This is a genomic window from Corynebacterium sp. p3-SID1761 (assembly GCF_055862885.1).
Map to the genome: position 1 here is coordinate 56,223 of NZ_JBSQBJ010000002.1, position 115,343 is coordinate 171,565.

Below are 115,343 nucleotides of genomic sequence, written 5' to 3' on the forward strand. Positions count from 1 at the left end.
CCGGGCGTTACCCGCCTGTCCCTGCTGGAGCTGGCACGCGACCTGGGATACAACGTCGAGGAACGTCGTATCTCCACCGACGAGTGGAAGGAAGCTGCCAAGTCCGGAGCCATGACCGAAGCATTTGCATGCGGCACCGCTGCGGTTGTCACGCCGGTCGGCACCGTCAAGGATGAGTCCGGCGAGTTCCAGGTGAATGGTGGCCAGACCGGCCCTGTGACTATGCGCCTGCGCGAGCAGCTGACGGGCATCCAAAACGGCCGCGTCGCCGATAAGCACGGCTGGCTTTACACGTTGGTAGAGCAGGCAGCCACCGCGTAGCGCACCATAGGGAGCGCCAATACGGCGCCGAGTCCCTGGCCAGCGCCGATCTTCAAGTCCAGTAGCGGTTCCAGCCCCAGCGCATTCAGCGCGGAAAGAGTAGCGGGCTCCGTTCCCGGTGAGGCTGCCATCCACCACGCAGCCGCACCCGGCGCCAACATCTGCGCGCACAAAGCGGCAGCAGTCGCGCCCACGCCGTCGAAAATCACCGGCGTGCGGCGGACCGCGGATTGCGCCAAAATGCCCGCCATCACTACCAGATCCGCCGAACCGATTCGCTGCAAAACTCGTGCAGCTACAGCCTTGTCATCGCGCACGCGGAACATTGCGTCGCGGATAGCCGCGACCTTCGTCTTCCACGCTTCATCACTGATACCGGAACCGCGGCCGATGATCTTCACCGGCTCCACGCTGCACACGCTGCCGATCACGGCGGCGGCGACGGTGGTGAGCCCGCGCCCAAAATCGCCCAACAAAAGGATCGATGTGCCCTGGTCAGCCTCCTCGTCAGCGATCCGCACGCCACGCGCCAGATGAACGTCATACTCTTCTGGGCTCAAAGCGTCCACGGTATCGATGGAACCGGAGGGCTTATCCGGTGCGGCGTCGATAAGAGAAAGAGCGACCTGCGCCGACCTGCAGGCATCCACGAGTGGAACTTGCCCGTCGAGAATGCCGTCGCGCACCTGGGAGTTGAAATCAGCGGGCAGAGTTGAGATCTCCGGGTGTGCTTCGGCCACCCCGTGATCGCCCGTGACCAGCACCATCCGCGCAGCATCCAGCGCGGCGGCGGGAGCGGTGTTTTGGCACGCCGCCACCCAAGCCGCAATATCTTCGAGCTTCCCTAGCGACCCAGCCGGAATTCCTGCGCCAGTCGGCGCTGTGGTGCGGAGCTGCGCAGCACGACTACGAGCTGCCTCGTCCGGAGGGACGATCGGTGGGAAAGTCGGAGCGGAGGTCGAAGGTGCCATGGGGACAAGTGTAGATGCTGACTAGACGCTGTCGCCGACCTGCTTCTGCGGGGTGGGGGTGCGCAGGCGGCGGATCATAGCAGCGCGGGTAAAGGCGTACATGCCCAGCGAGAACTTGCCGTGTGGGTTATCCGGGAAGCGCTCGTTGACTTCACGGTTAACGCGGCGACCGAGCCACAACCCTTCGGCGAGCATGATGAGGAACACGACCATCATCACCAGGGAAGCCAAGTTGGCCACGTTCGGGTTGGACATGCCAAAGATCATGATGGCGATAACGAACACAGCCATCGGCAGGAAAAAGTTCATCAAGTAACGGTGGGAATCGACCCAATCGCGGACAAAGCGCTTTTCCGGACCCTTGTCGCGATCCATCATGTAGTCCTCGTCGCCAGCCATCATGCGCTCGTTGGCGCGGCGGCGTTCGCGGTTCGCCTCGTCCCGCTGGCGCTGCTTCATGGCCTTGTACTCTTCCTTGGACATGGAGGCCTTGAGCTCTTTGCGCTGCTTACGAGCCTCGCCCGGCGTTTTGGGGGCGGAGTAGGCACTACGGCGTACGCCGTGCTTGCGCTCCTGGTCGTTGCGCTTCGGGGTCGCTTTGCCCTTCTTCGGCGTATATGCCTTGGAGGTCTTTTCCTGAGACTCTGCCGCGCCCTTTGTCTCTGCTTTTGTCTCTGCGACGCCCTCGTCTGCGTCGCTAACTACGTCAGCCGTTGTGGTGGCCTTTTCCTGCTTTGTCCATGGCATTTTCACATGTAACAGGCTAGATCAGGAGCACAGAGGAACAAAACCCAAAACCCAGTGGCGGAGTTACTGCAATTAAGACTGCAATAAAGAAGGAAACAAACATGGGAATAAAGCGGACGGGCAGTGGCGTTGTGAAACAATGAAGCGTAGCTTGTGAACAAAGGCTTGTGAGTAAAGCCATTTTTGTTGAATGAGGAGGACCAACATGACTGCTCCGGAGAAGGTCACCGGTGTGGAGCTGACCGAGGCCGCTCAGCAGAAGGCCAGCGCACTGCTGGCACAGGAGGGCCGCGACGATCTTTCCCTGCGTATCGCAGTGCAGCCAGGTGGCTGCGCCGGCCTGCGTTACCAGTTGTTTTTCGATGATCGTTCCCTGGATGGCGATCTGGTTGACGAGTACGACGGCGTGAATCTGGTCGTAGACCGCATGTCTTCCCCGTACCTGGTGGGCGCGAAGATCGATTTTGCGGATACCATCGAGTCTCAGGGCTTCACCATCGATAACCCGAATGCCACCGGTTCCTGTGCCTGTGGTGATTCCTTCAGCTAAGCAGCTAGTTAATCAGCTAGCCTAGTTCGCTTAGGCTCTTAAACTATTGACGCCCCCGAGGGATGAACTCCTTCGGGGGCGTTTTGGGGTCTTCTACAGGTCGACCGGGTACTGGCGCTGATCGATCTTCGGGTGGATACGATCCTCGACAAAGATACCGTGCCAGACCATGAACGCGATGACGGTCCACAGGCGACGCGAGTGATCCGGGCCGGAGCCGGTATTCATGGCCACTCGATGCTCGTCCAGCATCTTCAAGACTTCGGCCTTGTTGAAGAGGTGGTCGGTCTGGGAAGCTTCGATGTTCTCCTTGGCCCAGCCATAGAGTTCATCGCCCGCGAGCCAGTGGCGCATAGGCACGGGGAAGCCCAGCTTCTTGCGGTGTAGAACATGCGGGGGAACGATACGTTCCAGAGCCTTACGAAGGGCGTACTTGGTAGTGCCGTGGGAGATCTTCAGTTCGTGGGGGAGAGTCTCTGCCACGTCGAAAACGACCTTGTCCAGGAAAGGCACGCGTAGCTCCAGGGAGTTAGCCATGTTGATCTTGTCGGCCTTAACCAGGATGTCTCCGCGCATCCAGGTAAACAGATCCAGGTGCTGCATGCGGGCAACCGGATCCATGTCCTGCGACTTCGCGTAAATCGGCGCGGTGACCTCGCGGTGATCCCACTCTGGGCGGATCTCGCGGAGCACGCGCTCCAGTTGCTGGTAGTTAAAGGAACGCGCATTGCCGTAGTAACGATCCTCCATCGGCATGGTGCCGCGTTGCAGCAGGGACTTGCCGCGCACGCCCTCGGGGAGCGCGTTACCCACGCTAGCCAGTACTCGCTTCAGCGGGGAGGGGATCTTGTCGAAAGGTGCCAGGCTGAGCGGCTCCTTGTAGATCGTGTAGCCGCCGAAGAGCTCGTCGGCGCCCTCGCCGGAGAGCACGACCTTCACGTGCTTGCGGGCTTCGGCTGCAACGAAGTACAGGGGAACCAGAGAAGGATCGGCCACCGGATCGTCCAGGTACCAGATGATCTTCGGAATAGCCTCGGCATATTCCTCGGGGCTCACGACCTTCACGATGTGCTCGGCTCCGATGGCGGCGGCAGATTCGGCGGCTACATCTACCTCGGAGTACCCCTCACGCTCGAAACCGGTGGTGAAGGTCAGCAGATCCGGGTTGTGACGCTTTGCCAGTGCGGCGATGGCGGTGGAGTCGATGCCTCCCGAAAGGAAGGAGCCGACCGTCACGTCTGCGCGCATGTGCTTGGCCACGGAATCCTCCAAGGCCTCCGCGATACGCTGGAAAACGGCTTCTTCATCGCCTGCTGCAACCTTCTTAACGGGGAAGCGAGGCTCGAACCAACGAGTTTCCTCGATCTGGCCACCGGGTGCCACGAAGCCATAGCTGCCGGATTCCAAACGGCGAATGTGCTTGTGCAGGCTCTCCGGCTCCGGCACGTACTGCAGATCCGTGTAGTGAGCGATTGCGCGGATATCCAGGTCGAGGTTCAACCCCAGCTGCTCGGCCATCGACAGGATGCACTTCTTCTCCGAGGCGAAAACGGTGCCCGCCTCTGTAGTGGCGATGTACATCGGCTTGATGCCGAATTGGTCGCGAGCCAGAAAGAGCTTCTTTTCCTTGGAATCCCACACAGCAAAGCCAAACATGCCGCGGAGATGATTCACCACGTCGGCACCCCAGTGGTGGAAGCCAACAACAATCGGCTCTCCGTCACCCTCAGTATTAAAGGAATAGCCCGCTTGCTCGAGTTCCTCTCGAAGCTCCACATAGTTGTAGATCTCGCCGTTAAACGTCAGTGCATAACGGTTTGGTTCGTCCTCTGGGCCCCACTGGAGTGGCTGGTGAGAGTGCTCCAGATCGATGATGGAGAGCCGGTTAAAGCCGAAGACAACATCTTGGTCGTGCCAGGTGCCACTATCGTCCGGGCCACGGTGGTGCATGCAGGGCAGTGCACCCTCTACTGCATCGACAAAGTTTTCCGCGTCGTTATTCGCCGCAATGATTCCAAGCAATCCACACATGCGTTCAGACTTTACGCGGGCGGGGTAGAGGTGGGCTAGTTGCCACGGCGGGGAAAGCTCGTTTGCTGGGGATCCCTACGTTCAAAAGTGATTTGTATTACAGAATTGGGATTCTGTGAGACTTTACAGCAACCAATGCGCTACCGAATAGCCACGCGTAACCTTGTGGCATGGCAAAAAACTTCGCAGCACAATTAGTAAAGACTCTTGAAAATCAAGGCGTTAAGCGAATCTTCGGATTGGTAGGCGATAGCCTCAACCCCATTGTGGATGAGGTTCGTCAATCCTCTATTGAATGGATCCACGTTCGGAACGAGGAATCTGCGGCCTTCGCCGCTGGTGCTGAATCCCTCGTTACCGGTGAATTGGCAGTATGTGCTGCTTCCTGTGGCCCTGGCAATACTCACCTGATCCAGGGGCTATACGATTCCCATCGAAATGGTGCAAAGGTTCTGGCCATTGCTTCTCACATCCCGAGCGTGCAGATCGGCACCCAGTTCTTCCAGGAGACTCACCCGGAGCAGATTTTCCAGGAGTGCTCTGGATACTGCGAGATGATTAACTCTGCCGCGCAGGGTCCCAAGGTATTGCACAATGCGATCCAGTCCACCCTTGCTGGCAACGGTGTAAGCGTGCTGGTTATCCCCGGCGATGTATCCTCCCAGGCGATCGAGGAAGAAGGCTTTATCGGTTCCGTTTATGCCAAGGGTCGCCCCGTGCTGTACCCGGATGCCGAGGAAGCAGCCCGCCTGGCCAAGGCTATTAACGATGCTAAGACTGTCACCTTGTTCTGCGGTGAGGGCGTCAAGAACTCCCGAGAGCAAGTGCTCAAGCTTGCGGAGAAGATTAAGTCTCCCATTGGCCACGCTTTCGGCGGCAAGATGCACATTCAGTACGACAACCCGTTCGACGTCGGTATGTCCGGTCTGTTGGGCTATGGTGCAGCCCGAGAAGCGATGTACGACGCGGATTTGCTGATCCTGCTGGGCACAGACTTCCCATACAACGACTTCCTGCCAAGCGGAAACGTGGCGCAGGTGGATATCGACGGCTCGCACATTGGCCGCCGCACAACCATTAATTACCCGGTCGTCGGTGACGTTGGAGCTGTGATTGATACGATCCTGCCTCACATCGAGGAAAAGACTGACCGTAGCTTCCTGGATAAGCAGTTGCGTAACCACGCTCGTGCACTGAACCATGTGGTGGATGCCTACACGAAGAAGGCTGGCAAGTCTAAGCCGATCCACCCGGAGTATGTGGCGGATACCATTGACCGTCTTGCAGCTGAAGATGCCATCTTCACTATCGATACCGGTATGTGCAATGTATGGGGTGCTCGCTACATCACGCCGAATGGTAAGCGCACGGAGATCGGCTCCTTCCGCCACGGCACGATGGCCAATGCGCTGCCGCAGGCACTCGGCGCACAGGCTGCGGACCGGAACCGCCAGGTGATTTCCTTCTCCGGCGACGGTGGTTTGGGCATGCTGATGGGTGAACTACTGACCGCAAAGCTCCACGATCTGCCCGTCAACATCGTAGTGTTTAACAACTCCTCGCTGGGTATGGTGAAGCTCGAGATGATGGTTGCTGGTCTGCCGGAGCATGAGACTGACCACGAGCACGTGAACTTCTCCAAGATCGCTGAGGCCATTGGCATTAAGACGATCCGAATCGAGGATCCGCAGGATGTCGAGAAGGGCATCAAGGAAGCCTTGGCTTATGACGGGCCGGTGCTGGTGGATGTCGTTACTGACCCGAACGCTCTGAGCCTGCCGCCGAACATCACCTGGGAAATGATGATGGGCTTCTCGCGCTCCGCTACGCGCACTGTGTTTGACGGTGGCGTGGGACGCATGGTCGACCTGGCGCGCGCCAACCTCCGGAATATCGGAGCGGCGGGCACAATTGAGATCAACAAGCTCTAAGCAAGAAGGGTGAGGCGCTCTGGGGAGTGCCTCTTCAGGCCTACCTATGGCGGGAGTCACACATGTGTGGACTCCCGCCTAACCCGTGTGGGGGCAATGGGAGCGGTAGCCAACCCCGAAAAGGGAATTTCCGCTTCCGTGATGGTGGCAATGTCCTGTCAATGGTCTAAGGTTCTTTAAGTGAAGTTGTTGTAAGACTATCTAACGCGCGCGAACTGCAGGTGTGCGTGAGAGCCCAGTTCTTGCAACGCAAGTGACGTGTGAATGAGGAAGGCAAACTCGCGTGGAACAGCGAAATAAGCACGGTTTGACTCGCCGTATTGGCCTCGCCGGCGTACTGGGTCTTGCTGGCCTAGTGTTGACTGGTTGTACTGTCGCCCCACCGGAAAACAAGTTCTTCGATGCTCTGCGAATGGGCTGGCCGAAGGGTATTACCCCGGAGTCTAAGGAAATGGGCAACATGTGGGTATGGGTCTGGGTTGTCGCCTGGATCATCGGCATCATCATGTGGGTTCTGTTGTTCGTCAACATGGGCCGCTCGAGCGCGAAGAAGGCTGCCAAGCGCGGTGAGGACGAGTTCCCGCGCCAGACTGGCTACAACGTTCCGCTGGAGCTCGTTCTAACCACCCTGCCAGTTCTGATCATCTGTACCCTGTTCTTCTTCAACGTTCAGACTCAGGATCGTGCGACCGCACTGGACAAGGATCCGAAGGTTACCGTCGACGTCACTGGCTACCAGTGGAACTGGAAGTTCGGCTACAGCCACGTTGCTGCAGAGCTGAACGGTGGCCAGGAGTACAAGGGCACCGACAAGGAAGCACAGGCTCGCGCCGAGGATTCCAAGAAGCCCGCTAAGAAGCTGGACAAGCACGGCGAGCAGGTTCCGGGGCCGATCCACGGCCGCGCGAAGGATGAATACAGCTACCTGAACTTCGACAAGATCGAGACCGTGGGCACCACCCAGGAGATTCCGGTTCTGGTCGTTCCTTCCGGCACTCCGATTGAGTTCAACCTGGCTTCCGCGGACGTTGTCCACTCCTTCTGGATCCCGGAGTTCCTGTTCAAGCGAGACGTCTTCCCGCACCCGGAGGCAAACCGCTCTGAGCGTATCTTCCAGGTTGAGTCCATCGATCAGGAAGGCGCGTTCGTCGGACGCTGCGCCGAGATGTGTGGTACTTACCACGCAATGATGAACTTCGAACTCCGCGTCGTTTCCCCGGAGAAGTTCGAGCAGTACATGAAGTTCCGCCAGGACAACCCTGAGGCACCGAACTCGGAGGCTCTGAAGTCCATCGGCGAGCAGCCGTACGCAACCTCCACCCACCCGTTCAATTCCGACCGCACTGGTACCAGGAACCCGGAAGAGAACCACAAGGATCGCAACGCCGCTTAAGTGGCAGCGCAAGGTTAAGAAGAAAGAGAGACAAAGCAAATGACTTCTGGTGCAAAGCTTTTCTACGGCATAGGTACTTTCTTCACCGTGGTCACGGTGTTCTACTTCATCGTTACGCACTCCGTTAGCGATGCAGGCAACGTCATGGGTGTTGAATGGGCCGGTGGCACCGGCCTCGTGATGGCAACCCTGCTGGCTTTCATGCTCGCTGGCTACCTCCACCTGACGTCGTCTAAGACCGACATTGGCCCGGATGATTGGGAAGAGGCAGAGATCGAGGACGGCGCTGGCGTGCTGGGCTTCTTCTCCGCAAGCTCCATCTGGCCGTTCTGGATGACCGTTTCCATCGTCGTGATGGGTGCAGGCCTGGCCTGGTGGCACCTGTGGCTGGTTGTCTTCGGCGCAGCAATGCTGATCTGGGCAACCACGATGCTGAACCTGCAGTATGGCCTGCCGCCGGAGAAGCACTAAACTTCACACTTCACTAGAAACTCCCCCTTTTGCCAACCCAGGAGGTTGCAGCGGAAGGGGGAGTTCTTTTGTGCTAGAACTTCCGTCCCACGATCTTTTCCATCTGCTTCCACGCAGCCCCGGATTCCAGTGCTTCCCGGGCGTGTTCTACTTGCTCAGATAGGGACTCCTGGAATCCCTTCTCCTCCCATCCGCGCACAGCCGTCAAAGCACCAGCGGCGTTAATCAAGACAGCATCCTTGATTGCGCCAGTGATTTCGCCCTTCATCAGACGCACAGCCACATCCGCGTTATAGCTAGCATCGCCACCGGCGAGGCTGCCATCTTCATAGAAGTCGAGTCCGACACTGCGAGGGTTAATGACTTCTTCACCGGTGCGACCTGCGGCGTCAACAATAACGACCTCGGTAGGAGTGCACACTGAGATTTCGTCCATTCCGTCCATGCCGCGAACGACGAGTACGCGGCTGCCCTGACGGGCGAAAGCGCCACCCATAATCGGCATGAACTCCTTGAAAGCGCAGCCAATGAGACCGTACTTGGGGTAGGCGGGGTTGGTCATTGGACCAAGGAGGTTAAAGATGGTTGGCGCGCCCAGCTGGCTGCGTACCGGGGCGGCAAAGCGCATCGCAGGGTGGTAGGTTTTGGCGAACATGAAGGCAAAACCCGTCTGGTGTGCATCGTGGCGAATGTCCTCTGGGGAGCGCTCAATATCGAGTCCCAAGGCCTCCAGCATGTCCGCACCGCCACACTTCGAACTTGCCGCGCGGTTACCGTGCTTCACTACCGGAACGCCCGTGGCGGCAACAACAAAGGAAGCCATTGTGGAAATGTTCACAGTGTGATGACCGTCGCCGCCAGTGCCGACGATATCCACGCAATTCGGCACGTCCGAAAAGTCAACTGGAGTAGCGAAGCTGGTCATTGTCTCGGCAGCGGCGGCAAGCTCGGCAGCGGTAATACCGCGCACTCGAATTCCGAAGGCAAATCCCGAAATCTGTGCGTCGGTCGCGTGCCCCTCCATGATCTGTTGCATTGCCCAGCGCACCTGCGATTCGCTTAGCTCCTGGCCATTGCCCAGTCGCCCCAGTACGCCGGGCCAGGTGAAGTAGCTTGGCGGTAGTTGTTCGGGGGAAAGACCGCTGATGTCTGCGGGACGTGGGGTAGTGGGGGCCATGGTTCTTTCGACGCGCCTTTCTGTCCTAGAAAGAAGTGATAAGCAAAATCGCTCTGTACTAACCAGTCTATTAGTTGGGTAGTAGCACGGGGAGTTTTTGGGTTGACGCCCTTACAGGGGAGATATTCGAAGGTTCCGCTCAGGTGAAAGGGGTAGGAGGGGAGCAGCCCCATCGTGGGGTATGCGGCGTGTCCGCCCTTGACGAAAGTAGGTTTTGACCTGTCGTTATGTAGCTCGTCGGATGGGGGAGGATAAAAGTTCCCGCTAACCCCTAACGGGGTGGGCTTTAAGCGTTATCCAAGGTTTTACCTGCGATTTTACAGATAGCTTCCAGAAAACTGCTGGAGTGAATCGACTATCGGGCTTTAAACGGCCATACTGTTATGCGTGACGAGCGCAGTTGAAAACCCAGGTATGGCAGCACCACATCGTGTTGCGACACTGAACCGACCCAATATGGTCAGTGTCGGCACGATTGTGTTCCTGTCTCAGGAATTGATGTTTTTCGCTGGCCTTTTCGCGATGTACTTCGTGTCCAAGGCCAACTCTGGCGGCAATTGGCCGTCTGAGCCCACTGAGCTGAACGTGCCATTCGCGGCAGCGATCACGATTATTCTGATCAGTTCTTCGTTCACTGCTCAGTGGGGCGTCTTCGCGGCGGAGAGGGGTGACGTCTTCGCGCTTCGCAAGTGGTACGCATTGTCCGCGCTGTTGGGAACTATCTTCCTTATTGGCCAGGGCTACGAGTACGTTCACTTGGTGCAGCATGGAACGACGATCCCGGGCTCCGTCTATGGTTCGGTCTTCTTCATCACGACAGGCTTCCACGGCGCGCACGTGCTTGCCGGTGTGATTGCCTTCATCGTGGTGCTGCTGAGGACCGCCAAGTCGAAGTTCACCCCGGCACAGGCCACCGCCGCCGTCGTTGTGTCCTACTACTGGCACTTCGTCGACGTCGTCTGGATCGGCCTGTGGATCACTATTTACTTCATTCAGTAGGCCGGCCAGGTCGGTGCCTCTTAACACGAAGACATTCGCTTAAGAGGGTCGGCCTACAGCCCATCGTAATTCCATTGACTAACTAATAAGGGAACAAGATGGATATCAACTCCACCAACGCGACCACGGAGCAGAGCTCCGTTGGTTCGAAGGGCAGTGCCGCCAAGGCACGCCGCCGCCGGAAGGTCCGTAAGGCCTTTGCTGGCGCGTTGGCATTGTTGTTCGCGCTGACGGGCGCGGGCTTCCTAGCCAACGCATTGACCCCTGACGCACAGAATGCCGTTGCTGAGCAGAGCTCGGAGGAACTGGCCAAGCAGGGTAAGGAACTCTACGAGGTTGCTTGTATCACCTGTCACGGTGGAAACCTGCAGGGTGTTAAGGACCGTGGTCCTTCTCTGATCGGTGTCGGTGAGGGCGCTGTGTACTTCCAGGTACACTCTGGCCGCATGCCGATGCTGCGTAACGAGGCTCAGGCAAGCCGCAAGAACCCGCGCTACTCCGAGCAGCAGGCTCTGGCGCTGGCCGCATACGTAAATGCAAACGGTGGCGGCCCGGGTATTGTCCGCGACTCTAACGGTGAGATTGCAATGGAGTCCCTGCGTGGCTCCAATAACAAGAACGGCGAGATCGATCCGGCTGATGTTGCCCGTGGTTCTGATCTGTTCCGCCTGAACTGTGCATCTTGCCACAACTTCACCGGTAAGGGCGGCGCACTGTCCAGTGGTAAGTACGCTCCGGCTCTGGCTCCTGCCAACGAGCAGGAGATTTACCAGGCAATGCTGACCGGCCCGCAGAACATGCCGAAGTTCTCTGACCGCCAGCTGACTGCTGACGAGAAGAAGGACATCATTGCCTACCTGAAGTCGGCCAAGGAAACCCCGAACCCGGGTGGTTTTGGTCTGGGCGGTATCGGCCCGGTGACTGAAGGCATGATGATGTGGTTCGTTGGCATCGTGGTTCTCGTTGCCTTCGCTATGTGGATTGGATCGCGGTCATGAGTGAGCACAACAAGAAGTACAGCAACGAAGAGCTGTCGAAGATGAACGATGACGAGCTGGCCCGCCTGGGTACTGAGCTCGACGGTGTAACGGTTGCCTACCGTAAGGAGCGCTTCCCGATCGCCAACGACCCCGCTGAAAAGCGCGCAAGCCGCAAGGTCACCATCATGCTGGCCCTGTCGGTTCTGTTCGGTATCGCTTTCATCGGTGTCTACCTGTTCTGGCCGTGGGAGTACAAGCACCTCGCTGAAGATGGCGTCTGGCTCTACTCGATCTACACCCCGCTACTGGGCCTCACCGCGGGTCTGAGCATCACGCTGCTGGGTGCGGCCATCATTACCTACACCAAGAGCTTCGTTCCGGAAGAGATTTCGGTGCAGACTCGCCACGATGGTCCGTCTGAGGAAGTTGACCGTCGTACTCTGGTCGCTCTGCTGAATGATTCCTGGAAGACCTCCACACTGGGTCGTCGTCCGGTAATCGCTGGCCTGGCCGGTGCTGGTGCAGTGCTGGCTGGCTTGACCATCGCTCTGCCGCTCGGCGGCATCATTAAGAACCCCTGGAAGGCCAAGGCCATGGGTATCCAGGGTGACGGCACCCTGTGGACTACTGGTTGGACGCTGGTGGAGCATGGCGAGAAGGTCTACCTGGGCCGCGATACCGGTGCAATTGCCGAGGAGCACGAGGGGCACTACAGCACTCAGGGTGTTTCCCGCCTGATCCGCATGCGTCCGGAAGATCTGGATCCGGCTTCGATGGAGACCGTGTTCCCGCTGACCGAGGAGATGGTCAACGACGGCGACAAGTTCGACAAGAACCGCGACGTTTACGAGGAGCACATGCACTCCATCCACGGCCCGCGTAACGCCGTGATGTTGATTCGCCTGCGCCAGGCAGACGCCGCAAAGGCGATCTTGCGCGAAGGCCAGGAGGACTTCCACTACGGCGACTACTTCGCCTACTCCAAGATCTGTACTCACATCGGTTGCCCTACGTCCCTGTATGAGCAGCAAACCAACCGCATCCTCTGCCCGTGCCACCAGTCCCAGTTCGATGCACTGCAGCATGGTAAGCCGATCTTCGGACCGGCAGCCCGTGCTCTGCCCGAGCTGTCGATCTCGGTTGACGAAGAGGGATACATGTACGCCGACCGTAACTTCATCGAGCCTGTCGGCCCGGCATTCTGGGAGCGTCGTTCATGACCACTAAACAACAGAGCCGCGCTGCTAAAGCGGCCAACAACATCGACGAGCGGTACACAGCCTCTGGCCTGATCCGCCCGCAAATCAACAAGGTATTCCCGACTCACTGGTCGTTCATGCTCGGTGAGATCGCGCTGTACTCTTTCATCATCCTGATCCTGTCGGGTGTTTACCTGACGCTGTTCTTCGACCCCTCCATGTCGAAGGTGATCTACGACGGCGCTTATGCACCTCTAAATGGTGTGGAGATGTCCGCCGCCTACAAGACCGCTCTGAACCTCTCCTTCGAGGTTCGTGGTGGTTTGTTCATCCGCCAGGTTCACCACTGGGCTGCGTTGCTGTTTGCCGTGTCGATCATGGTTCACATGCTGCGCATCTTCTTCACCGGTGCATTCCGCAAGCCGCGTGAGGCGAACTGGGTTATCGGCTGTGTCCTGCTTCTGCTCTCTGTCGCTGAGGGCTTCATGGGCTACTCCCTGCCGGATGACCTGCTTTCCGGTGTTGGTCTGCGCATTATGTCCGCCATCATGGTTGGCCTGCCGGTTATCGGCACCTGGCTGCACTGGATCATGTTCGCTGGCGACTTCCCGGGTGAGATCATTATTCCTCGCCTGTACATCGCCCACGTTCTTCTGATCCCGGGCATCCTGCTGGCACTGATCGCTGCCCACCTTGCACTCGTGTGGTACCAGAAGCACACCCAGTTCCCTGGACCGGGTCGTACCGAAAACAACGTTGTCGGCGTTCGTATTCTGCCGGTGTTCGGTCTGAAGGCAGCTTCCTTCGGCCTGATCACCTTCGGCGTGGTTGCTCTGATGGCTGGTCTGTTCCAGATCAACGCCATCTGGAACCTCGGCCCGTACAACCCCTCCCAGGTTTCTGCTGGTTCTCAGCCGGATATCTACATGCTGTGGACTGACGGTGCTGCGCGTGTCATGCCGGCATGGGAGCTGTACCTCGGTAACTACACCATTCCGGCTGTGTTCTGGGTAGCTCTGCTGCTGGGCATCCTGGTTGTGCTGCTGTTCACCTACCCGTGGATCGAGCAGAAGTTCACCGGCGATGACGCCCACCACAACCTCTTGCAGCGTCCGCGCGACGTTCCGGTTCGTACCGCCCTGGGCGTCATGGCACTGACCTTCTACGTGCTGCTGACTATCTCCGGTGGTAACGACCTGCTGGCGATGCACTTCACGATCTCGCTGAACCTGATGACGTGGCTGGGTCGTATCGGCCTGGTATTGCTACCTCCGATCGCGTACTTCATCACGTACCGCCTGTGCGTCTCCCTGCAGCGCTCCGACCGCGAGGTTCTGGAGCACGGCATTGAGACCGGTACCATCCGCCAGCTGCCATCCGGTGGCTTCATCGAGGTCCACCAGCCGCTGGGCCCGGTTGACGAGCACGGCCACCCGATTCCGCTGGAGTACCAGGGTGCATACGTCCCGAAGACCATGAACGAGCTCGGCGCTGCCGGTCACCCGGGGCGCGGTGGCTTCTTCTCCCCGGATTCCCCAGAGATCGTGGAGAAGGCGGAGCGCATCGAGCACGACAATCACGCAGAGCAGAAGGAAATGTTCGAGCGTCTCAACGAGGAGAACCGTCGTCGCCACGAGGAGCTCGACAAGTAACCTCGCATCGAGCTGATTCAACTGCTCTCACATAAGGCTCGATAAGATCCCGTCCACCAGGAAGGTGGGCGGGATTTTCTAGTTCCGCTCTTGCGACAGAGCCTTTAGTACGTCATAGGTCGCCAGGGCGTCACTCATCGCTCGATGTAGTGGGCGGTGGGTGACCTTGAGATACGACGCCACGTTCCCCAGGCGGTAGCGTCCAACTGACTCTCGCGGAATTAGTGTGCGGGATGCCTCCGCTGTACACACCAGTCGTGGAGTGTAGGGAGGAGAGACAAGCTCGTTTGAAGCGGTGAGCTGGGTGCGCAGCATTTCGTGCTGCAAGAAGGAGAAGTCGAAGAAGACATTGTGCCCAACAAGACGTGGGACGGTGGAGCCATGTGGGCGGAGGAACCCCAGCAATTCGGGAAGTATGTCCTCAAAGGTGGGCTTGTCAGCCAAGAGCCCATCGGAGATGCCCGTTAAGTCGGTAATCTCCTCAGGAACCTTCTGCAGCGGGTTGAGGAGTGATGTATAGCGTTGCTGGATCTTTCCGTCTGAGACCCGCAGAGCCGCGATTTCAATTATTCGCTCTTGCTGTGGCCGCAACCCGGTTGTTTCCAAGTCGATCACGATGCAGTTGTGAAGAGTGCGCTGTAGATCCGAGCGTGTGTGCGCCAAGGCGTAGGAATCCGGCATCTCATCGGAACGGCGTGGCTGGCGTGGCTTAGCGGGCCGTGAATCCTCTGCGGGGAGAAGAGGCTCATGGTACGGCGGATTCGACACGGTAGGGGGCATGGGGATCAAGTTTAGCTTTTGGGCGGGGGATGTTGGCACGGTTGCACTGAGGCAGGCGGTTTTTGAAGCGTTATGGGCGTAAAAGACACGCCAAAATTACCTAGTGTGACGAGTATCACATCTGTTATTTTCTGAAAATATCATAAGTGTCAGACCCTGGTAGAGGTAGTGAGTGCATTTACTAAAACCGCAGGTCAGCAATTTATAAAGCTTCGATAACTTTCAGGCTGTAGTTAAGGGTTCGAAAAATCTCGGTTTGATAACAACGGCACGTCTAAGGCTCAAAAAGCTCAGATTTGCGGAACGGCTGGACATGGACCGCAATCATTTCGTAATCTTTTCGAGACCTTAGAGGTGAGCGACAAAGAGCTCACCGCACCGCGGTAGCTTCCGAAGGGTTGCCGGGCGAGGGGATATGGAAAAGCTCCACACCCCAAACAACGGATTGAAAGGTAATTGAGGACTTATATGGGCAAGCACAGCCTGAAGAAGAACAACGTATCTCGCAACGCAGCTGTCGTCGCTGCCGTCGGTGTGGGTGCCGCTGTACTGACCCCCGCTGCCGCCCAGGCTGCGCCGGTCACTCACAAGCAGTCCGGCGTAACCGTAGAGGTTCCGGATCACCTGCTGCCGACCATCAAGCCTTACTTCAAGCAGGCTGGCCTGACCACCGATGGTGGCAACAAGAAGGCTGCGACTAAGGCTGTCAAGGCTGCGGCTCCAAAGCTGGCTGCTTCCTCTATCGGACAGCGCATTGCGGACATCGCTAAGTCCAAGGTTGGTGCACCGTACTCTTGGGGCGCTTCTGGCCCGAACGCGTTTGACTGCTCCGGCCTGACCTCTTGGGCTCACCGCCAGGTTGGCAAGTCCATCCCGCGTACCTCCTCTGCTCAGGCTTCCGCTGGCAAGAAGGTGTCCATGAACGCTCTGCAGCCGGGCGATGTTATCTCCTACTACGGTGGCGCATCCCATGTTGCGATCTACATTGGCAATGGCAAGATCGTTCACGCCCTGAACTCTTCCAACCCGGTGCGTATCGACAACCTGCACATGATGCCTGTGTACAACGCGGTTCGCTTCTAATTTTTAGCCAACACCTTCCGGTGTTTCTCTAGCTCAGATGTTGATATCGGGGCTAGTGTTACGGCTGGTGAAGGCGTGAAATGCTGGGGCTGGTGCTATTAGGGCGCCAGTCCCACTTTTGCCCTTTCATGTGGCAGAATATCTATCGGTGAACGGCTCCTTTCGGCGGGCCGAAAATTTTTTGAGAACTAAAGAAAGTCCAGTCGTGAACGTGTCGTTTTCCTCTTCTCGTGATCGCTCCTCGCGCAGCAGTCGCTCCGGTGCTAACGCTATCGCCAAGGCCACATCTGCGGCGTTGTTAGCTCTCGCAATGGGAGCTACTGTCCCGCAGGCCAGTGCGGATCCACAGAACGCTCCGGGGCGAGGTGACCAGGGGCAGGGAAGTGACAAGAAGGATGACCGCAACGCGGATCAAAAGCGTGCGGAAGAAATCCGTCGCCTACTGGACACACCGATCCCAGCGGATGTTGACGGTCTGCTGAACCACGTAGACAAGGTATCCGGCTACGCCTCGGAGACGTCCGACGAGGTTGAGCAGCTGAAGATCGATATCGACCAGGCCAAGGGGAACCTGGCAAAGGCCAACAAGGCTGCCGATGACTCGCGCAAGAAGGCTGAGAAGCTCAACACGGATGTCAAGGCGTCACGTGCAAATGTCACCGGCGTATCTCGCGCGATGTACCGTGGCGCCACGGTGGATCCGGTCTCTGCTTTTGTTGGCTCCCAAGGCCCGCAGGCTGCAGTCGAGCGTTCTTCTTACCTGACGTCGATTGGTGATCAGCGTGCCGATACCGTGAACACGCTGAGCCAGAAGCTGAAGGATGCTGCTAAGGAGAAGAACAAGGCGAGCCGTTCTAAGGCCACCGCAGATTTCCAGCTGCGTACCCTCAACGATCGCAAGAAGGACCTTGACGATCGCAACAAGGAGCTCGGCGAGCTGAAGGACAAAATCATGAAGGCCGTCGACGGGCTTAGCCCGGAGGATCGTCGACGCTGGATTGATCGCAATGGTCCCATCGACATGAATGTCGAGGAGTTCCTCGGCAAGATGAAGAAGGCCGGTGACTCCGGTGCGCCGGTCAACGCAACTGGTGTGGTCGCAGCGGCCTTGTCGAAGTTGGGATCCCCGTACTCCTGGGGTGCCGCCGGCCCGAGCGCTTTCGACTGCTCCGGCCTGATGTTCTGGTCCTACCAGCAGCAGGGTAAGTCCATCCCGCGCACCTCGTCCGCACAGATCGCAGGTGGGCAGCCGGTCTCTATTGACGACCTGCAGCCGGGCGACATCGTTGGTTTTTACCCGGGGGTGACCCACGTGGGTATGTACATCGGTGATGGCAAGATCGTCCACGCCTCCGATTATGGCATCCCCGTACAGGTAGTTCCGCTGAACTCCATGCCGATCTCGGGCGCCGCCCGCTACTAAACATCCCACAGCGTGCGGTAGCATCCGTTCGTATGTCCAGCGCAGATCAGCATAGTCATCCCCGCGTCCTCGTCGTCACCAATGACTTCCCGCCTACATTCGGCGGGATTCAGACGTATGTGCGCGATTACCTGTCCACGCTGGATCCGGCCAAGGTTGTGGTTTTCGCCTCTACCCAGCACCGCGAAGATGCAATGGCCTTCGACGGTGAACAGGACTACCACGTCGTCCGATGGCCTCGCAGCATCATGCTGCCCACCCCAGCCACTGCGCGGAAGATGCAGCAGCTGATCCGTGAACATGACATCCACACCGTCTGGTTCGGGGCGGCCGCACCGCTCGCATTGATGGCGAATAGTGCCCGGGCAGCGGGCGCTCGCCGGATTGTTGCCTCCACCCATGGCCACGAGGTCGGATGGTCCATGTTCCCCGGTTCGCGCCACGTCCTTGCCCGCATCGGCCGTACCGTGGATTGCTTGACATATGTTTCACACTATGCCCGCAATCGAATGGCCGCTGCCTTTGGCCCCTCCGTTGCGTGGGAACCTATGCCAGGTGGCGTCAACACGGATCTCTTCCAACCGAACCCGGCGATGCGAGATGCGCTTCGGGCGCGCTATGGCGTGACGGACAAGAAGGTCATTGTCGCCGTCTCCCGACTGGTTCCACGCAAAGGCCAGGACACTTTGGTAAAGGCCATGCCCGCCATCCTTCGTGAGCACCCGGATGCACATTTGCTTGTCGTCGGACCCGGCGATTACCGCGTGAAGTTGGAGAAACTGGCGCGTCGGCTGGGCGTCACAAAGAACATAACCTTTACCGGTGCGGTCGACGTAGAGGAACTACCAGGCCACTTCGTGGTCGGTGATGTTTTCGCACTCCCGGTGCGAACGCAACTGGGCGGACTGTCCGTAGAAGGGCTCGGGATCGTATTTCTCGAGGCACAAGCCGCGGGAGTCGCTACGGTTTCCGGCAATGGTGGCGGTGCGCCCGAGACAGTGATCGATGGAGAAACAGGGCTGGTCGTGGACTCGCGGGATCTGGACGACGTGGTGGCGCAGATCTCTTCGCTGCTTAGTGACGCCCCCACGCGCCAGCGCCTAGCGACCGCAGCTCGGAAAAACGTGATGGAGAAATGGACGTGGCACGTCCTCGGTTACCAGTGCCGAGCGGTCATGCGAGGCGGAGGAGAGATTCCACCGCGGCATAGTTTCGCCTAGACGTAAAACTTGGGGCGGAACCACAGAGTTTTTATGCAGCCTGCGGCTGGCTAGAATGATGAGGTTACATACGGACTACAGAGGGAAGAGGGATCGCTTCGTGACTGGGAGCCTTACCGTGGGCGTGGACATCGGTGGCACGAACCTACGTGCTGCCGTGGTGGACGCGGACGGCCAGATCCTGGACATTGAAAAGCTTCCGACCCCCTCCAATGTTTATGCCCTGGAAACCGCGCTGGTGCATGCTATCGGCTGCCTGCAGCGCCGCAATGAAGGCATCGCCGCAGTGGGATTGGCCGTGGCTGGGTTTATTAATGCGCAGCGCGACACGGTGCGCTTTGCCCCGCACCTGCCATGGCGGAACGCGCAGGTCACCGACAGGCTCAGCGCCAAGTTAGGGCTTCCGGTGGAATTGGAGCACGACGCTAACTCCGCGGCGCTAGGGGAGTACCGATTGGGAGCTGCCCAAGGAGTCGGCACGTGGGTGCTTTTTGCTTTGGGGACCGGAATCGGTGGTGCCGTCATGGTGGATGGCGAGATCTACCGAGGAGCTTTTGGTACAGCCCCGGAGTTCGGGCATCTGACTGTCATGCCAGGTGGTCGTGCATGCCCCTGCGGTAAACAAGGTTGCCTGGAGCGCTATTGCTCGGGTTCGGCGCTGGCACTGACCGCCCAAGACCTGATTGCTACGGGACGCTACCCGGATTCCGCCATTACACGGGAATTCGCCCAGCACCCAGAAGAAATCTCCGGACGAGCCGTAGTTCGCCTGGCGCGTGAGGGAGATCCGTTGGCACGCGCCGCAGTGGAGGACATGGGACTGTGGCTAGGCCGCGGACTGTCGCTGGTGCAAGATGTGTTGGATCCGGAATTAATCGTGATCGGCGGGGGCGTAAGTGCCGATGCAGATCTGTTTCTGGACCAGGCGGAATCCATGCTGAATTACAGCATCGTCGGAGCCGGTCACCGTCCTGTTGCACGGGTAAAGACCGCGCAACTGGGAGGAGATGCCGGTATGATCGGCGTGGCGTTACTGGCGCGCGATCGCCTTCAGACGGGCGCCTAAAGGCTAGCGTTGTGCACGCCGAATACTGCGCCAATTGCTGCGCTGCTTTTTGTGGCGCTCACGAGGGAAGTACACAAGGGACGGTAGGTTTTTAAATATGCAAAATAAGGCGTATTGGTTTTTCAAATACATCCTCATCGGCCCATGGCTGCGCGTGTACAACCGTCCTTTTACCAAGGGGCTCGAAAAGCTACCTAAGGAGGGCTCGGGAATCCTGGCTTCCAATCACCTTGCAGTGATGGACTCCTTCTACCTTCCGCTGGTATCCAAGCGCCAGCTGACGTTCCTGGCGAAGAAGGAATACTTCACGACGCCCGGCCTGGTTGGTGGCATTCAGAAGTTCTTCTTCACCTCCGTTGGCCAGGTGCCAATCGACCGCCAGGATAAGGAATCCCAGAACGCCGCTTTGGGCACTGCGCTCAAGGTACTTGAGCGTGGGGATCTGCTGGGCATGTACCCGGAGGGCACGCGTTCTCCGGATGGCCGCCTGTACCGAGGCAAAACCGGCCTGGCGCGCATCGCTCTCGAATCTGGGGAGAAGGTCTACCCGGTGGCAATGATCAACACGAACAAGGCCAACCCCATCGGTACGTGGATCCCACGGCCGGCCCGCTGTGGCGTGTACGTCGGAGACCCAATCGACCCGAACGATTTCCGTGATGCCGGCGACGAATACGCCCAGGCTCGGGCGCTGACCGATGCGATCATGGAGGCGCTGCATAAGCTTTCTGGTCAGGAGTATGTCAAGGACTTTTATGCTGCCGATGTGAAGAAGTCCCTGGAGGCAGGTAAGGGCTACCCCGCGGGCTCGGAACCGCGGCAGTAGTGAATGTGCCCCCTCAGCGCTGCTGTGCCAACGACCATACGCACTCCGTTTCCCCGTGATGAACGGGGCTTTTATGCCGTGCGGCCCGTCGTTGACGGTTTGACTTCAGCAGCGCAAACCTGATCTTGTAATAAGAATCATGTCGAAGGTAGATCAGGGTGCGAGTCGGCCTCAGGCGCGGCCGGTGAAGCAGAGAGTCGAGTGGGCGGACGCCGCCAAAGGGTTTTCCATTGTCGGTGTGTGCATTATGCACGTCGTTACCGGGGTTCCCGGTGGAACGGAAACCCCGCTGGGGCATTTCTCCAGCTTCCTCGATCCTCTCCGAATGCCGCTGTTCTTCCTCGTGTCAGGGCTGTTCGCCCATCGTATCCTGGAGCGTTCGTTCGCCGACCTGTGGTATCGACGACTGTGGTTCCTGTTGGTGCCTTACTTGGTCTTTAATCCCTTCCACATTCTGACGCGCATGAGTATCGACGACAACTACTCGCTGATGAACCTGTTTAAGGCGATGCTTCTGGGCAACGTGGGTCTGTGGTTCCTTTATGCGTTGATTCTTTACAACATCTTCGCCTGGGTACTTCGCAAACAGCCGCCGTGGCTGGCCATCTTAACCTCCGCTATCCCGCTGGTCATCGGAGCTTTCCTCGGTGGCGGGGAAAATATCTTCTTCCGGCATGTCCTCACTTTTGCCCCCATGTTCTTCATCGGTCTGCACTGCAGAGGCTTCTTCTTCCGGCTGGCCAAGCGTGCCTTCAACCCCCTTGTGATACTCGGAAGCGCCGTGTTGTTTTTCAGCTCTGAGTATGTGATGCGGACTCTGGCCAAGACGCTCTTTAGCGATTGGACGCCTACGGTTGCGGCTCTGACCTTGGGAACTGACCTATTGCGCTCCGTCCTCGCACTGCCATTTGCCATCGTGGTTGCCGCTTGGCTGTGCGTGATCCCTGTCGTGCGTGAGATCTTCCTTTTCGTAGGCCGGAACACCTTACCGGTCTACGTGTTCCACCCGTTGGGGCTGTACCTGCTCGGCGGATACGCCGTTACGTTGGCCGAAGCGCATCCGGAGTCGCTCGCTTTCCTGGGCACGATGGCAGGCCAATTGTGGTGGGGTATCGGCGCCTGCGTAGTTGCTTCCATTGTGGGCTATGTAGTGGGCAAGACGCCCTATATTGGTTGGACGCTGTTCCCGCCGGCACTGCGGCGTCCTCAAGAAAAACAGCAAAAACCGCGCCAGCAGGTACGGTTCGGCGGTGACCGCCCCCTGTCGGCCTAGCCTCAAGCCCAGGCTCTAGACTGGACAACCGTGCGCTACTTCTACGACACAGAGTTCATTGAGGACGGCTCCACCATTGATCTGATCTCAATCGGTGTGGTGGCCGAAGATGGGCGCGAGTTTTACGCAGTCTCCACCGAATTTAACGAGCATCGGGCGGGGCAATGGGTAAAGAAAAACGTTCTGCCGCAATTGCCACCGCGCTCCGACAAAGCCTGGATGGATCGCGCGACGATGCGTGCCAAGCTGCACGAATTCCTAGTTCCCGAGCGGGCTACGAAGTCCCGGGGACGTCCCAGCGAGCGGCCCGAACTATGGGCCTGGGTGGGGGCTTATGATCACGTGGCGCTGGCTCAGCTATGGGGCGACATGACCGGGCTTCCCGCTGACCTGCCGCGTTTCACCCACGAGCTGAAGCAGCTGTGGGAGATGGCCGGTCGACCACGGTTGCCCGAAAGCCCTAGCAATGCTCACGATGCTCTTGCCGACGCCCGTTTCAATGTCGTGAAATACCGCCTGTCCATGGAAGCATTGAAGGGGTTACCCGGACGTCCATAAAAGCATCTGAAAATAGCCTGATTGCCAAAAGCCGTGGCTAGGTAACGTATGCTCTGTCTATGGCTTGGACTATTGATGCACCGTTAGACGAACTTCCGGATCTGCCGCCGCTGCCAGCGGACATGGCGGAAAAATTAGAAGATGCGCTGTCTCGCGACGCGAAGCAGCAGCCTAGCTGGGATCCAGAGCACGCAGGGCGCGTGCGGAAGATCCTGGAATCCGTGCCACCGATTGTGGTGGCTCCCGAAGTTAAGAAGCTGAAGAAGCAACTGGCTGATGTCGCCCTGGGCAAGGCCTTCCTCCTGCAGGGCGGTGACTGTGCGGAGACCTTTGAAACCAATACGGAGCCGCACCTGCGTGGCAACGTGAAGACCCTGCTGCAGATGGCTGTTGTCTTGACCTACGGTGCTTCCACGCCCGTGGTGAAGATGGGACGTATCGCTGGCCAGTACGCCAAGCCACGCTCTGCGGACCGAGATTCCAATGGTCTGTTGAACTACCGTGGCGACTTGGTAAATGGCGTAGAGGCCACCGAGGAAGCTCGCGCCCACGACCCATCCCGCATGGTGCGCGCTTACGCTAACTCTTCCGCAGCAATGAACCTGGTTCGTGCATTGACGAACTCTGGTACCGCTGACCTGTACAAGCTGCATGAGTGGAACCGCGAGTTCGTGGCAACCTCCCCGGCGGGCGCCCGCTACGAGGCGTTGGCGACAGAGATCGACCGTGGCCTGGAGTTCATGTCCGCTTGTGGCGTGACGTCGGAGACGCTGCGGTCCGCAGACATCTTCGCCTCCCATGAGGCGCTAGTTCTGGACTACGAGCGTGCAATGCTGCGCCTGGCTCACGACGAAGAGGGCAATGACGCCCTGTATAACCTGTCCGCGCACCAGGTGTGGATCGGCGAGCGCACCCGTGGCATTGACGATGCGCACATTCGCTTCGCCTCTTTGATCTCCAACCCCGTGGGCGTGAAGATCGGTCCGACGACCACCCCGGAAGAGGCCGTGGGCTACGTCCGTCAGCTGGATCCGAAGAACACCCCGGGTCGATTGACGCTGATTACCCGCATGGGCTACGACAAGATCCGCACGGCGCTGCCTCCGATTGTCGAGGCCGTGGAGGCCACGGGTCACAAGGTCATTTGGCAATGCGACCCTATGCACGGCAACACCTACACCTCAAACAATGGCTACAAGACGCGCGATTTCGACCGCATCATCGACGAAGTTCAGGGATTCTTCGAGGTGCACCGGAAGCTCGGCTCGCACCCTGGCGGTATCCACGTAGAACTGACGGGCGAGGACGTCACCGAGGTTGTCGGCGGTGGTCAGTCCATCACGGATCTGGATCTGCCGGAGCGTTACGCCACTACCGTGGATCCGCGACTGAACACCCAGCAGTCGCTGGAGCTGGCGTTCCTAGTGGCGGAGATGCTGCGCAACTAGGTGGCCGCGACTAGCTGCCTTCGGGACGGCAGCTACACCGTGGTCAACGTGACCACGGCACCCCGGTGGCTGCGGGAGCCGGGGCCGGGGGATTGGCCCAGAACCAAGCCGTTGAGGTCACCCTTGATCTTCACCTCAAAGCCCGCATCCTCTAGCTTTTGGCGAGCCTTTTCCGCGCTGAGACCGATCGTCCACGGCACGCGCTGGGACGTGGACTCGCGGATTTCCACATCTGTGTTCTTCGCAGGATCTACCAGCTCGCCCGCCTGGGGTGACTGCTGCGCAACGTTGCCGGAATCCTCGGAAGAGTCCTCCACGGGTTTGCCCTCAACCGGATTGAGACCTGCCTCGCGCAAAGCCTTACGGGCGTCATCCATAGATAGCCCCGCTACATCCGGTACTTCGATCGCATTCGACAGCACCAGCGTGACCTCCGAACCGGATTCGACTTCCGATCCCTCCTTTGGATCAGTGCGAATCGCCTGACCTGCGGGTATATCCTTGTCGAACTCTTCGGTCTCTTCGGCAACTGTTAGGCCGGCGGACTCCAAGGTCTGCTTTGCGCGGTCGTGTTCTTGCCCCTTGACACCCGGCACCTTCACTGGGCGCTTGCCCTTGCTCATGTGGACAACGACGGTCGAGCCTGTATTGACTTCGGTTCCCGCTGCAGGCTGGACCTCCGCGACATGCCCTTTTGCTATGTCATCGGAGTAGACTTCCTCGCCCTTCTTCAACTTCAAAGTGCGGTCGGTCAGCTTTTTCTCGTAATACTGCAAGCTGGAGTTCGTTCCGGGATCCGGGATAGTCGGCTTGCCTAGGGAAAGCAGCACGGCGACTTCGGAGCCTCGCAAGGCGCGGTGCCCCTTGGCAGGGTCGGTTCCCATGACCGTGTTCTTCTCCGCCTGGTTGTCGTAGCGCTCGTCTAGTTTGGAGCTGAACCCGGCTTCCTCGACGGTGGCTTGTGCCGTGGCTTTATCCATGCCGACCACAGTGGGGATCTCGCCATAGCGACCCGTGGCGAACCACCATCCGCCAAGCGCCACGCCAATAACCAGCGCCAGGAGTACGAGAACCCACACAATGGTGGCCGCCGGTGACTTGTTGCTGAGTTTGTGCACCGGGCGTGCAGGTGCGGGCCGGTGCTGGGGCGACCGATGAGGGGCCGGTCGGTGTGGCACTGGCTGATGCGATGGCCCCACATTGGTATCGGGAGACGGCGCCAATGAGTCAGGATGCTGCGCATAACCTGGTCGGTTCGCCGGATGGTACTGAGTGACGGCAGTATGGTGCGTCTCCGGGCGGGCACGATCCTCCTGGGGGAGGGTGACAGCGCGGGTAGCCATCGACTCGTCATTCCACGGGGTACGTTCGCCGAAGTCGGTACCGGCCAGAGCAGTGCGTACGGCGGACTCAATAGGGGCAGGGACTTCGAAGTCCGGAATATCTAGCTGCTCCGCAGTGTCCTCCACGGCCTGCAGGAACTCGCTGCCATCCTGGAAACGTTGGGTGGGGTCGCGGTGGCACGCACGCAGAACGAGCTCGTCGATCTCCGGTGGAATGTCGGGCATCAACGTGCTGGGAGCGGGCACCGGACGGTTGATACGCGCCATGGCGGTTTCCAGCGGGGAAGCACCCTTGAAAGGAGTGCGGCCAGTCAGCAGTTCGAACAGCAGGATGCCTGCTGAGTACACGTCACTGGCTTGGGTGAGGTTTTCGCCGCGCACTTGCTCAGGGGAAAGATAACCGACGGTGCCGATGACCTGCCCGTTGACGGAGGTCGTTGCGTTCGTGGCATCACCCATCGCGTTATCGATGGCGCGCACGAGGCCGAAGTCCGCGAGCTTTACCTGGTGCTGATCGCTGATCAGCACATTATCCGGTTTGATGTCGCGGTGAATCATCCCTTTGGCGTGTGCGATGGCTAGGGCGTTGAGCATGGGTTGCATCACGGCGATGGCGGCATGCGGGGGCATAGGGCCGCGTTCCTTCAACAATTCGCGCAGGGAGCCGCCTTCGACCAGCTCCATGACGAGGAAAACATAGTCCTCGTCCACACCTTGGTCGAAGACGTTTACGAGTGTTGGGTGGTTGAGTTTCGCTACTGCGCGAGCCTCACGTTCGAAGCGAGTACGGAAGGCGGGTTCGCGGGCGAGCGCTGGATCCATTACCTTGACCGCGACTTCTCGGTCCAGGCGGGTATCGACCGCCGCATAGACTGTGGACATGCCACCGCGGGCGATCTGGGCGCCGATGCGGTAGCGCCACTCCAGCAGGTCTCCCGGATGTAGCTCGCTCACGTCTAGTTTCAGCCTCGTTTTCTCAGCAGTCGTATCTCTTGAGAAGAGATGATTATGAGGGGTGTTTTTGTTCCCCGTGCGTTCAGAGTTACGCAATGATTCTAGTGGTACTCGTGTCATTATACGTTTAGCCAGGTTCGTGCCCTACTCGTTTCTTTTTGACGCCCACGCGCTACAGTGGCGACCGTGAGTAAACAAAACAAGCACGCAGTAGATCACGGCATTTCCGCACACGTGGAGGGCGAGGCTTCAGGACGCATCCTCGACGAGTCGGTGGGTGGAGTTCCTGCAGGTGAAGAGGTTCTGACTCTTCCCGATGCCGCGGAACGAATGAACTTGGTAATCACCAAGGTCATGGACATGCTGAACAAGAAGCAACTGCTGGCTATTCAGGTTGACGGCATCCGACACATTCCCGCGCGTTTCCTCGGCGAAGGCGGTCAACTCAACCGGTTCGTTCCCGGTGCGATCGCTTTGCTCAGCGATGGTGGCTATTCGGATGTGGAGATCCTGGACTACCTGTTTACTGAGGATGATTCTCTGCCCGGGCGTCCGGTTGATGCCCTGCACGGTCACCTTGCCCGCGAGGTGATGCGCCGCGCTCAGGCGATGGCGATTCTGTAGCATGCTTCTGCGGCCGCTGCTGCCGTGGATCCCATAGGCACGCGGCGACGATCCAGGCGAAAACAACTGCAAAGGCGAGCACCCACCACAGAGCGTAGAGGCGGTTATTTCCTCCGCCGTCGAACATGAAGGTGACCCACATGCAGAACACACTGGTGAGATAGATCGTCATTCGCGATTGGCTAGCCAGGAATATCAGCGACAGGGGAGCTGTGTAGTACCACGGCAGCGTCACCGTGTTGAAAACACAGGTGATGGCGTAGGCCACAGCCATGCCGGTGAACGCAGTATGCTCATCGTGCCGGAATAACCACCACGCAATGACGAGCCCCACGAGCATGAGGGCACTGCTCACCGGGCGGATGGCATCCACCAGAACGTTAAACGTCAGATCGTCGTTGATACGCGAAAGGAAAGGTTCAAGTGTGGAAGCAATAAAGGAAGGCAGCGCCAGGGGGTTGATGACCTTAGAGTTACCCGTGACCTCCGTGACCCAGCCCCATGTCTGCTGAGTTGCGACTGTAATCAGCGCCAACACCCCAATGCATGTGGCTGCGCTGGCCAGACCCGTCCAGATCAGGGTTCCGAAACGCCGCCAAGTGTCTGCTAACCCTAGCCAACGGCGCTTGCCCTCTGTATAGGGGAGCGGACCAGCGATACGGGCGACCATTATCCATACAACGAAAGGCAACGCAATAAACGCCGTTGCCTTCAACGCCGCAGCTACACCGATTAGCGCGGCAGCCGCCAGGCCACCGGGGACGGGATGGAGCCTCATTGCGCAAAGACATCCCACCAAGATCAACGCCATCATGAGGTTTTCCGTATGCATGCCACCGATCAAGTGCAGGACGCTAAGGGGGTTAAAAACCCCCAGCCACATAGCCACGTCGGGACGCACACCAAGGTGGGTAGCCAGCTGCGCCACGGCCCAGGCCATTACTAGCACTGATGCGATGGAAACCAGTTTGAAAGCAAGGATGCCGGCAGTGATGTTATCGCCGGTGATCGATGTGATCGCTCGACCGAGCCCCATATGCAGCGGGCCATAAGGGGTTGTGGTGTTTCGCCAATCGGCGCTGACCTCGAACAACAGTGGGCCTGGGTTGGCGGCAGCACCTACCTCGTACGCATTAAACCCATCGCGGGCCAGGGTGCCCTGCATCAGATAAGAGTAAATGTCGCGAGACATTAACGGCCCTGCTAGCGCTAGGGGGCCGATCCATGCGGCGATAGCTGATCGGCGCAGGGTGGCGCCGTGAATCAGAATATGTCGGCCAATAATGATCCAGCTGAGGACCATTGCCAACAGGGCGAACCACATCACCACCGTCATCATGCCTGCGGCATGGCCGAAAGTGAACGAGCTAAGCCCGATGACCTGCATAATGCCGCCTCGGGCACGCACGGCGCCGACGCTGTGGGAGGTGATCGTCAAGACGATGCTGCCAATGAGTCCCATCCATATCGCGCGACTGTAGCTAGTCGATTGCAGTCGGGTGCGAGCCTTTTTTAGAAACGCCTCACCGGCCGTCACAACACACCACCGCCGGTAATACGACGGGCGGCCAACGCTCCAGAGAGGATTACGGTCGGCACGCCCACCCCCGGGGTAGTAGAGGATCCAGCAAGCACTAGATTGTCCACTCCGAATGCGCGGGCATTACGGGGACGGAAGGGCCCGGTCTGGGTAAAGGAGTGCGCCAATGCGAAGGGGCTGCCAGCGCCGAAGCCGTGATCCGCCTGCCATGTTGCCGGCGTTTCCATCCGTGCGACACTGAAGTTCTCGGTGATGCCGGAGTATCCGCGGGACTCCAAGACCCTTAAGAGCTCCTGGACATAGGGTTCGGTGATGTTGTGCCAGTCGATATCCGCGGAGCGCAGGTTCGGCGCCGGAGCGAGAATGCTCAAGGGTTCGAATGTGTCCGTGCTTGGAGACGTGGCGTCGCCACCAAAGGCGCGTTCGGGCACCGTGCGTGCCGGACGGGTGAGCAGCAGTGAAGGATCGCTCATCAGCGACCCCCGACCGTGAGTGGCCGTAATCTCGCGGAAGGTTTCGTCCCATGCCGCGCCGAAACTAATGGTGTGATGGCTTTGGGAATCCCACGCGCCGGAAACGGCCGTGGGGATGGTTCCGTGGATTACGACGGCCGAAGGGGACCAGCGCAGTGGCGCTGCCTTGCGCCACAACCGGCGGACAAAGGAACGAGACACCAGCCCACTCGTGCGCCCCGACTGTGTCAGCAGATTGCCGATCACCGGAAGGTCGGGGGTTGCCACGACAGCATCGCAGGGGATGTGTTCGCCGGTGCGGGTGCGTACACCGGTAATCAGATCCTCGGAGAAGTCCACGTGCTCGACGGGGTCTGAGGTGATGATTCGGCCACCCGCAGCGCGCACAGCGGCGGCCATGACCTCGGGAACCTCGCTCATGGAGAAGCTGGGGTAGAACACGCCCATGGAGGTATCCATGTGCGAGATCACGGTGTAGACGGCGCGCGCGTTCTTCGGTGCCACACCCGCGTACAGGGCTTGGAAGGTAAAGAGCCGCTGTAGCTCGGTATCGGGGAGGTGCCGTGCCGTGGTCTTGCCGAGGCTGCCGAAGGCGCCGAGGGAGCCCAAGTGGCTGAGGTCCGACGCCGCAGCGGGCGTGGAAAACAAATCCAGCGCACCGTCGAAGTCCGCGGCCAAGAAGTTCTCGAAGCTGGCGCTGAAGACATCCTGGGACCACTGGCGGTGGTGAAGGTAGCCGGCTGCAAGCTTGTCCGCCGCCGCTTTATCCAGACCTTTGGATGCTGCGAAACGGCGTATCTCTGCCACCATCGCGTCGCGTCCAGCGAAAACCTCGGCGTGACGTCCACTGGCGAATTGCGCATGATAGGCCGGTGCGAGTCGCCGTGGCGCCCATGGATGCTCCAAACCCAGCTGCTTGGCAGAAGAATCAGAGCGTAGGTCGATGTCGACGGAAGCTACCGCGGATTCGATCAGGCTGGGCATTGTCAAAACGGTAGCGCCTGTATCGGCGATGTAGTCTCCGTGTGCACTGGTGAGTTGCTCGCTGCGGCAGCGTCCACCGACGGTATTGGAAGCCTCAATGACTGTGACATCCCGTCCTGCGGAGAGCAGGCGCAGTGCGGCGGAGAGTCCCGCTAGACCTGCGCCAATTACAACGACGCGCTCGCCATTGCCTGGCAGTCGTCGGCGCAATGTGGGGCGCGTCATTGGCACCAAAGGGCTCGGTAGGCTCAGGTGTCGCCGCCCATCGGCGGAGCGAGTGGATAGCTTCATTTAAAACCTCCGGTGCGTTAGTTTATCCGCCAAGGCAGTCAGTTCTGTGGTGATGTCTGTACCCAAGCCGCCGGATTTTAGAGATTCGATGGCTCTTTGAGTACGTGCTTCGATGAGAGCCTCTACCTCGGATTGTGCGCCAGTGTCGTGGATGATGTCCCGCAGACGCTCGATGTCGGCCTCCGACGATTCCACGCCTTGTCCCAGCCCCTCTCGAAGGGCAGCGACCTGGGCTGCGCTACCTCGGCGCAACGCCTCGTTGATGAGTGTCGTACGTTTGCCCGTGCGTAGGTCGTCGCCAGATGGTTTGCCTGTGACTTCCGGGTCGCCGAAGACACCCAATTGGTCATCTCGTAATTGGAAGGCCTCGCCGATGTCCTGACCCACCCCGCGGAGCATGGTTTGAGTTTGTTCATTGGCTCCCGCCAGCGCAGCTCCGATGTGTAGCGGTCGGGCCACGGTGTAGGAGGCGGTCTTGTACTTAATGACGGCGAAGGAGTCTGCAACATCCTCGCTACCGTTTGCCTCGACGGCAATGTCCAAAATCTGGCCGGCAATAACTTCAGTGCGCATCGCGCGCCACGCGGGGCGGGCTCGACGCAATGCGGTATCGCTGAGACCCGAATCGTTGTACAGATCGTCTGCCCAGGCAAAAGCGAGATCGCCGAGGAGGATAGCTTGGCTTATCCCATAGTGCTCAGAAGAGCCCAACCAACCGCGTTCGCGGTGCTTGCCCTCGAAGGTGCGATGGGCAGTGGGGAAGCCGCGCCGGGTATCAGAGCGGTCGATAATGTCATCGTGAATCAGCGCACAGGCCTGGATGAATTCGAAAGCGGACAGCGCATTGAGTACGGAGTGGGGGGTGAAGTTGGTGGTGAGGGACGAGGTGGCGTCATTTTCCTTTTCACAAAGAGCCTCCAGCGACCCGCCGCCGCCTTCGAGCGCCGCGCGGATACCTGCCCAGGCGAAAGTCGGACGCACGCGCTTACCACCGTTGACGATAAAGTCCCGAAGTACCGTGATGGCACCGCTGACGAGGGGATTGATATGAGAAAACTCCTCGTGCGAGTGGTTCAAATACTCAACTAGCTGGGCATCGACGGCGGCTTTGACCGCGGACAGTGGGGAATCGAGGCGCCAGGGGTGTGCTGCCTGCTCATCGGTACTCATGGTTTTCCATTCTAAGCGGTTGGGCGTCAAGTGCGAAGAACGCTTGTATGGCGGGGCGTGGGGGTGAGCGAGTATCGAATTTAGGCGAATTATTGCCAATGTCTTGAAATGGACAGCTCTGTCTATATGATCTTTGGGTATGGCTAGTATCCGCAGGCAGGTTGCCGTATCCCAGTCACTTTCCCTCCATACGCCGGGGCGTGTACCGTTCTCTGTCGAGTTCATGCCGCCGCGCGATGACGCTGCCGAGGAGCGGCTCTGGAATGCAGCGGAAGCTTTCCACGATCTGGGTGTGAGCTTCGTATCCGTGACCTATGGCGCCGGCGGAAGCACCCGCGAGCGCACTCTGCGCGTTGCCGAGCGACTGGGCACCAAGCCGCTGACCACTCTGGTGCATATGACGCTGGTGCAGCACACACAGGAAGAGCTGCGGGAGATGCTACGCACCTATGCATCGCTGGGGCTGACCAACCTGCTGGCTCTGCGCGGCGACCCGCCGGGCGACCCTAACGCTGAATGGGTGGCTACACCGGGTGGTTTAAATTACGCCAGCGAGTTGATCGACATGATTCGTGATATGCCCGAATGTGCGGACTTTGACATCGGCATCGCCAGCTTTCCGGAAGGTCACTACCGCACCGGATCGCTAGAGCAAGATACCGAATACACCTTGGCGAAACTTCGCGCCGGGGCACAGTATTCCATTACGCAGATGTTCTTTGATGTGGATCATTACCTGCGTCTGCGTGACCGGTTGGCCAAGGCGGACCCGGAACATGGGCAGAAGCCGATCATCCCGGGGCTTATGCCGATTACGTCGCTACGTAGCGTGCGGCGCCAAATGGAGCTGGCGGGTGCTGCTCTGCCATCGGAATTGGAGAAGCGTCTACTCGATGCGGCTGCAGGGGATGAGGTGGCTAACCGTGATGCCATTCGCGAGGTGGGCATCGAGGTGACCACCGAGATGGCGGAGCGCCTGATTGCCGAAGGCGTGCCAGATCTGCACTTCATGACGATGAATAACGTGCGGGCTACGCAGGAAGTTCTGCACAACTTGGGAATGGCGCCAGCATGGGGGCAGGGGCTCGGGCACGACATGGTTCGCTAGGTACCTCGGTAGTGGAGTCGCGAGGTGCCCAGCAGTGGCTCTGTATTGGTATTGGTGAGCTATTGGTGAGTTAGTTGCGCGTTCGCTGCAGGATGCCGAATGGTCGCGGATCTGCAGGGAACTTGAAGTTTCGTAGCACATCGGTGAACCCGGCTCGGCGATAAAGCTGCCAGGCGGCATTTGCTTCACCTTCTACCTCCGGGGTGGAGAGCATTACTGTACTCTGCGGCGTTCGCTGGAGGAGGTCGTTGAGGATTTTGGTGCCGACGCCCTCACCCTGCGCTGGGGGCAGGACATGTATCTCGGAGAGCTCTGCGTAGGTATGCAGTATGCGGGACACCTCTGTGCGGGAGTATCCGTTAAGAACCAGGCCGCGTGCGACCTGCCGATACCACCATGTGTGCGGGGAGCCGCGAAAGGTGAAGCCGATTCCGACGCAACGCTGGCGTGAATTGTCGGGATCTGGGGCCTCGTCAACGTGGTGTAGGAGCGCCATGGTGCAGGTGAAGTCCGGCTGGGAGGCGTTGTAGAACCACAGGGATTTGCGCTGTGGATGGGTCTCTTTGGGGTAGTTCATTGCGGCGAGGTGAATGTCGATGAGCTCGTCGAGCCGCGCAATGAACTGACGGTTGTTGGCAGGGATGATGGACACGCGCAGGGAGGAATCGTCGGGAGTTGGCTGGGAGTACGTGTCCTGGGGCATGGAAACAATAGTGCCACCTTCTGGCGGAATGAACTCAAAAATAGTTAATAAGACATATGTTCGAATATGGTAGGCTTGGTGCTCAGTGATGTCTCGGGCGCTTTCTAATGTGAGACCCAAACCTTGCATAGAACAGCGACTGAGCAAACTAGGGGATGAGAATGATGGCCGTACAGGAAAAGCAGATAGGAGCCCGGGGTAGGTACAGTCGCTCCCTGGGTGCGAGGGGGTTCCTGGACGAGGCAGAGCGACAGCTGGCACTGTCGCGAGCGGAACTTCGCGAGCCAGAGGCGATCGTATATGCCTACCGCGCCGGGCTGAGGGCGGCAGGGGCGTTGATTGAATGGGAGATGGCCTCGCGGAAGCGTCGCCCTTCCGGGAGTGCGTGGGCAAAGCTGAGGGTGCTTCGCCCGGACCTTGAAGAATGGGCTGAAACCTTTGAAGCGCATGCCCGAGTGGCGAGCCGGGCTGGCTTGGGGCTTAGCCAGGGAATACCTGCGGATTCCCGGGGCGTGATTTACCGCGATGCTTGTGATCTAGTGGACCTAGCACGAGCGGCGGTGGATTACCTGCCAAAGGTGGCTTAGAGCTTCTCAAACAATGCACATCATTGTTTGAAAACCGCAGGTTGATGTAGGGTGGGTGGGGTAAACACGGGTGGAGCGCACCCGGGCTGGAAACTTTTTCTGCGGGTTGTCCGTTGGAAGAAGTAGCCGCAAAGAATTGGGAGGTCGCGATGGCTCTATCAGAGCAAGAGCAGAGGATGCTCGCGGAGATCGAACAGGCGCTGATTGCTGAGGATCCGCGCCTGGCGAAGCAGGCTTCCACCAATGGCGAGCGGACAATGAACTTCAACATCCGTTCTATCGCGCTCATTGTTCTCGGGCTCACGGTGATGGTTGGTGGCATTGCAGCCTCTCAACTGTCGCTGTGGTTCGTGGCTCTAAGTGTCCTCGGATTTTTGATCATGTTCGGTGGTGGCTTGCTGGCTTTCCAGCCGAATGAGGATCCGGAGGCTGCAGCTATCAAGCGTTCCAAGGCGGGAAAGCCCCGCAAGGCACGTGCCCTGAAGGGAACGTCCGGTGGCGGGCTCGGCGATCGGATGGAAGATAGCTTCCGCCGTCGCTTTGAGCGCTAAAACGTTACGGAACAAGAAAACCACCGCCTCCCAGCCGGGAGGACGGTGGTTTTTAGTTTGCGGCTAGGGCTAGTTTCACCCTTGAGTCAGGGGACTTCTACTTCTTCGGGGATTTACCGTGGCGCGATGTGGGAATTATTGGGGTCATCGGGTTTGGGTCAGCAGAACCTCATCCAGCACGCTGGCATTTTCGATCTCTAGGGGTGGGCGAATGCCCCGAAGTTGCCGGTTGTGTAGCGCATGTCGCATCCTCTTGGTCGGTATCGAACTTGCTACATAATTCAGGCTAGACCTCAAAAGGTAAATCTTATTTTTGGTGTGCGAGTTGGGTGTGGTCACCCCACTTTCCCCCACTTTGAATATTCTATGCATAGTCATTCGGGGTGAAGGATGGTCGTGTGTAAGGGGGAAACGCTGTCTACCTGTGCTAAACCGGTGCTTTTAGTGGGGGGCTCGGGGTGGGGGAGAGTGTGGTGTCGTAATAAAGAAGAGGGGGGATGTAAAGATCGTGCGTTGGTTGTGAAGGTGTGCTTTATGGCTAGAGTGCTGGTTGGGGACACTTTGAGAAAGAAGTGGCGAGAAAAAAGGGCACACATAAGCTCGTGTTGTAGAGATTGTGGGGAGGAGTGGGGTAAAGTGGGGATCGTTGGGGCGAAGCTGTGCCAACAAGTCCAAACTTCATAGAGAAACCGATGGTCAGGGTGATTTTTACCCTTGATTCACAACGGACACGGCAAAGCAAGGCGCAAGATCATTCATAGAAAGGGGCCGATGACATGTTTTTCGGCACCTTTACGCCGAAGCTCGACGACAAGGGTCGATTGACCCTGCCGGCGAAGTTTCGCGAAGAACTTGCGGACGGCTTGATGGTTGTGAAAGGGCAGGATCGCAGCCTGGCTGTATATCCCAAGGCTGAATTCCTTGTGCGGGCAAAGAAGGCTGCTGAGGCTTCGCGCACCAACCCGAAGGCTCGCGCATTCGTGCGAAACCTTGCTGCCAGCGCCGATGAGCAGGCGCTGGATTCGCAGGGGAGGATTTCGGTTTCGGCGTTGCACCGTAACTACGCGGGGCTCTCGAAGGAGTGCGTAGTAATCGGCAATGTCGACTTCATTGAGATTTGGGATGCCGCGAGCTGGGAAGAATACAGCGCTGAGCACGAAGAGGATTTCTCGGACGGCGACGACGAAGTGCTGGCTTCCTTCCTCTAGAAGCGCGTGGAACGACAACGCAAGACGACAAATTAATAGTGGACAACAGAGTGTGCGCAGGCCCTTACCTGCGTGGACGACGCGGAACCTTGACGTACTTCCCCGATGTCAAGCCCGCACCCACGCAGGTGAGGCCCTGTTCGCACTCTTTTAACTTTTGAGTCACATAAGTATCTATGTGGCTCATGAAATACAAAGAGCCCCAGTTTGGGGATAGGAATCTAGAGATAACGCAGCTAGGGAAGGAGGGAAAGCTAATGACCGACGGGCAGGCACAGCCGGCCAAGCCGCACAACGAGCACGGCCATATTCCAGTCATGCGCGACCGCATGGTTGAGCTTGTCGGGTTGGGTGTGCACAGTGCCCAGGCGCCGGAACGCCCCCTAATCGTAGACGGCACCCTCGGTGCTGGTGGGCACAGCGAAGCTTTTCTCGACGCCTTTCCGCACGCCATCGTGGTGGGGCTAGACCGTGATCCCAATGCGCTCGCAGAGGCGAATGAACGTCTGGCAGGCTACGGCGATCGCTTCGTTTCCTATCAGACACGCTTTGACGGAGTGACCGACGCGCTTGAAGACCTCATGGATCAAGGGGCAATTCCTTCCAGTGTGCGTGAGAGTGGAATTTCTGGTTTCCTCTTCGACCTGGGCGTCTCCTCCATGCAGCTCGATCAACCGGAGCGCGGATTCGCCTATGCAGTCGATGCGCCGCTGGACATGCGCATGGATCCCAGCAGCCCTCTGACTGCTGCCGACATTCTGAATACCTACAGCCACGGCGAGATTGCTCGCATTCTCAAGACCTATGGCGATGAAAGGTTCGCAGGGAAGATCGCTTCCGCCGTTGTGCGTGAGCGGGAGAAGCAACCTTTCGACAGCTCCGCACGGCTTGTTGAGTTGCTCTATGCCACGATCCCGGCGGCGTCTCGTCGAACGGGTGGACACCCGGCCAAGCGCACATTCCAAGCACTCCGCGTTGAGGTTAACGCAGAACTCGAATCCCTAGAGAAGCTGATTCCCGAGATTTCCCGTTGGCTCCACGTCGGCGGCGTAGGCGTGTTTATGAGCTACCAATCGCTGGAAGACAAGATCGTCAAGAAGGAATTGGTGCAGCTCAGCAGCTCGAAGACGCCCCCTGGGCTGCCTATGGAACTGCCCGGGATGGAAGCCGAATTTGAGTTACGCACGCGGGGAGCCGAGAAAGCAAGCGAAGCAGAAATCGAGCAGAACTCTCGTGCAGCACCTGTGAGGGTAAGAGCCTTCAGCAGGGTCAACGACAGAGGAAAAACCACATTTCCGCTGGACACGCCCAGTTAGCTAAGCAAAACCCCGAAACATCACTGATAGAAACAAATCCGAACCTCCGAACCTTCGGAAGGAAACACATGACCGCACCAGGCACCATCAACACTCGCCGCCAGCGCACTGACCGCGACCACACCACCTCCGCCGGTCGCGTCGTTACCGACCGCTCCTACGCTGGAAACCGTCCAGAGCGCTCCGGCCAACGCGTCGCCGCCCCGGCCCATCGCCGTAGTGATTGGGGCGCTGCCCGCACGGATCGTGCTCAGCGCACGAGCACAGTGGATCGCAGTGCGCGTCGTTTTGGTGGTAGCCGAGTTGGCTCGCGCCAGCAGGTATCCGTTCGTGGCCGCCGCATCATTGCCCTGGAACGCGGCAATCCGCAGCTGACTCGTCGTATCGCCCTAGCGGTCGCTGTGTTCATCATCGGTGTTGTCTCCGTCATGGCGCTGTCCGCTGCAACCACAAAGCAGTCTTTCCAGATCTCCGAGGCGCAAAAGCACAGCACAACTCTGGAAAACGAAATTGAGAGCCTGAACCGCGATGTAAATAACGCAAAATCCTCTGCGAACATCGCTAAGGAGGCCAGCGAACTGGGCATGGTCACCCCGAAGCAGTCCGGCATCCTGGAAGATCGCAACGGCAAGATTAAGGAAACCCGTCCCGCTGATGCAGAGCGTGGCAAGGACGTTGTGGACGTCAACGGCAATGCCAAGCGCCGAGGTGCTACCAGTGACCCAGAGAAGACCAACCGGGTTGAAGGGCTGCACCCGAACAACCCGATTGTGGCAGGCGATCGCGCTCCGGACGTGAATGCCAGTGCGCCGGGGAATGCGCAGGCAAATGGTGGTCTGCCTTATTCCGGTGGCACGGCAGGGCAAACACCAGGGCAAGCAGCTGCTCCTGCTCCGGCGGCTCCAGCTCCAGCTCCGGCCCCTGCCCCTGCCCCTGCCCCTGCGCCTGCCCAGGCGCAGCGATAAGCGTCAGGGGCCAGACCAGCTTTCCCGCGCGGTTCACAAGCGAGAAGGATCGGTGCGAAAACTTCAGACACGCCGGGAGCAACCCCGGCCTGTTTTCGTATTTGTGGGGACAATAGCCAAGAGTGATTAGAAAGGAGGACAACCACGTGTCGAAAAGTAACGACCGCCGCTCCCCGCGGACGGTTGAAGGTAACTCGTGGTTGATCTTGGATACCTCCTTCGGGCGCTTTAACAAACGCGTCCGTCTTGTGTTCCTTGTTATCTTCTTGACGGTTTTCGCACTTATCCTGCGTTTGGTCTGGGTGCAGCTGGTCGCGAGCCCGTCTTTGTCCACACAGGCACAGTTGCAGCGCACCTCAGTCGTCGCCGAGCCGGCCCTGCGCGGCGGGATCACTGACCGCAACGGCCAGATATTGGCTTACACAATGGATGCCCGCAGCTTGTCAGTGCACCCGAAGAAGCTCGAGTCGTTCATGCAGGAGCGTCATGAACTAGACCCCGAGAACGTGCCGGAGCCAAAGAAGCGCATCGAGGATATCGCCAAGCGCCTGCCGGAGATGATCAACAAAGAAGGCGATGACATCGAGGAAGATGACATCCGTGACAAGCTGAAGAGCGATAAGGACTATGAGGTACTGGTTCGAAACGTCGATCCGGATGTCGCCGAGAAGGTCGCTGAGGAATTCCCCGAGATCACTGCCGAGCGTCAAGATCTGCGTCAGTACCCCAACGGTGCGGTCGCACAAAACATGATCGGCAAGATCAGCACTGATAATCAGGGGCAGTTCGGCCTCGAGCTTTCCCAGGACGCTCGATTGCAGGGGATCAACGGCTCCCGCACTGTAGACGTCGCAGGTGACGGCTACCTGATTCCGGGATCCACCCGTGACGTGCATCCCGCTGTCGATGGTGATTCCTACGAGCTGACCATCGACCTTGACGCGCAGACCTATATGCAGCAGGCATTGCAGCAGGCACGGGAGAAGTCCGGAGCCAAGTCTGCCTCCGCCGTCGTATTGGACTCCAAGACCGGCGAGATTGTTGCCATGGGATCCAGCGATTCGATTGATCCCAACGGTGACATCGAAAAGCAACTGAAGCGTAAGAAGGTCTTTGGCGACCGCCCTACGGCAGATTCCTTTGAACCCGGCTCCGTCGCCAAGATCATGACTGCCGCCGCTGCGATCCAAGAGGGCAAAACGACCCCGGACGAGGTACTTAAGATTCCTGGCAGCATCGACATGGCCGGTGTAACGGTGAAGGACGCCTGGGAACACGGAGAGGTTCCGTACACCACCACCGGTGTTTTTGGTAAGTCGTCTAACGTCGGCACCCTCATGCTTGCGCAGCGGGTAGGCGAGGAGAAGATGTACGACTACTTCCGCAAGTTCGGCGTGGGCCAGGCAGCGGGAGTGGGGTTGCCCTATGAGGTGAGCGGCTACATGCCGGAGCTCAACCAGTGGTCTGGCGGCACCTTCGCCAATCTCCCGATCGGCCAGGGTATGTCGATGAACCTGCTGCAAATGACGAGCATCTACCAGGCGCTGGCAAACGACGGCGTGCGCGTGGAGCCACGATTGATCAAGAAGATCACATCCTCCAACGGCGCTGAGCTGCCCACCGACCCGGCTAAGGAAACTCGGGTAGTCTCCCCGGAGACTGCCCGGACGACCGTTGACATGTTCCGCGCAGTAACCCAAAAGGACGAGACGGGAGTCCAGCAGGGTAGCGGTGCTCCGGCAGCTATTGATGGCTACCAGGTTTCCGGCAAGACAGGTACCGCCCAGCAAATCGACCCGGATTCCGGAGCCTATTCAAATTCTTCCTATTGGATTAACTTTGCGGGTATAGCCCCTGCTGATAAACCTCGCTTCGTCGTGGGAATCATGCTGGACAATCCGCAGCGCGGAACCGACGGCGGCGCGGGCGGAACCGCGGCACCGCTGTTCCACGACATCATGGCGTGGATGCTGGATCACTACAACGTTTCCCCATCTGAAAAGCCCGGACCGAAGTTGATGCTGGAGGCAAATCAATGACATCTGTAAAACGTCTCGCCGAAATCTGCGGTGGTACCCTCACAGGACCCTGGCAAGGCGTGGAGGTTACATCGGCAGCAATCGGCTCGCGAGATGTACAACCGGGCGGGCTCTTCTGCGCAGTTCCAGGGCAGAAGGTACATGGAGCGACCTTCGCCGCGGATAGCAATGCCGTAGCCGTGCTTACTGACGCCGCGGGCCAGCGGATTATTGAAGACGCCCCCACTCCACTTCCGTGCATTGTTGTCGATGATGTACGCGAATGGATGGGTCCGGTTTCCGCAGAGATTTATGGCCACCCGGCGCGTCAGCTGAAGACCATTGGCATCACCGGCACTTCCGGCAAGACAACTACCAGCTACCTCGTCGAAAAGGCTTTGCTGGATTCAGGGCTGAAGGTAGGCCTGATTGGCACGACGGGCACCCGCATTAACGGCAAGCCAATTCCAACTTCGCTGACCACCCCGGAGGCGCCGACCCTCCAGGCGCTGCTGGCGCGCATGGTTGCAGAGGGAGCCACGCACCTGGTCATGGAGGTATCCAGCCACGCATTGCAGCTGGGGCGTGTACGTGGCCTGCATTTTGACGTGGCGGCGTTTACAAACCTCAGCCAAGACCACCTGGATTTCCACCCGACGATGGAGGACTACTTCCAAGCCAAGGCATTGCTTTTCGAGCGAGCGGAGGATGGCCAGCAGCCTGGTACCGCAGTGATTTGCTGTGAAGATGAGTGGGGCGAGCGTATGCGCGACATCGCCGCTCAGTTCTCGTCCACAGTGGCGCTATATCCGCAGACGAAGAACGACTCCGCTGAGCGTCCGGAAGCAAACACCAACCCTGCATGGGCCATCACTTCCGCAGAGGTGTCAGCCAGCGGCCGTCAGCACATTGGGGTGGAGATCACCGGGGCCGAAAGCTCCCGCAAACTGAACTACAGCATCGGCATGGCCGGAGCCTTTAACCAAGCCAATAGCTTGGTTGCTTTGGCCTGTATTGAGGCCGTAACCGGGGAGACGCTCACATCTGAAAGCCCTGCAGTGCAGGCGCTGGCGGATGTGCAGGTGCCAGGTCGCATGCAACTTGTTGAAGCCGGCCAAGACTTCCTGGCCATGGTGGATTACGCACACAAGCCGGGGGCTGTACAGGCGGTGCTAAGTAGTCTCCACGACTACCTTCCTGACCCGCAAGCTCGCATCGGGATTGTCCTCGGTGCCGGTGGCAATCGTGACCACGAGAAGCGTCCCATTATGGGACGCATTGCCGCTGAGCTGGCAGACGCGGTGTTCGTGACGGATGATAATCCTCGAGACGAGGAGCCGTCTACGATCCGGGAAGCGATCTATGCAGGGGCGCGTGAGGGCGTCCTCAAAAAGAAAAAGCAGCAAGAAGACAAAGAGACAGTGTGCGAGATCGTGCCCGACCGGGCTGAGGCTATAGCTGCTGCCGTGAGCTGGGCACAGTCGGGCGATGCAGTGGTTATAGCAGGCAAGGGGCATGAGAAGGGCCAGCTCGTCGCGGGAGTTATGCACCCCTTCGACGATGTGGAGGAGTTGGCGAACGCCTTGGCTCAGCGGGCACAGGCACATTCAGAGCGCGAGGGTAGACAGAGCGAAAGTAGTGAGCAGCGATGATTGAACTAACAACACAACAGATCGCCGACGTGACGGGCGGGTCTCTCATCAACGGCGCGGACCCACAGGCCGTGGTAACCGGACCGGTGGAGTTCGACTCACGCAAGATCACCTCCGGGGCGATCTTTATGGCTCTGCCCGGTGCCAAGGCCGACGGCCACGACTTTGTGGACTCTGCGTTACGCAACGGCGCCGCCCTTCTAGTTGTAGGCCGGGGAGTGGAGCAGCCGGCGCTGTTGGCGGAACCTGTGCAGATGAATGAGCAGACCTCCAATGCGACCGCCTTCGAATTCGACGCAGAAGGCCACGGGGCCGCAGTGCTGGCAGCGGTCGACAAGCTGGCTCGATACAACACCGACGTTCTGGCCGCCGAAGAAGGAATGGTCGTTGTGGGAGTGACCGGCTCCGCAGGTAAGACGTCCACGAAGGACCTGATTGGTGCAGTACTACGGGAGGCGGGGGAGACCGTAGCCCCGCCCGGCAGTTTTAACAATGAGATTGGCCTACCGTACACCGCGTTGCGCGCGGAACGCGAGACGCGCTTCCTGGTCAGCGAAATGTCCGCTCGCGGTGTGGGACACATTCAGCATTTGACGACGGTCACGCCGCCGCGCGTGGGCGTGGTGCTGAATGTCGGCAGTGCCCACCTGGGTGAGTTCGGATCCCGCCAGGCTATCGCCCAAGCCAAGGGTGAGCTGGTAGAAGCTCTGCCACAGGCCGCAGACGGTGGCCTGGCCGTGCTGAACGCCGACGACGACAAGGTAGCGGCAATGGACAAGCGCACCGCAGCGCGCGTAGTGCGATTCTCCACCGAAGGAACCACAGGTGCCGCCGGAGTGCCGGCAGACTACTACGCCACCGACATCGAGCTGGATGCGGTAGCTCGGGCCAGCTTCCTTTTGCACCACCCGAAGGGTGAACCGGTGCGTGTGGAGTTGTCTGTTTTTGGCGCTCACCAGGTGTCCAATGCTCTCGCCGCCGCAGCGGTGGGCATCGAAATGGGTATTGACGCCGCACAGGTTGCGACTTCCCTGAGCTCCCATGTCGCTGCCAGCGTGAACCGCATGGACGTGCGCACGCGCACCTCTGACGGGGTGACCATTATCAACGACTCTTATAATGCCAACCCCGAGTCTATGCGCGCCGGCATCGACGCTTTGGCCTTCACAGCCAAGGGCCGCCCCGATGCGGAGAGCTGGGCTGTCTTGGGCCAGATGGGTGAGCTTGGTGATGATGCAAGTGACGAACACGCAGAGCTGGGCCGAGTGCTCGCTCAGCGGCGAATCGACCACGCCGTCATCGTGGGCAATGGTGTAAACCAGCACGCACTGGCCACTGCCGCCCGTGAAAGTGGAGTGGACACGCAGGTTGTCGAGAATATCGACGGCGCGGTGAACTACCTAGATACGAGTTTGAACTCGCAGGATGTGGTGCTGATTAAGGCATCGTATTCGGATGGACTGTGGGCCGTGGCAGAAGGACTGCTCATCGGCGAAGACCAAGGAGCTTAAAAGACCCATGTTGCAAATCTTTATCGCGGGTGCGGTTGCTTTCGTCGTGTCTGTTGCCCTGACACCCCTGTTGATCCGTTGGTTCTCCGCCGAAGGATTAGGCCAGGAGATCCGAGAAGAGGGGCCGAAATCCCACTTCAAGAAGCGCGGCACCCCGACCATGGGCGGAATCGCCGTCCTCGCTGGCATACTGTTCGGCTACTTGGTGGGCGTACTGGTGGGATTGGCTACCACTGGCGCAGGTCCAGGAGTAAGCGGATGGCTCGTGCTTGGGTTGACCCTAGCACTGGGCGGATTGGGCTTCGCCGATGACTACATCAAGCTAGTCAAGGGACGCAATCTGGGACTAAACGCTAAGGCTAAGCTGGTTGGCCAGCTGGCTACCGCAATTATTTTCGGCGTGCTGATTCTGCAGTTCCCGAATTCCCGTGGCCTCACTCCGGGTTCCACCCACCTCTCGGCCATCCGCGACATCGCTACATTCGATATCGCTATTGGTCCGGCCATCGTGGGCACCATCTTGTTCCTGATTTTTATCTACCTGGTCATTTCCGCTTGGTCCAATGCTGTGAACCTGACCGATGGTTTGGACGGCCTCGCCGGTGGCGTGACCGCAATGGTGATGGGAACCTATGTACTGATTACCTTCTGGCAGTTCCGTAATTCTTGTTCTGTGAGCGCGCAGGCGGCCTGCTATGCGGTACGTGATCCGCTGGATCTGTCGATGCTTGCTTCTGCCGGGCTGGGCGCTTGCCTGGGCTTCCTATGGTGGAACGCTGCACCGGCGAAGATTTTCATGGGCGACACTGGTTCTTTGGCACTGGGTGGTCTGGTGGCAGGTCTATCCATCACCACTCAGACGGAGTTGCTGATGATCCTGGTTGGCATCATCTTCGTTATTGAGGCCGCCTCCGTTGTTATTCAGGTGGTTTCCTTTAAGGCCACCGGTAAGCGCGTTTTCCGAATGGCACCGATTCACCACCACTTTGAGAACAAAGGCTGGGCCGAAACCACCGTGGTTATCCGCTTCTGGTTGCTCGCCGGGTTGGCTGCAATGTCCGGCTTCGCATTGTTCTACGCCGAGTGGTTGAACTCCGCCACTTGGTAGGACGCCCATCAATCAGTAGCTCACTATCAACAGCACATATTTAGCAATGTAAGAACCCGAAGGACAGGCAAAGCCGTGGAACCCACACACGCACTTCAACCCGCAGACGCCCTACACACCATGCGCACCGAGACGATCCTGGTCGCGGGGGCTGGCGTGGCCGGACGAGGCGTGATCTCCATGCTCTGTGCTCTCGGAGCCCGCCACGTCGTGGTCGCCGACGATAACGCACAGGTGCTTAGCCACATTGCCGAGGACGGCGATACCGAACTCCGTTTGCTGGGAGTAGCTGAAGCTACCGAATCGCTTGACCAGCTGGCTCCTCGAATGGTTGTGACCTCTCCGGGGTGGAAGCCCGAGTCCCCATTGCTGGTACGCGCCACAGACCTGGGCATTCCCGTGATAGGGGACATCGCCGCCGCTTGGCTGGCCGACCAGGCAGGGGCTTTCGGCGAGCCACGAACGTGGCTAGCCATTACCGGCACCAATGGCAAAACGACAACCACTGCCATGCTGACGTCCATGTTGGTTGCGGATGGGCGCGCAGCCCTTTCGGTCGGCAATATCGGAATCGCACCCGCGGCCGCGTTGGCTGCGCAGCACCGGGGTGCTCCGCGATCGGATGTCTTTGTCGCGGAAGTGTCCAGTTTCCAGCTGCACTGGGCTCCCATGTTTGTGCCCACAGTGGGTTGCATCCTCAACCTTGCCGAGGACCACCTGGATTGGCATGGAAGTTATGAAAACTATTGTGCAGACAAGGCGCAGGTCTTGACTGCAACGGATTCCATCCTGGCATTGGACGACGCCGACGTACTGTCCACTGCACAAGCCCGCCAGGTAGCGGCGTGCGGTGCCTACACGATTCACGATCCGGAACAGGCGGCGTCACCAGTAACGAAGGACATAGAGCGCATCGTCGGCGTGCGCAATGGACGGCTAGTCGAGGCGAACCTCGGCGATCCCAGCCAAATCACTGACCTGGCGCCGGCTCAAGGCATCAGCCCGCCCGGCCCCGCGGGACTGGCCGATGCTGCGGCCAGTGCGGCGATGGCACGTGCTGTAGGCGTGACGCCGGAGGCCATCCAAAACGCACTAGCTGGCTTCCAGGTGCAGGCCCACCGTGGTCAGGTTGTCCTGAAACACCGCGGGGTGACGTGGATCGATAATTCGAAGGCCACGAACCCACACGCCGCCGAAGCAGCCCTCCGCGGTCAGCACAACGTTATTTGGATTGCCGGCGGCCAGTTAAAGGGCGCGGCTGTTGACGGATTAATCCGTGCGATCGGCGGTGCTCTTAAAGCTGTCGTGGCTCTCGGCGTGGACCGGAAGGAACTCGCCGCCGAGGTCTCACGGCAGCTGCCGGAACTGCCGATCACCCTTATTGACGCCACCGATCCAGAGGAAGCAATGCGTGCCGTCGCCCGTGCCGCCCACGAGCTGGCAGAACCGGGGGACAGCGTGGTGCTGGCACCGGCGGCTGCGTCACTGGACATGTTTAGCGGGATGAGCCAGCGTGGCGACCTGTTTGCCCAATATGCCTTGGCTTATGCTGAGGCTGATTCATCCGGTCACACACAGCCTGACGATCCGGCAGCACACACGAAGCAGGAAAAGGGGTAGGTGTTTTTCCATGTCCACTCCGACATCCAATTCCAAGCGACGGCAAATCCCCGGCGCGGGGAAGCCCGCACAACGTAGCGCACAGGATCCACAGGCGCGCGAGAGCGTACAGCAGAAGGATGATCGAGCGAATAGCAATGAGCGTGGCTTCGCGTCTTTGCAGCGCAAAGTCTCCGCACAGCTGGCCACTCCGCAGCTGAATTACAAGGTGCTGATGGTCGTTACCGCCTGTCTGACCGTTTTGGGTCTGATCATGGTGCTGTCGTCCTCGATGGTGACCTCTTATGCAAGCGGCGCGAGTGTGTTCGGCGAGTTCATCAAGCAGGCCATGGTTGTGGTTATCGGCCTGGTGGTGATGTGGTTTGCACTGCGCATGCGCCCGGAGACAGTACGAAAGTACTCGCCGTCGTTGTTGGTGATCGCGATCTTGATGCTGATTGCCGTGCTTATCCCCGGCATCGGTGTTGGTGGTGACGAGGTCGGCTCGAATTCATGGATCCGCATTGGTCCCATCGGTGTGCAGCCCTCCGAGGTGGCCAAGCTGGCTCTAGCAGTGTGGGGAGCGGCGACTGTGAGCTACCGGGCGCGCGCAACGCAGCGCTTGAACACCGGGCTGGGTGCCTTCATTGCTATTAGCGCGGTGATCATGCTGCTGGTGTTGTTCCAAAAGGACCTGGGAATGATGTTCTCCGTTGGCATCGTGGTCGCCGCCTTGATGTTCTTTGCAGGAGTTGATAAACGGGTCTTCTTCACCATGCTGGGTAGCGTTGCATTGCTCGGAGTATTCGCGATTTCCCGCAAGAGCTTCCGTGGTGCACGTATCACGACATGGAAGGATGCTCTGACCCTGAATTTCGGCGACACTACGACACAGGGTGCGGCCTACCAGTCTCACCAGGGAATCCTTTCCCTTTCCGACGGCGGGCTTTTCGGCGCCGGTTTGGGGCAGTCCCGTGCCAAGTGGTTTTATCTGCCTGAGGCGAAGAACGACTTCATTTTCGCCATCGTTGGTGAAGAGCTGGGTCTGTTCGGCACGGTGATTGTAGTCATTCTGTTCGGAATGCTTGCGTTTTTCGGCACTCGTACGGCGTTGGCTCAGGCGGATCCTTTCCTCCGGCTATTGGCGGGCACGCTGACGATTGGTATTGCTGTGCAGGCGTTTTTCAACATGGGGTACGTCGTTGGCCTGCTGCCGGTGACCGGTATTCAATTGCCACTGATCTCCGCAGGTGGTTCCTCCGCGATCATCACTTTGCTTTCCATGGGGTTGCTGTGCAATTGTGCGCGCAATGAGCCGGAGACGATTTCTTCCATGCAGCACGAGGGACGCCCGCTGATCGACCGTATCCTTATGCTCCCGGAGCCCCGGGGGTATAAAGCCGGAGAACAGCGCCGTACAGAGCGTCGTGAGACGGCCTATAGCTATGGGGAACCAGTCACCCGTCAACGGGTTAGTGCAGGCCGCGGCAGCCAAGACGTGCGTCGGGAACGCGACCGGGTGGAGCGATCGATCCGCCGGGTCGGTGGGGAGTCCCGCTTGCGTGGCTACGATGGGGTACGAAGGCAGGATCTTCCCCCAACGGCTACTCCCAAACCAATGCCACGCAGCCGCAATCGGGCTGATAGTTCAGGGCAGGAGAGAGCCCGCAAGACCCGCAGAAATCTAGATAACCGACACAGGAGGCGCTAGCCCAGTGAACCCGAAGCCAGAAGCCGACCGGAAGCTATCAGTCGTCGTTGCCGGCGGCGGAACGGCAGGACACATTGAGCCCGCCATGGCCGTGGCAGAAGCGGTGCGCGCTCAGCGCCCCGATGCACGCATTACGGCGTTGGGAACCAGCCGCGGTTTGGAAACCACGCTGGTGCCCGCTCGCGGCTTTGATTTGAAGCTGATTCCACCAGTGCCGGTGCCCCGCAAACTGAACAAGGATCTAGCCACCCTGCCGCTGCGCCTGCGTAAAGCTCTCAAGGAAACCAAGCAGATCCTGCGGGAAGTGGAAGCTGATGTGGTGATCGGGTTCGGCGGTTATGTGTCCGCACCGGCATATCTGGCTGCACGCGCCCTCAAGATTCCCTTCTTCGTCCACGAGGCGAATGCCCGTGCGGGCGTAGCCAACAAATTGGGAGTAAAGCTGGGCGGTACGGGGCTGGCAGCAGTCGAAGATTCCGGTCTGGAGGCCGAGGTCGTAGGCATCCCGGTGCGTGACGCAGTTCTGAAAATGGATCGCAAGGCTTTACGGGCAGAGGCTCGGGAGTTCTTCGGCGTGGATGCAGAAGCACCGCTGCTGCTAGTCACCGGCGGATCCCAGGGCGCACGCAGCATCAACGAGGCCGTTGTGAGCGCAGCGAAGACTCTGCAGGACGCGGGCATTGGCGTGCTTCACGCGTATGGCAAGAAAAATACGGTGGAGCTGCCCAAGGAGGTCCAGGAAGGAAAGCCACCTTATGTAGCCGTTCCCTATATCGAACGAATGGACTTGGCGCTGGCCGCCGCCGATGCCATCCTGTGCCGTTCCGGTGCTATGACTGTCGCCGAAGTATCCGCAGTGGGCCTTCCAGGCATCTACGTGCCTTTGCCACATGGCAATGGCGAACAAGAGCTCAACGTTCGTCCGATCACTCACGCTGGCGGTGGAGTAATCATCAAGGACGCCGAACTTACCGAACATCGCGTCGCCCAGGAAGTTATCCCATTGTTGCGCGATGAGACCCGTTGGCAGGCCGCCAGCCTTGCCACCCTCGCAGCAGGGCACCGCGACGCGGCACAGAAAATTGCACAGAAGATTATCGCTGCCGCCTACAAGCGTTAGCGTTCTGACGAAGCCACACTTTCCCCCTCCCTTCTTAGAAAGGCACCTTCTTCCACGATGAGCGAGCAGCCCCAAACCACGGATCTCACACGCGTACACATGGTGGGTATCGGCGGAGCCGGAATGTCCGGCATTGCCCGCATTCTGCTGGATCGCGGCTACCAGGTCAGCGGTTCTGACATGAAGGAGTCACGCAGCATTCTGGCGCTGCGTGCAGCCGGGGCACAGATCCAGGTGGAGCATTCAGCGGATAACCTGCGCCTCCTAGGCGACCTGCCGTCCGTAGTCGTCACTTCTTTCGCAGCAATCCCGCAGGACAATCCGGAGCTCGTTGCCGCTCGCGAGTCGGGTATCCCGGTGCTTCGTCGATCCGATGTTCTGGCACTGTTGTTGCAGGATAGGCGTGCATTCCTACTAGCGGGCACGCATGGAAAGACCTCAACTACATCGATGGCCGTAGCCGCCTTGCAGTCCGCGGGACAGGATCCTTCTTTTGCCATTGGTGGGCAGCTGAACCGTGCGGGCACGAACGCACACCACGGCACGGGCGATATCTTCGTCGCCGAGGCGGATGAATCCGATGGCTCCTTCCTGTCCTACTCGCCAGAGGTGGCGGTCGTGACGAACATCGAACCCGATCACCTGGATTACTTCAAGACCGAACAGGCCTATCGCGAAGTCTTTGAAAAGTTCGCCCACCGCATTATTGAAGGTGGTTACTTGGTGGCCTGCCTTGACGATCCGGGGTCGGCTGCGCTCGCGGAGGGTTTGGTAGCTGCTGCGGCCGATGGCATGGATCTGCCCTTTACCGTTGTGGGATATGGCACGGCCGAAGCTTGTGACGCCCACTCTTCCGTTACCCCAGCGGCCATTATCGAAGCCACGGAGGTGACTGCCGAAGGGACTGTCTCTACGCTGCGACTGACTGAGGCCACCCCGGCTGCCGGAGAATACTCCCTGCGCGTGGCCATCCCCGGTATTCACATGGTGCTCAATGCCACGGCGGCGGGGCTGGGCAGCGTGCTGTTGGGAGCGGATATGGACAAGGTGTTTGCTGGTATTGCCGGTTTTGACGGTGTACGCCGTCGTTTCGAATACCACGGCACTCGTCGTGAGGTTGAGGTCTACGATGATTACGCCCACCACCCGACTGAGGTGGCGGCCGTTTTGTCGGCTGCGCGCCAGCGAGTGGAGGCTCGCGGCGGACGCATTGTGGCGGTTTTCCAGCCGCACTTGTTCTCCCGCACAATGAATTTCGCACAGGAGTTCGCCGACGCACTTTCTCTGGCTGATCAGGTGGTGCTGTTGGATATCTTCGGCGCTCGCGAGGAGCCCGTGGAGGGAGTCGATTCTCGCATCATCGGAGACAAGATCGACGCTTCCACCCAGTGGGTATTTGAACCTGATTTCTCCAGCGTGGCGGGCGTCGTTGCCGACCTAGCACAGCCTGGTGACATGGTTCTGACCATTGGTGCGGGAACCGTGACAATGCTGGCGGATGAGATTCTCCTGCAGCTGGACCGTGGTGATCGCGGGTGAGTAGGGCGTCCAGAATTACACGCGATAGCGCAGCGCGCGCCAAGGGCAAGAAGTTCCTGAAGAAGAATGGGGCGCCGAAGAAGCGCGTGCAGAAGATTATCGCGGGGCTGGTGGCGCTTATCGTGCTGCTGGGCGTGTTGATGTATGCGGTGCCGATCCTTAAAGTGGCGCAGATCGACGTGCAGGGTACGACTCATGCGGACGTGGAAGCGATTCGCGAGGCCAGCACCATTAATGCTGGCGATAACATGCTGCGCCTGGACATGGCCAGCGCCGCTAAGGGAGTTTCCAGTGTGGCGTGGGTGGAAAAGGTGACGGTGAAGCGTTCCTGGCCTACGACGGTCACGGTCGAGGTGACTGAGCACAATGCCGTGGGCTATGTGATGGACGGCGACACGCCGCATGTCGTGGACGAGAACGGGCAGGTGTTCCTAACGGGTGTGAAGCCCGAGGGTGCTTTGGAGTTTAAGAAAACCAAGCCGGACGATGCCCGCGCGATCGATTCAGCGTCCAAGGTTCTCCAGACTTTGTCCCCAGAACTGCGGGGCAAGTTGGAGGGGATCGAGGCTGGTTCAGCAGATAGCATCCGCCTGTTTTTCCCTAATCAGGTGGTGTATTGGGGTTCGTCCGACAGGGCGGATGAGAAGGCTGAAGCGACCCGTATCGTGCTGGGGCGTAAGGGAAATTGGAACGTTTCCAACCCCGCGATGCCCACCGTGAAGTAGGGCTGAAACCCCAGCTTAAGCCTTAAGTTGAACTTTAAGGATACGACACGCCACCAAAATGTGCGCCGCTAAATGCTTGACGGCTAGGAAGATGGACGCAACAGCAAACCGGCAAACCGCAAAGCACGAAAAATTCATTAGGAAGGCGGACAAGCACACATGACGAATCCTGGAAACCACCTCGCTGAGATCAAGGTGGTCGGCGTCGGCGGCGGCGGAGTAAACGCCGTCAACCGCATGATCGACGAGCAGCTGCAGGGCGTGGAGTTCATTGCGATCAACACCGACGCACAGGCATTGATGCTCACCGATGCGGATATCAAGCTGGATATCGGTCGAGAGGAGACCCGTGGCCTGGGCGCAGGTGCCAACCCGGAGGTGGGCCGCAAGTCTGCCGAGGATCACAAGGATCAGATCGAGGAGATCCTCGCCGGTGCCGACATGGTCTTCGTCACCGCCGGTGAGGGTGGCGGCACGGGTACGGGTGCTGCACCGGTCGTGGCCAATATTGCTAAGAAGCAGAATGCCCTGACTGTCGGTGTGGTTACCCGCCCCTTCGGCTTTGAAGGCCGTCGTCGCAGCAAGCAGGCAATGGAAGGCATCGAGGCCCTGCGCGAGGTATGCGATACCCTCATCGTCATCCCCAACGACTCCCTGCTAAAGATGTCCGAAGAGCAGCTGTCCATGATGGAGGCCTTCCGCAAGGCCGACGAGGTGTTGCTGAGCGGTGTTGAGGGCATCACCAAGCTGATCACCACCCCGGGTGTGATCAACGTGGACTTCGCCGACGTACGTTCCGTTATGACCGACGCGGGCTCCGCGCTGATGGGTATCGGTACCGCCCGTGGCGAACAGCGCGCCGTGAAGGCTACCCAGGCCGCCATCAACTCTCCGCTGCTGGAAAGCACCATGGAAGGTGCCAAGGGCGTGCTGCTGTCCTTCGCTGGTGGTTCGGATCTGGGTCTCCTGGAGGTCTCCCAGGCCGCGGATCTGGTGGAGGAGAAGGCCGACGAGGACGTCAACCTGATCTTCGGTACCATCATCGACGATCAGCTGGGCGACGAGGTGCGTGTGACCGTCATTGCTACCGGCTTCGACGATTCTCCGTCTGCACCTTCTGCTAACCAGCGTGCCGGTGCACACCGTGCGCCCGAGAATGCTGACGCGGGCGCTGCCCAGCCGACGAATCTGTTCGGCGGTCAGGAAGCACCACAGGCAGGCCAGAACTCCCAGTATGCAGTGCAGGGACAGCAGATCCCGGTACAGCAGGAACAGCAGGTTGATCCGGCTCAGCAGGCAGGCGCGCAGTCTAGCTTCGCGCAGCGTCGTGGCACCATGCCGCAGCCGACGCAGCAGGCACAGCCGAACCAGGGCGGCGGCTTGTTCACTACTGCTTCCCAGCAGCCTCAGAATCCGACCAACGCGAATGTTGACCTGTCGGAGGAAGAGGATGACCTGGATCTGCCGGACTTCAACTAGAAGTTCGCATCCAGCAATCAGCGTGAGGAGCAGGAGCTTCCCATGAGCCCTAAGAACCACGACCAGCAGCAACCCCAGCCTAAGGTGCGGAAGGTCTTTACGGATCGCAATGGTGGCGTGTCCACCGGCGCCTATGGGTCCTTTAACCTCGGCGATCACGTAGGTGACGACCCTGCGGCTGTCGCCCAGAATCGTCGGCGTCTCGCCGATGTCTTGGGGCTCGCTGTGGAACGACTGGTGTTCATGGAGCAAATCCATTCGCCGAACGTCACGGAGGTCACCGCCGACCACCTGACAACCGGCACCTCCCCGATTATCGAAGCAACCGACGCTTTGATTACCACCCTGCGCGGGACTGCCCTGATCGTCCTTACAGCGGACTGCGTTCCGGTTTTGCTATCCGATGAGGACGCAGGCGTGGTCGCGGCGGTTCACGCTGGTCGCATGGGAGCTCGCAATGGGATCTTGAAGCGCGTGATCGCTCGCATGGAGGATCTCGGTGCTGTTCCCAGCAATATTCATGCGCTGCTCGGCGCTGCTGCAAGCGGCGAGAACTACGAGGTACCGAAGGCTATGGCAGCCGATGTGGAATCTAAACTTCCCGGTTCCGCCACAACTACTGCCAAAGGCACCAGCGGGCTGGACATTCGTGCTGGTCTAACCCGCCAACTGCTTTCCCTTGGGGTGCGTAGTATCGACGCCGACCCGCGCTGCACTATCGCTTCGGAAAACGCCGATCGTTTCTTCTCCTACCGCCGAGAGGGGACGACAGGCCGCCAAGCGGGCGTAGTGTGGATGCCATGACAGAGCAGCTGAGCGAAACTCACGAGCCGAGCGACCTGCCAGGCGGGGATGCAGAGCTCGGGCCGCGCGCCCGAGAGCTCGCCGAAAACCTGGCGCAGGTGCGTCGCCGCATCGCGGTCGCTGGGGGAGCGGATTTGCTGCCCATCACCAAGTTCCACCCTGCGGAGGACGTCCGACTGCTGGTACGTTTGGGCGTCACTGCTGTCGGCGAGAACCGCGAACAGGAAGCGCGCGATAAACACGCGCAATTGGCGGAGACAGGACTTCAGTTCCACATGGTGGGGCAGGTTCAGACCAAAAAGGCGAACTCCGTGGCACGATGGGCCGCAGCGGTACATACAGTCGATTCCTTGAAGCTGCTGCAGGCGCTCGACCGTGGCGCCGCGTTAGCCTTAGAACGAGGCGACCGCGAGTCTGCTCTGCCGGTTCTGTTGCAGTACAGTGCCGACGGAGATCCGCAGCGTGGCGGGGCAGTGGAAGCGGATATCGACGAGCTCGCCGACGCCGTCTCCGCGGCGGAGAATTTGGAGCTGCGCGGACTAATGACTGTGCCCCCGCTGGAGGCAGATCCGGCGACCGTGTTCGCCCGTGGACGGCAGCTCGTTGAGCGGATTTCCGACCGGGTGGTGGGTGCCCCAGTGTACTCCGCGGGGATGAGCGGTGACCTGGAGATCGCCATCGCGGAAGGCTCCACGCTGGTGCGTGTCGGTACGGATATTATGGGCGCGCGATCAGTACTTTAAACCAAGAAGTTAATAATTAAACACCCTCGAAAACTAGCAACGGAAGGTTCCTCAAGAGCAATGGCAGACAACTTTATGGACAAGACCAAGCGCTTCTTCGGTTTTGATCCCGTGGAATCCTACGATGCCGATTACTACAGCGACGGCTACGGTTCCCGTGATCGTTCCGACCGTGCAGACCGTGCCGATCGCGATGTACACGAGCCTTCCTACCGCTCCCGTTCGGACCGCGATCACCGGGATCACTTGGATCGTGCGGAGCGTGGTGAGCGCGGTGATCGTTATAGCCGTTCCGAGTTCTCGGATCGCGAGGATCGTTACTCTTCTCGTGGCTCAAGCTTCGCTGATTCTGACGCCACCTTTGACTCCGGCTACTCCTCCTCTTACTCCGGCGCAGCCGCCGAGGAGAAGGATCCTTCGGCATTCGTGTCTTTCACCTTGAGCTCTTACACCCAGGCGGGCGAACTAGTGGAGAACCTGAAGGCACGTGAAGTTGTTGTCTTTTCCCTGAGCGGTATGGAAAAGGGCGAAGCTAAGCGTGTTCTGGATTTCGCTGCAGGCCTGAGCCGTGGCCTGGATGCTCAGCTGAAGAAGCTAAAGGGTGTGCGTAACTTCATCTTGCTGCCGAAGGGCGTGACCCTGGCCCAGGATCAGCTGGACGCCATCGCGGAGACCATCTAAGTTTTTAAGATCCTTTGGACAATCGTCGTTAGCCAGTAATAGCCCGCGTCGGAATGCATCGGCCGGGCTTTCATTGGTAGAAAGAGCTGTTGTAAGTGAACGAAATCCTACTTGTGCTGCTGTGGCTGATTCGCCTGTATGTGCTGATCCTGATTCTGCGCATCATCATTGAGATGATTCAATCGTTCTCGCGTAATTGGCGACCACAGCGTTGGTTCACCATCGTGGCGGAACCCTTGTTTGTTCTTACCGACCCTCCGGTCAAGGCGTTGCGCAAGCTGATTCCTCCGATCCAACTTGGGGGAGTGGGATTGGATGTCTCCGTATTAGTTCTCTTCTTCGGACTTCAGCTGTTGAGCATGTTGCTGGGAGCGTTTATTCGCTAAGCTCTCAGTAAGCCCTCAGTGCGAGTATAAACCCGCCAGATCTAACCCTGAATTGGGGGTGATGAGGGGAGTGAGCTAGCGGGTACAAAGCTCGCTAAAGTTCACTATTGAAGCTGCTTCCAGCAGTTTCTTTGGATCCTAAAATTAAGGGGGTGGCTAGTGGGGGAGGGATGGCGACAAATAATCACAAGACTGTTGTGAATAATCGTTCAAGACACTAATATTAGGGACATCTTCGCGGTACGTGAGTGAGGCTGCGGAGATGTCGTGTGTAGTGACGGAAACCGCTACTGGTTGGGAATGTGGGTCCTAGCCGGTGGCGGTTTTCCTTTTTCCGTCATCTGTTAGAACGCTGTCCACTGGCGAGTGTTACGTATTCTCCAAAAAAGGGCAGAAGATCTTCTATGGGGGTGCCTGTGGGGGTGGAGTGTAGCCTGTGATACAGATGTGGTGTTCGTAAATTAAAGTTATTCTAGGGCTAGGGGTCAATCTCTATCTGAAGTTGAGACTGTCCCGGTGGAAACTGGTATGCTTTGTAGCTGTTTCATAAACCATCAATAGTTCATTACTGTTGCGAACGCCTTCTAGCACTTTGAGGCAATCCGAAAGGGAAAGGTACAACCTATGCCACTCACTCCGGCTGATGTGCACAACGTAGCTTTTAGCAAGCCGCCGATCGGCAAGCGTGGTTACAACGAGGACGAGGTCGACCAGTTCCTGGATCTCGTGGAGGACACTCTTGCGGAACTGCAGGATGAGAACTCCGACCTCAAGCTGAAGGTCGAGCAGCTGGAGTCTGGCTCTGCCAAGGGTGCCGGTGCCGCAGGTGCCGCGAGCGCCGCCGGAGCCGCAGGTGTCTCTAAGGTTGACGAGGCAGCACTGCGTCGCCAGATCGAGACCGAGCTGCGTGGCAAGTTCGAGTCCGAGTACTCCACCAAGCTGGAGCAGGCTCGTAAGGACGCCCGCGCAGAAGCTGCTGAAGCACAGGCTAAGCTGAGCAGCTCTCAGCCTCAGGGCGCGGATGTAGCACAGCCGAACGCTGCTGAGATCGAGAAGAAGATCAAGGCTGACTACGAAGCAAAGCTTAAGGCTGCCGAGGAGCGCGCTGCGCAGGCTGAGAAGCGCGCAGAAGAGGCAAAGAAACAGGCTCCGGCTCAGGCCGCCGCTGCAGTACCGGCTGGTGCAGCCTCCGGCGATGGCAAGTCCGGCGTCGCAACTGCCGAAACCCACATGCAGGCAGCTCGCGTTCTGTCCCTGGCACAGGAGATGGCAGACCGCCTGACCGGCGATGCTAAGGCCGAGTCTTCTAGCATGCTGGAAGAGGCTCGCGCTACTGCGAAGAAGACCATCGACGATGCGGACTTTAGCTCCAAGAACATCCTGGCAGATGCCCAGAAGCGCTCCGAGGCTCAGCTGTCCGACGCGAAGACCCGTTCCGAGAAGATGCTGGCCGACGCGGAGGAGAAGTCGAGCGCACAGCTGGCCGACGCCAAGCAGAAGTCCGAGGTTATGATCTCCGACGCCACCGCTCAGTCCCAGGCGCAGATCCGCTCCGCACAGGAGAAGGCAAATGCGCTGCAGGAAGACGCAGAACGCAAGCACACCGAGATCATGAACACGGTAAAGAAGCAGCAGGCTACCCTCGAGGCACGCATCGAGGAACTGCGTACCTACGAGCGCGAGTACCGTACCCGCCTGAAGACCTTCCTGGAGTCCCAGCTGGAAGAGCTCAACAGCCGCGGCACCGCTGCACCTGCCGGCTCCATCGAGGTAGAGGGTCAGAACAACTAGTAGCAACTAGTTTTCGTTGACCCCACTAGCCCTTTAAGCCCCAACGCAACCGCCAGGAGGATTTGGAACATGCTTTTCGCAGCCATCCTCCTGGCGGTTGTCGGGTTTATAGCGCTGGTGGTCAGCCTCGCGGTCGGGTCCACCGCCTGGGCCTGGATCTGCGTGGCTGTAGCTGCGCTAGGCGTGGCTCTGTTCATTTACGACCTGATTCGCCACCACAAACGCTAAAACAAGCAAACTGAGACTTGAATCAAAGATCCCCACTTGCGCCGTGTAGGCTGGGATCCGTAACTGAATAGAAAGAAAACCACACGCAATGATCCGACCATCATCGGGGAGCGTTCCTGGAAGAACGGTGTTTTCACCTCACTTCGCTTAGGCGAGGAGGTAGGGATACTCATTAGAACCAGGCGGAGTCGCGGCACGTCACAGCCGTAAGAGAAGAAGTGGGCGGATTACGCCAATCAGGGTGGTACCGCGTTTTAGGCCTTTGTTGGCTCGAAGCGTCCCTGTTTCTATGACATGCTCGTCGGCAGCACCGCTGTGGGCGTCATTAAGAAAAACAGAACAGAAATAGGAACCACCATGAGCGAAGCAACCCCAGCTGGCGGCGCCTACCCGCGCGTCGATATGTCCAACGGCGGCTCGACTGCCTTTCCTGCTCTCGAGGAGAACGTTCTCGAGTACTGGGCCAAGGACGGCACGTTTAATGAATCCGTTTCCGCCCGCGAAGGCAATGAAGAATACGTTTTCTACGATGGCCCGCCCTTTGCCAATGGTCTACCGCACTACGGGCACCTTCTTACCGGCTACGTCAAGGACATCGTGCCGCGCTACCAGACCATGCAGGGCAAGAAGGTCGCTCGCGTTTTCGGCTGGGATTGCCACGGCCTGCCCGCCGAATTGGAGGCGGAAAAGCAGCTAGGCATCAAGGATCGCGCTGGCATCGAAGAGATGGGCATGCGCTCCTTCAACGAGTACTGTGCATCGTCCGTACTGCGTTACACGGATGAATGGAAGGAATACGTCACTCGCCAGGCTCGCTGGGTGGACTTCGACAACGGCTACAAAACGATGGATCCGGGCTTTATGGAATCCGTCATGTGGGCCTTTAAGAACCTCTACGACAAAGGCTTGATCTACCAGGGCTTCCGCGTGCTGCCGTACTCCTGGGCTGAGCACACTCCGCTGTCCAATCAGGAAACCCGCCTAGATGATTCCTACAAGATGCGTCAGGATCCGACTCTGACCGTCACCATGCCGCTGACCGGTGCGAATGCCGGAACTGCTGCTGAAGCTACGCTGGCTGAGCACCCAGAGCTCTCCGACGCATCCGCCATCGCATGGACCACCACCCCGTGGACCCTTCCGTCGAACTCCGCGCTCGCTGTGAACCCTCAGGTTACCTATGCCCTGGTCAAGGTAGGAGAGAAGGGAACCGAGGGCTTCGCTGGCCAGAAACTGGTCCTGGCGGAGGCCCTGCTGGGTGCCTACAGCAAGGAGCTAGGCGAAGACCACGAGGTTCTGGCGACCTTCCCCGGCGAAAAGCTGGTTGGGTTCACCTACAGCCCAGTGTTCGACTACTTCAAGGATCTGCACAATGGCTTCCAGATCCTGAGCGCAGACTATGTCACCACTGAGGACGGAACCGGCGTGGTTCACCAGGCTCCTGCGTTCGGTGAAGACGATATGAACACCTGCCAGAAGGCAGATATCGAGCTGGTCATCCCGGTGGACATGGACGGCAAGTTCACCGCCCAAGTCCCTGACTATGAAGGCCAGCTGGTCTTTGACGCCAACAAGGACATCATTAAGGATCTGAAGGCCGCCGGCCGAGTGCTCCGTCACCAGACGATCGAGCACTCCTACCCGCACTCGTGGCGCTCCGGCGAGCCGCTGATCTACATGGCACTTCCGTCCTGGTTCGTTGAGGTCACGAAGTTCCGCGACCGCATGGTGGAACTGAACCACGAGCAGATCGAGTGGATGCCCTCCCACATTCGCGACGGCCAGTTCGGCAAGTGGCTGGAGGGCGCACGCGATTGGAACATCTCCCGCAACCGTTACTGGGGTGCACCGATTCCGGTGTGGGTCTCCGACTCCGAGGAGTACCCACGCATGGATGTATACGGCTCTTTGGAGGAATTGGAGCGTGACTTCGGCCGTAAGCCAGCCTCCCTGCACCGCCCGGATATTGACGAGCTAACCCGCCCGAACCCGGATGATCCGACGGGCAAGTCCACCATGCGCCGTGTACCGGAGGTACTGGACTGCTGGTTCGAGTCCGGTTCGATGCCCTTCGCACAGAAGCACTACCCGTTCGAGAACAAGGAGTGGTTCGATAGCCATTCCCCGGCGGACTTTATCGTGGAGTACTCCGGACAGACCCGCGGCTGGTTCTACACCATGCACGTGCTGTCTACGGCACTGTTCGACCGGCCGGCGTTCAAGAAGGTCGTCGCACACGGCATCGTGCTGGGTGACGACGGGCTGAAGATGAGTAAGTCCAAGGGCAACTACCCGAACGTCAACGAGGTCTTTGATCGTGACGGTTCGGACGCTATGCGCTGGTTCCTGATGAGCTCGCCGATCCTGCGCGGCGGTAACCTGATCGTCACCGAGCAGGGCATCCGCGAGGGCGTGCGTCAGGCGATGCTGCCGATGTGGAACGCCTACTCCTTCCTGCGCCTCTATGCTTCCCAGCCGGCGCAGTACGATACCTCGTCCACCAACGTGTTGGATCGCTACATTCTGGCGAAGCTGCGTGACACGGTGCAGGGCGTGACCGACGCGCTGAACAACACGGACATTGCCACCGCTTGCGACGAGATTCGCTGGTTCTGTGACGCATTGACTAACTGGTATGTTCGCCGCTCCCGCGACCGCTTCTGGGCGGGCGACACCGTTCACCCCGAGGCCTTCAATACCCTCTACACCGTCTTGGAGACGCTGTGCCGCACTGCTGCACCGCTGCTGCCGATGACTACCGAGGTTATTTGGCGCGGCCTGACTGGCGAGCGTTCCGTACACCTTGCGGATTTCCCACAGGCCGATGCGTTGCCGGCTGATGCCGAGCTGGTAGCTGCAATGGATGCTGTTCGCGCCGTTAGCTCCGCTACGAGCTCCCTGCGTAAGGCACACAAGCTGCGTAACCGCCTGCCATTGCCCAAGCTGACCGTAGCGCTGCCCAATGCCAACGCGTTGGAGGACTTCACGCAGATCATCGCCGACGAGGTGAACGTCAAGCAGGTGGAGCTCACCGAGGACGTAGCGAAAGTCGGCAGCTTCGATGTTGTCGTGAACGCCCGTGTGGCTGGCCCACGCCTGGGCAAGGATGTCCAGCGTGTGATCAAGGCAGTGAAGTCCGGCAACTACACCGTCGACGATGCTGGTGTTGTCGCTGCGGATGGCATTGAGCTGCAGGATGGGGAGTTCACCCGCAAGCTCGTCGCCGCTGACCCGGAGCACACTGCCGAGGTTTCCGGCCAAGACGGCTTGGTGGTTCTGGACACTCAGACCACCCCGGAGCTGGAAGCCGAAGGCTGGGCCGCTGACCGCGTGCGCGGCGTGCAGGAAGCCCGCAAGGCTGCCGATCTGCAGGTAAGCGACCGGATCCACCTGACCCTTTCCGTGCCTGCAGACAAGGAAGAGTGGGCCCGCACCCACACGGACACCATCGGCAAGGAGGTGCTGGCCACGGACGTGAAGATCGTCGTCGGCGAGCAGCTTAGCCACGACGTCGCCGACGGTTGCTCGGCTGACATCACGGTGGCGTCATAAAGAAATAGGCCCACAGGGTACGCACATGCGCTGGGTAGCTCACATCGACATGGACGCATTCTTTGCCTCCGTCGAGCAGCTCACCCGGCCCACTCTGCGCGGTCGTCCGGTACTCGTCGGCGGGCTGGGCGGGCGCGGGGTCGTGGCAGGCGCATCCTATGAAGCGCGAGCCTACGGCGCCCGCTCTGCAATGCCGATGGGTCAGGCCGTGCGCCTATGCAACCATCGCGCGGTGGTGGTGCTTCCGCGAAAGGAGGTATATACCACCGCCTCGCGACGCATTTTCCAAGTTATCCGTGCCCACGCCGGGGTAGTGGAGCAGCTCTCCGTGGACGAGGGCTTTGCCGAACCCCAGGGGCTTGGCAGTGTAGCCGAGGCCCGCGCGTGGGCGGAAAAACTACAGGCCAGGGTGGAGGAAGAAACCGGCCTGCCTGCGTCCGTCGGCATGGCGGCCACGAAGCTGGATGCAAAAATGGCCAGTGACCTAGCGAAACCCCATGGAGTATTTGTGGTGCCGCCAGAGCAACGCATGGAGATCTTCGCGAACCGACCTGTAGGCGACATATGGGGCATCGGCAAAGTTGCGCAGGGGAAGCTGCACACCATGGGGATCGAAACGATCGGCCAATTTGTAGTCGCCGACGTAGAGGATATTCGAGGTGCCTTAGGATCCGTCGGCGCAGAGATGCAACGCATGGCCGCCGGGGATGATCCGCGGCCCGTGGCACCCCGCGCGCCCGCCAAGCAGGTCAGCGCTGAAAGAACATTGCAGACCGATGCGCGAACTACTGCCGAAGCCATGCGCGTACTCCACGAGACCGCGCAAGCTATGCACCGCCGTTTGCTTAAAGACGGCCGTGCTGCCCGCACCGTGACGGTCAAGACCCGCACCACGGACTTCCAACTGCACACGAAGTCCGCCGGTTTGCCAGCGCCGACAGAGGATTTCGATAAAATCTTTGCCCTCGCCCAGCGTCTCATGCCGCGTCCGGAGGAAGCTGGTGCCTTTCGCCTCGTCGGAGTGAGCGTATCCGGACTTGTCGCCGATCGTCAGGAGCTACTCTTCCCCGAACTCGACGGTCCACCCCTACCTATTGTCGCTGATCAGCCTACTGATTCTGGTGTTGCTGCCTTTACTGATGACGCCATCACGGTTCATCCGGCCTGGCATGCCACACAGGATGTATCGCACGTGGAGTACGGCCACGGATGGGTGCAGGGAGCCGGCAACGGGGTGGTTAGCGTACGCTTCGAAACCGCTGCGACCGGGCCGGGGAAGACCCGCACCTTCCGCATCGACGATCCAGACCTTAGCCCTGCTGATCCGCTGGATAGTCTGGGGTGGGATCTCAGCGACCTGATGGAGGAGTAGCAGCAAGCTCGTATAGGAGCTCGATACGTGCCTGGCTGGGTCGCAATGCGCCTCCACTTCGGAGGCCATCTCGCGCCAGCTGCGCTCCGCCGCCGGTGCCGCCATAAACGAAGGAAACCCCTCCCGTGGGCACGCGACTGCATACCACCACAGGCAGGTCGGCGCGGTTCAGCGCACGTCGACTGGCGCGCCAGGTCGTCAGCTCTTCAGCCACGGCGGTGGGAATATTGCCCGACCCCATTGCAGCCAACACCAGACCATCTACAGTGCCCCCTTTTCTATCCCGTTCGTGCAAGGCGCGGAGGAGCTGGCCGTCATCACCTGCGAAGGTAGTGATGATGGGCACGAACAGACCGGCAATCCGCGGAGGATTCGGTGCGTCGGAGGACTTAAAAGGACGTGATGCTGAATCCTCCGCCACGTTGGAATCCGCCAGAGCATTGCGGAAGGCAGTATCCGCAGTGGTGTGGGCCTTATAGGCCCCACGAGCGGCAACGATGGAGTCACCAAAGACTATATGAACACCCGGATCGAGTTCCCCAGTGGCCAGCGCAGCTAACGCGCGGGAAAGGTTGGCCGGGCCGTCCGGTGTGGCGTCATCACCTGGGCGCTGAGCGCCCGTAAACACGACGGGGCACGGCAGTTGTAGTGCGCATGCAGCGGCGACGGCGGATTCCTCCATTGTGTCCGTGCCGTGCAGCACCACAATGCCGATTGGGGCAGGGGAGCAGAAGCTTGCGATGTGGCCGATGAGCTCATCGATTTGGGGGAGGGTGATCGAGCTGGAATCGATGCTCATGATGTCGTGTGCGACGGGCTCGACCCCCTGGGGAATATGAGCTTGACCAACGATATCCGAGCAGGCCAGCGACGGTACAAGATCGCCGTCAGGGGAGTGGGTGCAGCTGATGGTGCCACCGGTGCCGAGGATGGGAATCTGTGGACGATTTCGCGAGGCGCTGGAAGTCATGTGCCTAATGTACGCGACGCCTAGGCGTGCCTCATTGGGGGCGTTGATCAAGGGCTGTTAAAGCGAATGGAGTTGTGCAGGAATACTTGCATGATTAACATGCAAGTATTCCTGCACGATCCAAGGAGGTTCCATGTCCCCTCGCAAGTATCACCACCCAGAGACTGATGAAATCACCCTGGCCAGGGTGCTGGCCGCCTTGAGTGACCCCACGCGTCTCGAAATGATTCGTCGTCTGGCTGACGGGCGCGAGCACGATAGTCTCGAGCTTGCGGACGACTTGCCGCGGTCGACACTGACGTACCACACCCGAATGTTGCGGGAGGCAGGGGTTACATGGACCAGAGGTGAAGGTCGCGCATGTCTAATCCGAATGAGGAGTGAGGACCTCGATCGCTTATTCCCCGGTCTTCTTTCTGCTGTAGTGGCCAATGCTGTCCCTGAGGAGGGACAGGCATGATGGGGCGCCTCTGGCCGTTTGTAATGGGCAGCGTTGCGCTCGGGCTAGACGCCTATGTCGTCGCGGGACTCCTTCCCCCTATCGCCACATCTTTGGATGCGCGCGAGGCCACTGTCGGCCTGGGAGTAGCGGCATTCACAGGGGCATATGCGATAGCAGGACCTTTACTGGCCGGACATGCGGGGAGGCGGTCACGCCAGAGTCTAATTGTGTGCTTGCTGGTCTTCACCGTGGCAAACCTGGCCACGGCGCTCTCACCGTCTATTGCGTTTTTCCTAGCCACCCGAGTGGTGGCTGGCGCAGCTGCGGGCGTGTATTCACCGCTGTCATCCGCAGTTGCGGCGGAGATCGCAGGGGAAGCGCATCGCGGACGTGCATTGGCGCTAGTTCTTGCAGGTTTGGCGGTCGGTACCGTATTTGGCGTCCCAACCGGTCTGGCGTTAGCACAGCACTGGGGGTGGCGAGCCGCCGTACTTTTGATCGCAGCTATTGGTGGTGCCGCACTAGCGGGAACTGCTCTGCGCGGAACTGAACTGCCAGCGATCCCCGCTTCGGGTGCCCGCGAGCGCCTGCGATCAATTGCGCGACCCAAGAACTTACTCACGGTCACCGTTACTCTGCTGACTGGTGTCGCTTCTTTGGGGCTTTACACGTACATGACCGTGATCTTGTCAGCGGGAAGCTTCGCGTCCCACCAGACTCTTGCGATCTGGGTGTGGGGCGTTGGGGGAGCGGTGGGAGCATTAGGTATTGGCCGACTTATGGACCGACGCGATCCACTGCGCCTGAGCGTGCTCATTCTCGTGCTCCTCACCTGTGCGCTGCTTGGCACGACGCAAGGTCAGACCGCCTGGATCATGATCGCGAGCTTGTTTGTCTGGGGAATGTGCGGATGGGCATCGCTCGCGCCCCAGCAGCATATCTTGCTGCAGACGAACCCGACCGACGGTGCCACGGCTGTGGCTGCAAATGCTTCCGCTAACTACTTGGGATCCGCACTGGGGGCTATCTTCGGGTCGCTACTCGTTGCTGTACACGCGACGCCGACCGTTCTCTGTGCTTCCGCGGCGGGCGTAGCTTTGATGGCGTTAGTTTGTCAGATTGCTCGGCAACGCATGAACGCCACAGAATAGTTGTGAAGGCGAAGGTACAGGGATACTCTTCCAGCAAAATACACAACTGAGACTCCGATTCGCCCATGGGATGGGCCAATCCGTTGGTGCGCGTATCGAAATCAGGCAGAGCGCCGCGGTGAACTCAATGACTGGCTACGCTAGCGCAAGTCACACGAATAACATCTGCAACAGCATGGCTTGTATAGTCGACAATTAGTTCCCCTTTTATTTGAGGGTTGTACCGCTGACTACACACTTTTATCAGCGTCACATAGTCCATCCATGTCCAATCATGTCTATCCATGTCTATCCAATGAAGGAGCATTTTCGTGCGTTCTACCCTGCGCAACTCTCGCGGTAAAAAAGTCTTTGCTCGCGCAACGGCCATCTCTGCCGTCTTGGCCGCCGGGCTGACCCTGTCGGCTTGCGGCAATGACGACGATTCCTCCGACAAGGCCTCTTCAGCATCCAGCTCTCAAGCTTCCAGTGGCGCTGAGTCCTCCGGTGCAGCGCAGGATGAAACCCCGACCGTTCAGGAGCTGGCGGACGTGCTGAACCGCGCGGTTGACCCGAACGTACCGACTGACCAAAAGGTGGACACGGTCGTCAACGGCGACAAAGCACCGGAACTTTTTGACGCCCTGACGAAGTCCCGCACCGAGTCCAATGCGACCCTCGAGGTGGTAGAGCCCGTGCTGCCGAGCCTGAACCCCGGCAACGTGAACGCCACCGTAAACCTCACCGTGCCCGGCCAGGAACCGCACGTCGTGAGCGACGTTGAGTTTGTCAACGAAGACGGAAAGTGGAAGCTGGACCAGGGCTGGGCCTGCACCCTGGTGGAAAACGTCCTGCCGGATCAGGTGCCGCCGATGTGTAAAGAGGTCTAAGTTAGCTGCAACCAGCTATAGCTAGACGCTTTTACTTTTTCGCCGGCTTCCACTCTGACTTCGATGTGGTGGTTTGCACCACGCGAGCCGGAGAGTCGTCACGGCCATAGGTGATCTCGGTCGTGACGTTGATATGACCCCGAGTGGGCAGCACCTTATTTAAGTCCAATGCAATCTGACCGGTGGACTTGGTGTTTGATTTCAGAACCTTTAGATCGGTCTGCGCAAGCGTGGATACCGCCGGGCGACGCTGCACATCGACCTTCAAAGTAACCGACTGCCCTTGGCGTTCCAGCAGGGTATAGGTGATGGTCTGCGACATGGAAATGTCGCCATCCACACGGTTGGAGACCGTCCACTTTGCGCCCACGCCCACTGGCTCGGCGGGGAAGATTAGCGGGTAGTCGTTCATCTGACTCAACGCTGATTCCACGCTGGCTCGAGCCGTCTGGCTCGCACCATCGGGAGCAGTGTAGCTGCGAGAGGTCGTGCGACCATCGACCTCCTGTGCCGCGTGCATCTTAAAGCCCTCGGCGGTGGCGATGTCCTCGTTCTTTTTGTCATTCGTGCCGCTAGGGGCGCCCACGGTAACGTCCGTTTCGCGACCCTTGCCATCCGTCGTCACCTCGGCCGACAAGGGCAGATCCATCGTTACCTCGTCGTATTCCAGTTCGGCGACATCCGGCTGCTCGTCTTGGGGCACCGTGGCGCTAGTACTCGGCTCCTTTTCGGAGCGGTTCTCAGATTCCTTTTTCGCCCCCAGCGTGTGCTGTGCGAAACCTTGGGTGGCTCGGAAAGTGACCTCTTGGTTGCCCTCTTGTGAGAACCATGCAATTGGTTCCTGCGGTGTAGAACCACGGTTTTGTAGTTCTACCTTGACACCCGGCACGGCCACGTCAGCCGGTTTAGATTGCGGCTGCTCAGAGTCGGAGCATCCAACGGCCGCGAAGGCCAGGCCTATGGCGCTGCATATAGCCAGCGCGGACTTGCTAGAAATACCCACAAGTTCACAGCGTAACAGGCGGACATTAGACTGAATAAGCGTGACTTCGAAACGCGCATCTTTCGCAGCCTTGACCCTGATGTTCGGGATCATCGCCGTCGACCAGATCACCAAATGGGCGGTCGTCGAGAATCTCGAGCCACAGCGGGCATACCCCGTCCTTGGGGAGTTCTTTCGCCTCTACTTGGTGCGCAATCCTGGCGCTGCATTTTCCATGGGAACCAGCGCCACAATCGTCTTTTCATTCTTTCAACTGGCTGCCTTTATCGCTTGCATAATTTTGGCACTGCGCACCCGTTTCATGGCAGGAGCGCTACCCATTGGCCTGATCGGCGGCGGTGCGGCCGGCAACCTCATCGACCGTATCTTCCGGGAGCCTGGGGGAATGCACGGGCACGTGGTGGACTTTCTGTCTTTCGGCAGCTTTGCCATCTTTAACGTTGCCGACGCCGCCATCACCGTCGGCGTGGCGTGCTATCTGATCTATGCATTTTTTATCGAACCGGCGAATCATGTGAAATCCGAGCGCGAAGTGAAAGAAGGTAATGACGCCGCAGGTAACCAGGATCCGGAGAGCGAAGAGGTGAGCCGATGACGCGGGAGAACCGAGTAATGCCCGTGCCCGATGGGCTGGCCGGATTGCGCGTGGATTCCGGCCTATCCAAACTCCTTGGGCTGAGCCGTACCGTGGTAGCGGAGCTCGCAGCTGACGGAGATATTCTGCAGGATCAGCAACCGGTGGGGAAGTCGGACCGGTTAGTGGCCGGGGCCTGGTTGGACGTCACCTTGCCAGCCCCTCCAAGGGATCTAGCTGCAGAGCCTGCCCGCCACGTTGAAGGCATGGAAATCCTCTATTCCGATGAGGACGTCATCGTGGTCGATAAGCCGGTGGGGGTGGCAGCGCACCCCACCGTCGGTTGGGAAGGCCCAACGGTAACTTCCGGTTTGGCCGCGGCGGGTTTTCGCATTTCCACCTCTGGACCACCGGAGCGCAAAGGAATTGTTCAACGCCTGGACGTCGGTACTTCTGGGGTGATGGTTGTCGCCGCCAGCGAGCGCGCTTACACCGTGTTGAAGAATGCCTTTCGCGATCGAGAAGTGTCCAAGACCTATCACGCTCTGGTACAGGGACACCCGGATCCGACGTCCGGCACTATTGATGCGCCGATCGGCCGTCACCCATCAGCCGGGTGGCGTTTCAGCGTGCGCGAGGATGGCAAGCATGCCATTACGCACTACGACACTCTGGAGGCGCACCGTCAGGCGAGCTTGCTGGAAGTAAAGCTGCAGACTGGGCGCACTCACCAGATCCGCGTTCACTTTTCCGCTTTGCACCACCCCCTGTGCGGCGACCCGATGTATGGCAGCGATCCGAAACTATCCGAAAGACTGGGGCTTACTCGCCAGTGGCTCCACGCCGTGGAACTGGGATTTCCGCACCCGGATGGAACGTGGAAGACTGTGCGCTCGCCTTACCCACAGGATTTGCAGCAGGCCCTCGACCGGCTCCGCGATGCCAACGGCATCGCCTCGCCCACCAGCGGGGAGGGACAGCATTCGTGAGTGACCCGCAGCGGTATCGGGGGCGCAACCCCCAACAGCTGAAGGCGAATAAAAAGCGGCAGCGTCAGTTGGATTGGGAAGACACCCGCCGACCCGCCTGGGTGGCGTGGCTGTCTGGGGTATGTCTTATTGCGATGGGATGTGGCGTCATCGCCATGAGCACCTCCGACCTGACCTCCGCACCGCCGAATATCAACGGTGATCAACTCGGCCCCTTTGAAGGAACACCGGCGCAATATCGAGACTTTGCGCACAGTCAGTTAGAACAGATGGCTGGTGATGAACCGCGTTGGGCGCTGGTTTCCCCCGACCCGCAGCACCCGTGGGATGCCCGGGAAGTAATCGAACTAGTGAAAGGCATCGATGCGCGGGTGAGTACCCTTTACTTCGGTGCAACTGCGCAGGCGGTTCTACCGGAACCTGCGGTGGGGCGTACCCGTGCCGATGTGATCAATCAAGCGATGTCACATATTGCCCGCGGTGCACAGACTCAGCCCGAGAAACTGCGTATCGATGGGGTGCTGGTACATGCCACGCCTGACCAGCTGCGCGAGCTGGCCACGCGTGCGTATGCCGTGGAACCCGCCGCGCCGGACGCGGCGTATGGGCGCATTGGAATCCGACCTATGGGAGTGAGATAGATGATTTGGGGCTTGGCGGCCTACCTGATGTGGGGGTTGTTCCCCGCGTTCTTCCCTCTGCTACAACCGGCAAGCCCCACGGAGATTCTGGCGCACCGCTTTGTGTGGACGCTGGTGTTCATGCTTCTGCTGCTCGCCGCTGTGCGCGGACTGAAGCAAATGCGGACTATTACTGGCCGCCAGTGGGCGATCGTGACTGCGGCAGCACTGCTAATCAGCGTGAACTGGGGGCTGTACATCTATGCAGTGAACAATGACCACGTTGCCGATGCCGCCCTCGGGTACTTCATCAACCCGCTGGTCAGCGTGTTGCTGGGTGTGATCGTCCTGCGAGAGAGGCTACGCCGCCTGCAGCTGGTGTCCGTCGGCATCGCGACTCTCGCCGTCGTCGTTCTTACCGTGGCGCTGGGTTCGCCGCCAATCATTTCTTTGGGATTGGCGTTTAGCTTCGGCTTCTATGGGCTTGTTAAAAAGCAGGTGAGGTTGACGCCCACTCAGTCCCTTACCGCCGAGACTCTTGTCCTGGCGCCGGTAGGACTGATCTACTTGTGGTTCCTACAGTCCCAGGGCAGCAATACTTTCGTCCAATTCGGTGTCGGCCATGCACTGCTGCTAGTAACGGCCGGTGTAGTGACAGCCCTGCCTCTACTGTGCTTTGCTCGAGCCGCCCAAGAGCTTTCGCTGACCAGCTTGGGAATGATTCAATACATCACTCCCGTGCTGCAGATGCTTTGGGCAGTGTTCGTCACCCACGAACACATCGCACCTGCCCGGTGGGTGGGCTTCATATTGATCTGGATAGCGGTGATTGTGTTCATCGTCGACCTGCTGCGCAACCGCCCGCCACGGGTACGGCGGGTAAAGAAACTCGGCGGGCAGTCGGCAGAGGCAGCGGACTAGCACGGGAAAACTAGGCCAGTCCGAATACTCGATCCACCATGGCATTTCTGAACATGCCCTGAGGGTCCACCTGGGCGCGAACCTCGCACGCGCGTGCCAGGTCTTCATGCCTTTCGAGAAGATCCTCGTGGGTAAGAGTATGCAGTTTGCCCCAGTGCGGACGCCCACCATTCACAGCCTTGAAAATCGGCTCGATATGGCGGAACAGCGCCTGGTGGCTGTCCTTGTTATAGCGGTGGATGGCGATGTAGCAGGATTCGCGGCCTTTAGCGGTGGACAGTGGCACCTCGTCGGCGGCAGTCGCCCGCACTTCGATGGGGAAGAGCACCTGCTCGCCACAGGTGTTCATGGTGTGCTGAACCTCTTTAAGCACCTCCGTGGCGTCGGAAAGCGGCACCGAGTACTCCATCTCGTTGAAACGCACCCGTCGAGAACTGACGAAAACATCGTGAGCTACGTTCGAGTACTCGCGCTGCGCGAGAGTCTTCGCGCTCAGCTTTGCAAAAGGCCTGCTGAGGGAAGGGAAGTAGTGCGCCAGGTCGTTCATCACTCGGTAGGCACCGTTGTTGAGCATCTCGTCGTCCAGTACCTCCTTCCAACGCGGAACAGGCTGGGTGGGAGCGTGGCCAGGCAGGCGGGTATTCGTCTTGACGTGGGCAACATCGGTGCCGGGGAACCAATAGAACTCCAGGTGATCCTTTTCACGAACCCGATCTGCGAAATTCTCCACGATCTGTGCATTGGGCTCGGCGCGCTCTACTGCGTGGAGGACGAAGGTATCCACCACATCCAGTTCAACCTCCGTGATGATGCCATACGCGCCCAAGGAAACGCGCGCAATATCGTAGAGTTCGCCCGCAATACCTTCGGCTCCGGGGTAGCACTCGTGAGCCTGGCCATCTGGGGTGATGATGCGGAAAGCCCGCAGCATTCCGGCGAAGCCGGTGAAGCCCAGACCCGTGCCATGGGTGCTGGTGCCGATCGCACCCGCCAGGGACTGCGGATCCACGTCGCCCTGGTTAGCCAATGCCACTCCCAGCGGGGCCAGGATGCCGGGCACATCCCGTAGGCGCGTGCCGGCGCGCAGGCGTGCCGTCATTTTCTCAGGGTCGAAGCGGATCAATCCGGCCAGGTGGTCCAGGCTCACTTGGATGCCCTCTGTGGCCGCGACGGAGGTGAAAGAGTGCCCAGCGCCAATGGGCTTCACCCTTTCGCCGGAGGCTGCGGCGCGTTGAATAAGCTCGATCAACTCCGCCTCGTCACGCGGGGCTACCTGCTTGCGCGGCTGAGCCGTGGTGACCTTGGACCAGTTGATCCACCGGGTGTTGTAGACGGGCTTACGGGTTTTAACGGTGCTCATTAGACAAAACTCTTTCCTTCGCCGCGGTAAGTGGGCCACTCCGCGATGATTTCGCCAGCCGAGACGACCAGCACGCTATCGATGTATTCAGTTGCTTCGCCAGCCTTTGCATGACGCATCCAAACGTGGTCGCCTAGCCGCAGGTTGCGGGCGGCGGGGCCAGTCAGCGGGGTTTGCACCTCGCCCGGCCCTTCGAGTGGAGCCATCTTCAGATCACGCGGCCAGTCGACGACGGGGAGGCGATCCTTTCCGGGAGGGCCAGAGGCGATGCGGCCACCACCGGCCACCGTCACCGTTTCCTCGGCTGGGCGGCGCACCACCGGCACCACGAACCATTCGGCCGGGGTGGGCTGGAACTGGCGGTAGTGGTCGAACAAAGCTGGGCCGATAATGCCGGACCCCGCGCCGATCTCAGTGATCGCGGCTTCCGCACTGGTGGTTTCGATCGAGCCGGTACCGCCACCGTTGACGAACTCCAGGGCTGGCAGGCCAGCAACACGCAATTCCTCTTCGACCGCGGCGACGATGTTCGCGCGGCGACGCGCCAATTCGCGAACAGACAGTGCCTTCATTGCAGCGATGGCTGGGGAAGTGTCAGTAGTGCCGGCAATCTGTCCCTCATAGGCCATCAGCCCCACCAGTCGGAAACCTTCCCGTTGACGCAGATGCCGTACCACGGCGCGCACCTCGTCCACCGTGTGCAAGGGGGAACGCAGAGCTCCAATGTGAACGGGGCCGGCGCGCAATGCGGCGTCAATATCAATACAGATCCGAACTACCCCGCGCTCGTTGGGTGGCATCACGGCGTCAATAAGATCCAGGTGAGCGACAGAATCAACCATGAGGGTCACGTTTTCAAGAGCGCGTGCATTGTGAATCAGGCGATGCAGCGCCTCGCGGTGAGCAGAGGGGTAGGCGACCAAAATATCGTCGCTGACCTGCTCGTCACTTAGCCACAGAGCTTCGTTGAGGTTATAGGCCAGCACACCGCGGTATCCGGGAAGGGTGAGGACTTCCGAGATTAGCGAGCGGATGCGTAGAGACTTGCTGGCCACCCGAATCGGGGTGCCGCGAGAACGGTGCGCCATGTCTAGCGCATTGGCCCTAGCAGCATCCAGATCCAGCACTGCAAAGGGAGCGTCCAGGTGCGCCACTGCGAGGCGGGTATCTTTGTTCATGGAAAGTAACTGTAACGGGCAAGCGAACCCGATGTGCCGAAAAATGCGATTTTTAGGACACGCTATGATGGCGAACCATGAGCGGTTCCTCCTTTGTCCACCTGCATAACCACACCGAATATTCCATGCTTGACGGCATGGCCAAGGTTGATCTTCTGGCTCAAGAGGCGGTGCGGCAGGGGATGCCTGCGGTGGGGATGACCGACCACGGAAACATGTATGGAGCAGACGCTTTTTACCGCGCCATGACCGCCGCGGGGATAAAGCCCATCATCGGCATTGAGGCGTATATCGCACCGGAATCTCGCTTTAATCAGCAGCGCGTGCGATGGGGCAAGCCAGAGCAGAAGTCGGACGATGTTTCGGCTTCCGGCGCCTATCTGCACCAAACGATGATTGCGGAGAACGCTACGGGGTTGCGCAATCTTTTCTACCTGTCGTCGATGGCCAGCTACGAGGGGCAGCTGGGTAAGTGGCCGCGCATGGACGCCGAACTGATTTCCCAACACTCCGAGGGCATCATCGCCACCACCGGCTGCCCGTCTGGTGATGTGCAAACGCGCCTGCGCCTGGGGCAGTTCGACAAGGCCCTGGAAGCTGCGGCGATGTGGCAGGACATCTACGGTAAGGAAAACTTCTTCCTGGAGCTGATGGATCACGGGCTCGAGATCGAAAAGCGGGTGCGTGACGACCTGCTGGAGATCGGCCGCAAGCTTGAGCTGCCGCCGCTGGTGACCAACGACTGCCACTATGTGTTGGAGCAGCAGGCTCCTGCCCACGAAGTGATGCTGTGTGTGCAGACCGGTTCGACCCTGGACGAGCCGACCTTGGATCAGGGCGGCAAGCGCTTTGCCTTTTCCGGCACCGGCTATTACTTGCGCACCGCCGAGGATATTCGTGCGCAGTGGGATAAAGAGGTACCCAAGGGCTGCGACAATACCCTCTGGGTTGCCGAGCGTGTGCAGGACTACTCCGAGATTTGGGAGGAGCACCCGCACGACCGTATGCCTATCGCCGACGTGCCTGAGGGGCACACTCCGACGACATGGTTGACCCACGAAGTGATGAAGGGCCTGGAGGAGCGTTTCCCCGGCCGCGAAGTACCCGCCGAGTACATCGACCGCGCCAAGTACGAAATTGGCGTGATCGATATGAAGGGCTACCCCTCATATTTCCTTATTGTTGCCGAGCTGATTAAGCATGCCCGGTCTGTGGGTATCCGCGTCGGTCCGGGACGTGGTTCCGCAGCCGGTGCACTGGTGGCCTACGCGCTGACGATCACGAACATCGATCCGATGGAGCACGGTCTGCTGTTCGAGCGCTTCTTGAACCCCGAGCGTCCGTCCGCACCCGATATCGATATCGACTTCGACGATCGCCGACGTGGTGAGATGATTCGCTATGCCTCTGATCGCTGGGGCGAGGACAAAATTGCCCAGGTGATCACGTTCGGCACAGTGAAGACGAAACAGGCTATTAAGGATTCCGCCCGCGCCCATTATGGTCAGGCGGGTTTCCAAATGGCAGATCGGATCACCAAGGCTCTGCCGCCGGCGATTATGGCTAAGGACATTCCTCTCCACGGCATTACCGATCCGGAGCACGAGCGTTATCCCGAGGCCGCGGAAGTCCGCCAGTTGATCGAGACCGATCCGGATGTAGCGAAGATTTACAAGGATGCTCTCGGCCTAGAAGGCGTGATTCGCCAGGCTGGTGTGCACGCCTGTGCGGTGATTATGTCCAGCGTGCCACTGCTGGATTGCATTCCCATGTGGAAACGCAAGCAGGACGGCGCATTGATCACGGGCTGGCCGTACCCCGCCTGTGAGGCCATCGGGCTGCTGAAGATGGACTTCCTGGGCTTGCGTAACCTCACCGTTATTGGTGACGCCCTCGATAACATTAAGGCCAACCGCGACTTCGAGCTGGACCTGGAAAACCTCGACACGGTGGATGACCCCACCTACGAACTGCTGGCTCGAGGCGAGACACTGGGTGTGTTCCAGCTGGACTCGGCGGGTATGCAGAAGCTACTGAAGCGCATGCGACCCACCGGCTTTAATGACATCGTCGCCGCATTGGCACTGTACCGACCTGGCCCTATGGGTGTGGACGCGCACTGGGAGTACGCCGACCGCAAGAATGGCCGCAAACCCATCGTGCCGATTCACCCTGAGCTGGAAGATGCGCTAAAGGAAATTCTGGAAGAAACCTATGGCCTGATCGTGTACCAGGAGCAGATCATGAAGATCTCCCAAAAGGTCGCGAACTACACCGCGGGTCAGGCCGATGGCTTCCGTAAGGCCATGGGTAAGAAGAAACCGGAGGTGCTCGAAAAGGAATTCGTCACCTTCGAATCCGGAATGAAGGAAAATGGCTATTCCTCCGATGCGATTAAGACGCTGTGGGATACGATCCTGCCCTTCGCCGGCTATGCGTTTAACAAGTCCCACGCCGCGGGCTATGGTCTCGTTTCCTTCTGGACCGCCTACCTGAAGGCCAACTATGCGCCGGAGTACATGGCCGCACTCTTGACCTCCGTGGCCGACAAGAAAGACAAGTCCGCTATCTACCTGGCCGACTGCCGCCACCTGGGTATTCGAGTGCTGTCCCCCGATGTCAATGACTCGCGTTACACTTTCCAATCCGTCGGCGAGGATATTCGCTTCGGACTGGGTGCCGTGCGCAACGTGGGCGAAGACGTGGTGAACTCCATCATTGCCTCCCGTGAGGAAAAGGGCGCCTTCAAGGACTTCTCTGACTACCTGGACAAGATCGACCTCCCCGCAGCAAATAAGCGCGTAACCGAGTCCCTGATCAAGGCCGGTGCTTTCGATTCCCTGGGGCATCCGCGCAAGGGACTAGTACTGGTGCACGAGGATGCGGTGGACGCCGTAACCGCCACCAAGAAGGCCGCAGCCAAGGGACAATTCGACCTCTTTGCCGGACTTGGCGGCGATGACGATGCAGGTGATGTCTTCCGCGTCGAGGTGCCCGACCAGAAGTGGGAGCGAAAGCACGAACTGGCATTGGAACGCGACATGCTGGGGCTCTACGTCTCTGGCCACCCACTCGATGGCTTCGAGGAAGCCCTGGACGCCCAGATTGATACGCCCCTGACCACTGTCTTGTCCGGGGAAGTTCCGAACAACAAGGATCTCAAGATCGGCGGCATTATTTCGTCCGTGGAACGTCGCATCGACCGCAACGGCAATCCGTGGGCAATCGCCACCGTGGAAGATCAACACGGCGCGCAGGTGGAACTGTTGGTCTTCCCGAAGACCTATCAGATGGTGGCCCCGCAGATCGTCGAGGACAACATCGTCCTAGTGAAGGCGAAGATCAATTATCGAGAAGACGACATGCGGCTGTTCTGTCAGGATCTTAAGTCCGCTGAGCTCACCGTCGGCGCCGGCTCCGGAGTGCCCCTGCGCCTCAACATTCGCGTGGATCAGGCAACCCCCGACAACATGGCCAACCTGCGCCGGGTTCTAAGCCAGAACAAGGGCGATTCAGATGTCTACCTCACCCTTATCGACGGCGAACAGGAAGTGCAGTTCCTGCTGGGGCCGGAAATGCGCGTCAATAAATCCCCATCCTTGATGGGGGCACTCAAAGCGTCGACGTGGGAGGGAATTTTCTCGTAGCTCCTCGCGCCGAGTACGTTGCCGAGCATAAACCCCGCAGAGCTGTCACGATAGAGAAGACACACCTACATGCGCGTCCTCTGGCTAGGCTGCGCATCTTTCCAGGAGATGCCTTTTCATCATGCAGGTCAACAAGCAAGCGGTTCTAGAAACCATCGAGGAACTCCTCGACGACCTCGATAACCAGACATTGCACTGGTACTCAGAGATCCGAGCTACCACACCCACCCACTATGTCGGCGCCCGCAACCTCGTGCACTATATGACGCTGCGTGCCCACGACCGCCGAGGGGTGCAAGGCAACTTGGAAAGCCTGGGTGCTACGCGCCTGTCCACCGCGGAGCCTGCGGTGAAGGCACGTCTGCAGGCAGCGCACAACGTGGTCTCTGCCCTGGATGGTTGCTCGCCGCAGTTCGACGAGGAAGATGTAGCCGACGCCATCGTGGGGGCAGATGAACTTCTCGAGCAACACACGGAAGCTCTCTTCGGCCCGCGGGTTTTGCCGGGGGATTCCTCGCGCATCATGGTCACCCTGCCCGCCGAGGCTGCCTTTGACGAAGATCTAGCGGCTCGCCTTGTGAGATCCGGTATGGAGATCGCGCGCATCAACTGTGCTCACGATGGGCCGGACGTGTGGAAGCGAATGATCGATAACGTCCGCACCGCCGCCAAGGCCGCAGGGCGGGAAATCCCTATCAGCATGGATCTAGCCGGACCGAAAATCCGGACTGGGCGTATCGCGCCGGGGCCTGCGGTGGTGCGTGTACGCGTGCAGCGCGACGACGCGGGCACGGTAATTCACCCCTGCCGGTTGTGGATGATCCCAGAGGATCAGGAGCTGGAACCGGCACCCATGGCGGCCACCACTGAAGGGCGGCCGATCGTGAGCGTGCACGTTTCTCGGGAGTTCTTTGATTCCCTTGCCGTGGACGACGTAATCCATGTCGTTGACGCACGCGGCAAGCGGCGGAAACTCGGCGTCACAAAGAAAGACGGGGCATCCGGCGGCAGCGAAGGGGCGCTGGCAGAGGGACAGCAGAATATCTACCTGCAGCTTGGGGCGGAGCTGCGGACGGACACGGCGACAACCACGGTGCGTTCGGTGCCGCCAACGATTCAGAAGCTTCGCCCGTTGACCGGGGATCGATTGATCCTGACCAGCGCCGATGTGGTCTGTAACCCGCAAGACGGGGGAGTTCCCACTATCAGCTGTACCTTGCCGGAAGCGGTACAGGCCCTCGAGGTGGGCCAGCAGGTGCTCTTCGACGATGGGGCAATTGCGGCGCAGGTCGTGGAGACCCGAGATATGGCTGGCACAGCAGAAGCTGAGCTGGAGATCACCCGTGGCGGAGCAAAACTAGCCGAGTACAAAGGCATCAATCTGCCCGATACGGAATTGCCTTTGCCGAGCCTGACCGAGGAGGACGAGGCCGCGCTGGCCTTCGTCGCAGAGCATGCGGATATCGCGGCAGTGAGCTTCATCCGTACCCGCGAAGACGTCGCCTACGTGTTGGAAAAGTTCCGCGATCTGGGGGCCGACGACCTGGGGCTGGTGCTGAAGATTGAAACGATCCCGGCGTTTGAAAACCTAGCGCCCATCTTGCTGGAGGGCATGCGGCACGCGAGGTTCGGTGTGATGCTCGCGCGTGGCGACCTAGCCGTGGAATTGGGATTCTCCCGCATGGCAGAGGTTCCGGGGCAGGTGCTGGCGATGGTGGAGGCAGCGCATGTGCCGCTGATTATCGGCACTCAAGTGCTGGAATCCATGGCGAAGTCGGGCCTACCGACGCGCGCGGAGATCACCGACGTCGCTTTCGCCCTGCGCGCCGAATGCATCATGCTGAACAAGGGGCCACACATACCGGATGCAATTGGAATCCTGCGGGAAATCGGTGCGAAGATGGACCGCTCGCAGCGCAAGAACCGCATGCTGCTGCACCGGGTGCGCAGCTGGCGTTAGCTATTCTGCGGTGTAGCGAGCCTCCCATGGCCCCAGCCCCAGTGCCTCTTGTGGCTCGTCGCTCAAGTTCACGGTGACCTTCACTAGAGACTCCGGTGCTTGGTAAGTCAGCTGGATCCAGCGGCCCTGTGCTTCGGCCGTATCCACGCTGATCGGTGACACTGTCGGGTTTGTTCCCGCCAGCTTCTCTGTCACCGGCTCTTCGGCATCCGCCCACCAGCTCACGTCCAGCAACTCGGCCTCAGCCAGGCGGTGAGTACGCCGGAACTCCAAAAGCTCGGTGTAGCCCCGCAAAACTTCTGCGTGCGGGGCATCGTTGCGCTCGGCCCAGTTCAGCACGCTAGAGCGGAAGGTCTCTTCGGCGGCTGGGTTTGGCACGTCCTTTGGGTTCCAACCGGCACGGGCAAACTCGCGCATACGGCCTTCCCGAGTCGCCTGGTTCAGTTCCTCATTCTCGTGATCAACGAAGAACGCGAACGGGGTAGAGGCGCCCCACTCTTCGCCCATAAACAGCATCGGGGTGAAAGGACTCGTCAGTACGAGGGTGGCCTTGGCCAGTTGTTGAGAGACGGTGAGGTTCATGCTTGGCCTATCACCCGCGGCGCGGTTACCCGTCTGGTCATGGGTAGTCGTGTATGTCACAAAGCGCCATGTTTGTGGATCCGTCACCGGCCTGCCATGAGTGCGCCCGCGGAAAGAACTAAAGCGGCCATCGTGCCAAAACACCCGCTGGAACGTAGTAGCCAGTACCTCGAGCGTCCCGAAGTCCGAGTAGTAGGCATGATCCTCGCCGGAGACGACGGTGTGGATCGCATGGTGAATATCATCGTTCCACTGCGCCACCTTGTATCCCTCGGTGTACACGGGATCATTCTGGTCGGTTTCGGCAATGATCCAACTCGGCTCCGCAGCGTCGCGGATCTGCTCGATGATGCTCACCGCGCCCGTATCATCCAAAGCGTGCACCGCATCCAGGCGCAGGCCGTCGATGCCGAATTCCTGGGTCCACAGTCGTACGGCCTCTAGGATGTATGCGCGCACCTCGTCGGAATCTCTGCCTTGCAGATTCACCACATCACCCCAGCCGGTGGAACCGCCAGCGGTGTAGGGGCCGAACACTCCGGTGTAGTTCCCGTCCGGGCCGAAGTGGTTGTACACCACGTCCAAAACCACGGCCAGGTCGCGGTCGTGGGCGGCGTCAATAAGCCTTAACAGTCCGTCCGGCCCGCCGTAGACATCCGTGACCGCATGCCACATCACGCCGTCGTAGCCCCAGTTACGCTTGCCACCGAATGGTTGCACAGGCATGAGCTCGATAGCGGTGACGCCCACAGCTTTGAGTTCATCGAGTTTGTCAATGGCAGCGTCGAACGTACCTGCCTCGGTGAATGTGCCGACGTGCAGCTCGTAGAGAACCTCACCCTGAAGCGGGCGCCCCAGCGGGCGGCGTGGACTATCGATCTGCCACACCTCTGATAAACCGTGGATGCCATCGGGTTGGCGCCTGGAACGCGGGTCGGGGAAGACTGGCGAACCGTCGACGGAAAAGCCATAGCGATCGCCAGCAGCGGCAGGCACATCGGCATGGAACCAGTCATCGGTTCCGCGCGTCATCGGCAATCGCTGTTCGGAATCGTGCTCGGATTCGGTACCTGATTGTGCTGGTCGGAGGACTAGATCTACGTTTTCGGCCAGGGGAGCCCACACGGAATACATGCGTCCTACCCTAGCTGCGATAATGGGAGCATGCTCGCTGATAATGCCTCCCGACCCGAACCCTCGTACGTCCGCCCCCAGGCGGGTAGGTACACCGCAGAAGTGGAGATCAAACGTTCCCGCTTTATCGCGCTTGCCGAGCGATGCACCAGCGAGAACGAAGCCCGCGAGTTTATCAGCGCAATTCGCCGCGAATATCCCGATGCGCGCCACCACTGCAGCGCCTTTGTCGTGCATGTCGACGCGGCACAGCCGATTGAACGTTCCAGCGATGACGGTGAGCCAGCCGGCACCGCAGGCCAGCCGATGCTGGAGGTGCTAAAAGGGTGGAGCGCCCCCAAGCCGCTACAGGATGTAGCCGTAGTGGTGGTGCGATACTTCGGAGGGATAAAGCTAGGCACCGGCGGGCTTGTGCGCGCCTACCAAGATGCCACCCGCGAAGCCTTGCAGCAGGTGCCGTTGACGCTGCGACGTCAGCTGGACCTATACACCTGCGAGGTGCCACATGCGGATGCCGGGCGAGTGGAGGCCGAGGTGCGCGCCGCCGGATATACCGTGGTGGGCATGGAATACAAGGCTGCAGCGGAACTGGCTATTGCCTGCGAGCCCGGCGCGCCACTGCCGGACTTCCTCGCCAGCATCACCAGCGGGGCGGTAGATCCCCACCTGGAAGGTCAGCGCTGGATTGAAGACGCGCTCTAGAAACCGCGCGAATGCACCAACTCCTAATAACTACACGGCGCTTAACTACACTGTAGAAGCATGAGTAACTACGGCAACCTGCCCGCCCGCCGCCCGGGCACCGACCCGATCGCCCAGCGCAAGGCTGAGGTTCGCAAGCACTCCCGGAACATCCAAATCGCCGGTGGCGTGGGTGCGGTAAGCCTCGTCGGTGGCCTGACGATCCTGCCCACCACCTTCTTCGCAGTTATCGTGCCGATTCTGGCTGTGGCTTTCATCGTCTACAGTGGCTTCAAGATCAAAGGCATCGTCGAGCACAAAGATCAGTGGTGACGCACTCCGTTGGCCAACACTCCTTCTAGCAAGGTTCGCATCGACGCATGGGTGTGGGCCGTCCGCCTATGTAAGACTCGCGCCCAAGCAGCGGAGGCCTGCCGCGCGGGACACGTGAAGATCAACGACGTATCGGTAAAGCCGGCCCAGCCCGTGGTGGTGGGGGATACAGTGCGCGTGTGGATACATCACCGCGAGCACATTGTGGAAGTCACCCAGCTGCTGTCTAAGCGCGTGGGTGCGGAGCTCGCACGCAAAGCCTATATCGACCATTCTCCACCGCCACCCGTAATCCCCGCGATGCCGCGCCGGGATCGGGGAGCAGGCCGTCCGACGAAGCGGGAGCGGCGCCAATTGGAACGCTTCAAACGCGGTGAGCTCTAGGTAGCTCTTGCCGGCTCTAGCCCGTCTTTTGCCCCAGCTGCTGCCACCTATGGCCCAGCCTTCCGGGGCGCGATTGCGCATTGTCGCCGATGTGCACCGTCTTGCGGATGTGCTCGCGCCCGTAGGCGAAAAGCAGCATATCGTCGATCAGTCGGACTTGGCCGGGGTAATAGGGGTAGTTCATGGCCTTGCGCAGCGCCTTAAGCCGCTTCGGTGCCAAAAGCTCGCGCAGCTGGGGGATCGTCGTAATGTCGTGGGCCGCCAGCATCTCGATTGCATAGTGGTAGTAATCCACACGAGAGGTGGGGTATTTCTCGCCGACGATGCGAGTGAGTACTCGTGGCAATGAAGCAGCGTCCAGCGCTCCGTCCACATCTGCGTCGGAGCGAGCCGTATCCAGCACAGCGGCAATCTTGTCGAACTGCTCATCCGCCAGCTCGATCAGTCCTGCAGCCAGCGTAAAAGCACGCTGAATCTCCGGCGCGCTCGTTTCCGGATGCTCCTGGTTTTTGTAGCGCACGTCATGCTCGAACTCCGCCCATGCGTGCTGCAGAACGGTACGTAGTTGGATCTCTATGTACTTTGGTGACGCCCCATCCTCCGCTGCCCAAGGTTCATTCTTAGCGGAGACGATAAGGTGCTGGCTGGCGTAACCAAAGCGTCCCTCGCGCGCAGTCTCGGCGGCCTTGTCGATAACTCGCACCACCTCGAAAAGGTCGGAGAGTGCTTCTTTAAGCTGCGGTATCTCCGAGGAATGGAAGGTAATCACGCGCACGCCGATAACGTCGTGGGCGTCGACAAATGAGTTGTACTCGGGGTAGGCCTCGTTGGACAGTTTGCGAGCGAAGCTCATTCGATCCTTGATTCGCACGCTGACCCGATCAAACGTCAGGCCGGCGTCATCAAGAACATCAATAATGCGCGCCTCCAGGGCGCCGGCGACGTTGGGGCGGGACTGGATCCAGGCGTCGTAATCCGCCAAAGCGGGGTGCGCGGACTTTTTCGGCATTAGGCTCCCATGCGCGTGAGGATCGCCTGACCGCGCTCGCTAAACAGGCTGTTGAGCGGCACTTCGCCTTCCCACATGCTGCCGGAGAGACGATCCTCCCACACGCCCTCGGGCAGGGCCACAGTCGTGTCACCCCAGCCATCGCGCAGCACGTCCAGCGGGCGGCGGGTGACCAGCGTGATCACGTCCTCGCCCCGCATAGTTCCCAACAGGTGGCGCTCCATGGTGCCTGTAGCCATGACGGGCAGGTAGCTGGCTGCATCGAGCTCGAATTGGTTGCGGATCTGCAAAGCGGTCGCGATGACGTAGAGGCGCTCGTCGTCGGCGTTGCGGATATCTCCGCGGGAAATGCGATCCAGGGCTTCCAGCCGCTCGGCAAAGTCCACCTTGCGGCGGTTATCCGGATCCACGAGGGAATCCGTAAAGAACTCTGTGCCCTGGTAGATATCCGGAATTCCAGGGCCCATGATCTGCAGCAACTTCTTGGAAATGGAGACTGTGTTGGCCGCCGGGGCGATGTGGTTGACGTAGGAGGTGATGTCCTCGCCGAAGTTGTTGATCGTGGAATCTATCCATGCGTGAATAGAGTTCTCGAAATCCTCATTGACCTCGAACCACGTGGTGTGCACTCCGGCTTCGCGCATGGCCTTTTCGGCGTAGGCATGCAGGCGCTCCCGCAGTTCGTCGGAAACAGCACCGTCGACGGGCCACACGCCAATCATGTTCTGTAGCAGGAAGTGGCAGGTAGCGCCGTCGACGTATTCGATGCTGTCGCAGAGCTCAGCGAAACGCTCGGCGGATTCCGTGATGCAGCCAATACGGCTGCGCACGTCCTCGCCACGCTTTGTGTCATGCGTTGTCAACGCAGTCATGGCCTTGGGCCACAGGCGAGCACGTTCTGCCTGCAGCAGGTGGAACTCGGCGGGGGAGACCCCGAAGCGGCCCGGCGCACCGCCGACTTCCTGCAGGCTCACTAGGCGCGAGCCACGGTAGAAAGCGGTATCTTCCACACCCTTGGCCATCACAGCACCACAAACCTGGGCGAAGCGGATATTCGCCTCGCCACGGGAAATCAAAGCAGTGGCGATCAAATCCAGCGCATCGGCGCGCTCCGGATAGCGAATAATCATCTGGGCGATAACGGTGCTGGTTACGCGGGACAGCGACTCATAGTCCGCACGGTATACCGGCATGGCGGCAATAAGATCGATGAGGGCTTCACGCAGTTCCTCATCCGATACAGCCTCGCCAGAGGTAGACCAGTTGTCATTGCGTACCGCGCGAGCCAGGCGACGCACCTCGGCGGCGAGCTCCTGGCCGGCTACCTCGCTCTTGAGCTCGTACTCGGCTTGTTCGAAGGCTGCGGCATCCCACATGGATCCCGTCATGTCCAGTGCGAGCTCAGCCATGGTGCCGACGGCAGGGCGGTGGACGAACACGCCATCGAGCTCGCGCAATGCGTCGTAGCCCGTAGTGCCATCGACAGCCAGACGCGGATCGAGTGGCTCGGTGACCCCCAGGATCTTCTCCACTAGCAACCAACGCTCGTCGCCGATCAGCTTGCGCAGCTGCTTTAGGTAGTTGAATGGATCTGCGAGGCCATCCGGGTGATCTACGCGCACGCCATCGATGATGTCAGCCGCGATCAGCTGGTTCAGAATGCGGTGGGAGTGTTCAAACACCACTGGGTCTTCCTGCCGCAGGCCGGCCAGACCGTTGATACTAAAGAATCGGCGGTAGTTAATCACTCCGTCGCGCCAGAACATCAGGCGGTAGTGCTGGCGGTCGTGTACCTCCTGCGGGGTGCCGCCCAAGGTGCCCTCGGCAATGGGGAAGCAGTTGTCGTAGTAGCACAGCATAGGCTCGGAGCCCTCGGCGTCATCGCCAGGCTCAATGCGCAGCTCCGCAACGTCATCCTCGCTGCCCAACACTGGCAGCCCCAGCCGCCCGTTTGCGCCATTGTCCTCTGACCAGTCAACGTCGAAGTAGGCGGCGTACTCGGATTCCTTGCCCTTTTTCAGCAGATCCCACCACCAGGGGTTGAGCTGCGGATCGTCCACGCCCACGTGGTTCGGCACGATGTCCAGCAGCAGTTTGATGCCCACCTCGTGCGCCTTGTCGGCCAGGGAACGTAGCCCCTCAATCCCGCCTAGCTCGGGGTTAATGGTCGCCGGGTCGGTCACGTCGTATCCGTGCGTCGATTCCGCCGGAGCCTGCATTACAGGGGAGAGATAAAGGTGCGAAACCCCCAGGCGAGAGAAGTAGGGGAGGTGCTTCTCCGCGTCGGCGAAGGTGAATGCTTGGGTGGGGTCGGATCCAGGTCCACGGAGCTGAAGGCGATAGGTCGCTGACATGACTCCTAGGCTACTTGGCTACTTAATTAGCTGCAGAAACTCCTGGAACCCTATGATCTGCAGTTCCTGCCCCTTATCCTGCAACTCCCGTGCCCGCTTCTCTTTGGACGTCATGGAGTGCCACTCGCCGACAATCAACATCGTCGTCTTCTTCGTCACGTTCTTCGCTACCACGCCGCCCCGCGAGGCAATCATGTCCCATACCTCGCCCTTGTCGTAGGGCTCCACGTCGCCGGTCACGCACACAGTCTGCCCGTAGATCGGGCCGTCGATATCCGCTTCCTCGTTCGCTTCGGGCACGACGTCCGGTGTGGCCACCTTCGCCCATGGTGCGGGCGAGCGGCGCTGTTTGTTGTCTGATGACGCCCCCTCGTCCCCGTCGCTTGAGGCCTCTGCAGAACTAACCCATTCCTCCGCGGAGATGTCCTCGTGGCCTTCTGTGCTGGCAGGGGAGCTGACCTTAGTGCCTTCCTCCAATGGGTATCCCGCCTGCAGGTTGGTGAGCTGGCTATCCAGCGCGGCGAACTCCTCGGTCTGCGAGGGGGAAAAGTTCACCCGCGGGCGCTCGGCGTCAAAAAGTAATTGGATAAACCCCGGTGAACAGCCCTCGGGAGCCTGCTTGTACCAGCCAATAAGTTCGGAGGCAGGGCGCGTGACGTCCGGGTACAGCGAGGAGCCAAGTGGCGAACGAGTCACTCGAATCTCCTGCTCAGTGAGCGTGACCTCCGCCCCGCGGGCGGGGAAGGTGGAGGAACCAGTCGGCATGTTTAGAGCTTGACCTCCGTGGTGATCGGGCGCTGCAGAATGACGGTGCTGCGGCCAGCGATCTCCAGAGTGTCCCCGCCGGAGAAGCTGCGGGTTTCCTCCGGCACGCCGGTCGGCTCGGCGGTATCGACGACGACGGTCCAGTTTTCCTCATCACTGGGCTCGACGTGCATCACATTGTGGCGCCGCGGCAGAGTGAACGTGATCGGCTCGTGATGGGCGTTGAAGCAGAAGATAAAGGAATCGTCCTCGACAGGGCGCCCCTGCGGATCCGGCTCGTCGATTGCCATGCCATTGAGGTGCACCATCAGGGACTTGCCGAAGTCCGCATTCCAATCGGATTCAGACATCAGATCGCCATTTGGAGTGAGCCAGGCGATATCGCGCTTGGCCACATCCTGACCCAGCGGACCGCCGGCCAGGAAACGGCGGCGACGGAAAACCGGGTGCGCCTGGCGCAGGTGAATGAGGTAGCGCGTGAATGCGTGCAGCCCCTCATCCATGTTTTCCCAATCCATCCAGGAAATCTCGTTGTCCTGGCAGTAAACGTTGTTATTTCCGCCCTGGGTGCGGCCGATCTCATCGCCGTGCGAGAGCATCGGGGTGCCCTGGGAGAGCATCAGGGTGGTGAGGAAGTTACGACGCTGCTTGTTGCGCAGCTGCAGGATCTCCTCATCATCCGTCGGGCCTTCCACGCCACAGTTCCAAGAACGGTTGTGGCTCTCACCGTCGCGATTTTCCTCACCGTTGGCATCGTTGTGCTTTTCGTTGAAGCTGACCAGGTCGTTCAGGGTGAAGCCGTCGTGGGCGGTGATGAAGTTGATCGACGCGGTCGGGCGACGGCCTGTGTAGAGATCCGAGGAGCCCGTCAGGCGGGAGGCGAACTCGCCCAGCGTGGAAGGCTCGCCACGCCAGAAGTCACGCACCGTATCGCGGTATTTACCGTTCCACTCGTTCCACAGTGCGGGGAAGTTACCCACCTGGTAGCCGCCCTCGCCGACATCCCAAGGCTCAGCGATGAGCTTGACCTGGCTGACGATCGGATCCTGCTGTACCAGGTCGAAGAATGCGGAAAGGCGATCGACATCGTGGAACTCGCGGGCCAGAGTGGAAGCCAGGTCGAAACGGAAGCCGTCGATGTGCATCTCCGTGACCCAGTAGCGCAGCGAATCCATAATGAGCTGCAGCGTGTGCGGGTGGCGCACATTCAGGGAGTTACCCGTGCCCGTGTAGTCCATGTAGTGGGCCTCGTCACCGTCGACGAGACGGTAGTAAGCGGCGTTATCGATACCGCGGAAGTTCTGAGTCGGGCCCATGTGGTTGCCCTCGCTGGTGTGGTTGTAGACCACATCCAGGATCACCTCAATGCCCGCGTCATGATAGCTGCGCACCATCTGCTTGAACTCTGCGATGGCGCCTTCAGCGCTGGGGGAGGCAGCGTAGTCGCGGTGTGGAGCGAAAAAGCCCAGGGTGTTGTAGCCCCAGTAGTTGCGTAGTCCCATATCGCGCAGACGATCGTCGTGGACGAACTGGTGCACCGGCATGAGCTCCACAGCAGTGACACCCAGATCCTTGAAGTACTCCACGATGGAGTGGTGACCCAGCCCGGCATAAGTGCCGCGCAAGTGTTCCGGGACATCCGGGTGCGTCATCGTCAGGCCCTTTACATGGGTTTCGTAGATGACGGTCTTGTGCATCTCAATATTCGGACGGCGGTCATGGTTCCAATCAAAGTATGGATTGATGACCACTGAACGCATTGCGTGCGGAGCGGAGTCTTCCTGATTGCGCTTCTCCGGGTTATCCGGATCGTTGATGTCGTAGCTGAACAGCGAGGCATCGCCATCGAAAGCGCCATCGAAGGACTTGCCGTAGGGATCCATGAGAAGTTTCGATGGGTCACAGCGCAGCCCCTTGGCCGGATCCCACGGGCCGTAAACGCGGTAGCCATAACGCTGACCGGGAACGATACCGGGGAGGTAGCAGTGCCAAATGTCTGCGTCGACCTCTTCCATCTTCACCCGGGTTTCCGCACCCTGGCTATCGAAAAGGCAGAGTTCGACGGATTCAGCTACCTCGGTGAATAGGGCAAAATTGGTGCCGTTGCCATCGAAGGTGGCGCCGAGTGGGTAGGGCTTTCCAGGCCAACCGACCAGAGGCTCACCGGGCGCACGCAATCCACTTTTATCTGACAGTCCGAAAGTCATGGGCACCATTCTAACGGCTAAAACCGCGGAGTATTGTTTCTACTCCTATCACTGCTTGTCGGTGCGCATCCTCCCGTGAAACCGTCTCTGATTCGGCCTTCCCCGTAGGCGACCCCAAGTTCTGTAGCACGTTCTGGCGTGCCTGAAGTTCTAGGGCAGAACCGAAGATAAAACGCAGCAGGAGCTTCGCTGCGTCTTCGGCGCTGGAGGGGGCACCACCGGACTTTAGCTCAGCAGCGAGTTCTGAAGTGAGATCCCTTTCCAACGTGCCGCTGGCCACCGCTGCCAGTGTGATATCAGCCCCGTCGCGCAGGGAGGTGAGGGCGTCAAAAAGTAAAGAACAATACGTCGCCGCGCTTCCGGGGCAGGCAGGGACTTCCGCGAGGATTGATTCGGCGATGCCTCCCAGCAGCGCTTGTTTATTGGGAAAATGCCAGTACAACGCACCCGGTGCGACATCGAGGGAACGAGCGAGTCGCCGCATCGTGAGATCGGCCAGGCCATACTGCTGCAGGATGTCGACGGCGGTACTCACGATTTTCTTGCGGTTTAGCTGCACGATGTACAAGGGTAGTGGACGCGATTGCCGTAGGGTGTGCCACATGAAGATTCGAAAGACATGCGTGGCTGCCTTGTGCGCGGTGAGCCTTCCCCTCGGTCTGACGGCCTGCGGATCCGACGGCGCAGAAGACGCAGAAGACAACGCGGGTAATAACAACGCGGGTAATAACGCGGACAACGCCGCGCCCCAGGACAACCAAGGCGAACAGGCGGGTGAAGGGGAAATCACGCAGGCTCCGGTGCAGGGACCGGAGTACAAGACGGCTGCTAGCGAGGAAGATCAACAGCAGATCATTGACCTGCTGCACGGACTGTCCGACGGCGCGCGACCAATGGATGTGTACCTGAACTGGACCATCGACAACACCTGCCGCGCGGATATCGACCAGCAAGGGGGCGAAGAGGCTGCACGTCAGCAGGCTAAAGACTCCGCAGGTCAGGGCAACTTCGACGAACAGCCGGGTAGAACGCCGAATATCACCGACATCAAAGATGTCATGGCCGAGGGCGACAATGCGCACGCGATGGTCACCATCGTTGAGGGGGAGCGCAGCGACACCAATCGCATGTACTTCAAGCGCGAGGATGCGAAATGGAAGTTCTGCCACACCCTAGGAACGCAGGGGTCGCAGGGCTAGGACATTTTAGGACATTGAAGAAAGTAAAAAATGCGCAACGGCACCAGCTGATTCCTCGGCCAATCGGGGAGGCAGCACTCGTTCTTTTCGTCACGCTGGTGGTGTTTATCCTGTTGGGATTGGTGTGGGGGCTCATCCACCCGACCACCCAACTGACCATGGCAGCGGACGGTGGGGCGGATACCGTCCCGGGGACCGAGGATGCCTCGTTTAAAGCCCTGGCCTATTTTTTGGCCCTGACTGGCCTTGGTGGCATGGCAATTGGACTGTGGGCCTTTCGCACCCGCATGAGGAGCCTGCTGATGATGCTGTGGGTCGGTGTGGTCACGCTCTGGGGCTCGGTGACGTGCTGGACCGTAGGAACGTGGTTGGCAGAGAAACTGCATGCCGATCCATTGCCTACCGATCCGCACCCAGGGGATCTATTTCACCTGGTGGAGGCAACTAATCCCGGTTCGGGAATGCTCGTAGCCACGGCATTAGCGCTGGTGGTGTACTGGTTGGCGGCGACCTTCGTCGACCCAGAAGATTTCTAGACCTTTAGTGATCTAGGGCCGCGGGGGACTAACGTAGCAGGAATGCTAGACAAGATCTTAGAAAGCATCACCCGCGTAGACGGCCGGTGGGAAATGCCAGATACCATCACCACTGACGAGTGGGCCGCGGAGGTGCAGCGGCTGAAGAAGGAGCGGAACGCGCTGATTCTGGCTCACAACTATCAGCTGCCAGAGATCCAGGACATCGCCGACCACACGGGCGATTCCCTCGCACTATCCCGTATCGCCGCGGAAACAGACGCTGACGTGATCGTTTTCTGCGGAGTGCACTTTATGGCCGAGACTGCGAAGATCCTGTCACCAGAAAAGACGGTGCTTATTCCCGACGCCAATGCGGGGTGCTCCCTAGCCGACTCCCTTACAGCGGAGGAACTGCGTGAGTGGAAGGCCGAGCACCCAGAGGCTGTGGTCGTCAGCTACGTAAACACCACAGCTGATGTGAAGGCGTTGACGGATATCTGCTGCACCAGTTCCAATGCAGTAGACGTCGTGGCGAGTTTGCCGGAGGATCAGGAAGTGCTCTTCGGCCCCGATCAGTTCCTCGGCGCTCACGTGCGCCGCAAGACCGGGAGGGACAATATTCACGTGTGGGCGGGCGAGTGCCATGTGCATGCGGGTATTTCTGGGAAGGACTTAAGCCAGCAGGCGCACGATAACCCGGAGGCCGACCTGTTTATCCACCCGGAGTGTGGTTGTGCCAATTCGGCGATTTACCTCGCAGGCGAGGGGGTTGTGGAGTCCGAGCGGGTGAAGATGCTATCCACTGGTGACATGATCTCGCAGGCGAAGTCCACCAGCCAGTCCACGGTTCTGGTTGCCACCGAGGTGGGCATGCTGCACCAATTGCGCCAGGCCGCCCCGGGCGTTGATTTCCGTGCCGTCAACGACCGCGCGTCCTGCACCTATATGAAGATGATCACCCCAGCCGCGCTACTGCGCTGCCTGGCTTTGGGGGAGGACGAAGTAACGGTGGACGAGCAGACCGCAGCCAAGGCCCGTCGCTCCGTGGAGCGGATGATCGCCATTGGTAACCCGGGAAGTGGGGAATAACGATGGAGACCACCCTTGAGCTGCCTTTCCCCGCCCAACTATCCGACCCCTCCCGCATTCGCGCAGCTTATCTCCGCATGGCAAAGGTCGCATTGGAAGAGGACTTTGGCGACGGTGCGGATGTCAGTACCCTAGCCACCGTCCCCGCCGATGCGACGGGCACGAAGGTAATGCGAGCACGCCAGTCTGGAGTGATCAGCGGACTCGAAGCCCTGACGATCGTCGCGGAGGTTGCCGCCGACCGGCATATCGACATCACCCCGCTAGTCGCCGATGGGGATCGGGTCGATGCCGGCGCGGACATTGCACGAGTGGAGGGGACGATCCAGCACATCCTCATGCTGGAACGCACCCTGCTGAACATTCTGAGCCATGCTTCGGGCATTGCCACCCAAACACGCGCGTGGGTGGATGTCGTCGCAGCCACCGCTAGCAGCCCGGGCGGATGCTTGGTGCGTGACTCGCGGAAGACCCTGCCCGGAATGCGCATGCTGGAAAAGCGCGCGGTCGTTCACGGCGGCGGCTACCCGCACCGCTACAACCTGGGCGATCAGGTGATGGTAAAGGACAATCACGTGGAGCTCTCCAACGCCGCCGAAGCCTATGCGCGGGTAAGGGACTTTTTGGGTGATGACGCCACCACGTGGGTAGAGGTCGAAGTGGATACCCTGGAGCAACTTTCCGACCTGCTTGGTGCGGATCGCCCTCATCCGCCACAGGTGCTACTGGATAACTTCAGCGTGGAGGATACGAAGAAGGCTGTGGAGTTGCGCGATAATCGAGCCCCGGAGGTGCTTTTGGAATCCTCAGGCGGGTTAACTCTCGATGTAGTGGCTGACTATGCAGCCGCGGGCGTGGACTCCGTGGCGGTGGGTGGACTGACCCACAGTGTGCGTGCCCTCGACATCGGGTTGGACTAACCCTCCCAGCGTTCCAATGCCGCCCGCCTGCGCTTGTCGAGTTCCCAGGCCACCTCTTCGTGGCCAAGCTCCCTGGCAGCCACAAGTGCCATGGTGTAGCCACCGATAGTGCGCTCGTCATCGGCGCTGAACTCGGACCATTCCGCCACCAGGCGGGCATTCGCCAAGGCCTCGTCGAAAAGCCCACAGTTCAAGGCAGCTTCGGCAAGGGCGTAGCGCAGGTTGAGGATCGCGGGGGACAGTGGGCACCCTTCTGCACCTTCCAAGGCAGAACTGGCAAGCTCCCAGGCCTCGCCCTCGCATCCTTCGCCCAGCAGTGCCATTGCCGCCAAACCGGCATTGTGCAGGGCAATTACTCCGGCATCCAGCTTGCGCGCCAGGCGCACGCAGGCCTGCCAATGCTCAGCCACAGCAGCCAGCGAATCCGCGTCCTCGCCCTCCGCTGCCCGGAACATCTCGAAATGCGCCAGCATGTCATGAGCCTCGTACAGGGAAACCGTGCGCGCATCCGTGGTCGCGCCGTCTTCTTCCAACCTGTCGATCAGTGCCGTTACCCGCTCTAAAGCCTCCGTCCGCCGGCCGCGGAACCACGCTTCCTGCGCGAACCACAGCTGACGATCCGCCGCCGAAGGGGGCTTCGACCCGAACCTCCGTACAAGTCGAGCGAAGATGTCCGCAAAGTCGAAGCCTTCGGCGTCATCCTCAAAAGAACTAGGAAGATTCGTGGCCACCGCGAAGCCTGTCGTGGCCGCGGAGGTCAGGCGCGCGGCGATGGCAGGGGCAATGTCCCGGTGCGTCAGCGCGGGAGTTTCCGCGAGAGTGGGGGAATCCGGATCCGGGCGGAAATCATCAAAACCCTGGGCCAATTGCGCCAGCATTTCCTGTGGTGAATGCAGCTCCGTCAGGGTGCCGGGGCGACCTTCCTGTGTTAGAGCCTGGTGAGCAAGCAGCGCCAAGGCCTCCAGAGCCAGCGCGTGGTCGTTGTTGCTGCGCGCCCACGTGCGCAGATCCTGCAAGGCGGCGATGGTCTCATCGGCGAAACCCAGGTGATCCGCCGCGCTGGCGCGCATGCTGTAAAACTCGCCCACCAGCTCTTGCGGCACCTCGTCCGGGGTGGCTAACCAGTACTGCCTGGCGAAGTCGCTGGCCAAGCGCCAGCTCGCCGCTGCAGACGCCCCCGAATGCGCGGCGCGACTGCTGTCCTGGAGCAGTGAAAGGAGTGTCTGGGCCATGGCGTAAACTTTAGCCCAGCATAAGAATGCTCCCAAGAATCACTCGGAAGGATGCGGCGTACACGATGACTAACGCTGAGCTGGACTTTAGCCGGATCGACCTGCGGGGACAGACCCCGACTACAGCTGAGCTGCGCCATCGTCTTCCCCGTGGTGGCACGGACGTGGATTCGGTGATTCCCACCGTCCAGCCGATCGTTACGCAGGTACGCGAGGGCGGGGCTCGCGCGGCTTTGGAGATCGGGCAGCGCTTTGACGGCGTAACCCCGGATTCAGTGCGGGTTCCGGCCGAGGTTATTGACGCCGCCGTGGGGACGTTGGATGACGACGTCATCGCAGCGCTGAAAGAAGCCATTAACCGAGTGCGTGCTTTCCACTCCGCCATCCGCCCAGACGATAAACAGGTGGAGGTCGCGCCGGGCGGCATCGTGACGGAGCGATTCATTCCCGTACAGCGCGTGGGCTTGTACGCACCGGGCGGCAACGCGGTGTACCCGTCGAGCGTGATTATGAACGTTGTGCCTGCTCAGGAAGCTGGAGTGGAATCTCTCGTAGTGGCCTCCCCGCCGCAGGAGGGCGGCTGGCCGCACCCGACCGTGCTGGCGGCTTGTCAGCTGCTGGGCGTGGATGAGGTCTGGGCAGTTGGTGGCGCGCAGGCCGTGGCTCTGTTGGCTTATGGTTCGACAGCCGCAGGTGGTGAGGAGCTGGAGCCGGTGGATATGGTCACCGGTCCCGGCAATATTTTCGTTACCGCAGCCAAGCGACTGTGTCGTTCGGTGGTGGGCATTGACTCCGAGGCAGGCCCCACGGAGATTGCCGTTTTGGCCGATGACACTGCCAATGCGGTGGAGATTGCCTACGACTTGATTAGCCAAGCGGAGCACGACACGATGGCGGCCTCTGTACTCATTACCGACAGTGAACAGTTGGCCGATGAAGTAGTGGCGGAAATGAATAAGCGCTACCACATCACGCAGAACTCCGCGCGTGTCGCCGAAGCCCTGGAAGGCCAGCAGTCCGGTGTGGTGCTGGTTGACGATATCGCTGCGGGCATCCGCGCTGCCAACGCATATGGGGCGGAGCACTTGGAGATTCACTGCGCGGATTCTCACGCAGTGGCCGCGCAAATCACCAATGCCGGCGCGATCTTCATTGGGCGTTTTAGCCCGGTTCCGCTGGGCGATTACGCTGCGGGCTCCAATCACGTACTGCCGACCTCCGGCACGGCACGTCACTCTTCGGGGCTGTCTACCCTGACGTTCCTGAAGTCCGTGCACGTCATCGACTACAACGAGGAAGGGCTGCGCGGCGTGGCGGATACTGTCATCACGCTGTCCAAGTCCGAGGGACTTCCAGCCCACGGCGAGGCCATCAGCGCTCGCACAGGCGGCACTGAGAGGTAGTGAGGAATCATGGCTGAGAACAACAACGCAGCAAATACCAATAAACAGAACATTTCGCTGGCTGACCTGCCGCTGCGCGAGGAGCTGCGCGGTAAGTCCGCCTATGGTGCACCGCAGCTGACTGTGGCGAACCAACTCAACACCAATGAAAATCCCTACCCACCGTCGCCGGAGATTGTCGAAGGCATCGCTCGGCGCGTGGCAGAGCTCGGCACCAAACTGAACCGCTATCCCGACCGGGACGCAGTGGGATTGCGTAAGGCCCTTGCGGCTTATGTGAGCCAACAGACGGGTGTGGGCGTCACTAAAGAACAGGTCTGGGCGGCCAACGGTTCCAACGAGGTGCTGCAGCAACTCCTGCAGGCATTCGGTGGGCCCGGGCGCAGCGCGATGGGGTTCGTGCCGAGCTATTCGATGCACCCGATCCTGGCTGCGGGCACACAGACCGAGTTCGTGACCGTTGAGCGAAAGGCCGAGAATCGCTTCGACATTGATGTTGACGAGGCCCTCACTGCCATCGCCGAACAGCAACCCAATGTGGTCTTTATTACGACGCCGAATAACCCCACTGGCAATAGCACTCCACTCACCGACATTGAGCGCATTGTGCAGGCTGCCCCTGGCATCGTCATCGTGGATGAGGCCTACGCGGAATTCTCCGACGAGCCGAGTGCAGTGGGACTAGTGGAGCAGTATCCGACGAAGTTGGTCGTCTCCCGCACCATGTCCAAGGCCTTCGACTTTGCGGGCGGGCGCCTGGGCTACTTCGTTGCTCACCCGGCGTTTATCGAAGCCGTGATGCTGGTGCGCCTGCCGTACCACCTGGCAACGTTGTCACAGGCGGCAGCGGAGGTGGCGCTCGAGCATTCCGACGCGACGCTGCAGACGGTGGCGAAGCTGCGTGCAGAACGCGACCGAGTGGTTGCTGGTTTGCGCGAACTGGGTTACGACGTCATCGATTCGCACTCGAACTTCGTATTCTTCGGCAACTTCGACAAGCTGGGGGACGCGCACACGGTGTGGCAGCGTTTCCTGGACCAAGAGGTGCTGATCCGCGACGTTGGCGTGCCCGGTTGGCTGCGCGCAACTGTCGGCCTGCCGGAAGAGAATGATGCTCTTCTTGCCGCGGCTGCGCAGATGATGGACGATTAGACGGACGCTTCAAGAACTTTCAAGAGAACAAGACCAGAGAGGCAGGTGCAAAGCTACTGTGGCAACGAATCCCGCCCCGCGCATCGGGAAGGCCCAGCGAGCCACCAAAGAATCCGATATTAAGGTCGAGTGGAACCTAGACGGAACCGGCAAGACCGATATTGATACCGGCGTGCCGTTTTTCGATCACATGCTGACCGCCCTCGGCGCACACGGCTGCTTTGATCTCACCGTGCATGCCCGTGGCGACGTGGAGATCGACGCACACCACACCGTGGAAGACACAGCCATTGTGATGGGCCAGGCGCTCGCACAGGCATTGGGAGATAAGGCAGGAATCCGCCGCTTCGGCGATGCTTTCATCCCGATGGACGAGACACTGGCACACGCGGCGGTGGACGTATCGGGACGTCCGTACTACGTGGGCGTGGGGGAGCCAGAGCAGATGCTCAGCGCGGTGATCGGCGGGCACTACGCCACCGTCATTAACCAGCACTTCTTTGAGACCCTGGCGCTGAACTCGCGTATTGCGCTGCATGTGCGCTGCCTCTATGGTCGCGATCCGCACCACATCACGGAGGCGGAGTTCAAGGCAGTGGCCCGTGCACTGCGGGCCGCCGTGGAGAACGACCCGCGCGTGGGCGGAGTCCCGTCGACTAAGGGAACGCTGTAGTGGCGCGCCCACAGGCGCTGACCATTGAAGAGCTAGAAAAGATCGATTCCGTGTGGCAGGCTCCCGGCCTGAAAGCCACACTGGTCTCGGTCTTCTGTGCGTTTGGCGGTTGGGCGCTGCTACTGCCGGTCATCCCCCTGGCCGTGATCGATGGGGGCGGAACGGACGGTATCGCCGGTCTATCCACCGGTGTATTTATGGCTGCGACGGTTCTGACGCAGGCTTTCACCCCGCGTCTGCTGCGTGCGGTTGGATATTCGCCCGTCATGCTTGTTGCCGGTTTGCTGTTGGGCTTCCCGGCGCTGGTGTACATCGCCGATATGTCCGCAGTGACGGTGCTGGCCATCGCGGCTGTGCGTGGTGTGGGCTTCGGCGCGGTAACCGTGACGGAAGCCGCGCTGATCGCGGAGCTCGTTCCACCAAGACTGGTGGGACGTTCCTCCGGTGTGTTCGGCGCGACGGTGGGTGTGACCCAGCTAATCAGCTTCCCTCTGGGAATGTGGCTATATGGCAGCTTTGGCCTGGTGAGCGTGTGCTTGGCTGCGGCGGCCTACTCTGCCGTTGGAGCTTTGGCCGCTTTGCAACTGCCGAAGGTTGAGCGCGAGAACTCTCCCGGTGTGGCTGCGGATATTCCGGATAACGCGACCGCGCAGTCGGATTACACCCCGGCTGCGCCGCGTGCAGCGACGTGGAAGCTGGCAACTGTGCCGGGTCTATCCATCGGCGCAGCTGCTGTGGGCTTCGCCGGGTTTAGCACCTTCTTGGCGCCCGCCGCCGGGGAAATCGACGCGAGCGTGGCGGCCACGATTTCTGGCTTGGCGCTGAGCATCGTGGGGTTGATGCAGATCGGCTCGCGCCTTTTCAGCGGCTGGTATGCCGACCGTGTGGGCGAACCGGGCCGTTTGAATGCACTCGGCTTGGTGCTGTGCGTAGTGGGTTTGGGGTCGGCTGCCGTCATGCTGGCCGTGCATCCGAGCGGTGGGCTATTGCTGATGTGGTCGCTGGCATCGGCTGCTTTCTTCGGCGTGGGTTTTGGCATCAACCAGACAGAGGCGCTGCTGATGCTGTTCGACCGCCTGCCCCGGGCCGAGTCCGCCAAGGCCTCCGCGCTGTGGAACATGACTTTCGATGGCGGTACCGGTGTTGGTGCTGTCTTGCTGGGGTTCGTCGCAGGTGCACTGACGTATCAGGGTGCGTTTATTACTGCTGGCGCGGTCGCTCTGGCGGGCTTTGTCATCGCTGTCCTTGACCGAATCGTAGGGCGTCATCGCCTTACCGATCACGGCAATGTTCGCGAAACACTACGCCGTGTCCGAAAGCGAGAATTGCGCCCAGGTAAGTCCGGCTAAACTAGCTAGCTATGACTTCTTCTCTTTCTTCTCGACGCCCACATGTCGCCCTCTTGGACTATGGCAGCGGAAATGTACGCTCCGCCCAGCGAGCGGTAGAAAGGGCTGGCGCCGAGGTTGAGGTAACCCGCGATCCGGAGACCGTCCAGCGAGCCGACGGGCTTTTAGTGCCGGGGGTAGGGGCATTCAGTGCCTGTATGAAACAGCTGCACAGTGTCCACGGCGACCGAATGATTGGGCAGCGCCTGGCAGGCGGGCGCCCGGTGCTGGGAATCTGTGTTGGCATGCAGATCCTTTTCGAACAGGGAGCCGAGTTCGCCGAAGGTGCAGACGAAGGATCCGCGGCTTATACCGAAGGCATGGGCGAGTGGCCCGGCACGGTGGAAAAATTGGATGCGGACGTACTTCCGCACATGGGGTGGAACACCGTGGAGGTGGGCGACGGTACGTCCGCGAGCGCACTGGGAGCGCCCGCTACTGAAGGATCGAAGATGTTCGCCGGGATCAAGGATTCCGAACGATTCTATTTTGTGCATTCCTATGGCGTGCAGGAGTGGGAGCTCATGACCGACGGGCGGACAGAACCGCCACTGGTGCATTGGGCACGTCATGGGCGCAGCCGCTTCGTTGCTGCGGTGGAAAACGGTCCGCTGTGGGCCACACAGTTCCACCCGGAGAAGTCAGGTGATGCGGGGCTGCACCTGCTGCGGAATTGGGTGGAAACACTCTAGATCTGAAAGTAGTACTTCTTTGACCGATTCGAGCTTCGCTGACCTCTCTACACGTTAGGATTCTTCCTATGGCTTCTACTGAAAACCCCCGTGCTCTGACCCTGCTACCCGCCGTTGACGTGGCCGACGGCCAAGCCGTCCGACTGGTACAGGGTGCCGCAGGCACAGAGACCAGCTATGGCGCGCCGATCGAGGCAGCTCTGGCCTGGCAGAACGCGGGTGCGGAGTGGATTCACCTGGTGGACCTTGACGCAGCCTTTGGCCGAGGCAGCAACTTTGAGCTGCTCAAGGAGGTCACCGGTCAGCTAGATGTGAACGTCGAGCTTTCCGGAGGCATTCGCGATGATGAATCGCTGGAGCGTGCTTTGTCCACCGGTTGCCGCCGAGTGAACATTGGCACCGCAGCGTTGGAAGATCCGGAGTGGTGCGAATCCGTCATCTCTCGTTATGGCGACAAGGTAGCTATTGGCCTGGATACCCGAGAGGTCGACGGTGAATGGCGCTTGCGTGGCCGCGGCTGGACCTCCGATGGAGGCGAGCTGTGGGAGGTACTGGAGCGCCTGGACTCTCAGGGAGTATCGCGCCTCGTCGTCACCGATGTCAGCCGCGACGGCATGCTGAACGGCCCAAACATCGACCTGCTGCGCGAAGTGGCCGCGGCCACCGATGCTCCAGTTGTCGCCTCTGGCGGAATTTCGAGCCTGGACGACATCCGCGCTCTGGCGGCGGTCGTGGACGAGGGCGTGGACTCCGCCATCGTCGGCAAGGCACTATACGCAGGCAAGTTCACCCTGGAGCAGGCTCTGCAGGCAGCTCGAGAAGGTGGTAACTAATGACAGCCTTCCACGGAGTACACCCTGAGGAGTTGGACACGCGGTCGCTGCTGGCCATCGCTGAGGCCGCCGTGGATGAAGCCGAGACGACGTTCACCGCAGCAGTCGGTGCAGAGCCGGAGGTCATTAAGTCTCCTGGCGACTTCGCTACCGAAGCCGATCTGACCGTCGAACGGCAGTTGCGTACACTGCTGACCCAGTACACCGGTCTGCCCGTGCACGGCGAGGAATTCGGTACCGTACGCCCCGGTGAAGTCCCGGGGGAGAACGTCACTGAGCCCAACCCCAGCGACGCCATGGCCGATGGCCTGGATGGTCCTAGGCGTAAGTCTCTCGAAGCTGGCGACCAGGAGCTGCCGGAGACGTTTTGGGTGGTTGACCCTATCGACGGCACTGCTAACTATGCAGTGGGTAATCCCTTCGCCTGCATCCTGGTCTCCCTGGTACACCAGGGGCAGACCATGATTTCCGTTACTGAAATGCCACTGCTGGGCAAGCGCATCACCGCTCGTCGTGGACACGGACTGCTCGTCGATGGGCACCCGTCGCGCGCTATGCCGCCGTCCGACCCAGGTGTCACCCAGATCAGTTTCGGCTCCATCCTCTCGCAGCGTCGCGGAAACCTGCCGATTTCATACCGGCAGGACATGCTCAACGAAATTGGTAAGTCCTACCCGCGCATGCGCGTGACCGGTTCGGTCGGCATCGACCTAGCTTTCACCGCCGCCGGAGTGTTTGGTGGCACGGTGACGTTCAGCCCCAACCTATGGGACAACGCGGCGGGCATCCTCGCTGTAGAGGAAAACGGTGGTATTGCCACTGACTTTGCAGGTAATCCTTGGCGCCCGGGCGTCTCTGGTCTGGTCGCTGGTGAGCCGGAGGTTCACGCCACCCTTCTGCAGCACATCCAAGCCGTGCCGATCGGTACCGCTGCCCGCAATGCCCAAGAGATCCGCGACCGAGGGGGCATCCGATGAGCGTCACCGTGCGCATCATCCCTTGTCTAGATGTAGATAACGGCCGGGTAGTGAAGGGCGTGAACTTTGAGGGCTTACGCGATGCAGGAGATCCCGTCGAGCTGGCCAAGCGTTATGACGCGCTGGGTGCTGACGAACTGACGTTCCTGGACGTCTCCGCCTCCAAGGACGGCCGCGGCACCATGCTGGATGTGGTGCGTCGCACCGCAGACCAGGTGTTTATTCCCCTGACCGTCGGCGGGGGAGTACGCAGCGAGGAAGACGTGGATGCATTGCTGCGCGCAGGTGCCGACAAGGTCTCCGTGAACTCTTCCGCCGTCGCTCGCCCCGAGTTGCTCAGGGAGCTCTCACAGCGCTTTGGTGCTCAGTGCATCGTCCTATCTGTAGACGCGCGGCGCGTACAGAACCCAGATGAGGCAGACAAATACCCCTCCGGCTTTGAGGTCACCACCCACGGCGGTACCAAATCCGCTGGAATGGATGCTGTCGAATGGGCCCGCACCGGTGAGGAACTGGGAGTAGGGGAGATACTGCTGAACTCCATGGACGGCGACGGCACGAAGGCCGGCTTCGACATCGAGATGCTGCAGGCCGTGCGTTCGGCTGTTTCCATCCCCGTCATCGCCTCCGGTGGCGCCGGCGCCCCGGAACACTTCCCACCCGCAGTGGAGGTCGGGGCAGATGCCGTACTAGCCGCCTCCATCTTTCACTTCCGCGAAGTGGAAATCAGCGAGGTCAAGCAGGCACTCGCCGATGCAGGATACGAGGTGCGGCTGTGAGCAGCACCGACCCGGCAACCTTTGAACTAGACCACGCCATTGCCGAGCGGGTGCGCTTCAACGCTGACGGTCTCGTGCCCGCCATCGTGCAGGATGCCACGAACGGTGATGTGCTGATGATGGCGTGGATGAATGACCACGCCCTGGCACACACCCTAGCCACCCACAAAGGCACCTATTGGTCCCGATCGCGCCAATCCTATTGGATCAAAGGCGAAACAAGCGGCCACACCCAGCGCGTCGAAGAAGTACGCCTGGACTGCGACGGCGATACGGTGCTGCTGAAAGTCGAGCAGACCGGCGCTGCATGCCATACCGGTGACCGCACTTGTTTCGACGCCGACCGCTTGGCCTAACATGTTTGGCATGGGTGACAACACTTCCAGCCGAGCCACCGGCGACCTGACGAGCCGTGAGACATTCCGCAGGCTCGCCGCTGACCACCGCGTGGTGCCCGTTGTACGCAAGGTGCTTGCCGATGGAGAAACTGCACTGTCGGCTTATCGTAAGCTCGCCGATGGACGCCCCGGCACTTTCCTGCTGGAGTCCGCCGCCCACGGGCAGTCGTGGGATCGATACTCCTTTATCGGCACTGGCGCCCGCTGCGCTTTGACCGCTAAGAGCTCCGTGGACGACGGTGCCGCCCGCTGGATCGGCCAGCCGCCTGTAGATATTCCAGAGGGAACCGACCCGCTCGACGCGATCCGTAATACCCTTGCCCACCTGCAGACCGCCCCGATGCCAGGCCTGCCGCCGTTAACGAGCGGCCTGGTGGGGTACATGGGTTATGACATGATCCGCTATATCGAGCGCATTCCCGATACCTGCACCGATGATCTGAATATTCCCGATATGGTGCAGCTCCTCGTCGAGGATATGGCCGTCGTGGATCACTACGAGGGCACCATTTGGCTGATTGCCAGTGTGATCAACTGGGATAATTCTGATGAGCGCGTGGACGAGGCATACGACGAGGCAGTGGATCGGCTCGACGCCATGGTGGAACGGCTGGCTAGGGGAGTAGCAGGGGGCGTCACTACCTATAACGACCCCACGCCCGACTACCGTCGGCAGCGCACCTACGACGACCACCGTCAGCGCATCGGCAAGGTGAAAGAGCATATCAAGGCCGGCGATGCGTTCCAGGTGGTGCTGTCGCAACGTTTCGAAATGGACACTGACGTCGAGGCGATCGATATTTACCGCATGTTGCGCGTATCGAACCCTTCGCCGTACATGTTCTTGCTCAACGTTCCTACCGAGGATTTTGACGCCACAGCATTCCACATCATCGGTTCCTCCCCGGAATCGCTGGTGCAAGTCCGTGACGGAAATGTCACAACGTTCCCGATCGCCGGATCCAGGCCGCGCGGAGAGACAGTGGAGCAGGACTTTGCCTTTGAACGCGAGCTGGTAAACGACGAAAAGGAAAACTCGGAGCACCTCATGCTGGTGGATCTGGGACGTAACGACCTCGGGAAAGTCAGCGAACCCGGCACCGTGGAGGTGCACGACTTCCGTCACGTTGAGCGCTACTCGGCGGTAATGCACTTGGTCTCCGGGGTGTCCGGCAAGTTGGCTGCGGGGCAGACGGCAGTGGATGCGTTCAACGCGACCTTCCCAGCAGGGACGCTATCGGGTGCGCCGAAGCCCTCGGCGTTGAAGATTATTGATGAGCTGGAGGACACTCGCCGCGGAGTATACGGCGGAACTGTCGGCTATTTTGATTTCTCCGGAAACACGGATCAATCCATCGCGATCCGCACTGGGTTGTACAAGGATGGCACGGTGTATGTGCAGGCAGGCGGAGGAATCGTCGCGGATTCAGATCCGGAAGCCGAGGATTTGGAAACGCGCAATAAAGCCGCCGCAGTGCTGCGGGCCGTTGCCGCCGCAGAGACCATCGAGAGTGCGAGTGCAGAGGTAGGACAGTGAGCAAGGCGAGCAAAGTAGAGGACAGCAAAGTAGAGGACAACGGCATCACGCAGAAGGCCAAGCGTATCCGGCAAATTGCCCTGCTGTGTGTTTTATTGAGCGCCGCGGGGCTGTGGGGAGCGAGCCGACTGAAGTTCGTGACCGTGGCCATCGATGACGACAAGGCCGGCGCCTCCACCAAGGAGCTCGTGGGTTCCGTGTGGGATCCGGCACTAGTGCCTCTAGCACTGGCGATGCTGGCTTCGCTGATCCTCTCGATTGCGGTGCAGCCTATGATCCGGCGAGTGCTGGGGGTGGTGATTGTTGCCCTGGCGGCGACGGCCAGCTTCCGGGCGGTGCAGCTGCTGACCAATGATGTGGATCTGGCTAGAGCTAAGAGCATCTTGACCAGTGGAGCGGCAACCCAGAAGCAATCGGATCCGGTGCAGATCTCGGACTGGGCACAAGTAATCAGCGGTGAAGTACATTCGCTGGGAATCGTGCTCGTGCTTCTCGCGGCGGCGGTGGGAGTCGTCGGTGGTGGCATCCTCATCTTGCGCCCCGGTCAGGAGTCCAAGGGACACAGTCGATACGAGACCCCGGAGGTACGTCGCGCCGATGCGGAGGAGGACCTCGCGGAGAATCCAGATTCAGCTCGCGTGTTGTGGGATGCCCTCGACGCGGGGGTGGATCCGACCGAAGAATCCGATTTCTCCCGCGCCAAGCGCGGGCGATAAGCTCATAAATGTGACACACATGACTGTTCTCGACCAGATCATTGCCGGGGTGCTAGAAGACCAGGCCGAGCGGGAAGCCAAGATCCCATACAAGGAGATCAAGGCCATGTCCCTGGACGCACCACCGGCGCTCGACGCCCATTCCGCGCTGGCCGCCCCGGGGGTCAGTCTCATTGCCGAGGTAAAGCGCGCCAGCCCTTCCAAAGGGCATCTCGCCGAGATCGCCGAGCCCGAAGTACTGGCCAAGGCCTACGAAGACAATGGGGCAACAGCCATCAGCTGTCTCACAGAGGAACGACGCTTTAAAGGCTCCCTGGCGGACTTCGATGCAGTTCGGCGCGCGGTGAATATCCCGCTGCTGCGCAAGGACTTCATGATGAACCCCTATCAAATCCACGAGGCTCGGGCACATGGCGCGGACATTATCCTCCTCATCGTCGCAGCCCTTGAACAGCAACGGTTGGAATCTCTGTTGGATCGCAGCGAATCCTTGGGCATGACTGCCTTGGTGGAAGTACACACCGCCGAAGAGGCAGAGCGCGCCGTTGCAGCTGGAGCGAAGGTCATCGGCGTCAACGCGCGAAATCTGAAGACCCTGGAGGTGGATCCGGAGGTGTTCGGCAAGATCGCCCCAGCGCTGCCGGATGACGTCGTGAAGATCGCAGAATCGGGCGTCAAGAATAAACACGACCTCAATGCATATGCAGCAGCGGGTGCAGACGCAGTGCTCGTCGGCGAAGGGCTCGTTACCGCTGGTAACCCCGCACAGGCGTGCCGGGATCTTGCAGCGGCAGGAAAACACCCCGCTTGCCCACAAAAAAATTCCTAGACGATAGCATGTAACACTGTGACTACCGAAAAGAACTCCAAGAATGCCGATGCACAGGGCAAGCCCCTGCCGACGGTAGGCGAGATCCTGGGTACCGCCACCCACCACGAGCCTGACGAGCGTGGGCATTGGGGAGAATTCGGTGGCCGATACATCCCCGAAGCCCTCATGGCCGTGATCGACGAGATCACCGATGCCTGGGCGAAGGCACGTTCCGACCAGGGATACCTCGATCAGCTCGACGAGCTACACCGCACCTACACGGGGCGGCCGTCCCCGCTGTACTACGCGGCACGCTTCTCTGAGGAAGTGGGCGCGGAGGTATGGCTGAAGCGCGAGGATCTTAACCACACCGGCTCCCATAAGATCAACAATGTGCTGGGGCAGGTGTTGCTGGCCAAGCGCATGGGTAAGACTCGCGTCATCGCTGAAACCGGTGCAGGCCAGCACGGTGTGGCCACGGCGACGGCCTGTGCGCTACTCGGCATTGATTGCCGTATCTACATGGGGGCTGTCGACGCCGAACGCCAGGCCCTCAACATTGCCCGCATGCGCCTGCTGGGTGCCCAGGTGGAGGTAGTGGAGATTGGCTCCCGCACGCTGAAGGACGCCATCAACGAAGCCATGCGCTTCTGGGTATCCAACGCCGATGACACGTATTACTGCTTCGGCACCGCCGCAGGCCCACACCCATTCCCGCAGATGGTGCGCGACCTGCAGCGAATCATTGGAGTGGAAGCGCGCCAGCAGTTGCTGGCCGAAACCGGCAAGCTACCCGATGCGGTGATTGCCTGCGTGGGTGGCGGTTCGAATGCTATCGGTCTGTTCCACCCGTTCATCGAGGACGAAGGCGTGGACATTGTCGGTGCCGAAGCCGCCGGAGATGGCATGGAAACTGGCCGCCACGCTGCGCCGATCACCCTGGGGCTACAGGGCGTATTCCAGGGTGCGTACGCCGATCTTATGCAAGACGAAGACGGCCAGATCATCGAATCGCACTCCGTCTCCGCGGGTCTGGACTACCCGGGCGTGGGGCCGGAGCACTCGAAGCTGCATGCTGAGGGTCGGGCCCGTTACCTACCTATTACCGACGCCGAGGCTATGGACGGCTTTAAACTGTTAACCCGCCTGGAAGGCATTATCCCGGCCATCGAGTCCGCGCACGCTGTGGCCGCCGCGGTGAAGGTCGCGAAGGAAAAGCCGGGTGCGACGCTTATCGTGAACATTTCCGGCCGTGGTGACAAGGACGTCACGACAGCTGCGAAATGGTTCGACATTCTGGATCAGACAAGCGAGAAGGATGGCTAAGGCATGACCTCCCGACTTTCCCAGGTGTTCCTCGACGCCCGCGCCGAGGGGCGGGCTGCGCTGGTGGCCTATTTCCCCGCCGGCTATCCCACGGTGGCTAAATCTAAGGAGCTTGTCACCGAGCTGGCTCGGCACGCCGACCTTATCGAGGTAGGCGTTCCTTTTACCGACCCGATGATGGACGGTCCCACCATCCAGGATGCAGCCAACGAAGCTCTGGCCAATGGTTTCCGAGTGAAGGACACGATGGATGTGGTTCGCACCGTCACCGAGGCCGGTGGCAAGGCCGTCATCATGTCCTATTGGAACCCGATCCTGCAGTACGGCCCCGAGAAATTCGCCGCGGACCTGGCCGCTGCCGGGGGATTGGGCTCCATCATTCCGGATCTTCTACCTGAGGAAGCCGACCGGTGGGCACAGGCCTGCGCCGCGAATGATCTGTCGCCCGTGTACCTCGTAGCACCCTCCACCACGCCCGAGCGCATGGCCCTTACTGTTGACGCCGCCGATGGCTTCATTTACGCCGCATCCCACATGGGAGTGACCGGTGCGCAGAATGAAGTTTCCCACTCTGCAGAGGAACTCGTGGCGCGCGTGCGCGAAGCAACGGAACTGCCGGTGGCAGTGGGGCTGGGTGTGAAGACCGGGGAACATGCCACAAGCATTGCCGCCTACGCCGATGGCGTGATTGTCGGCTCCGCCCTGATCCAAGCCGCAGCTGCCGGCAACCTGGGTGAGCTAGCCGCCGAGCTGGCACAGGGAGTGCGCGCATGACGGCGGTCATTCCGTCGCCGCCCCAAGGGGTATGGGAACTAGGTCCCATACCCATCCGCGCCTATGCGCTATGCATCCTCACCGGAGTGGTGGTGGCCTATTTCTGGACACGTCGCCGCTACGCAAAGCTGGGCGGGGATCCAGAAGTCACGGTCGACGCTTTGCTTGTCGCCGTGCCCGCGGGAATCATCGGCGCCCGCCTGTACCACGTCATCACCGATCACCAAAAGTATTTCGGGGAGGGGAAAGACCCGAGCCAGGTGTTTAACATCACCAACGGTGGGTTGGGGATCTGGGGTGGCATCGTCCTCGGTTCCCTGGCAGTGTGGCTGCTCTTTAAAACAAAGAAGCTGCCTTTGGGAACCTTTGCCGCGGCCGTCGCGCCCACGATTCCACTTGCACAGGCAATTGGCCGGTTTGGAAACTGGTTCAACCAAGAGCTTTACGGCGGGCCCAGTGATGCCCCCTGGGCGCTAGAGATCTACCGGCGCGTCGACGAGAATGGGTATTCCGCGCCCGTCACCGGACACTCGACCGGGGAAGTACTGGCTACCGTACAGCCGACGTTCCTCTACGAGCTGCTGTGGAACCTGCTCGTCGTAGTTCTGCTGCTAGTCGCAGAACGCTACTGGCGAGTAAGCGGGGGAAGGCTATTCACCCTTTACGTGATGGGGTACACGTTTGGGCGATTCTTTATCGAAAATATTCGCACCGGTGCAGCCACCACCGTCTTCGGCGATATACGTATCAATGTTGTGGTTTCGGCAGTGGTGTTCCTGGCCGCCACGGCGCTCTTTGTGTGGTGGACGCTGAAAGAGCGCAGGGCTAAGGGCGTCACACCCAAGGAGTAGCGAGGACCACGGCGCGGGGTTATTCTCGAACTCGTGAATAGAAGAACCAAGATTGTTTGCACCCTGGGTCCTGCGGTTGCCTCGAAAGAGCAGATCCGCGGGCTCGTAGACGCCGGAATGAATGTTGCGCGCCTGAATTTCTCCCACGGCGAGCACGCTGACCACGAGCAAAACTACAACTGGGTTCGAGAGGCGACCGACGAGTCCGGCAAGGCGGTCGGCGTGCTCGCTGACCTGCAAGGCCCGAAGATTCGACTGGGGCGCTTCGCAGAGGGCGCTACCGTCTGGGCGACCGGTGAAACCGTGCGCATCACCGTTGATGACGTACAGGGCACCCACGACCGCGTGTCCACCACCTACAAGGGACTCGCCCGCGACGCGCGCCCTGGCGACCGCCTGCTCGTCGACGACGGCAAGATCGCCTTGGTGTGTAAAGAAGTCGACGGCAACGATGTCGTGTGTGAGGTCACTGAAGGCGGCCCGGTTTCCAACAACAAGGGTGTCTCCCTGCCAGGCATGAATATCTCCGTGCCTGCACTAAGTGAAAAGGACACCGAGGATCTGCGCTTCGCCCTGCAGCTGGGCGTGGATTTCATCGCGCTGTCATTCGTGCGCAGCCCCTCTGATGTGGAGCTTGTCCGCGACATCATGGACGAGGTGGGCCGTCGCGTACCGGTGATCGCCAAGCTGGAGAAGCCCGAGGCCGTCGATGCACTGGAGCCCGTCATCTTGGCCTTCGATGCCATCATGGTTGCCCGCGGTGACCTTGGCGTGGAGGTACCGCTGGAGGACGTGCCGCTGGTGCAAAAGCGTGCCATCCAGATCGCCCGCGAGAACGCGAAGCCGGTGATCGTGGCAACGCAGATGCTGGATTCCATGATCGAGAACTCCCGCCCGACGCGCGCGGAGGCCTCCGACGTGGCCAACGCCGTGCTCGACGGTGCGGATGCCGTGATGCTCTCCGGCGAGACCTCCGTCGGCAAGCACCCAATCACGACCGTCGAGACGATGGCGCGAATTGTTGCCGCAGCCGAAGTTGATGGGGAAGTGCCGCCGCTTACGCACCGTCCGCGCACCCGCCGCGGCGTGATCTCCTACGCAGCCAAGGACATCGGCGAGCGCCTCAACGCGAAGGCACTCGTTGCCTTCACCTCGTCCGGCGATACCGCTAAGCGTGTCGCGCGCCTACGCTCTCACTTGCCTCTGCTGGTGTTCACCCCGTCGCAGGCCGTGCGCTCGCAGCTGGCGCTGACGTGGGGCGTGGAGACGTTCCTGATCGAGGACGTGAATTCCACTGACGAGATGATGGACACCGTCGACCACCATCTGCTGGCTATGTCGCAGTACAAGTACGACGACATGATGGTCGTCGTCGCCGGCTCCCCACCCGGAATCTCCGGCAACACCAACATGATCCAGGTGCACCTACTGGGTCAGGAGCGGAAGAGGTAGCTCAAGGTCGCGGCCAACGCCGCGTCCGTGGAGGTGCCCAGCGCCTCGATCCGTGGGGCGAAGCTTCCGTGGTGATTGCCCGGCACTGGCTCGCCGGAGTTCCACAGCTCCGGATCAGTCGTGCCGATCGTCCAAAAAAGATACGGCACATTGAAGTGGCGGGGGATCTCCGAGAAATCTTCGGAGGCCGTCCACGGTTCGGCGTCAATAGAATCCTCGCCGAAAACCGCATCGAAAACCGGGCGCACCTGCTCGAATACGCTAGGGGTGTTATCCGTTAGTTCGCCGTGGGCGGAATAGACAAACTCTGGAGGAACCTCGCACCCCGACGCAGCGCACTCGCCGCGCACGACACGCTCGATCGCGACGTAGGTCTTATCGCGCACATCGGTGTCGTAGAAGCGGCAGTTAAGTACCAGCGTTGCCGTATCGGGGATGGTGTTATTCGTATGCCCCGCAGAAAGCGTGCCGACGGTAATGACCGCGAAGTCAGACGGCGCGACCTCGCGGCCGACGATGCCCTGCAAACGCACGACAATCAGCGCAGCAAGGAACGTTGGGTCGATTGCATCCTGCGGGCTCGAACCGTGTGCGGACTTGCCATGCAGCGTGATGGTGATCGTGTCGCACGCCGCCAGAACAGGCCCAGGCGCGGACATTACCGTGCCCAAACGACCCGGCAGAATATGCTGGCCCAGGCACACGTCCGGGGTCGGGATCTTGTCGGCCAAGCCGTCGTTGATCATATTGCTGGCACCGGCGGTGACTTCCTCCGCAGGCTGGAACAGTGCAATAAAGGTGCCGTGCCACGCATCGCGGCGTTCGTCGAGGACCGCGCACAGTCCCATCAAGGCGGTGGCGTGCATGTCATGGCCACACGCATGCATCACTCCATCGTTCTTCGAGGCATAGGGCAAGCCGGTGGTCTCCTGCACCGGGAGCGCATCGAAATCGGCGCGCATTAGCACTGTTGACTCGTCTGCCCCTGCGCTGCTTGGGTTACGGAATACTGCGGTGACGCCATGTCCGCCGATACCGGTGGTTACTTCGCAATCCATTTGCGCCAACCGGGCGATAATGTGCTTTGCCGTCTGTTCTTCCTGCAGAGACAACTCGGGATTTTCGTGCATCCACTGGTAAAAGCTGTCCTGCCAGCTCAGATCCACACCGTGGTTCGAGATGAACTCTGCAATATCTGCGTTGCGCATTTACGGGGAAGTCCTTTCTAACGGATGGCCGGGTTGTACTTCAGCATGTTGGGGCGGGTGGCACAGTCTTCGCCGAGACGGATTCCAGGCGCGAGCTTCCCCTCCTCCTGTGCAGTGAGCAGTGCATTGAGTACGCGTTCCCTGAGATCAGCGGGGGAAATCGTGTTGATGAAGATCTTCGTACCGCCTTCGAAACCAGCCATGGTGGATACACGCCATTTGATCACGATGCGCCAGGGCATGGGCACGTCCACGTCCAAGGGACGGTGAAGCCATTCTTCGTTGCAGGGAATGTGTGGCCCGGCTGCGACGTGGCAGGCGTGAACCAGATCCGAGACAGCATCGCGTTCGGCGTCGGTCATAAGCCACGGCTCAGTCGTCGCGGATTTGGAGAAGACTTCCAGCGTTGGCCAGCGGTGTCCGAAGCCCGCGAAGGCGATGGCATGGTCGTTCTCGGCGAAAACGAGGTTGTGGCGGGCAGCGTAGTCGACGGCCCATTCGTTGTACATGTTCGGGTTCGCGCGAACCTGGGCGATCTCGAGTTCGTTTTGCAGGCCGTGTTCGTCGATAGCGACGAGTTGCTTGTGCAAGTGTTCGAAGCTGGCTCCCGCCGGGGCGAGCCAGTTTTGGAAGGCGGCGACATAGCGCACATAGCGGTTGGCGCGGTACAGGCGGTCCATGCTGTCGACGGTGAAAGCGATGAAGTGGCGGTGGTTTTCCCAACCCAGTGTGCCGCTGGATGCCAGCTGGTCGGTGGATTCTGCACCGGGGACATAGTGGTCGCGGGCGATGATTACGTCGTGACCACCGGCGAATAGTGAGCCGCTTTCTTCGTAGAGGGTCTGTAGACGGCGGTCGGGGGAGAAGAGCTCATCGAGTTCTTCTTGGGTCTTCCCACCGGCGGCCCATTTGGTGCGCAGGATCTGTTCGACGTGATTCTGGCCGGCTTCCTCTGCCAGATAATCGGCCATGTGCTTGGCGGCTGTGGGGTTCATTCGGTAGCCGTAGTTCAACAGCCAGTAGTCGTACGTCAGGATCTCAAACAGGTTCGCGACACGGCGGAACAGTGGTTCGGTGTTCTCTAGCTCGCTGACGGGAAGGCCACGGAGGATGCGTGGCTTACCGTCCTCGTCCAGCACCAGGCGTGCCTTCTCCGGCGGAGTGTCCAGCTTACGGTTGAGCCCGAATGCAGTAGCAGAGTCGCGGTCGGCCACGGTGCGTACTTCTGGTCGGTGCTCTGCGATGGGGCGGTTACCCCGTCCGGGGACTGTCCACACCTCGGTGCCGGAAAATGGGTTGACCTGTTTGATCGTCCCGTCTGGCAGGGTCGTCAGGGGTGGTACGGGCGCGGGGTGCGAAGTATGGGAACCAATCACGGCACACAGTCTAGTCGTTTTGAGGTTCTGTCGATCACACCACTAACCCCACACCGTGCTTGCCGTTCACCGCTGCGTGCTGCCACACTAGGGGAATGCCAAAGATTACTTTTCGGCTGCTGGCTAACCATGAGCAGCTGGCCACAATCGAGCAGGATTTCCGCTCCATGATTGCAGCCCTCGGCGAGGCGTTTGAAGGCACGCTGAATTGCCAGTCCGGGCTTCCCGCTGATCCCGAACTGGTCACTACTTGGGTGGAGCTTTTCGGGGAGAGCCCCGACGAAGGATCCGACCCGGCCACCGGCGCCGAACTTACCGTCGACGTCGCCCGTTACGACATCGGCTCTGTTTCTGGGCTAGCCATGCATTTCGCGGAGCTTCTCACTACCCGGGAAAAGGAACCCTCCGAGCCGATCCTGCGCCAGGTCCACGACGATCCCGGTTCGCCCCGCGTGCCGTGGCACGTCACTGTGGCTTCGGTATAACACCCCTTGCGTGCGTGGTGAACTCCTCTCCGTGGTGGTTCACCCATTTGATAGTCCAGCCGCCGTCCTGCGTACTCGCCCTCCACTGGCCATTGGTCTTTAGGTTGTGGTGGGTTCTACAAAGGCATTGCATGTTTCGCACATCCGTCGGTCCACCTTCCGCAGGCTCCGAGTGGTTGTACGGCACAATGTGGTCTTTGTCGCACATCGGCGCCGGGTGTTCGCACCCGGGGAATCGGCATGTCCCGTCCCGACCAACTAGAAATTCTTTCATCTCCCTGCTGGGCGTGTACTGTTCTACCGCCGGCGGCACCGTCACACTCTCCACTCGCGAGGCGAAGCTCTCATAGTAGTCAGCCTGCTCAGTGCTGATCGCGCCAACACCGGGGATGAACCCGGGCCCATGCTCCCACCGGAACACGTGCACGTGCACCACAGCATTGGACTCTTCGCCGCTGATCAGTCCTGCAATCACATCCATCCGTGCCTGTGCCAAGTCACAATCCAGTTTCCCGGCCAGCACTTTCGCCTTCTTGGTCACTGCTTCCCACATCCGCTGCGATTGATCCTTTGGCATGTTTAGTGTCCAGCGCGAAAACTCCGCTGCTCCGCCCAGCGTTGCCACCGAACTCCGCGTTGCGGAGCGTTCCTCCGCCGCTGCCTTCTCACCGGTCGCGAAGGGAGCGGGGAAGTCCCGCGCAATCACTTCGCACAGATATTCCCCAAGTTCTTTCGCAGTCGGCCCATCTTCCCGCGCGCTGATGCAATCCACTGCGTGCTTTTCCAGGTAGCGGTTGAGCTGTTCTAGCTCCATGATCGCCCGCCCTGTTTCGTCGGGTTCCGTCAGCGCTGCTGCGTAAGCGTTTCGTACACGCCACACCTGCTCTAGGTGCCGCACGCCAATTATCCCTGCCTTCAGCGCGGCAAGTCCCAATAAATTCATCACTGCGAGTATCTGTGCCGCGTGTGCGAACACTGTCGCATCTGCCGTCCCCGCCTTCCGCTGCGCTTGTATCCGCGCCACGGTTGGGTCGTCGATCACGCTGTACGCATACGCCGCGTCGACCCTATTGCACATTCGCCGCATCTCGTCGGCATCCATTTTTGCCCCCCTTTGTGTCCGAGCGCCGCTTACCTTACACACGGCCCCGGACACCCCCTCTCCCTTCTTATCGACGCCCCCTCGTTTTCACCCCTAGAGCAGGCTCGATAGGAACTCTTGGGTGCGTTTGTGCTGCGGGTTTCCAATGACCTCCGCGGACGGTCCGTGCTCTACGATCACGCCGCCATCCATGAATGCAACTTCGTCGGCTACTTCGCGAGCGAATCCCATTTCGTGGGTCACTACAAGCATGGTCATGCCGTCATCGGCCAGTCGGCGCATTACCCCCAGTACTTCGCCAACCAGCTCGGGATCCAGCGCACTTGTCGGCTCGTCGAAGAGCATCAGCTTCGGGCGCATTGCCAGCGCACGGGCGATGGCTACGCGCTGCTGCTGGCCGCCAGAAAGTTGCACAGGGTAGGCGTCGGCCTTGTGCGCGAGCCCGACCTGGTCCAGGAGCTTGTGTGCGTGTTCGAGGGCTTTGTCCTTATTTTCACCGCGCACCTGCACCGGGGCTTCGATGATGTTCTCGATAACGGTCCGGTGGGTGAAGAGGTTAAAGTGCTGGAACACCATTCCGATGTCCACGCGTTGTGCGGCCGCCTGCTTTGGTGTCAGCTCATAGAGGTTGCCGTTCTTTTCGCGGTAGCCGATCAGTTCGCCGTCTACTTCGATCCGTCCGGAGGTCACCTTCTCCAGGTGGTTGACGCAGCGCAGCAGGGTGGACTTGCCGGAGCCAGAGGGGCCGATCAGGCAGGTCACGCCGCCGCGGGGAACGTCGAGGTCGATGCCTTTAAGGACGTCGAGTCGACCGTAGCGCTTCCACACGTTCTTGATGGCGATCATCGGCGCGTTGTTGTCAGACATGGTGGCTCCTAGTCCTTCTTATCGTTCGGCGTGACGGTGACATTGCGCGGGGGCACGCCTTCGGCGTCCGCAAGGGCAGCGAGTTGGCGCTGCGTGAGCTGGCGCGACGATCCGCGAGAGAAGTAACGCTCTACGTAGAACTGCGCGATCATCAGCAAGCTAGTGATCACCAGGTACCACGTGGCGGCAACCAGCAGCAGGGGTACTGGCTGGAACAGCGAGTTCGAGATGTCGGTGGCACGACCGTACAGCTCAGCAGTGTAAGGCACGGCGATGACCAGTGAGGTGGTCTTCAGCAGCGAGATAAACTCGTTGCCCGTTGGTGGGATGATGATGCGCATGGCTTGTGGCATTACAGTGCGGCGCATGTTCTGGCTCCAGGTCATGCCCAGTGCCTTCGACGCTTCGGACTGTCCCTCCGGCACGGCCTGGATGCCGGCGCGCACGATTTCGGCCATGTAGGCCGCCTCGTTCAAACCGAGTCCCAGGACCGCCAGCATAAAGGCATTCTGCAGGATCGTTTCGAGGTTGATCTCGGCGAATCCAACATTGATGGATTGGTACAGGGAGCTCAGCAGACCCCAGAACACCAGCTGTACATACACGGGCGTACCGCGGAAGATCCACAGGAAGAGCCACGCCACGCCCTGAAGCACCGGGTTCGGGGACATACGAAGTACCGCGACGATAGCGCCGATGACCACACCGATGATCATCGCCAGAATCGTCAGCGCAATGGTGTGCATCGCGGCTTTCACGATGCGCGTGTCCAGCAGGTATTGGAAGTAGGTATCCCAGTGGTAGGCCTCGTTCCGCGCCGCGGAGAAGATGAACCATACAACCAGCACCAGCAGAATTGCCGCTGCGATCCAGCGTCCGGGGTGGCGTAGTGGGATCGCTTTGTTTTCGGTCGGGCGCCTACGCTGCGTTTCGGGGGAGGCTTTCGGAGTACTCAATTGGTGCCTTCTTTCGTTTGGAGCGTGCGGGGCAGCTGGTACGGCTTGAGGTTGAACGTCACGGCGTCAAGCCCACCGTCTTCTAGCCCCCACTGCTTCAGGATCGCTTCGTAGGTGCCGTCGTTCATCATGGTTTGCATCGTCGCTGCCAGTGCTTTTCCTAGCGGGTTGTTCTTTTTGACGCCCATACCGAACGGGGCGGTGTCAAAAGGTTCGCCCACTCGCACTAGCTTGCCTTCAGAACGGGCGATGGCGAAGTCGATCACCGGCGAGTCAGAGCTGTACGCCTGCGCTTTTTTCAGGATGGTTGCGGTGGCGGCGGCGTCGGCCTTTTCATAGACGAGCTTTTCGATCGGGGGTTTGCCCTGGGCCTCGCATTCTTCGGATCGTCCCTGCACCTCGTCCGTGTCGGAGTAGGTGCCCTTTTGGACGGCGACCTTCAGGCCGCAGGCGTTGTCGGGGTTGATGGTGTTTTCGTTGCCCGGTTGGGTGGCCCAGGAGATGCCGGCGCTGTAGAAGTCGACGAAGTCGTAGTTTTTTTGTCGTTCTTCGGTGTCTGTGAAGGCGGTAGCTCCGACGTCGACGGATCCTGCGCTGATAGCGGGCAGGATCAAATTGAAGTCCATCTGCTGCACATCAACCTGGAGCCCCATCATGGCGCCGGCGGCGCGGATGAGGTCCATTTCGAAGCCAATGATGTTGCCGTCGGAGTCTTTAAACTCGTTGGGCGCGTAGGGCGGGTTGGTGCCGACGGTGATTTTCCCTTTTGCTTGAATTTCTGGGGGCACAAGGGCGGCTAGCTGGGGGTTCTTTGCTGGGAGGATTTCCTCCCATCCTTCCGGATTGCCGAGTTCTTCGTTGGTCACACACCCCGCCAGCGATGCTGAAAGAAGGATCGCAAGGGTGCCCTTGGCCACTGTACGGGCCAGGGAGCGCGGGTGGCTATGTTTCATACAGTGGATTATATCGGAGTATGTGAATATTCTTTAATGGCTTTCGACCGAAACGGGCTCTTGTTTTTCGCCGTCTAGGTCTGCGGAAATCCGGGGCGTGTTATCGCGCTTGTTTCCTGCACGGAAGTCCAAAGCCCAGGCGAGGACGAAGAGGATGGCACCACTGACAGCAAATAGGGGAGCGACCACGCTGTATCCGCCGAGCAGGACGGCCAATGTCAGCCAGTGCTTCCAAGTAAGGGAGCTGAGGTCGACGCGGTTGCCGGTGTTCTTTCCACCACGGCGACGCCACCACATGATGTAGCCGTACACAACAAGCGCACCAATGCCGAGTGCCAGAAATGCGAGTGCGATCTGGCTGACCAATCCGAACAGTGTGCCCATGTGTAGCTGAATAATCCAGCTGGTCAGCTGTGCTGCGATCGGCCACGACTTAAAGGGCAGACGGTCAACGACGGCGCCGGTATCTCCGTCTACGGTGATGGCATCGTTGTACATCTTGTATGCCTGGCGTGGTTCGCTGACGGTCCATGCCTGGCCAGCCTTGCTCGGAGGCTCCAACTGCAGCGTTCCGGTGAGGCCTTCATTGCGACCAACCTGCAAAACGG

At 59.9% G+C, this 115,343-nt stretch carries 103 protein-coding genes (2 of these 103 cut by a window edge); 75 read left to right on the forward strand and 28 right to left on the reverse strand.

Annotation, left to right across the window (positions count from 1 at the left end):
- Positions 1 to 321 carry the 3' portion of a branched-chain amino acid aminotransferase gene (locus ACWXWJ_RS02140; RefSeq protein ID WP_473963411.1) on the forward strand. Its footprint begins 858 nt before the window's first position, so only the last 321 of its 1,179 coding nucleotides appear in the window; its start codon lies off the left edge, out of view; the stop codon is at positions 319 to 321.
- Here the strand turns inward: ACWXWJ_RS02140 and ACWXWJ_RS02145 are convergent.
- Positions 288 to 1,292, reverse strand: a complete 1,005-nt coding sequence (locus ACWXWJ_RS02145; RefSeq protein WP_473963412.1) for a nicotinate-nucleotide--dimethylbenzimidazole phosphoribosyltransferase — start codon at positions 1,290 to 1,292, stop codon at positions 288 to 290. The genes ACWXWJ_RS02140 and ACWXWJ_RS02145 overlap by 34 nt on opposite strands.
- Before the next feature lie 21 nt (positions 1,293 to 1,313).
- A complete protein-coding gene (locus ACWXWJ_RS02150) occupies positions 1,314 to 2,039 on the reverse strand; it encodes a DUF3043 domain-containing protein (protein ID WP_473963413.1) in 726 nt (241 codons plus the stop codon).
- Between the two features lie 205 nt (positions 2,040 to 2,244).
- Here ACWXWJ_RS02150 and ACWXWJ_RS02155 point away from each other — a divergent pair, with 205 nt between their 5' ends.
- Positions 2,245 to 2,589 carry a HesB/IscA family protein gene (locus tag ACWXWJ_RS02155; RefSeq protein ID WP_293791760.1) on the forward strand — a complete coding sequence of 115 codons (345 nt, stop codon included), beginning with the start codon at positions 2,245 to 2,247 and terminating at the stop codon, positions 2,587 to 2,589.
- Between the two features lie 93 nt (positions 2,590 to 2,682).
- Here ACWXWJ_RS02155 and asnB read toward each other — a convergent pair whose 3' ends face one another.
- Entirely contained in the window at positions 2,683 to 4,620 is a 1,938-nt protein-coding gene (gene asnB, locus ACWXWJ_RS02160; RefSeq protein WP_448307178.1) for an asparagine synthase (glutamine-hydrolyzing), read from the reverse strand.
- Between the two features lie 170 nt (positions 4,621 to 4,790).
- Here asnB and ACWXWJ_RS02165 point away from each other — a divergent pair, with 170 nt between their 5' ends.
- From ACWXWJ_RS02165 to ctaF, 3 genes are all read left to right on the forward strand, one after another.
- Complete coding sequence (locus tag ACWXWJ_RS02165; protein WP_293791367.1) at positions 4,791 to 6,551, forward strand: pyruvate dehydrogenase; 1,761 nt, start codon at positions 4,791 to 4,793, stop codon at positions 6,549 to 6,551.
- Between the two features lie 283 nt (positions 6,552 to 6,834).
- Positions 6,835 to 7,944 carry an aa3-type cytochrome oxidase subunit II gene (ctaC, locus tag ACWXWJ_RS02170; RefSeq protein ID WP_293791366.1) on the forward strand — a complete coding sequence of 370 codons (1,110 nt, stop codon included), beginning with the start codon at positions 6,835 to 6,837 and terminating at the stop codon, positions 7,942 to 7,944.
- Positions 7,945 to 7,983: 39 nt separating this feature from the next.
- Positions 7,984 to 8,415: an aa3-type cytochrome oxidase subunit IV gene (ctaF, locus tag ACWXWJ_RS02175; RefSeq protein ID WP_448307173.1), complete on the forward strand. Its 432-nt coding sequence runs from the start codon at positions 7,984 to 7,986 to the stop codon at positions 8,413 to 8,415.
- A gap of 73 nt (positions 8,416 to 8,488) precedes the next feature.
- Here the strand turns inward: ctaF and trpD are convergent, their stop codons facing one another.
- On the reverse strand, positions 8,489 to 9,592 hold the full coding sequence (gene trpD, locus ACWXWJ_RS02180; RefSeq protein ID WP_473963414.1) for an anthranilate phosphoribosyltransferase: 1,104 nt from the start codon (positions 9,590 to 9,592) through the stop codon (positions 8,489 to 8,491).
- 387 nt (positions 9,593 to 9,979) lie between these two features.
- On the opposite strand from trpD, the gene ctaE reads away from it, so the two are divergent.
- The 4 genes from ctaE (at position 9,980) to qcrB (ending at position 14,422) form a co-directional block, all read left to right on the forward strand.
- On the forward strand, positions 9,980 to 10,591 hold the full coding sequence (ctaE, locus tag ACWXWJ_RS02185; RefSeq protein WP_293791363.1) for an aa3-type cytochrome oxidase subunit III: 612 nt from the start codon (positions 9,980 to 9,982) through the stop codon (positions 10,589 to 10,591).
- A gap of 98 nt (positions 10,592 to 10,689) precedes the next feature.
- A complete protein-coding gene (gene qcrC, locus ACWXWJ_RS02190; protein WP_293791362.1) occupies positions 10,690 to 11,589 on the forward strand; it encodes a cytochrome bc1 complex diheme cytochrome c subunit in 900 nt (299 codons plus the stop codon).
- The gene (gene qcrA / locus ACWXWJ_RS02195; RefSeq protein WP_448307169.1) at positions 11,586 to 12,791 is read left to right on the forward strand and encodes a cytochrome bc1 complex Rieske iron-sulfur subunit; all 1,206 of its coding nucleotides are present in this window, start codon (positions 11,586 to 11,588) and stop codon (positions 12,789 to 12,791) included. The genes qcrC and qcrA overlap by 4 nt, the downstream gene beginning before the upstream one ends.
- The gene (qcrB, locus tag ACWXWJ_RS02200; RefSeq protein ID WP_293791360.1) at positions 12,788 to 14,422 is read left to right on the forward strand and encodes a cytochrome bc1 complex cytochrome b subunit; all 1,635 of its coding nucleotides are present in this window, start codon (positions 12,788 to 12,790) and stop codon (positions 14,420 to 14,422) included. Before qcrA ends, qcrB begins: the two co-directional genes overlap by 4 nt.
- Before the next feature lie 78 nt (positions 14,423 to 14,500).
- On the opposite strand, the gene ACWXWJ_RS02205 is transcribed toward qcrB, so the two are convergent.
- A complete protein-coding gene (locus ACWXWJ_RS02205) occupies positions 14,501 to 15,202 on the reverse strand; it encodes a 3'-5' exonuclease (protein WP_473963415.1) in 702 nt (233 codons plus the stop codon).
- A 468-nt stretch (positions 15,203 to 15,670) separates the two neighbouring features.
- On the opposite strand from ACWXWJ_RS02205, the gene ACWXWJ_RS02210 reads away from it, so the two are divergent.
- From ACWXWJ_RS02210 to ACWXWJ_RS02245, 8 genes are all read left to right on the forward strand, one after another.
- Positions 15,671 to 16,285, forward strand: coding sequence for a C40 family peptidase (locus ACWXWJ_RS02210; protein WP_293791358.1), 615 nt, complete (start codon positions 15,671 to 15,673; stop codon positions 16,283 to 16,285).
- Between the two features lie 205 nt (positions 16,286 to 16,490).
- Positions 16,491 to 17,708, forward strand: a complete 1,218-nt coding sequence (locus tag ACWXWJ_RS02215; protein WP_293791357.1) for an NlpC/P60 family protein — start codon at positions 16,491 to 16,493, stop codon at positions 17,706 to 17,708.
- Positions 17,709 to 17,740: 32 nt separating this feature from the next.
- The gene (locus tag ACWXWJ_RS02220) at positions 17,741 to 18,928 is read left to right on the forward strand and encodes a glycosyltransferase family 4 protein (protein ID WP_473963416.1); all 1,188 of its coding nucleotides are present in this window, start codon (positions 17,741 to 17,743) and stop codon (positions 18,926 to 18,928) included.
- Positions 18,929 to 18,986: 58 nt separating this feature from the next.
- Complete coding sequence (locus ACWXWJ_RS02225) at positions 18,987 to 19,994, forward strand: ROK family protein (RefSeq protein ID WP_448308131.1); 1,008 nt, start codon at positions 18,987 to 18,989, stop codon at positions 19,992 to 19,994.
- A 97-nt stretch (positions 19,995 to 20,091) separates the two neighbouring features.
- The gene (locus tag ACWXWJ_RS02230; RefSeq protein WP_293791354.1) at positions 20,092 to 20,820 is read left to right on the forward strand and encodes a lysophospholipid acyltransferase family protein; all 729 of its coding nucleotides are present in this window, start codon (positions 20,092 to 20,094) and stop codon (positions 20,818 to 20,820) included.
- Between the two features lie 139 nt (positions 20,821 to 20,959).
- Complete coding sequence (locus ACWXWJ_RS02235; RefSeq protein WP_473963417.1) at positions 20,960 to 22,093, forward strand: acyltransferase family protein; 1,134 nt, start codon at positions 20,960 to 20,962, stop codon at positions 22,091 to 22,093.
- 30 nt (positions 22,094 to 22,123) lie between these two features.
- Positions 22,124 to 22,651, forward strand: a complete 528-nt coding sequence (locus ACWXWJ_RS02240; protein ID WP_293791352.1) for a polyadenylate-specific 3'-exoribonuclease AS — start codon at positions 22,124 to 22,126, stop codon at positions 22,649 to 22,651.
- A 59-nt stretch (positions 22,652 to 22,710) separates the two neighbouring features.
- Positions 22,711 to 24,099 carry a class II 3-deoxy-7-phosphoheptulonate synthase gene (locus ACWXWJ_RS02245; protein ID WP_293791351.1) on the forward strand — a complete coding sequence of 463 codons (1,389 nt, stop codon included), beginning with the start codon at positions 22,711 to 22,713 and terminating at the stop codon, positions 24,097 to 24,099.
- A 32-nt stretch (positions 24,100 to 24,131) separates the two neighbouring features.
- Here the strand turns inward: ACWXWJ_RS02245 and pknB are convergent, their stop codons facing one another.
- Positions 24,132 to 26,396, reverse strand: coding sequence for a Stk1 family PASTA domain-containing Ser/Thr kinase (gene pknB, locus ACWXWJ_RS02250; RefSeq protein ID WP_473963418.1), 2,265 nt, complete (start codon positions 26,394 to 26,396; stop codon positions 24,132 to 24,134).
- Between the two features lie 258 nt (positions 26,397 to 26,654).
- Between pknB and ACWXWJ_RS02255 the strand changes: the two genes are divergently transcribed.
- Entirely contained in the window at positions 26,655 to 27,020 is a 366-nt protein-coding gene (locus ACWXWJ_RS02255; protein ID WP_473963470.1) for an Rv2175c family DNA-binding protein, read from the forward strand.
- On the opposite strand, the gene ACWXWJ_RS02260 is transcribed toward ACWXWJ_RS02255, so the two are convergent.
- The 3 genes from ACWXWJ_RS02260 to ACWXWJ_RS02270 form a co-directional block, all read right to left on the reverse strand.
- Complete coding sequence (locus tag ACWXWJ_RS02260; protein WP_473963419.1) at positions 26,920 to 28,482, reverse strand: alpha-(1->6)-mannopyranosyltransferase A; 1,563 nt, start codon at positions 28,480 to 28,482, stop codon at positions 26,920 to 26,922. The two genes, ACWXWJ_RS02255 and ACWXWJ_RS02260, sit on opposite strands and share 101 nt — an antisense overlap.
- 71 nt (positions 28,483 to 28,553) lie before the next feature.
- A complete protein-coding gene (gene crtI, locus ACWXWJ_RS02265; RefSeq protein WP_473963420.1) occupies positions 28,554 to 30,308 on the reverse strand; it encodes a phytoene desaturase family protein in 1,755 nt (584 codons plus the stop codon).
- Entirely contained in the window at positions 30,309 to 31,478 is a 1,170-nt protein-coding gene (locus ACWXWJ_RS02270) for a polyprenyl synthetase family protein (RefSeq protein WP_293791347.1), read from the reverse strand.
- Between the two features lie 139 nt (positions 31,479 to 31,617).
- Between ACWXWJ_RS02270 and metF the strand changes: the two genes are divergently transcribed.
- Positions 31,618 to 32,586 carry a methylenetetrahydrofolate reductase [NAD(P)H] gene (metF, locus tag ACWXWJ_RS02275; RefSeq protein WP_293791346.1) on the forward strand — a complete coding sequence of 323 codons (969 nt, stop codon included), beginning with the start codon at positions 31,618 to 31,620 and terminating at the stop codon, positions 32,584 to 32,586.
- A gap of 70 nt (positions 32,587 to 32,656) precedes the next feature.
- Here the strand turns inward: metF and ACWXWJ_RS02280 are convergent, their stop codons facing one another.
- Positions 32,657 to 33,289: a GNAT family N-acetyltransferase gene (locus ACWXWJ_RS02280; RefSeq protein WP_473963421.1), complete on the reverse strand. Its 633-nt coding sequence runs from the start codon at positions 33,287 to 33,289 to the stop codon at positions 32,657 to 32,659.
- A 161-nt stretch (positions 33,290 to 33,450) separates the two neighbouring features.
- On the opposite strand from ACWXWJ_RS02280, the gene ACWXWJ_RS02285 reads away from it, so the two are divergent.
- The 23 genes from ACWXWJ_RS02285 to ACWXWJ_RS02395 all read left to right on the forward strand — a co-directional run bounded on the left by ACWXWJ_RS02285 (position 33,451) and on the right by ACWXWJ_RS02395 (position 61,935).
- Positions 33,451 to 33,876: an SAV_6107 family HEPN domain-containing protein gene (locus tag ACWXWJ_RS02285; protein ID WP_473963422.1), complete on the forward strand. Its 426-nt coding sequence runs from the start codon at positions 33,451 to 33,453 to the stop codon at positions 33,874 to 33,876.
- Between the two features lie 149 nt (positions 33,877 to 34,025).
- A complete protein-coding gene (locus ACWXWJ_RS02290; protein ID WP_473963423.1) occupies positions 34,026 to 34,427 on the forward strand; it encodes a DUF3040 domain-containing protein in 402 nt (133 codons plus the stop codon).
- A 776-nt stretch (positions 34,428 to 35,203) separates the two neighbouring features.
- On the forward strand, positions 35,204 to 35,635 hold the full coding sequence (gene mraZ, locus ACWXWJ_RS02295) for a division/cell wall cluster transcriptional repressor MraZ (protein WP_293791342.1): 432 nt from the start codon (positions 35,204 to 35,206) through the stop codon (positions 35,633 to 35,635).
- 257 nt (positions 35,636 to 35,892) lie between these two features.
- On the forward strand, positions 35,893 to 36,951 hold the full coding sequence (gene rsmH, locus ACWXWJ_RS02300; protein ID WP_293791341.1) for a 16S rRNA (cytosine(1402)-N(4))-methyltransferase RsmH: 1,059 nt from the start codon (positions 35,893 to 35,895) through the stop codon (positions 36,949 to 36,951).
- A 68-nt stretch (positions 36,952 to 37,019) separates the two neighbouring features.
- Positions 37,020 to 37,916: a cell division protein FtsL gene (gene ftsL / locus ACWXWJ_RS02305; RefSeq protein ID WP_473963424.1), complete on the forward strand. Its 897-nt coding sequence runs from the start codon at positions 37,020 to 37,022 to the stop codon at positions 37,914 to 37,916.
- Positions 37,917 to 38,062: 146 nt separating this feature from the next.
- Positions 38,063 to 39,955 carry a peptidoglycan D,D-transpeptidase FtsI family protein gene (locus tag ACWXWJ_RS02310; RefSeq protein ID WP_473963425.1) on the forward strand — a complete coding sequence of 631 codons (1,893 nt, stop codon included), beginning with the start codon at positions 38,063 to 38,065 and terminating at the stop codon, positions 39,953 to 39,955.
- Positions 39,952 to 41,586, forward strand: coding sequence for a UDP-N-acetylmuramoyl-L-alanyl-D-glutamate--2,6-diaminopimelate ligase (locus ACWXWJ_RS02315; RefSeq protein ID WP_473963426.1), 1,635 nt, complete (start codon positions 39,952 to 39,954; stop codon positions 41,584 to 41,586). Before ACWXWJ_RS02310 ends, ACWXWJ_RS02315 begins: the two co-directional genes overlap by 4 nt.
- Entirely contained in the window at positions 41,583 to 43,097 is a 1,515-nt protein-coding gene (locus tag ACWXWJ_RS02320; RefSeq protein ID WP_473963427.1) for a UDP-N-acetylmuramoyl-tripeptide--D-alanyl-D-alanine ligase, read from the forward strand. The genes ACWXWJ_RS02315 and ACWXWJ_RS02320 overlap by 4 nt, the downstream gene beginning before the upstream one ends.
- Before the next feature lie 7 nt (positions 43,098 to 43,104).
- Positions 43,105 to 44,205, forward strand: a complete 1,101-nt coding sequence (gene mraY / locus ACWXWJ_RS02325) for a phospho-N-acetylmuramoyl-pentapeptide-transferase (RefSeq protein ID WP_473963428.1) — start codon at positions 43,105 to 43,107, stop codon at positions 44,203 to 44,205.
- 75 nt (positions 44,206 to 44,280) lie between these two features.
- The gene (gene murD, locus ACWXWJ_RS02330; protein WP_473963429.1) at positions 44,281 to 45,825 is read left to right on the forward strand and encodes a UDP-N-acetylmuramoyl-L-alanine--D-glutamate ligase; all 1,545 of its coding nucleotides are present in this window, start codon (positions 44,281 to 44,283) and stop codon (positions 45,823 to 45,825) included.
- 10 nt (positions 45,826 to 45,835) lie between these two features.
- Positions 45,836 to 47,515, forward strand: coding sequence for a putative lipid II flippase FtsW (ftsW, locus tag ACWXWJ_RS02335; protein ID WP_473963430.1), 1,680 nt, complete (start codon positions 45,836 to 45,838; stop codon positions 47,513 to 47,515).
- A gap of 4 nt (positions 47,516 to 47,519) precedes the next feature.
- Positions 47,520 to 48,635 carry an undecaprenyldiphospho-muramoylpentapeptide beta-N-acetylglucosaminyltransferase gene (murG, locus tag ACWXWJ_RS02340; protein ID WP_473963431.1) on the forward strand — a complete coding sequence of 372 codons (1,116 nt, stop codon included), beginning with the start codon at positions 47,520 to 47,522 and terminating at the stop codon, positions 48,633 to 48,635.
- A 57-nt stretch (positions 48,636 to 48,692) separates the two neighbouring features.
- Positions 48,693 to 50,174 (forward strand): UDP-N-acetylmuramate--L-alanine ligase, encoded by a 1,482-nt coding sequence (gene murC, locus ACWXWJ_RS02345; RefSeq protein WP_473963432.1) that lies wholly within the window; start codon positions 48,693 to 48,695, stop codon positions 50,172 to 50,174.
- The gene (locus ACWXWJ_RS02350) at positions 50,171 to 50,899 is read left to right on the forward strand and encodes a cell division protein FtsQ/DivIB (RefSeq protein ID WP_293791332.1); all 729 of its coding nucleotides are present in this window, start codon (positions 50,171 to 50,173) and stop codon (positions 50,897 to 50,899) included. Before murC ends, ACWXWJ_RS02350 begins: the two co-directional genes overlap by 4 nt.
- A gap of 159 nt (positions 50,900 to 51,058) precedes the next feature.
- Positions 51,059 to 52,378, forward strand: coding sequence for a cell division protein FtsZ (gene ftsZ, locus ACWXWJ_RS02355; RefSeq protein ID WP_293791331.1), 1,320 nt, complete (start codon positions 51,059 to 51,061; stop codon positions 52,376 to 52,378).
- A 42-nt stretch (positions 52,379 to 52,420) separates the two neighbouring features.
- Positions 52,421 to 53,182, forward strand: coding sequence for a peptidoglycan editing factor PgeF (gene pgeF / locus ACWXWJ_RS02360; RefSeq protein ID WP_473963433.1), 762 nt, complete (start codon positions 52,421 to 52,423; stop codon positions 53,180 to 53,182).
- Entirely contained in the window at positions 53,179 to 53,925 is a 747-nt protein-coding gene (locus ACWXWJ_RS02365) for a YggS family pyridoxal phosphate-dependent enzyme (RefSeq protein ID WP_473963434.1), read from the forward strand. The genes pgeF and ACWXWJ_RS02365 overlap by 4 nt, the downstream gene beginning before the upstream one ends.
- Before the next feature lie 60 nt (positions 53,926 to 53,985).
- Positions 53,986 to 54,606 (forward strand): cell division protein SepF, encoded by a 621-nt coding sequence (locus ACWXWJ_RS02370; RefSeq protein ID WP_473963435.1) that lies wholly within the window; start codon positions 53,986 to 53,988, stop codon positions 54,604 to 54,606.
- A 95-nt stretch (positions 54,607 to 54,701) separates the two neighbouring features.
- A complete protein-coding gene (locus tag ACWXWJ_RS02375; RefSeq protein WP_293791327.1) occupies positions 54,702 to 54,992 on the forward strand; it encodes a YggT family protein in 291 nt (96 codons plus the stop codon).
- Between the two features lie 624 nt (positions 54,993 to 55,616).
- The gene (locus ACWXWJ_RS02380; RefSeq protein ID WP_473963436.1) at positions 55,617 to 56,783 is read left to right on the forward strand and encodes a DivIVA domain-containing protein; all 1,167 of its coding nucleotides are present in this window, start codon (positions 55,617 to 55,619) and stop codon (positions 56,781 to 56,783) included.
- Between the two features lie 69 nt (positions 56,784 to 56,852).
- The gene (locus ACWXWJ_RS02385) at positions 56,853 to 57,011 is read left to right on the forward strand and encodes a hypothetical protein (RefSeq protein ID WP_473963437.1); all 159 of its coding nucleotides are present in this window, start codon (positions 56,853 to 56,855) and stop codon (positions 57,009 to 57,011) included.
- A gap of 357 nt (positions 57,012 to 57,368) precedes the next feature.
- Positions 57,369 to 60,563, forward strand: coding sequence for an isoleucine--tRNA ligase (gene ileS, locus ACWXWJ_RS02390; protein WP_473963438.1), 3,195 nt, complete (start codon positions 57,369 to 57,371; stop codon positions 60,561 to 60,563).
- A gap of 25 nt (positions 60,564 to 60,588) precedes the next feature.
- Positions 60,589 to 61,935, forward strand: a complete 1,347-nt coding sequence (locus tag ACWXWJ_RS02395; protein ID WP_473963439.1) for a DNA polymerase IV — start codon at positions 60,589 to 60,591, stop codon at positions 61,933 to 61,935.
- On the opposite strand, the gene ACWXWJ_RS02400 is transcribed toward ACWXWJ_RS02395, so the two are convergent.
- Entirely contained in the window at positions 61,913 to 62,905 is a 993-nt protein-coding gene (locus tag ACWXWJ_RS02400; RefSeq protein WP_473963440.1) for an asparaginase, read from the reverse strand. The genes ACWXWJ_RS02395 and ACWXWJ_RS02400 overlap by 23 nt on opposite strands.
- Before the next feature lie 133 nt (positions 62,906 to 63,038).
- On the opposite strand from ACWXWJ_RS02400, the gene ACWXWJ_RS02405 reads away from it, so the two are divergent.
- From ACWXWJ_RS02405 to ACWXWJ_RS02415, 3 genes are all read left to right on the forward strand, one after another.
- On the forward strand, positions 63,039 to 63,365 hold the full coding sequence (locus ACWXWJ_RS02405; RefSeq protein ID WP_293791321.1) for an ArsR/SmtB family transcription factor: 327 nt from the start codon (positions 63,039 to 63,041) through the stop codon (positions 63,363 to 63,365).
- Positions 63,362 to 64,498, forward strand: a complete 1,137-nt coding sequence (locus tag ACWXWJ_RS02410) for an MFS transporter (RefSeq protein WP_473963441.1) — start codon at positions 63,362 to 63,364, stop codon at positions 64,496 to 64,498. Before ACWXWJ_RS02405 ends, ACWXWJ_RS02410 begins: the two co-directional genes overlap by 4 nt.
- A 311-nt stretch (positions 64,499 to 64,809) precedes the next feature.
- Positions 64,810 to 65,367 carry a WKL family lipoprotein gene (locus ACWXWJ_RS02415; protein WP_473963442.1) on the forward strand — a complete coding sequence of 186 codons (558 nt, stop codon included), beginning with the start codon at positions 64,810 to 64,812 and terminating at the stop codon, positions 65,365 to 65,367.
- A gap of 31 nt (positions 65,368 to 65,398) precedes the next feature.
- On the opposite strand, the gene ACWXWJ_RS02420 is transcribed toward ACWXWJ_RS02415, so the two are convergent.
- On the reverse strand, positions 65,399 to 66,370 hold the full coding sequence (locus ACWXWJ_RS02420; protein ID WP_293791318.1) for a DUF6263 family protein: 972 nt from the start codon (positions 66,368 to 66,370) through the stop codon (positions 65,399 to 65,401).
- A gap of 40 nt (positions 66,371 to 66,410) precedes the next feature.
- On the opposite strand from ACWXWJ_RS02420, the gene lspA reads away from it, so the two are divergent.
- From lspA to rarD, 4 genes are read left to right on the forward strand one after another with little or no spacing between them, the layout of a single operon-like run.
- Positions 66,411 to 66,965, forward strand: a complete 555-nt coding sequence (lspA, locus tag ACWXWJ_RS02425) for a signal peptidase II (protein ID WP_473963443.1) — start codon at positions 66,411 to 66,413, stop codon at positions 66,963 to 66,965.
- Positions 66,962 to 67,933 carry an RluA family pseudouridine synthase gene (locus tag ACWXWJ_RS02430; protein WP_473963444.1) on the forward strand — a complete coding sequence of 324 codons (972 nt, stop codon included), beginning with the start codon at positions 66,962 to 66,964 and terminating at the stop codon, positions 67,931 to 67,933. Before lspA ends, ACWXWJ_RS02430 begins: the two co-directional genes overlap by 4 nt.
- The gene (locus ACWXWJ_RS02435; RefSeq protein WP_473963445.1) at positions 67,930 to 68,574 is read left to right on the forward strand and encodes a hypothetical protein; all 645 of its coding nucleotides are present in this window, start codon (positions 67,930 to 67,932) and stop codon (positions 68,572 to 68,574) included. Before ACWXWJ_RS02430 ends, ACWXWJ_RS02435 begins: the two co-directional genes overlap by 4 nt.
- Positions 68,575 to 69,474 carry an EamA family transporter RarD gene (gene rarD / locus ACWXWJ_RS02440; protein WP_293791313.1) on the forward strand — a complete coding sequence of 300 codons (900 nt, stop codon included), beginning with the start codon at positions 68,575 to 68,577 and terminating at the stop codon, positions 69,472 to 69,474. It begins immediately after the preceding gene.
- A 10-nt stretch (positions 69,475 to 69,484) separates the two neighbouring features.
- Here the strand turns inward: rarD and ACWXWJ_RS02445 are convergent, their stop codons facing one another.
- Both ACWXWJ_RS02445 and ACWXWJ_RS02450 read right to left on the reverse strand, forming a co-directional pair.
- Entirely contained in the window at positions 69,485 to 70,834 is a 1,350-nt protein-coding gene (locus ACWXWJ_RS02445; RefSeq protein ID WP_473963446.1) for a D-arabinono-1,4-lactone oxidase, read from the reverse strand.
- Entirely contained in the window at positions 70,834 to 72,012 is a 1,179-nt protein-coding gene (locus ACWXWJ_RS02450; RefSeq protein ID WP_293791309.1) for an amino acid deaminase/aldolase, read from the reverse strand. The genes ACWXWJ_RS02445 and ACWXWJ_RS02450 overlap by 1 nt, the downstream gene beginning before the upstream one ends.
- A 77-nt stretch (positions 72,013 to 72,089) precedes the next feature.
- Between ACWXWJ_RS02450 and dnaE the strand changes: the two genes are divergently transcribed.
- Both dnaE and ACWXWJ_RS02460 read left to right on the forward strand, forming a co-directional pair.
- The gene (dnaE, locus tag ACWXWJ_RS02455) at positions 72,090 to 75,659 is read left to right on the forward strand and encodes a DNA polymerase III subunit alpha (RefSeq protein ID WP_473963447.1); all 3,570 of its coding nucleotides are present in this window, start codon (positions 72,090 to 72,092) and stop codon (positions 75,657 to 75,659) included.
- Between the two features lie 121 nt (positions 75,660 to 75,780).
- Positions 75,781 to 77,619 carry a pyruvate kinase gene (locus tag ACWXWJ_RS02460; protein ID WP_473963448.1) on the forward strand — a complete coding sequence of 613 codons (1,839 nt, stop codon included), beginning with the start codon at positions 75,781 to 75,783 and terminating at the stop codon, positions 77,617 to 77,619.
- Here the strand turns inward: ACWXWJ_RS02460 and treZ are convergent, their stop codons facing one another.
- Positions 77,620 to 79,335 (reverse strand): malto-oligosyltrehalose trehalohydrolase, encoded by a 1,716-nt coding sequence (treZ, locus tag ACWXWJ_RS02465; protein ID WP_473963449.1) that lies wholly within the window; start codon positions 79,333 to 79,335, stop codon positions 77,620 to 77,622. It abuts the gene before it with no gap.
- A gap of 30 nt (positions 79,336 to 79,365) precedes the next feature.
- Between treZ and ACWXWJ_RS02470 the strand changes: the two genes are divergently transcribed.
- From ACWXWJ_RS02470 to ACWXWJ_RS02480, 3 genes are read left to right on the forward strand one after another with little or no spacing between them, the layout of a single operon-like run.
- Complete coding sequence (locus ACWXWJ_RS02470; RefSeq protein ID WP_473963450.1) at positions 79,366 to 80,037, forward strand: IMPACT family protein; 672 nt, start codon at positions 79,366 to 79,368, stop codon at positions 80,035 to 80,037.
- Positions 80,038 to 80,097: 60 nt separating this feature from the next.
- A complete protein-coding gene (locus ACWXWJ_RS02475; RefSeq protein ID WP_293791304.1) occupies positions 80,098 to 80,349 on the forward strand; it encodes a hypothetical protein in 252 nt (83 codons plus the stop codon).
- Positions 80,350 to 80,358: 9 nt separating this feature from the next.
- Positions 80,359 to 80,733: an RNA-binding S4 domain-containing protein gene (locus tag ACWXWJ_RS02480; protein ID WP_293791303.1), complete on the forward strand. Its 375-nt coding sequence runs from the start codon at positions 80,359 to 80,361 to the stop codon at positions 80,731 to 80,733.
- 16 nt (positions 80,734 to 80,749) lie between these two features.
- Here the strand turns inward: ACWXWJ_RS02480 and ACWXWJ_RS02485 are convergent, their stop codons facing one another.
- The 5 genes from ACWXWJ_RS02485 to ACWXWJ_RS02505 are packed head-to-tail and all read right to left on the reverse strand — an operon-like array spanning position 80,750 to position 87,627.
- Positions 80,750 to 81,742, reverse strand: coding sequence for a GTP pyrophosphokinase (locus ACWXWJ_RS02485; protein WP_473963451.1), 993 nt, complete (start codon positions 81,740 to 81,742; stop codon positions 80,750 to 80,752).
- Entirely contained in the window at positions 81,742 to 84,096 is a 2,355-nt protein-coding gene (treY, locus tag ACWXWJ_RS02490; RefSeq protein ID WP_473963452.1) for a malto-oligosyltrehalose synthase, read from the reverse strand. The genes ACWXWJ_RS02485 and treY overlap by 1 nt, the downstream gene beginning before the upstream one ends.
- 18 nt (positions 84,097 to 84,114) lie before the next feature.
- On the reverse strand, positions 84,115 to 84,861 hold the full coding sequence (locus ACWXWJ_RS02495; protein WP_448308088.1) for a BRCT domain-containing protein: 747 nt from the start codon (positions 84,859 to 84,861) through the stop codon (positions 84,115 to 84,117).
- A gap of 2 nt (positions 84,862 to 84,863) precedes the next feature.
- Complete coding sequence (gene glgX / locus ACWXWJ_RS02500) at positions 84,864 to 87,068, reverse strand: glycogen debranching protein GlgX (RefSeq protein WP_473963453.1); 2,205 nt, start codon at positions 87,066 to 87,068, stop codon at positions 84,864 to 84,866.
- A 10-nt stretch (positions 87,069 to 87,078) separates the two neighbouring features.
- Positions 87,079 to 87,627 carry a TetR family transcriptional regulator gene (locus tag ACWXWJ_RS02505; RefSeq protein WP_293791298.1) on the reverse strand — a complete coding sequence of 183 codons (549 nt, stop codon included), beginning with the start codon at positions 87,625 to 87,627 and terminating at the stop codon, positions 87,079 to 87,081.
- A gap of 43 nt (positions 87,628 to 87,670) precedes the next feature.
- On the opposite strand from ACWXWJ_RS02505, the gene ACWXWJ_RS02510 reads away from it, so the two are divergent.
- The 4 genes from ACWXWJ_RS02510 (at position 87,671) to nadC (ending at position 90,794) form a co-directional block, all read left to right on the forward strand.
- Positions 87,671 to 88,267: a hypothetical protein gene (locus ACWXWJ_RS02510; protein WP_293791297.1), complete on the forward strand. Its 597-nt coding sequence runs from the start codon at positions 87,671 to 87,673 to the stop codon at positions 88,265 to 88,267.
- A 14-nt stretch (positions 88,268 to 88,281) separates the two neighbouring features.
- Entirely contained in the window at positions 88,282 to 88,803 is a 522-nt protein-coding gene (locus ACWXWJ_RS02515; protein ID WP_473963454.1) for a hypothetical protein, read from the forward strand.
- Between the two features lie 93 nt (positions 88,804 to 88,896).
- Positions 88,897 to 89,874, forward strand: a complete 978-nt coding sequence (gene nadA / locus ACWXWJ_RS02520) for a quinolinate synthase NadA (RefSeq protein WP_293791371.1) — start codon at positions 88,897 to 88,899, stop codon at positions 89,872 to 89,874.
- A 2-nt stretch (positions 89,875 to 89,876) separates the two neighbouring features.
- Positions 89,877 to 90,794: a carboxylating nicotinate-nucleotide diphosphorylase gene (gene nadC / locus ACWXWJ_RS02525; protein ID WP_293791295.1), complete on the forward strand. Its 918-nt coding sequence runs from the start codon at positions 89,877 to 89,879 to the stop codon at positions 90,792 to 90,794.
- On the opposite strand, the gene ACWXWJ_RS02530 is transcribed toward nadC, so the two are convergent.
- Entirely contained in the window at positions 90,791 to 92,026 is a 1,236-nt protein-coding gene (locus ACWXWJ_RS02530) for a hypothetical protein (RefSeq protein ID WP_473963455.1), read from the reverse strand. The two genes, nadC and ACWXWJ_RS02530, sit on opposite strands and share 4 nt — an antisense overlap.
- Before the next feature lie 65 nt (positions 92,027 to 92,091).
- Between ACWXWJ_RS02530 and hisD the strand changes: the two genes are divergently transcribed.
- From hisD to pyk, 16 genes are all read left to right on the forward strand, one after another.
- Positions 92,092 to 93,429, forward strand: a complete 1,338-nt coding sequence (gene hisD, locus ACWXWJ_RS02535) for a histidinol dehydrogenase (protein WP_473963456.1) — start codon at positions 92,092 to 92,094, stop codon at positions 93,427 to 93,429.
- A 9-nt stretch (positions 93,430 to 93,438) separates the two neighbouring features.
- Entirely contained in the window at positions 93,439 to 94,581 is a 1,143-nt protein-coding gene (locus ACWXWJ_RS02540; RefSeq protein WP_448308081.1) for a histidinol-phosphate transaminase, read from the forward strand.
- Between the two features lie 58 nt (positions 94,582 to 94,639).
- Complete coding sequence (gene hisB / locus ACWXWJ_RS02545; RefSeq protein ID WP_293791291.1) at positions 94,640 to 95,254, forward strand: imidazoleglycerol-phosphate dehydratase HisB; 615 nt, start codon at positions 94,640 to 94,642, stop codon at positions 95,252 to 95,254.
- Positions 95,254 to 96,603: an MFS transporter gene (locus ACWXWJ_RS02550; RefSeq protein ID WP_448308080.1), complete on the forward strand. Its 1,350-nt coding sequence runs from the start codon at positions 95,254 to 95,256 to the stop codon at positions 96,601 to 96,603. The genes hisB and ACWXWJ_RS02550 overlap by 1 nt, the downstream gene beginning before the upstream one ends.
- An 11-nt stretch (positions 96,604 to 96,614) precedes the next feature.
- Positions 96,615 to 97,334, forward strand: coding sequence for an imidazole glycerol phosphate synthase subunit HisH (gene hisH, locus ACWXWJ_RS02555; protein ID WP_434816958.1), 720 nt, complete (start codon positions 96,615 to 96,617; stop codon positions 97,332 to 97,334).
- Positions 97,335 to 97,402: 68 nt separating this feature from the next.
- Positions 97,403 to 98,167, forward strand: a complete 765-nt coding sequence (gene priA / locus ACWXWJ_RS02560; RefSeq protein WP_448308078.1) for a bifunctional 1-(5-phosphoribosyl)-5-((5-phosphoribosylamino)methylideneamino)imidazole-4-carboxamide isomerase/phosphoribosylanthranilate isomerase PriA — start codon at positions 97,403 to 97,405, stop codon at positions 98,165 to 98,167.
- A complete protein-coding gene (locus ACWXWJ_RS02565) occupies positions 98,167 to 99,144 on the forward strand; it encodes an inositol monophosphatase family protein (protein WP_434816956.1) in 978 nt (325 codons plus the stop codon). Before priA ends, ACWXWJ_RS02565 begins: the two co-directional genes overlap by 1 nt.
- The gene (hisF, locus tag ACWXWJ_RS02570) at positions 99,141 to 99,923 is read left to right on the forward strand and encodes an imidazole glycerol phosphate synthase subunit HisF (RefSeq protein ID WP_473963457.1); all 783 of its coding nucleotides are present in this window, start codon (positions 99,141 to 99,143) and stop codon (positions 99,921 to 99,923) included. Before ACWXWJ_RS02565 ends, hisF begins: the two co-directional genes overlap by 4 nt.
- On the forward strand, positions 99,920 to 100,279 hold the full coding sequence (gene hisI / locus ACWXWJ_RS02575) for a phosphoribosyl-AMP cyclohydrolase (RefSeq protein WP_293791284.1): 360 nt from the start codon (positions 99,920 to 99,922) through the stop codon (positions 100,277 to 100,279). The genes hisF and hisI overlap by 4 nt, the downstream gene beginning before the upstream one ends.
- Before the next feature lies 1 nt (position 100,280).
- Positions 100,281 to 101,858, forward strand: a complete 1,578-nt coding sequence (locus tag ACWXWJ_RS02580) for an anthranilate synthase component I (protein WP_448308129.1) — start codon at positions 100,281 to 100,283, stop codon at positions 101,856 to 101,858.
- Entirely contained in the window at positions 101,855 to 102,574 is a 720-nt protein-coding gene (locus ACWXWJ_RS02585; RefSeq protein WP_473963458.1) for a TIGR02234 family membrane protein, read from the forward strand. Before ACWXWJ_RS02580 ends, ACWXWJ_RS02585 begins: the two co-directional genes overlap by 4 nt.
- A 19-nt stretch (positions 102,575 to 102,593) precedes the next feature.
- The gene (gene trpC / locus ACWXWJ_RS02590; protein ID WP_473963459.1) at positions 102,594 to 103,403 is read left to right on the forward strand and encodes an indole-3-glycerol phosphate synthase TrpC; all 810 of its coding nucleotides are present in this window, start codon (positions 102,594 to 102,596) and stop codon (positions 103,401 to 103,403) included.
- A gap of 18 nt (positions 103,404 to 103,421) precedes the next feature.
- Entirely contained in the window at positions 103,422 to 104,711 is a 1,290-nt protein-coding gene (gene trpB / locus ACWXWJ_RS02595) for a tryptophan synthase subunit beta (RefSeq protein ID WP_473963460.1), read from the forward strand.
- Positions 104,712 to 104,714: 3 nt separating this feature from the next.
- A complete protein-coding gene (gene trpA / locus ACWXWJ_RS02600; RefSeq protein ID WP_473963461.1) occupies positions 104,715 to 105,485 on the forward strand; it encodes a tryptophan synthase subunit alpha in 771 nt (256 codons plus the stop codon).
- Positions 105,482 to 106,336, forward strand: a complete 855-nt coding sequence (gene lgt / locus ACWXWJ_RS02605; protein WP_473963462.1) for a prolipoprotein diacylglyceryl transferase — start codon at positions 105,482 to 105,484, stop codon at positions 106,334 to 106,336. The genes trpA and lgt overlap by 4 nt, the downstream gene beginning before the upstream one ends.
- A 33-nt stretch (positions 106,337 to 106,369) precedes the next feature.
- Entirely contained in the window at positions 106,370 to 107,788 is a 1,419-nt protein-coding gene (pyk, locus tag ACWXWJ_RS02610; protein ID WP_473963463.1) for a pyruvate kinase, read from the forward strand.
- Here the strand turns inward: pyk and ACWXWJ_RS02615 are convergent.
- Both ACWXWJ_RS02615 and ACWXWJ_RS02620 read right to left on the reverse strand, forming a co-directional pair.
- Positions 107,770 to 108,996 (reverse strand): amidohydrolase, encoded by a 1,227-nt coding sequence (locus tag ACWXWJ_RS02615; protein WP_473963464.1) that lies wholly within the window; start codon positions 108,994 to 108,996, stop codon positions 107,770 to 107,772. The two genes, pyk and ACWXWJ_RS02615, sit on opposite strands and share 19 nt — an antisense overlap.
- 17 nt (positions 108,997 to 109,013) lie before the next feature.
- A complete protein-coding gene (locus ACWXWJ_RS02620) occupies positions 109,014 to 110,372 on the reverse strand; it encodes a DUF4921 family protein (RefSeq protein ID WP_448308071.1) in 1,359 nt (452 codons plus the stop codon).
- Positions 110,373 to 110,467: 95 nt separating this feature from the next.
- Here ACWXWJ_RS02620 and ACWXWJ_RS02625 point away from each other — a divergent pair, with 95 nt between their 5' ends.
- Positions 110,468 to 110,857: a hypothetical protein gene (locus ACWXWJ_RS02625; protein WP_434816946.1), complete on the forward strand. Its 390-nt coding sequence runs from the start codon at positions 110,468 to 110,470 to the stop codon at positions 110,855 to 110,857.
- Here the strand turns inward: ACWXWJ_RS02625 and ACWXWJ_RS02630 are convergent.
- The 5 genes from ACWXWJ_RS02630 to ACWXWJ_RS02650 form a co-directional block, all read right to left on the reverse strand.
- A complete protein-coding gene (locus ACWXWJ_RS02630) occupies positions 110,838 to 111,959 on the reverse strand; it encodes an HNH endonuclease signature motif containing protein (protein WP_473963465.1) in 1,122 nt (373 codons plus the stop codon). The two genes, ACWXWJ_RS02625 and ACWXWJ_RS02630, sit on opposite strands and share 20 nt — an antisense overlap.
- A gap of 93 nt (positions 111,960 to 112,052) precedes the next feature.
- A complete protein-coding gene (locus ACWXWJ_RS02635; RefSeq protein WP_473963466.1) occupies positions 112,053 to 112,826 on the reverse strand; it encodes an amino acid ABC transporter ATP-binding protein in 774 nt (257 codons plus the stop codon).
- A gap of 8 nt (positions 112,827 to 112,834) precedes the next feature.
- Complete coding sequence (locus tag ACWXWJ_RS02640) at positions 112,835 to 113,782, reverse strand: amino acid ABC transporter permease (protein WP_473963467.1); 948 nt, start codon at positions 113,780 to 113,782, stop codon at positions 112,835 to 112,837.
- Positions 113,779 to 114,735, reverse strand: a complete 957-nt coding sequence (locus ACWXWJ_RS02645; protein ID WP_448308066.1) for an ABC transporter substrate-binding protein — start codon at positions 114,733 to 114,735, stop codon at positions 113,779 to 113,781. The genes ACWXWJ_RS02640 and ACWXWJ_RS02645 overlap by 4 nt, the downstream gene beginning before the upstream one ends.
- A gap of 33 nt (positions 114,736 to 114,768) precedes the next feature.
- A protein-coding gene (locus ACWXWJ_RS02650) for a PepSY-associated TM helix domain-containing protein (protein ID WP_473963468.1) crosses the window boundary here: on the reverse strand, positions 114,769 to 115,343 show its 3' portion. It continues 844 nt past the right edge of the window; 575 of the gene's 1,419 nt are visible here — the last part of the coding sequence; its start codon lies beyond the right edge, outside the window — the gene reads right to left on this strand; it ends in the stop codon at positions 114,769 to 114,771.

Excerpts from the sequence above, each read along its gene's own strand:
- ACWXWJ_RS02145 (WP_473963412.1), bottom strand. The coding sequence starts at position 1,292 with ATGGCACCTTCGACCTCCGCTCCGACTTTCCCACCGATCGTCCCTCCG.
- ACWXWJ_RS02150 (WP_473963413.1), bottom strand. The coding sequence starts at position 2,039 with ATGCCATGGACAAAGCAGGAAAAGGCCACCACAACGGCTGACGTAGTT.
- ACWXWJ_RS02155 (WP_293791760.1), top strand. The coding sequence starts at position 2,245 with ATGACTGCTCCGGAGAAGGTCACCGGTGTGGAGCTGACCGAGGCCGCT.
- asnB (WP_448307178.1), bottom strand. The coding sequence starts at position 4,620 with ATGTGTGGATTGCTTGGAATCATTGCGGCGAATAACGACGCGGAAAAC.
- ACWXWJ_RS02165 (WP_293791367.1), top strand. The coding sequence starts at position 4,791 with ATGGCAAAAAACTTCGCAGCACAATTAGTAAAGACTCTTGAAAATCAA.
- ctaF (WP_448307173.1), top strand. The coding sequence starts at position 7,984 with ATGACTTCTGGTGCAAAGCTTTTCTACGGCATAGGTACTTTCTTCACC.
- trpD (WP_473963414.1), bottom strand. The coding sequence starts at position 9,592 with ATGGCCCCCACTACCCCACGTCCCGCAGACATCAGCGGTCTTTCCCCC.
- qcrC (WP_293791362.1), top strand. The coding sequence starts at position 10,690 with ATGGATATCAACTCCACCAACGCGACCACGGAGCAGAGCTCCGTTGGT.
- qcrA (WP_448307169.1), top strand. The coding sequence starts at position 11,586 with ATGAGTGAGCACAACAAGAAGTACAGCAACGAAGAGCTGTCGAAGATG.
- qcrB (WP_293791360.1), top strand. The coding sequence starts at position 12,788 with ATGACCACTAAACAACAGAGCCGCGCTGCTAAAGCGGCCAACAACATC.
- ACWXWJ_RS02205 (WP_473963415.1), bottom strand. The coding sequence starts at position 15,202 with ATGCCCCCTACCGTGTCGAATCCGCCGTACCATGAGCCTCTTCTCCCC.
- ACWXWJ_RS02210 (WP_293791358.1), top strand. The coding sequence starts at position 15,671 with ATGGGCAAGCACAGCCTGAAGAAGAACAACGTATCTCGCAACGCAGCT.
- ACWXWJ_RS02220 (WP_473963416.1), top strand. The coding sequence starts at position 17,741 with ATGTCCAGCGCAGATCAGCATAGTCATCCCCGCGTCCTCGTCGTCACC.
- ACWXWJ_RS02225 (WP_448308131.1), top strand. The coding sequence starts at position 18,987 with ATGAGGTTACATACGGACTACAGAGGGAAGAGGGATCGCTTCGTGACT.
- ACWXWJ_RS02230 (WP_293791354.1), top strand. The coding sequence starts at position 20,092 with ATGCAAAATAAGGCGTATTGGTTTTTCAAATACATCCTCATCGGCCCA.
- ACWXWJ_RS02235 (WP_473963417.1), top strand. The coding sequence starts at position 20,960 with ATGTCGAAGGTAGATCAGGGTGCGAGTCGGCCTCAGGCGCGGCCGGTG.
- ACWXWJ_RS02245 (WP_293791351.1), top strand. The coding sequence starts at position 22,711 with ATGGCTTGGACTATTGATGCACCGTTAGACGAACTTCCGGATCTGCCG.
- ACWXWJ_RS02260 (WP_473963419.1), bottom strand. The coding sequence starts at position 28,482 with ATGGGACTCATTGGCAGCATCGTCTTGACGATCACCTCCCACAGCGTC.
- crtI (WP_473963420.1), bottom strand. The coding sequence starts at position 30,308 with ATGAAGCTATCCACTCGCTCCGCCGATGGGCGGCGACACCTGAGCCTA.
- ACWXWJ_RS02270 (WP_293791347.1), bottom strand. The coding sequence starts at position 31,478 with ATGAGTACCGATGAGCAGGCAGCACACCCCTGGCGCCTCGATTCCCCA.
- metF (WP_293791346.1), top strand. The coding sequence starts at position 31,618 with ATGGCTAGTATCCGCAGGCAGGTTGCCGTATCCCAGTCACTTTCCCTC.
- ACWXWJ_RS02280 (WP_473963421.1), bottom strand. The coding sequence starts at position 33,289 with ATGCCCCAGGACACGTACTCCCAGCCAACTCCCGACGATTCCTCCCTG.
- ACWXWJ_RS02285 (WP_473963422.1), top strand. The coding sequence starts at position 33,451 with ATGATGGCCGTACAGGAAAAGCAGATAGGAGCCCGGGGTAGGTACAGT.
- ACWXWJ_RS02290 (WP_473963423.1), top strand. The coding sequence starts at position 34,026 with ATGGCTCTATCAGAGCAAGAGCAGAGGATGCTCGCGGAGATCGAACAG.
- mraZ (WP_293791342.1), top strand. The coding sequence starts at position 35,204 with ATGTTTTTCGGCACCTTTACGCCGAAGCTCGACGACAAGGGTCGATTG.
- rsmH (WP_293791341.1), top strand. The coding sequence starts at position 35,893 with ATGACCGACGGGCAGGCACAGCCGGCCAAGCCGCACAACGAGCACGGC.
- ftsL (WP_473963424.1), top strand. The coding sequence starts at position 37,020 with ATGACCGCACCAGGCACCATCAACACTCGCCGCCAGCGCACTGACCGC.
- ACWXWJ_RS02315 (WP_473963426.1), top strand. The coding sequence starts at position 39,952 with ATGACATCTGTAAAACGTCTCGCCGAAATCTGCGGTGGTACCCTCACA.
- ACWXWJ_RS02320 (WP_473963427.1), top strand. The coding sequence starts at position 41,583 with ATGATTGAACTAACAACACAACAGATCGCCGACGTGACGGGCGGGTCT.
- mraY (WP_473963428.1), top strand. The coding sequence starts at position 43,105 with ATGTTGCAAATCTTTATCGCGGGTGCGGTTGCTTTCGTCGTGTCTGTT.
- ftsW (WP_473963430.1), top strand. The coding sequence starts at position 45,836 with ATGTCCACTCCGACATCCAATTCCAAGCGACGGCAAATCCCCGGCGCG.
- murC (WP_473963432.1), top strand. The coding sequence starts at position 48,693 with ATGAGCGAGCAGCCCCAAACCACGGATCTCACACGCGTACACATGGTG.
- ftsZ (WP_293791331.1), top strand. The coding sequence starts at position 51,059 with ATGACGAATCCTGGAAACCACCTCGCTGAGATCAAGGTGGTCGGCGTC.
- pgeF (WP_473963433.1), top strand. The coding sequence starts at position 52,421 with ATGAGCCCTAAGAACCACGACCAGCAGCAACCCCAGCCTAAGGTGCGG.
- ACWXWJ_RS02365 (WP_473963434.1), top strand. The coding sequence starts at position 53,179 with ATGACAGAGCAGCTGAGCGAAACTCACGAGCCGAGCGACCTGCCAGGC.
- ACWXWJ_RS02370 (WP_473963435.1), top strand. The coding sequence starts at position 53,986 with ATGGCAGACAACTTTATGGACAAGACCAAGCGCTTCTTCGGTTTTGAT.
- ACWXWJ_RS02380 (WP_473963436.1), top strand. The coding sequence starts at position 55,617 with ATGCCACTCACTCCGGCTGATGTGCACAACGTAGCTTTTAGCAAGCCG.
- ACWXWJ_RS02385 (WP_473963437.1), top strand. The coding sequence starts at position 56,853 with ATGCTTTTCGCAGCCATCCTCCTGGCGGTTGTCGGGTTTATAGCGCTG.
- ileS (WP_473963438.1), top strand. The coding sequence starts at position 57,369 with ATGAGCGAAGCAACCCCAGCTGGCGGCGCCTACCCGCGCGTCGATATG.
- ACWXWJ_RS02395 (WP_473963439.1), top strand. The coding sequence starts at position 60,589 with ATGCGCTGGGTAGCTCACATCGACATGGACGCATTCTTTGCCTCCGTC.
- ACWXWJ_RS02400 (WP_473963440.1), bottom strand. The coding sequence starts at position 62,905 with ATGACTTCCAGCGCCTCGCGAAATCGTCCACAGATTCCCATCCTCGGC.
- ACWXWJ_RS02405 (WP_293791321.1), top strand. The coding sequence starts at position 63,039 with ATGTCCCCTCGCAAGTATCACCACCCAGAGACTGATGAAATCACCCTG.
- ACWXWJ_RS02410 (WP_473963441.1), top strand. The coding sequence starts at position 63,362 with ATGATGGGGCGCCTCTGGCCGTTTGTAATGGGCAGCGTTGCGCTCGGG.
- ACWXWJ_RS02430 (WP_473963444.1), top strand. The coding sequence starts at position 66,962 with ATGACGCGGGAGAACCGAGTAATGCCCGTGCCCGATGGGCTGGCCGGA.
- rarD (WP_293791313.1), top strand. The coding sequence starts at position 68,575 with ATGATTTGGGGCTTGGCGGCCTACCTGATGTGGGGGTTGTTCCCCGCG.
- ACWXWJ_RS02445 (WP_473963446.1), bottom strand. The coding sequence starts at position 70,834 with ATGAGCACCGTTAAAACCCGTAAGCCCGTCTACAACACCCGGTGGATC.
- ACWXWJ_RS02450 (WP_293791309.1), bottom strand. The coding sequence starts at position 72,012 with ATGAACAAAGATACCCGCCTCGCAGTGGCGCACCTGGACGCTCCCTTT.
- dnaE (WP_473963447.1), top strand. The coding sequence starts at position 72,090 with ATGAGCGGTTCCTCCTTTGTCCACCTGCATAACCACACCGAATATTCC.
- ACWXWJ_RS02460 (WP_473963448.1), top strand. The coding sequence starts at position 75,781 with ATGCAGGTCAACAAGCAAGCGGTTCTAGAAACCATCGAGGAACTCCTC.
- treZ (WP_473963449.1), bottom strand. The coding sequence starts at position 79,335 with ATGTATTCCGTGTGGGCTCCCCTGGCCGAAAACGTAGATCTAGTCCTC.
- ACWXWJ_RS02470 (WP_473963450.1), top strand. The coding sequence starts at position 79,366 with ATGCTCGCTGATAATGCCTCCCGACCCGAACCCTCGTACGTCCGCCCC.
- ACWXWJ_RS02475 (WP_293791304.1), top strand. The coding sequence starts at position 80,098 with ATGAGTAACTACGGCAACCTGCCCGCCCGCCGCCCGGGCACCGACCCG.
- ACWXWJ_RS02485 (WP_473963451.1), bottom strand. The coding sequence starts at position 81,742 with ATGCCGAAAAAGTCCGCGCACCCCGCTTTGGCGGATTACGACGCCTGG.
- treY (WP_473963452.1), bottom strand. The coding sequence starts at position 84,096 with ATGTCAGCGACCTATCGCCTTCAGCTCCGTGGACCTGGATCCGACCCC.
- ACWXWJ_RS02495 (WP_448308088.1), bottom strand. The coding sequence starts at position 84,861 with ATGCCGACTGGTTCCTCCACCTTCCCCGCCCGCGGGGCGGAGGTCACG.
- glgX (WP_473963453.1), bottom strand. The coding sequence starts at position 87,068 with ATGACTTTCGGACTGTCAGATAAAAGTGGATTGCGTGCGCCCGGTGAG.
- ACWXWJ_RS02510 (WP_293791297.1), top strand. The coding sequence starts at position 87,671 with ATGAAGATTCGAAAGACATGCGTGGCTGCCTTGTGCGCGGTGAGCCTT.
- nadA (WP_293791371.1), top strand. The coding sequence starts at position 88,897 with ATGCCAGATACCATCACCACTGACGAGTGGGCCGCGGAGGTGCAGCGG.
- nadC (WP_293791295.1), top strand. The coding sequence starts at position 89,877 with ATGGAGACCACCCTTGAGCTGCCTTTCCCCGCCCAACTATCCGACCCC.
- ACWXWJ_RS02530 (WP_473963455.1), bottom strand. The coding sequence starts at position 92,026 with ATGGCCCAGACACTCCTTTCACTGCTCCAGGACAGCAGTCGCGCCGCG.
- hisD (WP_473963456.1), top strand. The coding sequence starts at position 92,092 with ATGACTAACGCTGAGCTGGACTTTAGCCGGATCGACCTGCGGGGACAG.
- ACWXWJ_RS02540 (WP_448308081.1), top strand. The coding sequence starts at position 93,439 with ATGGCTGAGAACAACAACGCAGCAAATACCAATAAACAGAACATTTCG.
- hisH (WP_434816958.1), top strand. The coding sequence starts at position 96,615 with ATGACTTCTTCTCTTTCTTCTCGACGCCCACATGTCGCCCTCTTGGAC.
- priA (WP_448308078.1), top strand. The coding sequence starts at position 97,403 with ATGGCTTCTACTGAAAACCCCCGTGCTCTGACCCTGCTACCCGCCGTT.
- ACWXWJ_RS02565 (WP_434816956.1), top strand. The coding sequence starts at position 98,167 with ATGACAGCCTTCCACGGAGTACACCCTGAGGAGTTGGACACGCGGTCG.
- hisF (WP_473963457.1), top strand. The coding sequence starts at position 99,141 with ATGAGCGTCACCGTGCGCATCATCCCTTGTCTAGATGTAGATAACGGC.
- ACWXWJ_RS02580 (WP_448308129.1), top strand. The coding sequence starts at position 100,281 with ATGTTTGGCATGGGTGACAACACTTCCAGCCGAGCCACCGGCGACCTG.
- trpC (WP_473963459.1), top strand. The coding sequence starts at position 102,594 with ATGACTGTTCTCGACCAGATCATTGCCGGGGTGCTAGAAGACCAGGCC.
- trpA (WP_473963461.1), top strand. The coding sequence starts at position 104,715 with ATGACCTCCCGACTTTCCCAGGTGTTCCTCGACGCCCGCGCCGAGGGG.
- lgt (WP_473963462.1), top strand. The coding sequence starts at position 105,482 with ATGACGGCGGTCATTCCGTCGCCGCCCCAAGGGGTATGGGAACTAGGT.
- ACWXWJ_RS02615 (WP_473963464.1), bottom strand. The coding sequence starts at position 108,996 with ATGCGCAACGCAGATATTGCAGAGTTCATCTCGAACCACGGTGTGGAT.
- ACWXWJ_RS02625 (WP_434816946.1), top strand. The coding sequence starts at position 110,468 with ATGCCAAAGATTACTTTTCGGCTGCTGGCTAACCATGAGCAGCTGGCC.
- ACWXWJ_RS02630 (WP_473963465.1), bottom strand. The coding sequence starts at position 111,959 with ATGGATGCCGACGAGATGCGGCGAATGTGCAATAGGGTCGACGCGGCG.
- ACWXWJ_RS02635 (WP_473963466.1), bottom strand. The coding sequence starts at position 112,826 with ATGTCTGACAACAACGCGCCGATGATCGCCATCAAGAACGTGTGGAAG.
- ACWXWJ_RS02645 (WP_448308066.1), bottom strand. The coding sequence starts at position 114,735 with ATGAAACATAGCCACCCGCGCTCCCTGGCCCGTACAGTGGCCAAGGGC.